The following is a 98,372-nucleotide window of genomic DNA, read 5'->3' as shown; positions in this document are numbered from 1 at the left end:
ACCACGCTCGCGGTCGGCGGCCTGCCCGGCCTGCTCCGCCGCTTGCTGTAGTCCCACTTGCGCGCGATAAGTCTGCGGTGCCACGCCGGCACAGTTGCAGGCGTCAACGGAAAAACACGCGCCCACCGACGCCGCGGGATCAGCGCAGACAACGCCGCGAACCACAGCTCGTCCGCCGGCGCCTGTGGGTGCCGACAACCCCGTCACCTGTGCTGAGCTGCGACTTTAAGGGTCACGATGTGATCACATCGAGGGTACTCGTGAGCCCGCTGGCGCTCGCTGGGGAATCGTGACGTTCCGTCTGGTCTACCGATTCGGTTGCCTGCTGCTCGGCTGGCTGCGCCTGCTGGCCCGCTCCTCCGGGGCCAAGGATGTCGAACTTCTGGTGCTCCGGCACCAGCTGGCGGTCCTGCAGCGCGGCAGCCCCAAGCCGGCCTTCACCCGCGGGGACCGCGCGGTGCTCGCAGCGCTGCTCGGGTTGCTGAGTAAGCGTCACCGTTCGGTGCTGAAGCTGCTGGTCACCCCGCGTACCGTGCTGCGCTGGCACGCGAGGCTGGTCGCGAAGAAGTGGACCTATCCGCACCTAGGCCCGGCCGACCGCCCAAGCCGGAGGCGCTTCGTTCCCTGGTGCTGCGCCTGGCCCACGAGAACAGCTCGTGGGGGTATCGCCGGATCCACGGTGAACTGCGCGACCTGGGCTGGAAGGTCGCCGCCTCCACGGTGTGGGAGACGTTGAAGAAGGCTGGGATCGACCCGGCGCCCGAGCGCGCCGACCACTCCTGGGGCCGCTTCCTGAAGGCCCAGGCCACCGGGATCTGGGCGGCTGACGTGTTCCACGTCGACACCATCTTCCTGCGCCGCCTGTTCGTCCTGTTCTTCATCGAGCACGGCACCCGGCGGGTGCACATCGCCGGCATCACCCGGCACGTCACCGCCGACTGGGCGACCCAGCAGGCCCGCAACCTCCTGATGACACTGGACGACGTGGGCGCAGTCGGCATCCGGTACCTGATCCGGGACAACGCGGGCTACTTCACCGACGGCTTCGACGCCGTCTTCACCGCCATGGGCACCCGCGTGGTGCCCATCCTGCCGGGTGTGCCCCGGATGAACGCGATCGCCGAGCGCTGGGTCGGATCCTGCCGCCGTGAGGCCACCGACCGCGTCCTGATCACCGGGGAACGGCACCTGCGGCTCGTCATCGGCGAGTACGCCGGGCACCACAACGAACATCGGCCTCACCGGTCACTCGGCCAGCGATGCCCCGACGGTGTCGGCGCGCCCGAGCCGCCCGCCGCCGACGGCCCGTCGCGCATCCTCCGGCGTGACCGCCTCGGCGGCCTCATTCATGAGTACATGCAGGTCGCATAGGGTGACGGAGGCTGTCGGCACGCACAGGGCCGGTAGAAGGTCGCCCAGGGCGGCGGCGCTGGGCGAACGTCCCTCGCATCTTTGGCCACGCGGGCACGCAGCACAGCAGCGGGCGCCGTGATCAGATTTCGGACGAGCGAGGCAACGACCGACAGCGACATCCGCAGATCGTCGCAGGCCCATCCGAGGCCGCATCATCAGAATCAGCAAACGTGCAGGTCAAAGCAGTCATGCTCGACCGCGGCGTGTTCACGGCTGAGCAGCGGTGGCCAGGCGCAGGGTCTGTACCTCGAAGGGGCGCAGTGACACGGTCACTGCGTCACCTTCGGAGTGCGCCTGCCCGGTGGGCCGCTCCAGGAGGTCGCAGAGCGATGCTCCGCCCAGCGGGAACTCGGTCCGCAGGCACCCCTGCGCCCGTCCGCCGCGCGACTCGTAGAGCCGTACTACGACATCGCCGGACCGGTCGTCGGCGAGTTTGACCGCTTCCACGGTGATGCCGTCGCCCTCGACACTGACCACCGGCTCGGGTGCGCCCGCCGCGTCGGCGATGCGGAGCGGCAGGTTGAGCGCGTAGCCCTCGGCGAGGGCGTCGTCGATGCTCGCGCCGGGCAGCAGGGCGTAGGTGAGGCGGTGGGTGCCCTGGTCGGCCTCGGGATCGGGGATGCGGGGGGCGCGGACCAGGCTGAGGGCGACGGTCGTGGTGGTGCCGCCGTCTTCGCGGACGGTGCGGGTGACGTCGTGGCCGTAGGTGGAGTCGTTGATGACGGCGACGCCGTAGCCGGGCTCGCCGATGTGCACCCAGCGGTGGTTGCACACCTCGAAACGGGCCGACTCCCAGCTGGTGTTGGTGTGGGTGGGGCGATGGACGTGGCCGAACTGGATCTCGGAGGAGGAGTGCGGGGCCCGTATGTCGATCGGGAACGCCGCCTTGAGGATCTTCTCCGTCTCGTGCCAGTCGATCTCCGTCTCGATGTCGATACGGGGGCTTCCCGCGCGGACGGTCACGGTCTGGGTGATGTGCGATCGGCCCTTGCCGAAGGCCCGCTCGACGCGGATCGCGGCGAGCAGCGGGTCGGTGGAGACCACCGTGACGGACTCGGCGGACGTCAGCTCCGTACACCGGTTGCGGTAGTGCTTGTCGATGTCCCAGGCGTCCCAGTGGTTGGGCAGGTCGGTGTGGAGGCGGAGCAGGTTGGCGCTGCCGGCGAGGACTTCGCGGCCACCGTGCCGCAGGTCGCGTACGGAGGCCAGGGTGCCGTCCTCGGCGACTTCGACGCGGACCAGGCCGTTGTCCAGGACGCGCCCGCTGACAGTGACGGGAGCCGGTGCGGTCCCGGTGCCGAGGGGCGCGCTGCCGTGCGCGGGGACCTCGGTGTGCACCGGGCCTTCCGGAGTACGTACGACCTCGGAGCGGGCGTAGGGGCTGGTGTTGAACGCCCGTGGCACCTGCGTCGCCCGCGTCGCCCCACCTGCCCCGAGCGCCGACAGCGCCTCGTCGGTCAGTGCCCCGGCCTCCCGGGCGATTCGCGCGTACTCGGCCTCGGCCTCGCGGTGCACCCAGGCGATTGACGAGCCGGGCAGGATGTCGTGGAACTGGTGGAGCAGGACCGTCTTCCACAGCCGGTCGATCTTCTCGTACGGGTAGACGTACGCGGGGGCGTGCAGCGCCGCCGTCGTCGCCCACAACTCCGCCTCCCGCAAGAGGTGTTCGCTGCGTCGGTTGCCCTGCTTGGTGCGGGCCTGGGATGTGTAGGTGGCGCGGTGCAGCTCCAGGTAGAGCTCGCCCACCCACACCGGCGCGTCGGAGTATTCGGCCTCGGCTGCGGCGAAGAACGCGTCGGGGTGTTCGACGACGACCTTCGGGGAGCCTTCGAGGTCGGCCAGGCGCCGCGCCCGTTCGACGATCTCACGGGTGGGTCCGCCGCCGCCGTCGCCCCAGCCGAAGGGGGCGAGGGAGCGGGTGCCACCGCCCTTCTCGCGGTAGTTGCGGACGGCGCGGGCCATCTCGGTGCCGCTGAAGCGGGCGTTGTAGGTGTCGACGGGCGGGAAGTGGGTGAAGATGCGGCTGCCGTCGATGCCCTCCCACTGGAAGGTGTGGTGGGGGAAGGCATTGGTCTGGTTCCAGGAGATCTTCTGGGTGAGGAACCAGTCGTTGCCCGCGAGCTTGGCGAGCTGGGGGTAGGCGGCGGTGTAGCCGAAGGAGTCGGGCAGCCAGACGCCCTTGGTCTCGATGCCGAAGTGCTCGATGAAGAACCGCTTGCCGTACACGAGTTGGCGGGCGAGCGCCTCGCCGCCGGGGAGGTTGCCGTCGGCCTCGACCCACATGCCGCCGACAGGCGCCCACTGCCCGCGCTCGACGGACTGCACGATCCGCTCCCACACCTGCGGGTAGTTGTCGCGGACCCACTCGTACTGCTGGGCTTGCGAGCAGGCGAAGATGAACTCCTCGTACTCGTCGGCGAGGGCCGTGACGTTGGAGAACGTACGGGAGGTCTTGCGCTTCGTCTCGCGGATGGGCCACAGCCAGGCCGAGTCGATGTGTGCGTGGCCGACGCCGGAGACGGTGTGGGCGCTGGCGTGGGCGGGCTTGGCGAGGGCGGGCGCGAGGACGGCGCGGACGGCGACGGCGCTGCCGGACACGTCGTCGAGGTCGAGGGTGTCCATGGCGCGGTCGAGGGCGTGCATGATCTCGTGCCGGCGCGGGTCGTGTGCGCCGAGTTCGGCCATCAGCTCGGACAGGACCTGGATGTCGAGGTCGAGGTGGAAGACCTCCTCGTCCAGGACGGCGAGGTCGGCCCGGCGGAAGGTGTAGAGGGGCGCGTCCCCGGCGGTGCGGGGGTCGCCGAGCGGGGTGGGGCGCGCGAAGTCGTCGGCGAGGATGTCGGGGTTGGAGGCGGCCTCAACGAGGTAGTCGATGCTCTCGCCGCCTGCCGCGGGGTTGCCGATGGGCACGTACTGGTTGAGCGGGTTGACGGCCTTGAGCGGGGTGCCGTCGACGGTGTGGACGAGCGCCTCGGCCTGGTTGCCGGGCCAGCCGCCGACGAAGCCGAGGTCGATGACGGCCTCGACGCGCTTCCCGGCCCACTCGGCGGGCACCTCCCCGCGCATCCGGAACCAGGTCGTCCCCCACGGCGGGCCCCATCGGGTGCCCATCGCGAAGGGCAGGTACGTGGCGTCCGCGGCCTCGGTGAACGGCACCGGCTCCCCCGGCGCCTGCCACGCCTCCACGTCGAAGGGCACCCTCTCCGCGTACTTCGCTGGCTTGATGCGCTGCTCGTGGACGCGCTTGACGCGGCCCTCGATGCGGCTGCTTTCGTCGTGCATGGCGGCTCTCCTGCAGGGGGTGAACAGTTCAAGGGTGCGGGTGCGGGGCAGATCAGATCAGCGACAGTCCCGGGTCACCGTGCTCATCGGGCTCGCCGAGCACCGCGGTGAAGGCCTCCGTCGTGACGGTGAGCCCGTCCGTCGAGCGCTCACAGGTCGTCAACAAGGGCTCGGCCGACTCCCCGTACCGCACCGAGAAGACGTCCAGGCCCTCGGGCGCACCCGTCACCGGGCCGGCTTCGAGGGCCGTGGTCGCGACGACGTGGCTCCAGCCCTCGTCGGGGCTGCCGTAGCCGCGCGGGTCGAGCGAGAGCGCGAAGGCCGCCTGTTGCTGAGTGGCCTCGCCGCGGGCGTCGAAGTGGTCGTCGCGGTCCGGCTCGGGGTGGGAGAGGCGCAGCTCGCCCGCGGACGCCACCGACGACAGCTCACCGACCCGGCGGAAACCGACCCCGTCCCTGACGACGTACGGCATGCCGGCGAGCAAGTACCGGTCACCGCCCAGCCGTTCGACGACGACCGTCGTCCACAGGCGCGTGCCGTCCGTGACGTACAGCGACTGCACATGCCGCAGCACATGGTCCCGTCCGACGACGGGCTTGATCACCAGCTTTGCGACCAGTCCGCCCGCAGAGACGTCGCGGACGCGCAGCGTCCCCATCGGGCGGCAGAGCAGGAAGGCGTCGTCCGTGACCGGCCCGAAGCCGTGCTGCCGTCCGACGGCGGCCGCCAGCACGACCGTTCCGGCCGCCTCGATGACAGCAGGGGTCATCCGGTCGTCGAAGGACACGGTGACCGTGCCCGCGCGCAGTTGGTGCTGGACCGGGCCGGTACGGGGAGTGCGGTGCCATCCTGTGGCGTCCTGGATCTGCCACACCAGCATGAACGCGAAGTGCCCGTCGACGCCACCGTCCGCACCGGCCGCGTGCCGCGCCCAGCGGGCGTCACCCGCGTAGCGGCCGAGGTCGGAGTCGACGCGACGGCTGAAGTACCGCAGTCCGAGCACCGATTCGAACCCCGAGTGCTGCTCGCTGTAGCGCGGCCCGCCGCTGTCGAAGCCGCTGCCGCAGAGCCGCGCGTCGAGGTAGCGGGCGAGCGCCTCGCCGTCCTCGGCGAAGACGGGCTCGCCGCTGACGCGGTGGGCCTGAGCGAGGAACGAGAGGGAGATCGGCCCGTAGTTGTTGTCGTACGCGCCGCCGTGCTCGGGCGGGAGCAGGGCACCCCTGTCCCGTACGCGATGGGCCCGGATCTCGTCCTCGTACAGCTCCATGGCCCGTCGCCGTACGCGATCCGCGTCGGCGGCCGACGGGAGGTGGCGGGCGAGCATCAGCCCGCCGACGACGCAGCCGATGGCCTGGTTTGCGGCGTCTTGCGGGTTGAAGAAGGTGGCCTCGGTGAGCCAGCGCCAGTAGCCGTGGGCGACATCGAGCAGCTCGCGCCGCTGCCCGTCGTCGACGATCCCGTCGTCCTCCGTGGTGTCCAGGACGTTGACGGCCTGGAGCAGCGCCCAGACCGTGCTCGGCCAGTCACCGATGGGATGCGCGCCGGCGTCGAGGACGTAACGGGCGTACGGCAGACGCGAGTTTCGTACGCGAAGGTTGGGGTAGCCCGGGTTGTCGTCGGTGAAGACGCGCGAGCGGAGGTGGAAGGCGATGCCCCGGCGCACGAGGTCCGGCAGCCGGTCGTCCTTCGTGCGCCGCCAGGCGAGCGCGAGGAGGGATGTGATGCCGAGCGAGGTGTCGCCGATGTCCTCGACGGCGGCTGGGTGTTCGAGGTTGCCGTCGCCGGTGTCACGGGCGAGGGCCTGCTCGACGACGGCCGCGAGGACGGCGTCGTACGCGGCCGGGTCGTCGGGCAGGTCGTGCAGCGGGGTGTGCTGGCGTGGCAGGTACGACAGGTACGGCACGTGCGCTCAGCCCTTCATTCCGGACGTGGCCATGCCCTCGACCAGGCGCTTCTGGAAGACCAGGAAGCAGATCAGCGTAGGCAGCAGGGCGATTGTCGCCATCGCGAACATCGGGCCGTACGACGAGCCGCTCGTCTGGTCCAGGAACAGGGTCAGGCCGAGCGGCACGGTGAAGTGCTCGTTGCGCTGGAGGTACACGAGCTGGCTGAAGAAGTCGTCGTAGGTCCAGATGAAGGTGAAGATCGTGGTGGTGACGAGGGCGGGCCGCATCAACGGAAGAATGATCTTCCAGTAGATCTGGAAGGGGTTGGCGCCGTCCATCATCGCGGCCTGGTCGAGCTCGCGCGGTATGGAGCGGATGAACTGCACCATCAGGAAGATGAAGAACGCGTCGACCGCGAGGAACTTCGGGACGATCAGCGGCAGGAACGTGTTGATCCAGGTCAGGTTGTAGAAGAGCGTGTACTGGGGGATCAGCGTGGCCTGCATCGGCAGCATCAGCGTGCCGAGCATCAAGCCGAACCAGATCTTCTTCCCCTGGAACTCGAAGCGGGCGAAGGCGTAGGCCGCGAGCGAGCAGGAGACGATGTTCCCGATCACCGCGCCGATCGTGACGATCAGCGAGTTGGTCACGTAGAGGGAGAAGGAGTTGCCCGAACCGCTCCAGCCCTCCGCGTAGTTCTCCGGCCGCAGGTTCTGGGGGATGAGGCCGGGCTGCGTGAAGATGTCGGTGTCGGGCTTGAGGGAGCTGCTCAGCATCCACATCAGCGGATAGAGCATGACTAGGGCCACGCCGATGAGCGTGGTGTGGAGAAGGATGCGGCGGGGGCCGGTCAGCTCACGGAGCCTGCCGAGCTTACCCAGAGGAGATGCGGCCCGGGTGGCGATGGTGGACATGGTGGACATGAGGTGTCGTACTCCTAGTCGTCGTAGTGGACCCAGTAGCGGCTGGCGATGAAGTTGATCGCCGTGAACACTGCGATGACCAGGAACAGCACCCAGGCCAGGGCCGAGGCGTAGCCCATCTCCAGGTCGGTGAAGCCCTTCTTGTACAGGTAGAGCGAGTACAGCAACGTCGAGTCGAGCGGGCCGCCCGTACCGGAGCTCACTACGTACGCGGGGGTGAACGTCTGGAACGCGCCGATGATCTGCAGGACGACGTTGAAGAACACGATCGGCGTGAGCAGCGGCAGCGTGATCCGGAAGAAGCGGGTGACGGCCCCGGCACCGTCGATGGCGGCGGCCTCGTAGACGTCCTTCGGGAGCTGCTTCAGACCGGCCAGGAAGATCACCATCGGGGTGCCGAACTGCCAAACGGCGAGCAGGATCAGCGTGTAGATGGAGGAGTCCGGGTTGGAGATCCAGTCCTGGCCCTCGATCCCGAACCAGCCGAGGACCGTGTTGAACAGGCCGTCGCCGCCGAACAGTTGCCGCCACATGATGGCGACGGCGACCGCCCCGCCGAGCAGCGAGGGCAGGTAGAACGCGGCACGGTAGAAGCCGAGGCCGCGCAGTGGGCGGTTGAGAAGGATCGCGACGCCCAGCGCGAGTGCCAGCTTCAGCGGTACCGACACGATCACGTACACGGCCGTGACGCTCACCGAGTGCCAGAACTTCGGGTCCTCGGTGAACATGTGGGTGTAGTTCTGCATGCCGACCCACTGGGCGGGCGAGAGCAGGTCGAAGTCGGTGAACGACAGGTACAACGAGTCGAGCATCGGGTAGATCGTCAGCCCGAACAGACCGACGAACCAGGGGGCCAGGAAGAGGTACGGCCACCATCCCCCGCCGCGCCTCCGCGCGGCGCGGCGGCGCATGCGCTCGCGCTCTCCCTCATCGGGCGGGGTCGCGGGCGCCGCCTTCGGCTGCTCTGCGACCTCGTCGCTCTTGACGGTGGTCATGCTCATCTCCCTGGCCTTCTCCCCTGTGTTCTGACGCTGTTGCGCTGCTGTCCTACTCGGCCAGGGTCTGCTCGGCCTGGTCGAAGAACTCTCCGACCTGCGCCTTCAGCTTCTTCTTGCCGAAGGCGATCGCCAGGTTGGACTGGAAGAGCAGGTCCCAGATCTCGGCGGAGCCCTTCGGCGGTGCCTCGGGCGTGGGCAGGGAGTCGGGGGCCTTGGCAACACGCTTAGAGATGTAGTCGGCCATCTCCATGTTCCGCTTGTCGATGGCGGAGAGGTTCGGGGCGACGATCGCGCGGGCGTTCTCCGTCGGCGGAATGCCACGCTGCAGCTGCATGTTCTCGATGGCCACCTTGTCCTGGGCGAAGAAGGTCATGATCTTCACCGAGTCGGCGATGCGCTTGCTCGCCTTGGTGGCGCTGAGCAGCACACCGCCGTTGACGTAGTTGCCTTCGCGGGCGCCCTTCCAGTCGCCCTGCGGGGTGGGCAGGAAGTCGAGGGTCTCCTTGGTGATGGAGCCGCCCGCGCCGTACACGCCGATGTCGAAGGTAACCAGCGTCTTGCCGATGACAAGGCCGTTCTTGGTGAGGTTGTTGTGCGCGGCCGAGGTGACCTCGGGGCCGGGGCATGCCTTGTCCTTGCGCATCGCAACCCAGTACTCCCACCACTCCTGGAGGGTGTCCGGGGTGAAGCCGAGCTTCTTGCCGCCCGGCGCGTAGAAGGACTGGCCCTTCTCACGGGCGAAGATCTCGAAGGCCTGGAGGGCGCCGCCACCGCCGTCGTCGACTCCGAAGACCTTCCCACCGCTCTTCTTGTTGACGTCGACGGCGGTCTGCCGGAGGTCTTCCCAGGTCCACTCGCGGTTCGGGAGCTTGAGACCGAGCTTCTCCAGGCCACTGCGGTTGACCGTCACTTGATTGACGCCGATCCCGGACGGAACGCCGTACAGCTTTCCGTCGACCGTGCCCGCCGCGAGGAGCTGCTTGGAAAAGCCGGTCAGGTCAAGGTCCTTGCCGACGTACTCGTCGAGGGGGGCAAGCACGCCCTTCCTCGCGTACTGGGCGACGAGCGCGGTGTCCATCTGCGTGAGGTCGGGGGCGCTGCCGCCGGCGACGTTGGTGTTGAAGCGGTCGAAGAAGCCGTCGTAGCCGGAGTACCGCGGCTCGACGTTGATCTTCGGGTTCTTCTTCTCGAACTGCTTGAGGGACTTCCTGTACGCCGCGTGCCGGTCGTCGCTGCCCCACCAGGTCATGGTCAGCTTGTCGGTCGCGGTGCCTGCGCCGGTTCCGCCCGCGCAGGCGGCGAGGGTGCCGCCGAGCGTGGCGGCCGCGGCGACGCCGGTCGCGGTACGGAACAGGGTTCTGCGCGAGATGTGGTGACCCACCGGGTCCTCCTGGAGTGCGTGACGGATGTGCCCGGCCTCGACTACGGCTCCTGGGCGTACGGCCTTCCGGCGCGCGGCCTCGCCCGGCCGCGCCGCGCTGGTGGACAGAGCACCCCGAGGCCGCCGCGGGCACGCCCCCGCGCGGCCGCCGTAGGTCGCCGGATGGCACCGGTCCTACGGCGGGGCACTCCTCCCGGCCGGGTCCCGCCGACCACGGAAAGCGCTTGTCCGGACATTCTCAGAGCGACGGGCAACGCGTCAATGCTTCAACCGGGTCCCTGTCATCACGATTTCGCTCCGGTGACGGACTCGATTCCGTGCGCGACCGCGAGCCTGCTCGCACCCGCCACCGTACCGCTGTCGCCGAGCGTGCTGCTGACGGCCTCCGTGGGCCAGCTGAGCCGGTCCAGTTCGCCGCGCACGCCCGGCAGGAGCTGAGGGTCGGAGCCGGTGGCGCCGCCGAGGACGATCAGCCCCGGATCGAGGACGGCGGCGACGGCTGCGGCGAGCCGGCCCACATCGGCGGAGTGCCGGGCCACCATGTCGTGCGCCGTGGCGTGCTGTTCGGCGGCCAGCGCGAAGAGCCGCTCGACGGTCCGGGGGCAGGGGCCGTCCTCGTCTCGCCGCCAGGCCGCGGCCGTCCGGCCCAGCAGGGAGCGCGAGCCCATGTGCGCCTCGAGGGCCTCCCGGTCCGGGGCTGACCGGCCCTCGCCCCAGGGGAAAGGCAGCCGGGCGACCTCCCCCGCCGCGCGGTTGGCGCCGCGTAGGACCCGGCCGCCGATGACGATGCCGAGGCCGAGGCCCACGCCGATCCGCAAGTAGCCGAAGCTGTCGCGGCCGCGGGCGGCGCCCTCGTGGAGCTCGGCGAGCGCGGCGCAGTTGACGTTGTTCTCCAGGTGCACAGGCACGTCCGGCGGCAGCGCGACGGCCATCGCTTCGTAAGCCGGACCGGCCTTCGCGGTGGCGGGGCGCATGCCCGTGCTCTCCCGGACCCGCTTGGTGACGTCCCCGACGGCGACGACGACGGCCCGCAGCGGAGCGCCGCCGGGCAGCGCGTCGAGGACCTCACGGACGACGCCGGCGGCGCCCTGCCGCGACCCGGCGGCCCGCGCGAGTACGGTGCCGTCCAGGGCGCAGCCGCGCACCTGGGTGCGGGCCGGGCCGAGGTCGACGGCGAGCACGGCGCCCGCGGCGGGCCCCAGGCTGTACACGGCGGCGGACCGGCCGGCACCGCCTGAGACGCTGCCGGAGCAGGCGGCGAGCCCGGCTGCCTCCAGCTCGGCGACGGCGGTGGAGACGGTGGGTTTGGAAAGGCCCGCACCGGCGGCCAGTTCCGGGCGGGTGGCGGTGCCCTCCGCGGCCAGCACGGCGAATACCGCGCGGGCGCTGTCACTCAGGCGCATGGTCCCCCTCGGGTCGCACCGCTCACAGCGGCGATCGCGAAACTTCCCCTTGACGCACCTTACTTCGTTAGTTAATTTCCTTACGAATTCGCATAGCACTCGTCTGCCATGCCCGTCCGAAGCCCGTCCCGGGGTTTCCCGACCGCTCTACAGCTGCTCTGAGCCCGTCCGTTCAGGAACAGCCAGGCACAGTTCAGGCGCACTACAAGCACGCTTCAGGCACGGTTCGCCCGCCGTCGCTCCGCACCGCGATACACCCCGGTACTGCGATACCCGGTATCTCCCCGTATCCCCGCGAAGACGAAGGATGGCCGTCCGTGCAGCATTCGCATATCCAACACCGCCACCGCATCGACCGGCGCACGTTCCTGCGCAACTCCGTCGGCGTCTCGGCGGGTCTGATCGCAGCCCCGGCGATCACGGTCTGGCCGGCCGCGGCGGCGTCCGCCGACTCCAAAGCGGCGTTCGTCGACTCGTACACGACGAACATCCTGGACAACTCGACCGGCGCGACGAACGCCGCGATCCGCATCCTCGACGGCTTCACGTCGATCTGGAAGACGGGCTCCGCCTGGAACAACGGGACGCCGATCCTCCTCGAGGTGCTCCGCGCCAACGTGCGCTACAGCGTCGACGTCACCACCCGGCGCACCGAGGACGAGGCCCGGACCGCGTTCATCCACGACCGCCAGCACCAGAGTTACGCGGCGATCGGCGGCCTCGGCCCGCTCGCCGATCTCTACCGGGCGGGCGCGAAGGCGGTCACGAGCATCACGTCCGCGCCCGACGGCACCCCGGACGGCAAGATCGACGATACGCTCCCGGCCGACGCCCCCCCCGGCTCCGCGCTCGGCGCGGGCTCCCACGACTCGGACCTGGGGAAGGTCGCGGAGCTGGTGGACACGGTGCGCGGCCCCTACTCGTCGAGCAATCCGAGCAAGTACGCCTACCAGTACCCGCGTCCGTACCGCATGACCGAAGACAACGAGGTCGTCGACACCGGCGAGAAGGACGCACTCGGCTTCCCGGTCTACGACTCCGACGTCGTGGTCGCCCCGCAGCTGCTCCGGCAGCGCTCAGAGACCCCGGCCCAGGACGGCGGCTACCCCAGCGGCCACACCAACGCCTTCCACATGGCGGCGCTTGCGATCGCGTACGCGGTCCCGGAACGGTTCCAGGAGATGGTGGCGCGCGCGTTCTGGCTGTCGCACACTCGGATCGTCGCGGGCATGCACTCGACCCTCGACGTGATCAGCGGCCGCATCCTGGCCACGGCGGTCACGGCCGCCACCCTCGCCGACCCGAAGAACGCCGAACTGAAGGCGGCGGCGCGGGCGCAGGCCGCCGCGTACTTCCAGAAGGCGACGGGGACGACCGCGGACACGCTGTACGCGTACGCGCATGCGGCCGGCCTGGACACGGATCCGCACGCGGACCGGACCCTCAACGCGTGCGCTGTCACGCCGCACCTGACGTACGTCATGCCGAAGCGGCAGGCCACCGATCAGGCGATGACCGTCCCCAAGGGCGCCGAGGTGCTCCTGGAGACGCGGCTGCCGTACCTCACCGCCGCCCAGCGCCGCGAGGTCCTGCGCACGACCGCCCTGCCCGCCGGCTACGTCCTCCTCGATGACGGCTTCGAGCAGTGGGGACGGCTCAACCTCTTTGCCGCCGCGGACGGTTACGGGGCGTTCGACACGGACGTCCATGTCACCCTCGACGCCGCCGCGGGCGGCTTCGCCGCGGCCGACGCCTGGCACAACGACATCGGCGGGCCCGGCGCGCTGGCCAAGCGGGGCAGCGGCACGCTGACCCTCATCGGCGCCAACCGCTACACCGGCGGTACGACGCTGGAGGAAGGCATCCTCGCGACCGGCTCGCGGGACGCGCTCGGGCAGGGCGATGTGTCGGTACGCGGCGGCACGCTGCGGGCGGCATCGCCGCTGCGGGTGCGGGGCGCCTACAGGCAGGCGCCCGGCACGGCCCTCGCCGTGGCCGTGTCCGGCGACGGCGAACCGGCGCTGGCCGTCACCCGCCGCGCGCTCCTCTCCTCCGGCGGCAGCACCCTCGCCGTCACTCTCGACGCCGAGCACCCGCCGACGCCGGGGACCACGGTCCCGGTGATCGACGCCCGCACCCTTGAGGGCAGGTTCGGCCGCGTCACGGTCGACGGCCGCCACGCGGAGCAGGTGTTCACGGCACGCGGTCTCTCGGTACGGGTGCCGGAGGCGTAAGGGGCGGTGTAGGGCTCGTAAAGTCATCGCTGCAGCTGGAAGCCGGCGTGTGGAGCCATCGGTGGTGGTTGGGACGCTGCGTGGGTGATCATCTCGCCGCTGCACAAGGCCGCTCCGGCGCTGCTGTCCGTCCGGCGGTGCTGCTGCGCCGGGACACCGCCAAGGACGCCGAACTGCTGGCGCTGCGGCACGAGAACGCGGTGCTGCGACGACAGCTCAACGGTCCGGTCCGCTACGAGCCCACGGACCGATTCTGGCTGGCCGTGCTGTCGCCGCTGATACCCCGCCGCTGCTGGAGGGACGTCTTCTCCATCACGCCGGTGACGTTGCCGGCCAGGCACCGCAGGCTGATCGCCGGCAAGTGGGACCACTGCGGCCGGCGCACCGGCCGCCGGCCGCCCACGCACCGCGGCAGCCCTCAAGAAGCTTGTCCTGCCCCTGGCGCAGGAAAACCCGCGGTGGGGCCACCGCAGGGCCCAGGGCGAGCCGTCCCGGCTCGGGCTCCCGATCGCGCCGTCCACGGTCTGGCAGATCCTGCACGCGGCCGGCATCGACCCGGCTCCGCGTCGGACCGGTCCGAGCTGGCGCGAGTCCTCACCGCGCAGGCCGAGGGGACCACCGCGGCGGACTCCTTCCACCTGGACACCGTGACCGGCAGGCGCTTGTACGCGCCGGCGTTCCTTGAGCACGGCACCCACAGGCTCCACGTCACTGCCAGCCCCACCGCGCAGTGGGCAACCCGGCCGGCAACCGCCGACCCGGGCACCCGCCTTGAGTCGCTACGCTTCGTGCCCCGCGACCGCGAGGGCAAGTACACCGCCCCCTTTCGACGCCGCCCTCGAAGCCGAGGAGATGGAGGTGCTGCTCAGCGCGCCCGGAGCGCCTCAAATAAACGCCCACTGCGAGTGTGTGATCGGCGCGATCCGCCAAGAAGCCCTGGACCACGTTCTGATGATGAACGAGACCCACACCCGACAGGTCCTCGCCGAGTATCGCCATCACTACAACCGGCATCGGCCGCACCGATCCCAGGACCAACGACCGCCCGAGGCCCAGGAACAGCCAGCCCCCTGCACCCGCTCGAACCCAAGCGGCCCCTGCGCACACCCGTCCTCGGCAGATTCATCAACGAGTACCGATACGCCCCTTGATCTGCAGCGATGACTTTCCGAGCCCCACAAGGTGGCGTTCGCCATGGACCTGCGGGGTCCGGTCATGGTGATCAGCACCCACTGCTCATCGAGCCTGATGGCCATTCAGACCGAGTCTTATGTGGTGAGGCGGACGTACCGCGTGTAGCAGCAGATGGCGGCGGCGAGGCCGAGGAAGGCCAGGTAGTTGAGCGGGTGGCGTTCGTAGCGGTGGTTGAGACAGCGGTAGCCGGTCAACCAGGACATCGTCGCTCGATGATCCGTCTGCGGCGGCCGAGTCGTTCGCTGGACTCGATTCCCTTCCGCGCGATACGGACTCCAATGTGCTTGCCCCACAACCACTTTCGCAGGTCAGGGACGTCGCAGGCCATTCGCGTCCGACAGGACGTGCATCTTGGAACCCGGCTTGCCCCGGTCCACGGGCTCGGACCTGTGTCTTCGCCCCTGCAACGCCTGGACGACGCCGGCCTGCTCGACCTCTCCCGTGCAGTCCTCGACTCCGCCCATGTCCGGGGCGTCTCATCAGGTGTGTCCTGCGTCCCGCCATCCTGCGCCCGCACCTTCGACAGCGGGATCAGCGACTCCCACAGCCCGTCCGGAATAATCCAGCTCCACGTACCCCCGCCCCATGACCGACCCGACGACCGAACCCCAACATAGGACACGGTCTTGGTCAGTCAGGGAGGGTCATCGGGTGATGCCCTGGGCTCCTGCTCGATACTGCTGATCCATTCTTCAAGACGATCGCCGTGTCGCCCGGTCGTCATGGCGGCGAACTTGCGGACGTGGAGGGTGAGTCGGTCCAGGTCCGCATCGCGTTCCCGCAGCCGATGTGGGTTGGCGGCCCCTTCGTCGGCCTGGTGCAGCCCGAGCTTCCGGCCGGTCAAAGCCTTCGGTAGCCCTGTTCCCAAAGTTCATGGACGGCGGCGTGCTGGGTCGCGTATCGGGTCATGACCTGCAACTCCAACAGCGGCCGTAGGGCGTCCGGCGCCAGGGGTGGCGGGGTGGGCAGTGGTTCGGCCAGGCGGGAGCGGTCAGCGTTCACGGTCATCTCCACCGCCTGACCGAGGTTCTGCCACAGATGAAACCGGTCGGCGACCTCTTCGGCTTGCGGAGTCCCGAGGCGCGCTGCTTCGCCGTGGTGGTGTGTCACGGTCAGAGGTGGCGGCGGCGGTCGGTCAGGTGTCCTTCGTACGTCTTGCGGGCATCAACGGCAGCGTCGCGGGAAGCAACTTCGGCTACGGGCACGTCCCACCAGGCCTGGGCGGCCGGGGCGTTCGTCGTCGGCTCGGTCTCGACATACACACAGGTGGGCCGGGAGGACTCGCGTGCGGTGGCCAGACACTGGCGCAGCTCCCGCACGGTGTCGGCGCGCAGTACGTCCATGCCGAGGCTGGCGGCGTTGGAGGCGAGGTCGACCGGCAGCGGGTCGCCGGTGAAGGTCCCGTCGGCGGAGCGGTAGCGGTAGGCGGTGCCGAAGCGTTCGGCGCCGATCTGCTCGGACAGGCCGCCGATGGACGCGTAACCGTGGTTCTGGATCAGGACCAGGTTGACGTTGATGCCCTCCTGGACGGCGGTGACGATCTCGGTCGGCATCATCAGGTACGTACCGTCGCCGACGAGTGACCAGACGGGTGTGCCAGGTGCGGCCATGCGCACGCCGATGGCGGCCGGGATCTCGTAGCCCATGCAGGAGTAGCCGTACTCCAGGTGGTACTGGCGCGGGGACCGCGCACGCCAGAGTTTGTGCAGGTCTCCGGGGAGGGATCCGGCGGCGTTGATGATGACGTCGTCGTCCTCGACGACGGAGTCGAGGGCACCGAGGACCTGGGTCTGGGTGGGCCGGGCGTCCTCGTCGTCGGCCCGGTAGGCGGCGTCGACGACGTGCGACCAGCGTGTCTTACCGGTGCGGTACGCGACCTCGTATGTCTCGTCCACCCGGTGGCCGGACAGGTCCCGGGTGAGGGCGTCAAGGCCGACGCGGGCGTCGGCGACCAGGGGGGTGGCACTGAGTTTGTGTGCGTCGGACGACGTGACGTTGAGATTGAGGAAGCGGACGCCGGGGTGCGCGAAGAGGGTGTGGGAGGCGGTGGTGAAGTCGGTGTAGCGGGTGCCCACACCGATGACGAGGTCGGCGGTACGGGCGATGTCGTCGGCGACGGCGGTGCCGGTGTGGCCGATTCCGCCGAGGTCACACGGGTGGTCGTGGCGCAGTGAACCCTTGCCGGCCTGGGTGGAGGCGACGGGGATGCCGGTCGCGTCGGCCAGAGCGCGCAGGGCTTCCTCGGCTTCGCTGTGGTGCACGCCCCCGCCGGCGACGATCAGCGGGCGTTGGGCGGCCCGTACAGCGCGCACGGCTTCGGCCAGTGCCCCCGGTTCGGGCACCGGGCGGCGTACGGACCAGACCCGGTCGGCAAAGAACTCCTCGGGCCAGTCGGCGGCTTCTGCCTGTACGTCCTGGGGCAGGGCGAGGGTGACAGCACCGGTTTCGACGGGGTCCGTGAGCACGCGCATGGCGTTCAGGGCTGCCGGGATCAGCGCCCCGGGCCGGGTGATCCGGTCGAAGTAGCGGGAGACGGGGCGCAGGCAGTCGTTGACCGAGATGTCCCCCTCACCAGGGTGTTCCAGTTGCTGGAGGACGGGGTCGGCGATGCGGGTGGCGAAGGTGTCGCCGGGCAGGAGGAGGACGGGGATGCGGTTGATGGTGGCCAGGGCGGCACCGGTGACGAGGTTGGTGGCACCGGGACCGATGGAGGTGGTGACGGCGTGCGCCGACAGCCTGTTGAGCTGCCGGGCGTAGCCGACCGCGGCATGCACCATGGACTGTTCGTTGCGCCCCTGGTGGAACGGCATCACTTCTTCGCCGAACTGCAGCAGTGCCTGTCCCAGGCCGGCTACGTTGCCGTGCCCGAAGATGCCCCACGTGCCGGTGATGAACCGCCGGCGGACGCCGTCCCGCTCGGTGTGCTGGGCCGACAGGAACCGGACCAGGGCTTGGGCGACCGTCAGGCGGACGGTGGTAGTCATCGTGACCTCGCGGGTGACGTGGCGGGGGCGGTGTACAGGGGAAGGCGGGGGTCGGTCGGCTGGTCGGCCCACGTGGAACGAACCCAGGCGTGGTCGGGGTGGTCGCAGATCTGCCAGTCGCGTCCGGTACCCGGCCCTGCCATGACATTGAGGTAGTACATGTCGTTGCCGGGCACGGCCATGGAAGGTCCGTGCCAGCCGTCGGGGATCAGGACGGTGTCGCCGCTGCGAACCTCGACGAGCAGGTCGGTGTTCCGGCCGTTGCTGGACGGGGAGACCCGTTGGTAGCCGATGCCGCCGGTGCCGTGGGGTGTCGGGGCGATCTCGAAGTAATAGATCTCCTCGAGTTGGGCCTCGCCCGGACGGTCCTCGTCGTGTTTGTGTGGCGGGAAGGAGGACCAGTTCCCGCCGGGCGTGAGCACTTCGACGGCGATGAGCTTGTCGCATGCGAAGACTCCAGCCGCGCCGAAGTTGTTGACCTGGCGTGACGCAGGTCCGCTGCCGCGCAGTTCGACCGGCACTTTCTCGGCCGGACCGTACCGGGCCGGCAGGCGCCGGTCGCAGCGCGCCCCGGCGAGGGCGAACCTGCCGCCCGCGGTGGAGGTGATGGAGGCGTGTGCGTCGCGGGGAAGGTAGGCGAAGTCGCTCACTGCGGCGAAAACGCTTTCGCGGCCGTTGAGCCGGAAGGTCTCTCCATCGACGGCGACCGTGCAGGAGCCGGACAGCGGCAGGACGATCCACTCGCTGTCGCCGGTATCGAAGAAATGCCGACCGCTGGGCGGCAGTTCGAGCACACGCAGGCTGCTGTGGTCCCAGTTGGCCCGCTCAGGGCTGATGTCGGCGGTGTACGGTCCGCGGGCGGCCTGACCGGCGGGCAGGTGGTTGGACATGGTGGTGAGGCTCTCCTGTGTGGGTCCGGTCCGGGTCGGTCAGAGCAGACCGACGGTAGTGTCCACGGCGTCCTCGACGCTGCCCTTGGCGGGGAAGAGCAGCGAGCGGCCGACGATGAGCCCTTGGACGGTGGGCAGCCGCAGTGCCTTGCGCCATTTCTCGTACGCCCCCTCCTGTTCGTCGCCGACGTCTCCGCCGAGCAGCACGGTGGGCAACGTGGACGTCTCCAGGACCTCGGCCATGTCGTCCGCGTTCTCGGTGACCGGGACCTTGAGCCACGTGTAGGCGGAGGTGCCGGCCAGGCCCGAGGCGATGGCGATGGACCGGGTGACGGCTTCGGCGCTGAGGTCGTTGCGCACTTTGCCGTCGACGCGGCGGGAGATGAACGGTTCGATGAAGACGGGAAGCCGATGTCCGGCCATCTCGTCGACGGCCCGCGCGGTCGAGGCGAGCGTGGACAGGGAGCCCGAGTCCTCGTAGCCGATACGGAGCAGCAGCTTGCCCGCGTCGAAGCGCAGCCGCGCGATGTCCTGGGCGCGGTGGCCGGTAAAGCGGTCGTCGAGCTCGAAGGAGGCGCCGACCAGCCCGCCCCGGTTCATCGATCCCATCACGACCTTGCCGTCGAGGGCGCCGAGCAGCAGCAGGTCCTCCAGAATGTCGGCGGTTGCGAGCACCCCGTCCACGCCGGACCTGGACAGCGCTGTACAGATCCGTTCGAGCAGGTCGGCACGGTTGGCCATGGCGAACTTCCGGTCGCCGACGGCCAGGGCGCCGCGAGCCGGATGGTCGGCGGCGACGATCATCAGCCGGCCGCTGTCCCCGAGCAGGGGGCGGCGGACACGGCGGGTGGCCGCCTCGGCGATGGCCTCCGGGTGCTGGGCTCGTATCGTGGCGAGTTGGGAGATGCTGATGCTCAAAAGGAGGGCTCTCTTTCGGGGTCCGTGGGGTCAGCCGCGCGCGAGGAGGTCCGTGATCTCTCCTTCGGTGGGCATCGCGGAGGAGCATGCGAGACGTGAGGCGACGATCGCGCCGGCGGCATTCGCGTGGCGCATGATGCGTTCGATGTCCCAGCCGGCGAGCAGGCCGTGGCACAGGGAGCCGCCGAAGGCGTCGCCTGCTCCGAGGCCGTTGACCACCTCAACCACGTTGGGCGGGACCTCGACGGTGGTGCCGTCGCGGTGCACGGCGAGTACACCGTTGGGGCCCTGCTTGACGACGGCGAGTTCGACCCCGGCGTCCAGCAGGGCGTCCGCGCAGGCGTGAGGTTCGCGCAATCCCGTAGCGACCTCGCACTCGTCGAGGTTGCCGACGGCGACGGTGGCGTAGGCAAGAGCCGCCCGATAGAGGGGGCGCGCCCGGGCGATGGTGGACTCACCGCTCGGGGCACCGGCTGCGCCCTCGGCGCTTGTGGGGCTTCCGGCGTCGCCCCAGAACATGGGACGCCAGTCGAGGTCGAACACCGTCGGGCCGGCCTTGCCCCTGGCTTCGAGGGCCGCAAGGGTGGCGGAGCGACTCGGCTCCTCGGACAGGCCGGTGCCCGTCATCCAGAATATGCCTGCATCGCGGATGGCCTCGAAGTCGAGCTCGTCGGGCGAGATTTCGAGATCCGGCGCCTTGGGTAGACGATAAAAGTACAACGGGAAGTCGTTCGGGGGGAAGATCTCGCAGAACGTGACGGGGGTCGGGTACGCGGCCACCGGGGTGACGAAGCGGTCGTCCACCCCGAACTCCTTGAGTGCCTGGTGGATGTACGTACCGAACGGGTCCTGGCCGGTGCGACTGATTAGCGCGGCGGACCGGCCGAGGCGGGCCGCGGCAACTGCGACGTTGGTCGCGGAGCCACCGAGAAACTTCCCGAAGGTCTCCACCTGTGCGAGCGGCACTCCGGTCTGCAGGGGATAGAGGTCCACCCCGGTACGGCCGATGGTGATCAGGTCGAACGAGTCGGTCATACGGGGTGCTCCTCGGGTATCCGGCGGGGAACCTAGCTGCGCTCGGCGTCATAGGTGTAAGGCGCAGCGGTACCTCATGTCAAGGTTTTGTCCTTACATACGGACGTACTGACGGTGTGATGCGGTGATGTCCTTACCTGCTCTTGACACGGTCGAAACGAAGGAGTTGGGTTCCGTCCCGGAGTTCTCTGTCGGCGTGACTGCATCGGTCTTTCTCGTCACAGGCTGCTCCGCCGGGAAGCGGACCGAGAACGTTGCCGGTGCAACGCCGGGACTTCCGCGGGTGGTTGGAGTGCCTCACGTCGTTGCGACTGCCAGCGCGACGGACGAGGTCGACAGCGAGAAGAGCGCCGGCCTGTCGGCGGCCCCGCACCCTCCACCCCACCCAGTAGCGACCACAGTCGAGAGGAACACATCGATGACTGCCGCCAACTCCCGCACTCCTTCGCTGGATCGCATCCGCGTCGGCTCGGCCCCCGACTCGTGGGGTGTCTGGTTCGCCGACGACCCGCAGCAAGTGCCCTGGGAACGCTTCCTCGACGAGGTCTGCGAGGCCGGATACGAGTGGATCGAGCTGGGGCCTCATGGATACCTGCCGACCGATCCCGCGCGCCTCACGGACGAGGTCGCCAAACGCGGCCTCAAGGTGACCGCCGGTACGGTCTTCACCGCCCTGCACCACGGCCCGGACGCCTGGGACTCCACCTGGGAACACGTCAGTCAGGTCGCCGAGTTGACCCGGGCCGTGGGCGCCGGACACCTGGTCGTCATCCCCTCCTTCTGGCGGGACGACAAGACCGCCGAGCTTATCGAGAGCCCCGAGCTCACCACCGAGCAGTGGGGCAATCTGTCCTCCGGGATGAACCGGCTCGGCCGCCGGGTACACGACACGTTCGGCCTGGACATTGTCGTTCACCCGCACGCCGACACCCACATCGACACCGAGGCCCACGTCGAGCAGTTCCTGGACGCGACGGACTCCGATGTGGTCAACCTCTGCCTCGACACCGGGCACTACGCCTACTGCGGCGGGGACAGCGTCAAGCTCATCAAGACGTACGGTGAGCGCATCGGCTACCTCCACCTCAAGCAGGTCGACCCGCGGATCCTGGCCGACGTCGTCCAGAACGAGATCCCGTTCGGACCGGCCGTCGAGCGCGGCGTGATGTGCGAACCACCGGCCGGTGTCCCCGCGCTGGAGCCGGTGCTCGCTGCCGCTCAGGCGCTGGGCGTGGAGCTGTTCGCCATCGTGGAACAGGACATGTACCCGTGCCCGCCCGGCCAGCCGCTCCCGATCGCCCGCCGCACGCGCGCGTTCCTGCGCGGTTGCGGCGCCTGAGCGCCACAGCCGCGACCGCCACCCACGGATCACCACTGCACGAGGGATGCCATGACTCAGTACGGATCACTCGGCATAGCCGTCATCGGAGCGGGGCGGATGGGAGCCGACCACGTCAGGCGTATCAACGAGGTCATCAGCGGCGCTCACGTCGCGGCCGTCGTGGACGTCGACGCCGAGCGCGTGATGGAGGTCGCCGGCCGCATCGAGAACTGCACCTCCTACACGGACCCGGCCACGCCATGGCTGATCCTGACTGCGGCGCGGTGCTCATCGCTTCTCCCGGTCCTGCCCACGAGACGCCCTGCTAACCGCGTTGAGGGTGATGGTCACCAGCAGAGCCGGGCGCTGCGGCGGTGCGATCGCACCCGACTTCGTGGAGCGGTTCGAGGAGGCGTACGACCGCCAGGTGCAGCACTGGGTGGACGCCACCCGTCGGGGCGAGGCCGTCGGCCCCAGTGCGTGGGACGGCTACGTCGCCGCAGTGCGTGGGACGGCTACGCCGCCGCAGTGTGCGAGGCCGGTGTCCGCGCCCAGGCCAGGGGCCGCGTCGCCGAGGTCGAACTGATCGCGCGGCCCGCCTTCCACGCCTGATCGCCGACGCCGAAGCGATCCGCCGGGTCGGGAGGGTGTCTCCAGCCTGCCGGGTCCGGCACCCTCATGCATGAGACAAGTTAAGTGAGAGTTGCTGCCTGTTTCGGGTCTGACAGTCAACGGGTGCCGGCCTGCCCTTGACGGGCGTGACCATCGCGATCGCTACGTCGAACAGCGGCAGGCATGGCCGCGACCGTGTCCTGCTGTCAGCCCGGCTGAAGAGGTCGAGGCACTGGGAGGCCTTCGACACCATCAGCCGTCGCTTCGCGCTCGGTGAGACGGTCGCCCATCCAGGAGCGGAAGCGCGCGGCAACATCCGTCACTCTCTCGGGTCTGCCGCAGCGGTGCTATCGGTCACACCGGGCGCGAAGACGTTCTGGTCGCGGTGATAGCCGTCCTCCGCCTCCGCGTCCAGGTACAGCGCGCTCAGCACGGGCGACTGGGCCAGATGCACTGCGAATGGGTCGTCCAGGGCCGCCGGGCTGGCGTGTGCGCGGTCGTATTCACGGGCGAGTCCACGGCGCCGGCCGGCCTCCTCGCCGTAGAAGAAGAGCCCGCCCTGCGCGTACACCGTCTGAGGCGTCGAGCCCGTCCACCAGTTGACCAGGTCGAAGTGGTGAGTGGCCTTGTGCACCATCAGGCCACCGGAGTTGGCCTTGTCGCGGTGCCAGCGGCGGAAGTAGTCGGCACCGTGCCGCAGGTCGAGGAGCCACTCGAAGTGGACAGAGCCGATCTCGCCGGCCGCGATCGTCTCACGTACCGCCGAATGCAGCGGTTGTAGCGGTAGTTGAAGGCGACGCGGACGTCGCGGCCGGTGCGCCGCTGGGCGTCCAGGATGCGGCGGGCGCGCTCGGCGTCCGTGTTCATGGGTTTCTCGGTGACCACGTCGCAGCCCGCTTGCAGAGCGGAGACGATGTGGTGGTCGTGCGTGCGGTCGACGCTGCACACCACGACGAGGTCGATGCGTTCCTGGTGCAGCATCTTCTAGAAGTCCGCTGCGGCGTCCGCCGCAGCGGACTCTCCCGGGAGCCATTCGTTGTGCACGGCCATGCGGTGGGCGTTGTTGTCGCAGAAGGCGGCGAGCTCGAACTGGTCCGCGTACGGGCCCGAAAGAGCCTCGGTGAACATCCGGGCGCGAGCGCGAGGCCGACCACGGCGCAGCGTCGCCGATGCCTGATGTCGGGGGGCATGAGGGACTCCGAATCAGCCAAGGGTCTTGTCCTGACATTAGTACGGCCCTAGTGTCCATCGAAGCAAGCGCTTTCCCGTGCTTTCCCCGTGTAGTCCGAGGAGCCTCCGTATGTCCGTCGAGCCCCCACAATCGCCTCGACTGCGCGTCGCTGTCGTTGGCACCGGTGCCATCGTCAGTGACAGCCACCTCCCTGCGCTGCGGGCCCACGCCGAGCGCATGGAACTGGTCGCCGCAGTCGATGTCGACCCGGCCAGGCTCCAGGCCTTCCGCGACCTCGCGGGCGGCCAGGTCGCTGGGTACACCGACCTCGACACGATGCTCGACGCAGTCCGCCCCGACCTCGTTCTCATCGGCACCCCGCCCTCCCTGCACCGCGCGCAGACCGTCGCCGCGCTGAAGTCGGGTTCGTGGGTGCTGTGCGAAAAGCCACTGTGTCTCTCGCTCGCCGAGTACGACGAGATCTCCGCCGCCGAGCAGGCCTCCGGTGCGTACGCATCGGTCGTCTTCCAGCACCGCTACGGCTCCGGTGCCGTGCATGCCCGCGAACTGCTCGCGAGCGGTGAACTCGGCGCCCCGCGGGTCGCGCACTGCCAGACCACCTGGCACCGCGACAGCTCCTACTACGCGGTGCCGTGGCGCGGCCGCTGGGAGAGCGAGGGCGGCGGCCCAACCATGGGCCACGGCATCCACCAGTACGACCTGCTCCTTCACCTCCTCGGTGACTGGACCGAGATACGCGCCATGGCAGGCCGCCTGGTCCACGACACCGAGAGCGAGGACGTCTCGACCGCCCTGGTGCGATTCGCCGGCGGCGCACTCGCCACGGTCGTCAACAGCGTCCTGTCCCCGGACGAGGTCAGCCGCATCCGTATCGATTGCGCCGACGCGACCGTCGAACTCACCCACCTCTACGGGTACACCAACGACGACTGGACCTACACTCCGGCCCCGGGCGTGACCTCCGTACGCACGGCTGCCTGGCGCACCCCTGCGGCCGATGTCCGCAGCTCGCACGCCGCCCAGCTCGCTGCTCTGCTCGAGGCACACGATCGGGGCACCCGCCCACCCGGCAGCGGCCCCGACGCCCGGCGCACCATCGAGTTCGCCGCCGCCCTCTACAAGTCGGCCTTCACCGGACAGCCTGTCCTCGCGGGCGAGATCGTCCCTGGCGACCCCTTCTACGAGACCATGCACGGCAACCACCCCGACTGGAACCCGAAGCGATGACGATTCAGGTCGCCCACACCCCCGGCGAGCGGATCGCCGTCCAGGCCGGCGGCGTCGAGCTGCTGAGTTACGTCTACCGGCCCGACCCCGACCCCTTCGAGGCCCGCAAGCCGTACATGCACCCGCTGCGCACCCTCGCGGGCCACCAGGTCAGCGGCTACCGCCCCAGCGACCACCGCTGGCACAAGGGCCTTCAGATGACCGCCAGTCATCTCTCCGGGCAGAACTTCTGGGGCGGCAACTGCTATGTGCACGGGGAGGGTTACCTCTCTCTCCCCGAGCGGGTTGGCTCCATGCGCCACGACGGCTTCTCGGTCCTGGAGACTGCCGAGGACCGTTTCAGCCTCGCCGAAGAGCTCACCTGGATCGAGAACGGCGGCCAGGAGTGGGCCCGCGAGCAGCGCGGTATCACCGTGCACTCGGTCGACGAGGAGGCCGGGTCCTGGGTCCTGGACTGGTCGATCCGCCTCACCAACACCCGTGACGAACCCCTGCACTTCGGCTCCCCGACCACCGCGGGCCGTGAGATGGCCGGATACACCGGACTCCAGTGGCGTGGGCCGCGCGACTTCACGGGCGGCACCGCCTTCGGCCCCGAGAGCGAGGGGAGCACAGGTGACGCAGACAAGCTGATGGGCACGCAGGGACCGTGGCTGGCCTTCACCGCCGAGCACGACGACGTCGACGCCCACTCGACACTGGTCTTCGCGCATGCCCCGGAGAACCTCGACCCGCTGAGCGCGATCCACGACTCGCACTGGTTCGTACGATCCGAGCCGATCCCAACGGTCGCGTTCTCCTGGGCGTTCTTTGAGGAGTTCGAGCTGCCGCCGGGCGCGTCCTTCGCGTACCGCTACCGCGTGGTGATCGCCGACGGCACCTGGGACCGCGGACGCGTGGCCTCGCATCTCGAGGAGCTGACCTGGTGAGCAGCCTGCCACATCCGCTGCCCGGGGCTGTGGGCCTCTCGCATCTCAGTGCCTACGACTGGGAGGCGGCCGACGGGGTCTGCGGCGGCAGCCCGCATCTGCATCTGGCGTGTACGGAGGCGTATGTCGTTACCGGCGGCCGGGGCGCGGTCCAGACGCTCGCCCCCGACGGCTACCGCGAGGTGCCCCTGGAGGCGGGCTCGGTGGCCTGGTTCACGCCGGGCACTGTCCACCGGATGGTGCAGGGCGGCGACCTGCGGATCACTGTACTGATGCAGAACAGCGGGCTGCCGGAGGCCGGAGATGCCGTCTTCACTTTCCCGCCCGAGGTCCTGGCCGACCCGGATCGGTACGCGGCCGCCGCGGCCCTCCCGGTGAAGACGGGCCCGGATGCGGAGGCCGCCGCACGCAGGCGCCGCGACCTTGCGGTCGAGGGATACCTGCCGCTGCGCGGGGCGCTACAGGCCGGGGATAACGGTCCCTTCCTGGAGTTCCAGCGGGCAGCCGCCCGCCTGGTGCGGGACAAGGTGCCCGCCTGGCGCGAGCAGTGGCGGGCAGGAGCGCTGGCCACCGCCGAGCTCACCGGCACCCAGCTCGCGGCTCTCGAGTCCGGCGACCCCGCGTACCTCGCGGACTCCCGCGCGTTTGACAGCGTGCCCTCCCGGCACGGCGGCTACGGCATGTGCGGACGCCGCGAGGAGTACGAACTACCTGGAACCACCGTCCCATTGGCCTGATCAACCCCGCCCCGTTCAAGAGATTCCTGAAGAGAGGTGTAGTTGGCATGCCCGGAAAGAGGACATAGAGGTCCTGCGCGAAGGTTGCGGTGCTCGCGCTCTGCGCGGTGCTCACCGGCTGCGGAGGATCCAATGACACCAGCGGCAGCGGAAAGGCCGTACTGCGCTACACCTGGTGGGGCAACCCCGACCGCGCCGCCCGCACCCAAGAGGCCGTGGCGCTCTTCGAGAAGACGCACCCCGGCATCGAGGTGCAGACCTCCTTCGCCGGATACGACGCGTACAAGCAGTAGCTCGCCACCCAGGCGGCCGGCGGCGATGCCCCGGACGTCATGCAGCTCGACTACCGACAGATCAACAAGTACGCGTCCGGCGGAGTCCTCCTCGATCTCGGTCCGCAGCAGCTGCACGCCTCCGAGATCGACGCGGGACTGCTGGCCACCGGAGTCGTGAACGGCAAGCAGTACGCGATCCCGATGGGCCGCGGCAGCGAAGCCTTCGTGTATGACGCCAAGCAGTGGAAGGCTGCCGGTGTGCCCCTTCCACACCAGCGCTGAACCTGGTACGAATGGGCCGCCGACATGCAGGCATTGGCCAAGAGTTCCGGGAAGCCGGGGTGCGTCGACCCCGGGCAGAGCGAGGACTCCTTCGAGGTGTGGCTGCGCGGCCAGGGCAAGTCCCTCTACTCGAAGAGCGGCGGGATCGGCTTCACTGCCGACGACCTGACCCGCTGGTGGACCTTCACCGACAAGCTGCGGCGCGAGGGCGCGGTACCGCCCGCCCAGCAGACGACGCAGCTCGACGGATCAGTGGAGAACACCCCGCTCGGACGCGGCAAAGCGGTCTCCGACTTCAACTGGGACGCGTCGTCCAGCGGCTTCACGGCGACCGTCGGGGACGGGCTGACGCTCGCCCCGATCCCGTACGGCACCGACGGCACGCCCGGGCAGTACTTCAAGCCGTCGATGTTCGTCGGAGTCGGCGCCCACACCGCCCACCCCAAGGAGGCCGCCAGCGCGGCACGAGGCGGGGCCAAACCGCCACCGAAGGAAGGTACGTGGCGCTGCTGCGGGAACGCTTGCGTGCAGGCGACCTCATAGCCGGTGCGGCAGCCGTTGTCGGGGTATTCCTCCTGTCGGCGGAACTGCAGCTGGCGGGGGCGGGGCTGCCGGGAGCGCGGGTCTTCGCCGTAGCGGCCGCGCTGATCGGTGCGTACGTGGTGATCGTGGGCCTGCGCTCCTGCGCGCACCCCGAGTCGCTCACCGACTGGCGTGCGGCGGTACGGGGCGCCGCACGCGCTGCCCTCCCGGACGCGGGCGGCAGCGCACTGGTGCTGCCAGCCCTGGCGACGGCCGTCCTCTGCGCGTGGATGATCCTGCCGCTCGCCTTCCTCGCGCCGGGGCCACTCGCCCTCGCGCTCACTGCCATCGATGTACGTAACACCTCCGCCGTATCCCAGGAGACAACGTGATGCCCCGCAGGACCTTCCTCGCCACCACCGCCGGGGCCGCCGGCTTCGCAGCGGTCACAGGGCAGGGAACAGCCGCCGCCCAAGACGGCACCCAGCAACCAGAAATCGACACAGACTTCGTGGAGTTCCTCACCGCGGCGGCCGAGAAGCGCACCGCGGAAATCCTCAGCGGATACACCACCAGCATCACCGACCTCCGGGACAAGGGGAAAGCGCGCGGAGCCGCTCGCTGCCTGCGCACTCTCACGTCGGTCTACGTTCACCCGGGGTCGTCGTACCACCGTGACGGATCACTCGTCGGACCCCTGGACGAGCTGGCAGAGGTCCTCGCCGAGGAGCAGTTCCAGGATGGACTGTGGGACCAGGGTGCGGTCCACTCGCCGCCCGACACCGCCTTTTCCATCGTCGACCTCAACATGGCCTACAGCCTGCTGGACCGCGACGGCCACCAGCCCACCGCGAGGGTACGGGCCACGGTCGAGCGGATCCTCCGCAAGGCGGGACCGGGCCTGGCGACCGGCGGAGTGCACACCGCCAACCACCGCTGGCTGGTGTGCTCGGCGCTCTCCCGTATCCATCTGCGCTGGCCCGACTCCTCCTACCCCCGGCGCATCGACGCCTGGCTCGCCGAGGGCATCGACCAGCTGTCGGGCGGCGACTACAGCGAACGCAGCCCCAACTACTCCTCCGCTGTGTCCAATCCCGCCCTGCTCACCATCGCGCGCTTCTACGACCGTCCCGACCTGTATGCGAACGTGCGCGACAACCTCGTCGCCACGATGTACTCCACCGAACCGAACGGTGAGGTGGAGACCGTCCAGTCGCGGCGCCAAGACCAGACAGCGCGGCGCTATCTGCCCGAATTCTGGATGCAGTACCGAGAGATGGCGATCCGCGACGTGGACGGACGATTCGCGGCCGTGGCCCAGCAGCTGAGGGAACGTGGCACCGCGCAGACCTTCGGTGAGACCGTCCTCGGAGACCGGCTCGCAGAGCTCCTGGACCGCACCGAACTGGCCCGCCCGCTCCCACAAGTCAGCGCCGTCCCCGACGACTTCGAGCTGCACGACACCAGCACCCGCCTGGTACGAGTCCGCCGCGGCGACCGTACGGCCAGCATCTTCGGCGGGACGGACTTCCCCGAGGTGCATGCCATCTCCTCGGGACTCTCCACGAACCCCACCTTCTTCAAGATGCGCAAGGGCGCCGCGATCCTCGACTCGCTGCGCCTGGCCCCGCAGTTCTTCTCCCTCGGCCCCTTCCGGGCCGAGTCCCTGGCCCGCTCCGGCGATGCCTGGCACCTGCACGCGGAGGTCCACGGCGCCTTCCACCAGCCCCTTCCGCGCCGCTTCCGGCGCGCGGGCGGGGACTACGCGCTCACCGACGACGGCCGCTTCTGGTCGGCGATGGACTTCCCGCACCGCCCGACCGAGTACCGCACGCTGCGCACCGATGTCACGGTGCGGGAGGTGAGGGAGGAGGGGAGCGGCGCCTGGGACGTGTCGTTCGCGACGGGTCCCTCCGCGGTGCCCCTGACGCTGGAACTGTGCTTCCGCCGCGGCGGAACTCTCAGTGGCGAAGGCCTGGAGCCGGTGGCCGGAGCGACGGACACGTACCAACTGGTCAGCGGCGAGGCGACGTACACCGCGGGCGACGACACCATCACCTTCGGCCCCGGGAACGGCAAGGGCGGCAAGCAGCCTCCGGTCATCGACCCGGGCGAGCGCTACACCTGGATGAACGGCACCTACACCGTGGACGGCATCCGCGTGCTCATCACCGGCCGCTCGCCGCTGACGTACAAGCTGACTCTGCGCTGATGCGGCGAGATGCGGCGTATCCGTATCGCAGGGCTAAGACGTGCAGGTCCCCGCGGGTGGCGCCGCGGGGATTGGCGCGGCCGACCCGGCTGTCGCGCGCGGATCCCAATCCGTGACCGATGGCTGACGGGCAGAGCGTTGAGGTAGTTCGACAAGATCTGAAAAGGTCACGCAAGCGCTTCCCTGATCGGTGTGACCCGGTCTCCGGGCGAAGCGACCCACCGAAAGTATGAGTGCGGTTGTCGCACGACGGCGTTCTCGAACTGGATAACGCAGAAAGCTCAGTTGTGGCCTAAAGGACGCGTCCGCGAGCTGCGCGAGGACAGTGGCACCCTCGACCGGCTGGAGGTGGAAGCGGCAGATAAGGACCGACAGGCCGATCAGCATCACGCCGAGTACGGCGCCGAGGGCGACCTGTGCCGCTCGAAATTCGGTGCTGTGAGCTGCGGCGAGGCCGTTCGGTTAGGCGGTTCTCTCGTAATGGTTGATCAGGCCCCCGAGGAGGCGTTGACGCCGGATCCGGTGGGCCTGGAGGTTGCTGACGGTGGCCGGGGTGGCCGGTTCGGTGCTGTCCGGGGGCAGTTGCTGCCGGGACTGGTGGGGACGGTGCCCGTTGTAGTGCCGGAGGTATTCGGCCAGGACTGCGCGAGCGTGGGCCTCGTTGTAGATCGGCATGCGGTCGAGGAGCTCGCGGCGGAGGGTGCCCACGACTCTCTCGCAGATCGCATTCGCTTTGCGCGCCTGCGGCGGGCTGAGCAGGATCTCCACGTCGTTGGCCTCGAAGACGGCGTCGAAGGTGCGGGTGTACTTGCTGTCCCGGTCCCGGAGGAGGAAGCGCAGCGACTCCAACCGGCGCCCCTGCGCCATGGCAAGGTTCCTGGCCTGCTGAACGGTCCACGCCGGTGGGGTGGGCGGTGACGCCGGCGAGGTGGACGCGGCGGGTGTGGTGTTCGATGAAGATCTGGGCGTGCTGGCGCTTGAGCGAGATGGTGTCCAGGTTCAGGAAGTCGGCGGCGATGGTGCCGTGGGCCTGGGCGGTGAGGAATTGACGCCAGGTGGGGCCGGAGCGCTGCGGCGCGGGGTCGATGCCGGCTGTGTGGAGGATTTCCCAGACGGTGGACGGGGCGATTGGGTAGCCGGGGCGGGCGAGTTCGCCCTGGATGCGGCGGTGGCCCCAGGTGCTGTTCTCGTGGGCCAGGCGCAGGATGAGCTGCTTAACGGCGGGCGCGGTGGAGGGTCTGCCGGGGCGGCGGTGCCGCGTGAACGTCTGTTTCCTGGCGATGAGTTGGCGGTGCCGGTCCAGCAGTGTGGTGGGGGTGACCGTGATGGTCTGGCGTCGGCGCTCGCGCGGGACGAACCGCGAGAGCGTGGCGAGCCAGATCTGGTCTGCGGGCTCGTAGTGGACGCGGGCGATCTGACGGCGCAGCACCGCGTTCTCATGCCGTAACGCCGAGGACCTCTGCGTCCTTGGCCACGCGGCTGCGGAGTACGGCAGAGGGCACCTTGATCAGATTCCGGACCAGCGTGGTGACGATCGACAGCGACATCGAAGGATCGTCCCAGGCGCCATTGAGGCTGATGCCCCGCGTGGAGAAGCTGCAGGCCAGAGCCGGAATCGTATGTCCGAGCGGGACAGGGTGTGGCGGCGTTTCTGGACAGGCGGAAGCCGGACTGGCAGGGCCGGTAGTCGGAGACCGTCTACCGGCTCTCGCTGCCCGTCGGACCATCAGAGGTCTCTCTCGGCACCCGTTGCCAAAATGTTAAGACATTGGGTCTTCACGTCATACCGATGTCATGTGAACCTTCCTGAACGATCTTTTCGTGCAAGGAGGCCGAATGGAAGTCGTCGCGCGACGGACCGCGTTGACAGCGGCCGCCCTCGGCGCAGGTTCGATGCTGCTCGCGGGTTGCGGCACGCCACTCGACCTGACCCGGAATGAGGACGGCGGTGACGGTGACAGCGTTGCGCTGACCATCGCCACCAACGCTGTGTCCGGCGGTAAGAACAGTGACGAGGCGGACTGGATCCAGGACTGGGTCATTCCGCACTTCGTCCAGGCACAGCGCAAGAAGGGGCGCCGGGTGCGGGTCGAGTACCTGCCCAGCGGCGTCGACGACGAGCAGTACAAGACCAAACTCGCGCTCGACCTCAAGGCGCACGCGGGACCCGACATCATGGCCCTCGACGGCATCTGGGTGGGCGAGTTCGCGCAGGCCGGATACATCGAGCCGCTGCGGTCGGTGCTCGGTCCCGCCTTCGAACGGTGGGAGGGCTGGCGGCAGATCAGCCGTCAGGTGCGCCGACTGGCCACGTTCGAGGGGCAGTTGTACGGCATCCCGAACGGCACCGACGCGCGCGTCCTCTTCTACAACAAGGCGGTCTTCCGCAAGGCGGGCCTCCCCGAGAAGTGGCAGCCGCGCGACTGGCAGGGGATCCTCGACACCGCACGCCGCCTGAAGCGAGTGGACGGCGTCGTGCCGGTGCAGCTCAACGCCGGTACGGCGATGGGCGAGGCCACCACCATGCAGGGGCTGCTCCCGATGCTCGCGAGCGCGGGCGGCACCGTCGAATCCGGCGGCAAGTGGGAGGGCGACACCCCCGAACTGCGCGCCGTGCTCGGCTTCTACCAGGAGCTCTACGGCAAGGGCTCGGGCCTCGGCGACCCCCGGCTCCAGCAGGAGGCCAAGGGACGCGATAAGTCCTTCCAGATGTTCGCCGACGGACGCATCGGGATCCTCGCCGAGGGTGACTACTTCTGGCGCGACGTCATCGACCCGAAGATCGGGACCTCCCCGATGAAGCGTCGTGACAACGATGTCGGGTACGCCCTCTTCCCGGCCCGCGCCCGCGGCGAGGGCCTGGGCGGACGGGAGTTCGTGAGCCTCTCCGGCGGCGGCGTGCACGTGCTCAACCCGCACACCCGCAACCCCGATCTCGCCTTCGAGCTGCTGAGTTTCCTGCACTCGGTCGCCGCACTGCGCGCCCGCCTCGGCGACACCGCGCAGATCACCGAACGCGACGACGTCAACGAGACCGTCCTCGCGCGTGACCCCATGCTGAAGTTCGCCGCCGACAAGGCGCTCCCCGTCACCACGTACCGGCCGGGCCTCGCCGCCTACCCCGAGGTGTCGATCGCCCTGCAGGAGGCCACCGCCCAGGTGGTGTCGGGGCGTTCCCCGAAGCAGGCCGCGGCCGCGTACGCCGCCCAGTTGAAGGAGGTGCTCGGTGGCACTGATGACATCGCGGGCTGAGCCCGATGTGCAGGACCCGTCCGCGGAGAGTGCCGCCCCGGCCCCCGAGACGGACGCCGTGGGTCTCGGGCGCAGGCGCGCCGCCGGATTCGTCGCGCCCGCGCTCGTCCTGATCGCCCTGTTCCTGGTGGCGCCCGCCCTGTGGACGCTCTACCTCGGCGGGACCGACTACCGGCTCACGGGCCTCCCGGCCATCCACCCGAGTTTCGTCGGACTCGACAACATCACGCAGGCCCTCGGCGACGAAGGCTTCCTCAAGTCGCTGTGGCTGACCCTGGTGTTCGTCGCCGGCTCGGCCGTCATCGGGCAGGCCGTGCTCGGCTTCGGCCTCGCCTGGTGGATGCGCGAGCGCGCCGGCTGGATCAAGGGCCTGCTCGAAGCCCTCGTCATGCTGTCGTGGATCCTGCCCAGCTCGGTCGTCGCGTTCCTGTGGATCGCGCTGCTCGACCGGGACGGCGGCACCCTCAACACCCTGCTGCACACACCCGGCGCCGCCTGGCTGCTCGACCACCCGATGCTGTCGATCATCGTCTACAACATCTGGCGCGGCACCGCCTTCTCGATGATGCTCTACAGCGCCGCCCTCGGGAACGTACCGGCCTCCCACCTGGAGACCGCCCGTCTCGCCGGCGCCTCGCGCTGGCAGCAGCTGCGCGACGTCGTCTTCCCGTGCGTCCGCGGACACGTCCTGACGAACCTGCTGCTGATCAGCCTGTGGACGTTCAACGACTTCTCGCCGTACCTGATCACGGCGGGCGGCCCCGACGGGAAGACCGAGACGCTGCCCGTCTTCATCTACCAGACCGCGCTCGGCAGCGGACAGCTCGGCTACGGCTCCGCGATATCCCTGTTGATGCTCCTCGTCAACCTCGTGGTCGCGATCGTGTATCTGCGACTCCTCGGGCGGAAGAAGAAGGAGCGCACGGCGCAGGAGACGCAGCAGGCGAAGGAGGCGACGACCGCATGAGTGCTCTCCCACAGATGGGCCGGGCCGGGCAGAAGGGTGCGGTCGCCGGGCTGCTGCGCGGCATCGGCATGTACGTCCTGGTCGCCCTCGGCCTCGCCTTCTTCGCGCTGCCGATGCTGTGGCTGGTCACGGCGCCGTTCGACCGGCACCCCGGCATCACTGCCTCGCTGCCCGAGTTCACGCTCGACAACTTCCGACGGCTGCTCGACAACCCCAACGCCATGACCTCGCTGGCCAATTCGGTAATCCTCGCCGTCGGCACGGCGGTCCTGGTCGTGGTCCTGTCGGCGCTCGCCGCGTACGCGCTCAGCCGCGTCCGCATCCCCGGCCGCGACGGACTCCTGTACGCGCTGCTCCTGCTGTCGTCGATCGTCACCGGCACGGCGGCCATGGTGCCGATCTTCCTGCTCGCTGCCGACCTCAACCTGGTCGACTCCTACCTCGGCGTGATCCTCGTCCTGACCGGCGGACTGCTGCCCGCCGCGATCTTCATCCTCAAGGACTTCATGGACACGACGCCGAAGTCGTACGAGGAGTCCGCCCGCGTCTTCGGCGCCTCGCCGCTGCGCATCGTCAAGGACATCGTCGTGCCGGTGGTGCGGCCGGGACTCGCCACCGTCGGCGTCTGGTCGGTGGCGCAGGTGTGGGGCAACTTCCTCATCCCGTTCCTGCTCCTTCGCTCGCCGGACAAGTCCCCGGCCGCCGTGGTCATGTACACCTTCTACACCGAGGGCGGTCAGCCTGACCTGGCCCTCATCTCGACCTTCTCGCTCCTCTACTCGCTGCCTGTGGTGCTGATGTTCCTGTTCGTCAGCCGCCGGTACGGCTTCCGCTTCCACGGAGGGATCAAAGCCTGATGGCTGACATCAACCTGCGCCGCCTCGCCAAGGTCTACCCCGGCGGGGTCCGCGCCCTCGACGACCTCGAACTGACCGTCAACGACGGCGAGTTCTTCGCCCTGCTCGGCCCCTCCGGCTGCGGCAAGTCGACCCTGCTGCGCACCATCGCGGGCCTGGAGAACGCCAGCGGCGGTGCGATCGAGATCGGCGGCCGCGAGGTCACCACCGTCGAACCGGGCGGCCGCGACATCGCGATGGTCTTCCAGGACTACGCGCTCTTCCCGCACATGACGGTCACCGAGAACATCGGCTACCCGCTGAAGATCAAGAAGGTCGGGAAGGCCGAGCGCGCCGCCAAGGCCGGCGAGACCGCCGAGGCCCTGGGCCTCGACCACCTCGGCGAGCGCCGCCCCGGACAGCTCTCCGGCGGCCAGCAGCAGCGCGTCGCGCTCGCCCGCGCCATGGCCTGCCACCCGCAGGTCTTCCTCTTCGACGAGCCACTGTCCAACCTCGACGCGCGCATGCGCCTCGAGGCCCGTACGTTCCTCAAGAAGCTGCAGCGCGAACTCGGCGTCACCACGGTCTTCGTTACCCACGACCAGGCCGAGGCCCTCGCCATGGCCGACCGGATCGCGGTCATGGAGGGCGGCAGGCTGCGCCAGGTCGGCACGCCCGCCGAGGTGTTCCGGCGGCCCGCCAACACCTTCGTGGCCTCCTTCATCGGGTCCACGCCGATGAACCTGCTGCCCGCGACCGTCGCCGGCGGCAAGGTGAAGGTCCTCGGCGCCGAACTGCCGCTGCCCGACGACATGGACGACATGGACGACATGGACGGCAGCGACGGCTCCGGCGGCTTGGTGCGCGACGGCGAGGAGATCGTCTATGGCATCCGGCCCGAGTACATCCGCTGGGCCGAGGCCGAACCCGCCGAAGGCGGCGCCCTGACTGGCACCGTCTCGGTCGTCGAGAACCTCGGCAGCGCCCACCTCGTATCCCTCGACATCGACGGCACCACCGTGCAGGCCGTGGTCGACGAGGAGCACGAGCCGGCCGTCGGCGACCGCGCCTGGATCGTGCCGCGCACCGACCGGGCGCTGCTGTACCGCGACGGCGCGCTCATCGACGGCGCCGACGACCGGGACGCCACGCCGTCCACAAAGGAGAACGTGCCCGCATGACCGGCCGCACCACCACGCACCGCGGCACCTGGACGATGGAGCAGCGCGCGCGGGACGTCCTGCGCGAACTGCCCGTCGAGGTGCCGCCCGGCACCGGCGCACTCACCGTCACGCTCTCCTACGAGCGCGGGGCGGGCGGCGTGATCGACCTCGGACTCCTCGGTCCCGACGGCGAGTTCAAGGGCTGGTCCGGCGGCGCCCGCAGCACGTACACCGTGACCGGGACGTGGGCCACGCCCGGCTACCTACCGGGCCCGCTCACCTCCGGTACCTGGCGGGTGCTGCTGCGCCTGCACCGCGTCCCGCCGCAGGGCGTGCCGTACGAGGTGCTGGCCGTCGCCTCGGACCGGGTGCCCGAGGAGCCCGTGGCCTGCGCGCCCGAACCGTTCGCCGCCGACGCGCGGCGGGCGCGGCGGCGTGATCTGCCCGAGGTGGACGGTGCGCGGTGGCTCGCCGGGGATCTCCACGCGCACACACTGCACAGCGACGGCGGCCTGGCGATCGACGAGCTGGCCCGCCTCGCGGTAGGCGAGGGACTCGACTTCCTCGCCGTCACCGACCACAACACAGTCAGCCACCATCCGCATCTGGCGGCCGCGGGCGCCCGGCAGGGCATCACGCTGCTGCCTGGCCAGGAGGTCACCACCGACCTCGGCCACGCCAACGTCTTCGGGGACACCGGCTGGATCGATTTCCGCGCCCCCGCCGAGAGCTGGCTGAAGCAGGCCGAGGCGGGCGGCGGCTTCCTCTCCGTCAACCATCCGCTCGCCGACGACTGCGCATGGGAGCTCCCCTTCGGCGGCCGCAGGCCGCGCCACGCCGAGCTGTGGCACCACACCTGGGACCACCGCACCGACGGTGCGCCGCTGGCGTGGGCCCGTTCCTTCGCCGACGGTGAGCTGGTGCCGCTCGGCGGCAGCGACTTCCACCGGCCGGAGCAGGGGCGCCCCTTGGGTGTCCCGACCACGTGGGCGTTGGTCGAGGGTGACGGTCCGTCGGCCGTCCTTGACGCGCTCGCCGCCGGGCGGACCGCCGTGTCGGCAGGGCCCGATGCGCCGGTGCTGCTGCGGTGCGGAGATGAACTGGTGGCGCTGGAGGCCGAGTCGACGGTTCTGGTGCGGCCGGACGGGTCCCGGACGGTGATCCGGTCGGACCGGGAGACGGTTCCGGCGGGGCCGGGGCTGCATCGCCTCGAGACGTACCGCTGTGAGGTCGTCGCCCTGTGCGGCTGACAGGGTGCGGGGCGCACAGCCCCGCACCCTGCCGCACCCCATGGTGCCGCCCCTCCTGCCGTCGGCGCCTTTCCCCACGCACCCTCCTCCCCACGCACCGAAAGTCCTGTCCTTCATGACCACCACATCCCACCGGGCCGCCCGCTCCGGTTGCGCGATCCGCATCGCCAACGCCCCTGTCTCCTACGGCATTTACGACCCCGACGCCGCCCCGCTCGACCCCGACGCGCTGCTGGCCTCCTTCGCGGAGGCCGGGTACCAGGGAACCGACCTCGGCCCGCTCGGCTACCTCGGCACGGGGGACGAGCTCGCCGCCCGGCTCCGGCGGCATGGGCAGGCGCTGGCCGGTGGCTGGGTCGACCTGCGCTACGGCGATCCCGAGGGCTTCGCCGCCGACTTGCCGGGGCTCGACGCCGCGCTCGACGTGTTCACGCACGCGTGGCGCTCGGAGTCCGCCCCGACCGCTCCTTCCGACCTGCCCATCGACTCGGGGCCCGGAAGTCGCCCCCCGGGTGAACACAGCACCCCCCTGCCCGTCGAAGACGAGTGGTTCGCGCCCCGGCCGACCCTGGCCTGCCCGGCCAACCCCGCCCGGTTCGCCGCGCCAGGCCTGCCCGTTGACCCGGCGCTGCAGCTCACCGACGCCGACTGGCCCGCCTTCGCCGCCGATGTGCAGCGCGCCGCCGACCGGGTCCGCGCCCGCGGCCTGGAGCCCGTCTTCCACCACCACCTCGGAACCGACGTCGAGACCCCCGACGAGATCCGCCGACTGCTCGCCCTCACCGATGTGTCGCTCTGCCTTGACACCGCCCACCTGTGGCTCGCGGGCGGCGACCCCGTGGAGGCGCTGCGCGAGTGGGGTCCCCGTATTCGCCAGATGCATCTGAAGGACGCCTCCCGCGCGGCACACGCGGTCGCGCGGGCGAGCGGCGGCGACCTGTGGCGGACCGTCGGCGACGGCGGCTTCACCGCGCTCGGCCGCGGCGACCTCGACTTCGGCGCCATCGCCGACGCGCTCGACGCCATCGGGTACACCGGCTGGATCATCGTCGAGCAGGACGCCCTGCCCACCGGCCAGGACCTGGCCGCCATCGCGGACGACCAGCGCTCCAACCTCCAACTCCTGTGCTCACTCGCCCCGTTCAAGTGGGACCAGTAGCTCACGCAGACGGACACGATCGACCGGCCTGACCGGCAGACTGACCAGCTCCACCGGATGAGCCGGCTCGGCCAGCGTCTCCGGAGCGGTCGGCTCGACCGGAGCCACCAGTTCGACCGGACCGGCCGGTTCCAACGCACCAGACAGCTCCCCTCTCCACCCGCCCGACCAGCTCGACAGAACCAGCCAGCTCATCCAGCTCACCCACCTCCCCACCCCCGACCACCTCCGCACGAAGGACCCCGCCCATGAGCCCCGCCACCCCCCGCCGGCTGAAGGTCGCCGTCGCCGGCCTCGGCGCCATCGCCCGCACCGCGCACCTGCCGCTCCTCGAGCGCCGCAGCGACCTGTTCGAGATCACTGCGCTCTGCGACCTGTCGCCCACCGCGCTCGACGAGATCGGCGAGCGCTACAGCGTGCCCGCCGCGCAGCGGCACACCACCACCGAGGACCTGCTCGCGGCCGGTGGCTTCGACGCCGTACTGCTGCTCACAGCCGGGTCGCACGGCGATGCCGCAGAAGCCGCCCTGCGCGCCGGGTACGCCGTCCTGTGCGAGAAGCCGCTCGCCTTCACCCGCGCCGAGGCCTACCGCATCGCCGCCGCCGAGCAGGCGCAGGGCAACGGGCCGCGCCTGATGGTCGGATACATGAAGCAGTACGACCCGGCCGCCGTCCGGCTTGCCGAGCAGCTCGGCCAGGCGGGCGGCGCCGAGTTCGTCCGCGCCGTCGACGTGACGGTGCTGCACCCCACCAGCGAGGCCCAACTCGCCTTCGCGCACCTGCCCGCGCCCGCGGGAGACGCCGACCGCGCGACCCTCGACGGGCTGCGCGCACGCGACGCCGAACTCACCGACGAGGCGCTAGGCGCGGACGCCCCGGAGCGGCTGCGCTCGCTGTACCACATCATCCTCGGCTCGATCAGCCACGACCTCTCCCTCCTGCGCCTCGTCGACGGCGCGCCCGAAAGCGTCGACCGGGTCGCCATGTGGCCCGAGGACACCACCCCCGGCTCCGTCGAACTGACCGGCCGACTCCCACGCGGCGCGCGGTACTCCATACGCTGGCACTTCCTGCCCGAGCACGCCGCGTACCGCGAAACCGTGGCCGTGCACCACGGCACCGGCAGCCTTGAACTCGCCTTCCCCGCCCCCTATCTGATGAACGCCCCCACCGTACTGACCGCCACTGACAACGCGGCGGGGATGGAGCGGCGCGCGCAGTTCACCAGCCCGGTCGAGGCGTTCGAGCAGGAGCTCGTCGCCTTCCACGACATGATCGTGAACGGCACCGCACCCCGCACCGGCGTGGCCGGCGCCCTCGACGACCTGACCACCGCGCAGCGGGCCGCCGCCTGCTTCGCCGCCCACCACCAGCTTCCCTGCGCAGGAGAGACGAAGACCGTATGAGCACCACCGACCAGCAGCCCCAGCACGACAACAACGGCCAGCCGCAGGAGCTGATCGTCGTCCCGCACACCCACTGGGACCGCGAGTGGTACCTGCCCTTCCAGCAGTTCCGCCTCCAGCTGATCGGTCTGCTCGACGAGGTCCTGCAGCGCATGGAGGACGACCCGCGCCAGCGCTTCACCCTCGACGGCCAGGCCGTCGCCGTCGACGACTACCTCGAGGTCCGCCCCGAACAGCGTGAGCGCCTCACCGCCCTGGTGAAGGCGGGCCGGCTTGCCGTCGGCCCCTGGCAGATCCTCCTCGACGAGTTCCTCTGCTCCGGCGAGAACATCGTCCGCAACCTCGAACTCGGCCTCGCCCGCAGCCGCACGCTCGGCGACGCGATGGAGGTCGGCTACCTCCCCGACATGTTTGGCCACGCCGCCCAAGTGCCGCAAATCCTCAAGCAGTTCGGCATCGACCACGCCTGCGTGTGGCGCGGCGTGCCCGCCGCCGTCGACTCCCACGCCTTCGCCTGGCAGTCCCCGGACGGAACCGCAGTGCGCACCGAGTACCTGGCCGCGGGGGGTTACGGCTCGGCCGCGGGCCTCTTCGACGACCCCGCGCGCGTGGCCGAGCGGGCTACCGCCATCGCCGCGAAGCTGAGGCCGTGGCGCCCCGACGGTTCCCCGATGCTCGCGATGTACGGCTCGGACCACACGGCCCCGGCCGCCGACCTCGCGGATCTGCTCCAGGCCCACAACAATGAACAGGGCGAGCACGGCGTCCAGTTGCGCCTCGCCACCCTCGCCGAGTACTTCGCCACGCAGCCCGTCACCACCGAAGGCCTGCGCACCGTCATCGGCGAGCTGCGCAGCCACGTCCGCGCGAACATCCTGCCCGGCGTCTTCTCCGTGCGCGCCCCCGTCAAGCAGGCCATGGCCCGCGCCGAACGCGCCGTAGAGCGCTACGCCGAACCGCTCTCCGCCCTCTTCTACGAAGGCGACGCCGCCCGCTTCCTGGCGATGGCCTGGCACCGCCTGATCGAGGTCTCCTGCCACGACTCGGTCACCGGCTGCGGCTGCGACGAGACCGCCCAGCAGGTTGCCGCCCGCATCGCAGAGGCCGAACAACTGGGCCTGGCCGTTCGCGATATGACCGGCCGCGGCCTGGCCGCGCGCGTACCGCACACCGGCCACCTCCTGCTCAACCCGACGCCGAAGCCGCGCACCACCCTCGTTGAACTCGACGTCCCCGGCACGGGCCCGGTCCGCCTCACCGACGCCGAGGGCCGCACTTACCCCGCCCAGGAACTGTCTGCCGCGCCGACGCTGCTCGCCGACGACACCTTCCCGTACGAGAAGCTGGCGACGGTCCTCGCGCGCGTGCACGGCATCGAGCTGTACGGGCAAGAGATCACCGCGTGGACCGTCGACGCGGAGGCCCGCGAGCTGCGCTTCGCCGTCGCCCGCCGCTCCGATCTCGCCTTTGACGTCGCCGAGGTGAAGGCCGCCCTCGCCGAGGCCCCGAACGACGGTGACTGGCGCGTCGTCATCGAGGCCGAGCCGCGCCGCACGGTCACCGCCCTCGTCGAGACGCCCGCGCTCGGTCACACGGCAGTCCGCCCGGAGCCGGGCAGCGAGCCCCTGCCCGAGCGGACCGTCACCGCCCCCGGCAACACCCTCGCCAACGGCCTGCTCACCGTCGCCATCGCCGACGACGGCACCCTCGCGCTCACCGGCGAGCACGGCACGACGCTGTCCGGCGCCGCCCGGATCGTGGACGGCGGCGACCTCGGCGACACGTACAACTACGCGCCGCCCGCCCACGACCGCATCATCGACACCCCCCAGGCCACCACGGTGCGCCGCGTCGCGGACGGCCCGCTGCTGTCCGCGTACGAGATCGAGCGCACCTACGAGTGGCCGGTGGCCGGCGACTTCGCGCGCGACGCGCGCGTGGAGGCCACCGAGCCGACGACCGTCACCACGCGCGTGGAGCTGCGCGCCGGGGAGCCGTTCGTGCGGCTGCGCGTCGCCTTCGATAACCGCAGTGACGACCACCGCGTCCGCCTGCACGTGCCGCTTCCGCGCCAGGCCTCCGTCTCCTACGGCGAGGGCCAGTTCGCGGTCGTCGAGCGTGGCCTGACCGCGGAGGCGGGTTTCGGCGAGGAGGCGCTGCCCACGTTCCCGGCGTCGGCGTTCGTCGCGGCGGGCGGCGTCGCGGCGCTACTCGAGCACGCCACCGAGTACGAACTGGTCGACAAGGGCCGGGAGTTGGCCCTGACGCTGCTGCGGCCCACCGGGCAGATCTCCCGCAACCGGCACGCCCACCGCGACGAGCCGGCCGGACCGCAGATCCCGACACCCGAGGCCCAGTGCCGCGGCCTGCGCACGGTCGACCTGGCCCTCCACCCGTACGAGGGGGAGTGGCACCAGGCCGGGATCCTGGAGGCCGCCGAGGAGTTCCGCCACCCCCTGGCGACCCTGACCGGCACCGCCGACTCGGACACTCCGCTGCCCGGCGGCGTCGAGGGTTTGCGCGTGGAAGGCGATGGCGTCGTCCTCGGCTCGGTGCGGGAGCGCGACGGCCACCTGGAGGTCCGTGTCGTGGCGCAGACCCCGGAGCCGACGACGGTCCGGATCCGGCGTGCGGGCCTGACGGCCGCCCGCCGGGTCGACCTGACCGGTGCGGTCCTCCGTCAACTCGCCCTGGACGACAGCGCGTTCGAGGTCAGGCTGCGGGGCTGGGAGATCGCCACGTTCCAGATGGCGGGCGAGCGGTAGGTGGAAACCGGAGGCGGGGCCCTGTCGCTCACGGCCCCGCGTCCCGTTCCACCTCCAGGCACCCGGCGTCGTCCCCGAGTTCCCGATCCGCCGTCCGTGATCGGGACGCCGTGTGCTTCATGAGGCGGCGGGCTGCCTTGAAGAGACGCCCCGCCGCGCCCTGTCGGTCACGGGCACGCGAGCCGCGCGTTCGCCCAGTCGACCGCGTCGTGATCCAGTGCGTCGCCAGCGTTGTCGGTGACGAAGCTAAGCGTGGAGACGCCCGTGACATCGACGCTGACCTGCTCGACCGTCGCGCTGGTCATCAGGCCGCTGCCGTAGACCTTCTTGCCGTCGGCGTAGACGAAGAAGTGCGCCGTGCCGCCGTCGGTGGTTGTGCGTGCCGACAATTACGCCCTTGCAGGTCAGGAAGCATTTTGGTACTCGTGGAGCACGCCGCCGAGACGGTCGCGTCGGCGTATGCCAAGACGCTCGATCTGTACTGGTTTGAGCGGTTCGGGGACGGCGTGGAGGGGTGCGGCAGCCTGCAGTGTGCAGTGGGTGCGGTGATGGTTGTAGTGCTGCTCGTACTCGCGGAGCGCTCGCCGGAGGTGGGCTTCGTTCCAGAGCAGGGCGCGATCGAGGAGTTCACGGCGCAGGCTGCGAACCCAGCGTTCCATGATTGAGTTCATGCGCGGTGTGCGGACGGCGGTGAGCACGGTACGGATCTCGGCCTGACCGAGGATCTCGTCGATGACAGCGGGGTATTTCGCGTTCGCGGTCGCGGATCGTGAACTTGATGGCGGCGAGTTGTCCGGCATCTTCGAGGTCCATGACCAGGTTCTTGATTGCCTGGGTGACCCAGGCATGGGTGGGATGCGTGGTGGTGCCGAGCACACGGACACCTCGGCGGGCGTGGTGGATGGCGGCGAGGATGTACGGGCGCTGCCCGCTGAGGGTGACGGTCTCGATGAAGTCCAACGCGAGGATGGCCTCGGCCTGGGAGTGCAGGAAGGTGGCCCAGGTGACGTTCGAGCGCTGGGTCGCAGGATCGACGCCTTCGGCCTTGAGGATTTCCCAGACGGTGGAGGTTGCCAGCTTGATGCCGAGGAGCGCGAGTTCGCCGTGGATGCGCCGGTAGTCCCAGGTGGGGTTTTCGTCGGCGAGGCGGAGTATGAGGCGGCGGACGGAAGTGACTGTGCGGGGGCGGCCGGGGCGCCGGTTGCGGCTGAGACGGACGTGACGGTTATTCATGAAGTCGCGGTGCCAGCGCAGGACAGTGTCCGGGGAGGCGATGAGCCGCAGGCGGCGCAGGGCGGCTCGTGGCAGCGGGGCGAGGGGAGCGGCTAGGAAGGCGCGGTCGGCCGCTTGAAGACCGGGGCGCTGGTTGCCGAGCCGACGTTGCAGGACGGCGAGCTGGTGACGCAACGCGAGGATCTCGACGTCCTTGTCGTGGTCGCTCATAGGGATCAGCCGCAGGGCGGTGAAGGCGTGAGTGACAGCGATGCAGGCCAGGCGTACGAGCATGAGCAGTGATCATTGCCGACCGCCGTCGTCGGCGCGATAGCGGGGCTGAACTGCACCGACGTAATATTCGGCACCCACACCGCTACGAGTGCGCCGCGATGGGGACCGGATCCGCGTCACCACGGACAGCCCGCACGCCTGGCATCTGCGCGTCGGCGGTCCGGACGGCATCCTGCACACAGTGGAACCGGGACCCGGGGTGACCGAGATCCCCTGCGGAGATTGACGCAAGGGGGGCCGGAGCCGGGCTGTCGCTGGGGAGCATCGTTCAGCGACAGCCCGGACTCGTTCGCGCCGATCGGCGCTCACCTCATCGCGGCTCCCGCGCGTACGGCGCCACGGCGATCCGGTCGATCAACGGTGCGTACCGGGACCGCAGCAGGATGCCGGGGAAGGTGTCCGAGGCGTAGCTGGCGCCGTCGAAGTTCGGCAGTTCCTCGGAGCGGAAGGTGATCGTGTTCTGTCCCTTCGTGAGGTGGACCGGGACGGTCAGCTCCCAGAAGTTGTTCTCGTGGAAGGTGTGCGGGAAGCCGACGCGCTGCGCTGCGCCGCCGTTGACGCTGATGTCGGCGTGCCGGGCGAGCGGGTCGGGGTTGTAGTGGGTGGCCGGGGACTGTTCGGGGTTGGAGTAGCGGATGCGCAGGGCGTAGCCGCCGGCGCGGTAGGCGTCGACGGTGAAGGTCGCGGTGTTGCCGTTGCCGGCGTCGCCGCCGACGCCGGTGATCGCCGTGCCGTCGGTGGCCAGGGACAGCGGGGTGAGCGCGGCCGAGCCGGAGAGCGCCGCGTCCTGAGCCTCGTACGTACGCGTCTTCAGAGTGCCCTCGGTGGGTGTGACGGTGAGGCGGTCGACGAGGGTCCGCGACGAACTCCCGGTGAGCGTCACCTTGTTTAGGCCGCCCGAGAGGGAGACCGCCACCTTGTGACCGCTCTTGGTCACGTGCAGGACGTCGTGTCCGTTGACGGCGAGCCGCGCGTTCGCGGCGCCGAGTGTGTCGACCGTCAGCGTGGCCTCGCGGTCGGCGGGGGAGTAGACCCAGAACGTCGCCGTCTGGTTCTTCGCCACGCGGGCCGCTCCCGAACCCGTCTCGGCGCGTCCGGGGACGTCGTACACAGGCTGCGCCCCGCCGCCCAGCCACGCCAGTTCGCCCTCGTACGCCTGCGTCGTGGCCGACGGCGCGGGCAGGGAGAGCGTGAGGCGGTCGACGATGGCGTCGCCCTTCGTGGTGCGTGTGCCGTCGAGGCTCTTCGCCGCGAGCGTCAGGACGTGCTTGCCCTTGGTGAGTTTGACCTTGGTGTCCGCGTGGTCCCAGACCACCCACTTGTAGCCGAGCGGCAGATGGAGTTCCTGCTCGCTGCCGGCCTTGCCGTCCACCCGTAGGAAGACGTTCGTGGGGCCTTGTTCCTTCACCTTGTCGTACGTGTTGAGGGAGTTGGCGAAGACGCTCAGGTCGTACGTGCCGTCCTCAGGCGCGTCGACGGTGAAGTCGAGCGTGACGTCGGAGCCGGTGCGCAGTCCGCCGACGTCGTAGCCGCCGGAGGTGTAGAACTTCGACACGTTACTCGGCGAGCCCTCGGGGCCGCTCTTCGAGTAGCCGGTCCCCGTGTGGGCGGCGTCCTCCGCCTCGTACGAACCCTGCCAGCGCACCGGCGAGGACTGCGTGCCCTGTGCCTTTCCGGCCGGGGTGAGGACGATCTCGTACGCCGACGACTCGTCCAGCTTCGGTAGGCCGCTCTCGCCGAAGTCGACGACGACCTTGCCGTCGTCACTCACCTTCACGTCGGTCTCCTTGAGCAGCCTCGGGCCGGAGGAGTCGCCGATCTGACCACTCCACCCGATCTCCCGCACCCAGGCGTGCACGTGGTCCCCGAAGACCTTCCGCGGGATGTTGTCGAAGGTGATGTGGCCCTCGCCGGCCGAGCCGCCGAAGATCAGGCGCGCCTGCCGCTTGTCCTTGTCGAGCGTGGCGACGCCCTGCATCGTGTAGTTCTCGCCGGGGGAAGGCGGAGTCACCTGCACGGTGTGCCCGGTCATCGAGGCGTATGAATGCAGCAGCCACCACTGGCCGTTGCCGCGGTTCGACTGCACCGCGGAGTCGGAGAGATTGCCGTCGATGTTCCAGTACGCGATGTCGGCGTCGACCTTCGACTCCTCGATCGCGGACACCCACTGGACCATCTGGCCGGGAACCGAGGTGTGGTAGTTGAAGGCGTACTCGTTGATGTTGACGGGGAGTTGGGTGCCCTCGTGCTTCGTCCCCTTGAAGAGTTCCTTCTCCCACGTCCGGTACTTCGCGACACTCTCGCGCACGGCCTCGGGGTGACTCAGCTCGTGCCAGGTGATCACATCGGGGAGCGTGTCCGCGGTAAGGGTGTGGGAGAGGAAGCCCTTCACCTGGTCGTACAGGACACTGGTGTTGGGGCCCGCGATGCGGGCGCCGGGCATCTTGTCCCTGATGAGCCGGTGGACGTCGTCCCATGCGGCGAAGTAGTCATCCGGGTCGCTGAGCCAACTGACCTTGTTGTAGCTCCAGTTGCCGGTGCCGAACATGTTGCCCTCGGGCTCGTTGAACGGCACGAAGACGATGTTGTCCTGGTACTGCTTCGGCAGCTGCAGGACCTGGTCCACCTGCTTGGCGATCTTCTCCTCGTAGAGCTTGAGCTTCTGCTCCGGGGTGTCGCCCGGCCACTCGTACGGGAAGCCGCGGTGGATGTCGGTCATGTAGATGTACACGTCGCCGTCGGTGGAGTCGGCCAGCGGCTTCACTACGTTCAGTGCGTCGGCTCCGGGGTGCTGCGGGCCGTCCTGCGCCTTTGTGGAGACCGTGCGCAGGCCCATGCCCTCCAGGAGGTTGTTCGTGGGGACGTCCGGGCCGTACACGCCGTAGAGAGTGCCGGACGCGCCCCCGTGGAAGGCGCCGGTGTCCAAACCGAGGTCGACGGTCAACTGCCCTTCGCGGACGACGGTGACGGTCGACTCGACCGCGCGTCCGGCCGCCGTTCCGGTGACGCTGAAGGTGCCCGGCCGGGCGTACTTCTCGGACGCTACGGCGTCCCAGGCGATCGGGGTGTCGCGGTCGTAGCCGTCGGAGAAGGACGAGCGGACGGCCTTCGGCAGGGCCGGGGCGGTGCCCGTCGTCGTGCGGACGTCGAAGGATGTCTTCGAGAGCTCCTGGAGGGTGGGCCGCTCCCCGGTGAGTGTGCCGGCCACCTGGTCGGCGGTCAGCGCCGCGTGCCACACCGTGAAGTCGTCGATCGCGCCCTTGAACAGCGGGTCCGGATAGAAGGACTTGCCGATGTAGCCGGCCGCCGTCGCCGAACTCTCCAGCAGTTCCCCGGCCTTGACGCTCGTCGCGGCGGACGACACCGCGACGCCGTCCAGGTACGTCGTGACGCGCTGGGCGGAGCTGTCCAGGGTGACGGTGACGGTGCGCCACTGGTCCGAGGGAAACGTCGCGTAGCCGCTCACCTGGGCTTCCGTGTCGCCTCCGCCGGTGGTGACAGCGGTACGCAGCAGTCCGCTGTTGTTGGACGGGGTGGTGAAGAGGTACTTCGAGGTGTTGCTGCCGAGATCGAAGATGCGCTGCCAGGAAGCGTGGTCACCGCCCCACTTCACCCGGGCGGAGACCGTCAAGTCGGCTGTGTCCGCGAGTACTTCGCGGGGGAGCCGGACGTACGCACCGTCGGAGTCGGACGCCCCTCCGGGCAGGGTCAGCGCCCTGCCGCCGTCGGCGCCCGCGACGGAACTGGCGGTGGAGGCGTTCACCAGGTTCGCCGTGAGCCCGTTGCCCGAGCTGTCGGCGATCTTCCCCGACGCCAGGTCGTCCTGGTCGAAGGTGTAGCGCGCGGTGGGCCGGGGTGGGTCTGCTGCTTGTGCGGGTGCGGCGGCCGGTGCGGTCAGCAGGCCCGCGCCGAGAGCAACGGCCACGGCGGCAGGGGCCCGGCGGCGCCGGGCGGGTCTGTCAGCGGATGGCATGGATCGCGTCCTCAATCCCTGGAGTGAGCAGAAGCGAGTAGCGGCGAGTCGAGCGCTCGCTCGAACCGGTTCATTTCCTGTGCGTCAAGGAGCCGGGGCTTTGGTGCGGGCACCCGTAATGGCCGGTCTGTGCTTCGGGCGATGGGGTAGCCGACTCGCGGCTCCCGTGGGTGGCTCCCCGCGTCGAACCGGTTCGACGAAGCTAGCAGGGGGGCAGGCGGCCAGCAATCCCCCGGGCGCGGAGAAGTCCGGATGCTCCGGCGCCAACCGACCATGTCTGTGCGAAGTGTTGACAGGCATGCGGCGCCTTCCTACCTTCACTTCACGCGAACCGGTTCGATGGCCGGGTGCGACGTGCATTGCCCCCATTTCCCGAAGACCGGCAGCCGTTCACCTCTGCGAGGTGGTCGAACCGGTTCGATCGTCCGAGCAAGGAGCTGCCGTGAACATCGGTGAGATCGCCCGGCGGGCCGGTGTCTCGCGGAGCACCGTGTCGTACGCCCTGTCCGGCAAGCGTCCCGTCTCGAATGACACCCGCCGCAAGATCCAGCAGGTCATCGACGAGTTGGGCTACCGGCCCAACGCCAGTGCGCGTGCCCTGGCCAACGGCAGGACCAGCACGATCGGCCTGGTCTTTCCGCCGGCCGGGGACCACTACACGGGGATGCAGCTGGACTTCATCGGCAGTGTGGTGGAGGCGGCAGCGGCCTACGACTACGACGTGCTGCTGTCGCCCAGCGGTGTGGACAGCGACCGCTCCTTCCAGCGGCTCCTCGGCGAGCGGCGGGTCGACGGTGCGATCCTGATGGAGATCAGGCTGGAGGACGACCGGGCGGACCACCTCGCCGCCCTGGACTTCCCCTTCGTGGCCATCGGCCGCACCGCCCACCCGGAGGACGGCTGGTGGGTCGGCCTCGACCACACCGCGCTCGCGGCGGCGTGCGTCCACCACCTCGCCGACCTCGGCCACCAGCGGGTCGCCTTCGTCAACCGTCCCGAACAACTCTGGCGCGCGGGCTACGAGTCGGCGCACCGGGGCCTCGACGGGTTCACCAAGGCGGCGGCCGAGCGCGGGCTCACCGTGCGCACGTACTGCTGCGGGGACGACGCTGCATCCGGCCAGGCCTGCGTGGAGCGGATCCTGCACGAAGACCCGGCGACGACGGCCCTGGTCACGCTGAACGAGGCCGCACTGGGCGGCCTGTACCGGGGGCTCGCCCACGCGGGCCGCCATGTGCCGCGCGACGTCTCCGTCACGGGGGTTGTGGCCGCCCGCTGGGCGGAGACGGTGACGCCTCAGCTCACCGCGGCCGACGTACCGGCGGCAGAGCTGGGCCGTCGCGCCGTCGACCTGCTCGTCGAGCGCCTCGACCACCCGGAAGCGCCTGCCCGGCACCACCTGCTCACCCCGCCGATCTCGCTGCGGGCCAGTACCGGGCCCGCCGCCCCGGCTTCGCGTTCCTGACGCGCGGAAGCCAAGCCCCTCTCGCCTGCCGTCTCTCTCCAGTCGCCCCTTCCACCGCACCTCTGTGCCCAGATGACGAAGGACCCGCCATGCACAGCTCCTCCCGACGGCGCCTGGCCGCCGCGGCTCTGTCGACCGCTGTCTGTCTCGTCGGCGCCGCCTGCTCCTCCGGCTCGGGCAGCACCGGTTCTCAGGGCGCGGACAGCGACACGTACACGATCTGGGATCCGTACCCGCAGTTCGCCAAGGGATCGGCGTGGACCAAGCTCCTCGGCAAGTGCGGTACCCAGGCCGGCGTGAAGGTGAAACGGACCGGGTTCGACACCAGTGACCTGGCGAACAAGTCGCTGCTCGCCGCGCAGCAGGGCAACTCGCCGGACGTCCTGATCGTGGACAACCCGGTGGTGTCGACCCTGGCCGAGGGCGGCGTGCTCACCACGACCGACGACAACAAGCTGGACACCTCGAAGGTCGACCCCAACCTGCTCGCCGCGGGCCAGTCGGGCGGCAAGACGTACGGCACCCCGATCGGCGCGAACACTCTCGCGCTTTACTACAACACGAAGGTGCTGAAGGACGCTGGGGTGGACATCTCCTCGGTCAAGGACTGGAGGTCGCTGACGGCCGCCCTGGCGAAGGTCAAGAAGGCGGGCAAGAAGGGCATCACCTTCTCGGCGATCGGCACGGAGGAAGGCAGCTTCCAGTTCCTGCCGTGGTTCTGGGGCGCGGGCGCCGAGCTGACCCAACTCGACTCCGCGCAGGGCGAGTCCGCTCTGTCGCTCTGGAAGGACTGGCTCAAGAACGGCTACGCGCCCAACTCGGTGCTCAACAACACCCAGACGACCAGCTGGCAGGAGTTCGCCACCGGCGACTACGCGTTCAGCGAGAACGGGACCTGGCAGCTCGCGAACGCGAAGAAGGCCGGCTTCGACTACGGCGTGCTGCCCATCCCCGCCATCATTCAGGGCACCGCCGCGGCCCCGACCGGCGGCGAGTTCGTCACCGTCCCCGTCCAGCAGGACACCGGCCGCTACGCCACCACCAGGAAGCTGGCGACCTGCCTGACCAGCACCCAGAACCTGTACGACACCGACACCACCCTCTCCTACATCGCCCCCACCGCCGAGGTCCAGGACAAGCAGGTGGCGGTGAATGCCGAGATGAAGCCGTGGGTCGACGCGGTCAAGTCGGCGAAGGGGCGCACGAGCGACGACCTCGGCACCAAGTACCCCAAGATCTCAGAGCAGTTGTGGAAGGCCGTCCAGTCCGCGCTGAGCGGACAAACCTCGTCCAAGGACGCGCTGGCCGCGGCCCAGTCCGCCGTCAAATAGCGGCCAGGCCCCGACGGATCGCAGATGAACCACATGACACAGCAGCTGCCGGACCAGCATCGGCCCGTCGCCGGGGCGGTGACCGCCGCCCCGGCCCGGATCAGGAAACCGCGCCGCCCCACCTCCACCCAGTGGGCCGCCTGGGGCTTCCTCGCCCCGGTGACCCTCTACCTCGCCCTCTTCTACGCCTATCCGCTCTACCGCAACATCGACCTCAGCCTGCGCAACTACACGGTCCGCTCCTTCGTGCAGGGCGACGCGCCCTTCACCGGCCTGAAGAACTACGAGACCGTCTTCGACGACCCGACCTTCGCCCCGGCCCTGCTGCACACCGTGGTGTTCACCGCGGTCTGTCTCGCCTTCCAGTACGCGATCGGCCTGGCCCTCGCGGTGTTCTTCCACCAGAACTTCCGGCTCTCGGCGACCCTGCGCGCCCTGTTCCTCGTCCCGTGGTTGCTGCCGCTGATCGTGTCGGCCTCCACCTGGTCGTGGATGCTCAACAGCGACTCCGGCATCGTCAACGCCGCCCTGCACGCAATCGGCATCGGACCCGTCAACTGGCTCACGTCACCGTCCTGGTCGCTGACCTCCGTGGTCCTCGCCAACATCTGGATCGGCGTCCCCTTCAACCTGGTCGTCCTCTACAGTGGCCTGCAGTCCATCCCGGCCGGCCTGTACGAGGCCGCGGCGCTCGACGGGGCGGGCGCCTGGCGCCGGTTCTGGAGCATCACCTTCCCGCTGCTCCGCCCCGTCTCGGCGATCACTCTGCTCCTGGGCCTCGTCTACACGCTCAAGGTCTTCGACATCATCTGGATCATGACCAAGGGCGGCCCGGCGGAGTCGTCCACCACCTTCGCCACCTGGTCCTACCAGCTCGGGTTCGGCAACCTCCTGCCCGCGTTCGGCCCGGGCGCGGCCGTCGGCAACCTCCTGGTGGTCGCCGCGCTCGTCTTCGGCCTGGTCTACGTACGAGCCCAGCGAAAGCAGGCGCTGTCATGACCCTCCTACATCAACGCCCCAGCCGCCGTACGTGGTTCAAGTCAGCCGTAGGTGTCCTGCTGACCGCGGTCATGCTCTTCCCGGTCTACTGGATGGTCAACGTCTCCTTCACCCGCGACCAGGACATGCGCAAGAGCCCACCGGACCTGCTGCCGCTGCACGGCACGCTGGCCGGCTACCGCACGGTCCTCGACGAGCAGCTGCCCTATCTGGGCACCAGCCTCGTCATCGGCCTCGGCACCGTCGCCGTGACCGTAGTCCTCGCCGCACCGGCGGGGTTCGCCCTGGCCAAGCTGCGACCGCGCGGCGGTGGCATCCTCAGCTTCGTACTGCTCGCCGCGCAGATGATCCCCGGCATCATCATGGCAATGGGCTTCTACGCCATCTACCTTCAACTCGGCCTGCTCAAAACACTTCCCGGCCTGATCGTCGCCGACTCGACCCTCGCCGTCCCCTTCGCGGTCCTCATCTTCACAGCGTTCATGTCCGGCATCCCCGGTGAACTGCTCCAGGCCGCGAAGACCGACGGGGCCGGGCCGCTGCGAACCTTCTGGTCGATCGTCCTGCCGATGAGCCGCAACGCCGTCGTCACCGTCTCGCTCTTCGCCTTCCTGTGGTCCTGGTCGGACTTCGTCTTCGCCAGCACCCTCGTCAACGGCGGCGCCCACGAGCCGATCACCCTCGGCATCTACCACTACATCGGCAACAACAACCAGGAGTGGAACGCCATCATGGCCACCGCCGTCGTGGCCTCCCTGCCGGCCGCGGTCATCCTCGTCCTCGCCCAGCGCTATGTCGCCGCCGGCGTGACCGCGGGCGCCGTCAAGGACTGACCGCCGCACCTACCGCCGCCTTTCTCGAGAAACGAGTCCCTCCGCATGACCGCCGCCCGACCCGGCCCGGCCTTCTCCGTCCACGACATCCCGTTCAGCACCCACGGATCCTGGTTCGACATCTCGCCCGTCGTCGCCGAGAAGACGTACGCCGAGGACCTCCATCTCGTCTCGCATCAGAACGGCATGCACGGAGTTCTGCGCCTGACCCCGCTGCACCGCGGCACCGGCGACCGCGCCGAGACCCGCGTCGAGGCGACACCCGGCCTGCTCAGCTGGATCGGCGTGCACGGACGTATCGACCTCGCCTACGAGTCGCCGGACCTCGTACGCCTGCGGGGCAGCGGCAGCCTGGACCTCGGCGTCTTCGCGGCCGCGCAGACCCTGACGCCGTTCAGCGGCACCTACTTCTTCCGCGACCCGGCGGCCGACGCGCATGTGTTCACGTCGTACGAGACCGGACGCCGCTACCGCGTCACCGTGCTTCGCGGCACCGTCGCCCAGACAGCGGGAGCCCAGGCGCTGGGCGGCGGAGACCGCGGCGTCGTCATGACCGGCGATGCCGACGCCGACGGCACATGGGAGATCGCGCTGGAGGAGTTCGAGACCGCCCGACCGCGCTATGCGTCCGCGGCGGCCTTCGACGACATCGTGGCGTCCGCACAGGAATCGTTCGCGGCCTTCGTGGAAGCCGTGGCGCCCTGGCGTGCCGCCACCACCCCAGCCGCCGAACTCGCGGCGTACGTCCTCTGGTCGGCGACGGTACGCCCGGGAGGCCTCGTCACCCGACCCGCCGTCCTCATGTCCAAGCACTGGATGGACAAGGTATGGAGTTGGGACCACTGCTTCAACGCCCTGGCCCTGGCCGCCGGTTGCCCCGAACTCGCCCGAGACCAGTTCGCGCTGCCCTTCGACCACCAGGACTCAGCCGGCGCGCTACCGGACTCCGTCACCCACTCCGAGGTACTCCACAACTTCGTCAAACCGCCCATCCACGGCTGGACCCACGGACACCTGCGCCGCCGCCTGCCGACATCCGCGAGCCGAAACGAACTCACCGAAACCTACGACCGGTTGGAGCGGTGGACGGACTTCTGGCTGACCGCGCGTCGCGCAGAGGGCAGTGAACTGCCCCACTACCAGCACGGCAACGACAGCGGCTGGGACAACGCCACCACCTTCGACCCCGAGCGCGTCGTCGTCACCGCTGACCTGTCCGCGTTCCTCATCCTCCAGATGAGGGAACTCGCCTCGCTTGCCGGCAAGTTGGACCGGTCGGACGAGAGAGACAGGTGGACGCGAGCGGCGAGCGCCCTCCAGTCCGCGCTGCTCGACCAGCTCTGGGCGGGGGACAGGTTCCTCGCGCGGGGAGCCGCATCCGGGGACACCTGGAGCAGCGACAGCCTCCTCGACCTGATGCCCGTCGTGCTCGGCGAACACCTTCCCGAAGGAGTCAGCAGCGCCCTCGCGGACCGGATCAAGGCCCACCTCACACCGCACGGCCTGGCCACCGAACTCACCACCTCGCCGCACTACCTCGCCGACGGCTATTGGCGCGGCCCCATCTGGGCCCCCGCCACCGTCCTCATCGAGGACGGCCTGCGCAGAGCAGGCCATGACCGCCTCGCGGACGACATCAGCGCCCGCTTCCGCGCCCTGTGCGAAACCCATGGCTTCGCCGAGAACTTCGACGCCCTGACCGGGACGGGCCTGCGCGACCGCGCCTACACGTGGACCGCCAGCAGCTACCTGCTCTTCGCTGAAGCGCACGTCCGCCGACGCGATGACACGAGCCGGATCGGCGTTTGACGGCACGCCGTCGCAGCTGCGAGATCATGTTCTGCACGCACTCGGGCTGGCCCCTGCCTCTGAGGAGGAAGCCCGCGCCCGGCTGCTGGTCACTGCTGCCCCAACGGCTCCAAACTACGTGCCTCATGTTCCGGACGATGGCTCAAACCGAAGCCAACACGCGTTGGCTGAGGCCGAAGGGCCGGCGAGGGTGCCAAAACGGTCGGACGAACGGATCGCAGTCCTGGAGGACGAACTAGCCAGAGGGGCTGCTCAGCACGGTTGGGACGATCGGCGGTGGACGCTGGAACGGGTCAGGATCGTGATCAACCGGCAGTTCCAGATCGCCTGGTCTACCTTTGATCTTGGCCAGTGCTCCGCCGTTTACGGCGGGGGTGAAGGCCATCTCAGGGCTGCTCTGACCCGCACGTTCGCACGGGTCCGCAGTGTTGTCCTCAGCCGGTGGGGCGCTGCTGGTTTTCGATGTACTGCTTGACGACGGTCAGCGGTGCGCCGCCGCAGGATCCGGCGAAGTAGGAGCCGGACCAGAAGTGTCCGCCCCACAGGTAGCGGCGGACGTGGCTGTCGTATTCCTGGCGAAGCCTGCGGGAGCTGACGCCCTTGAGGGAGTTGACCAGTTTGGAGAGCTGGACCTTGGGCGGATAGTGCACGAGCAGATGCACATGGTCCTGCTCGCCGTTGAACTGCTTGAGTTCGGCCTCGAAGTCGGTGCAGACGTCGCGCATGATCTCCTCGGTGCGCGTCAGCATGGCGTCGGTGAATGCCCTACGCCGATACTTGGTGACGAATACCAAGTGGACGTGAAGGTTATAGACGACGTGACGGCCGGTGCGTACGTCAGGATTCGGGTTCCATCGTGGTGACATAAGCCAACTGTAGTAGGGTGATTGTCATGGGCGAACTCGTGTGGGAGAAGCGGCAGTTCGGGCACCGCGCCCGGCTGGCGCTGACGCCTGCACAGGTCCGGCTCATGGATGACCAGGCGCACGCGGCACGCGCGATGTGGAATCAGCTCCACGACCTGTGGCAGATGACGCCGAAGTGTCAGCGCGCTCTGACGCGCATGGATCAGGCGTTGCGGCAGGCCCGCAAGGAGATCGACTGGTACGCGGTGCTGCCCGCGCAGGCCGCGCAGGCGGTACTCAAGACGTACTTCCAGGCGTGGCGGAACTGCTGGGACGGGCGTGCGGACGAGCCGAACTTCAAGGCCCGCTTCCGCACGGCATTGTCGGTGGACATCCCGCAGGGCCGGGACTTGCAGATCAAGCGAGTACACCGACGGTGGGGCATGGTCAACATCCCCAGGGTGGGCCGTGTCCGGTTCCGCTGGACCAAGGATCTCCCCGTCGGCAAGCTCGCCAACAAGGAGAACCGGATCACCGGGGCACGGCTGGTCAAAGACGGGCTCGGCTGGCACATCGCCTTCCGTATCCAGACCCTTGAGCCCAAGCCGGAGCCCCACCAGGGTCCCGAGGTCGGTATCGACGCCGGGGTGAACCTGCCGCTTGCGCTGTCCGACGGCAACCACCAGGACCACGACCGGCCGCCCCGACTCCCGGACGGCACCGCCGACCGGGACAAGTGGCTGAACCCGGATGAGAAGGCCAAACTGCTCCGCCTGGAACAGCGCGCCGCGCACCGCAAGAGCTTCCGCAAGCCGAAAGAGCGCAGCTCCAACCGGCTGCACGCCACCTACGATCAGATCAAGCAGCTCCGCGCAAGAGCCACGCGCCGAGCAATCGACTGGCAGCACAAGACCACCACCGCCATCGCCAAGCAGTACGGCACGGTCGTGGTGGAGCAGTTGCAGATCACGAACATGGTCAAGTCCGCCAAGGGAACCATCGAGAACCCGGGGAGGAACGTCGCGCAGAAGTCCGGCCTGAACCGTTCCATCAGCCAGGAGGCGTGGGGCCGCACCGTGACACTGCTGACGTACAAAACCGCCCGAAACGGCGGAACCCTGGTCAAGGTACCCGCCCCGAACACCTCCCTGCGCTGCTCCGCGTGCGGACTCATCACGCCCGGCAGCCGCGAAGACCAGGCCACGTTCGTATGCAAGAACCCGGACTGCGGATGGTCGGCGAATGCCGACTGGAACGCGGCCCGGAACGTCTTGCACCTGTACCGGATCGGCCTCGTGGCGATCCCGGCTGCCGGGAGGGCAGTCGTCAGGCGCACCCGTGGCGTCAAGCCCGCTGCCGCAAGGTAAGCAGGAATCTCCTTCCTGAGCCTGCGAAGGGAGGAGAGCACTTCAACTAGGGTGTGTGGCAGCGAGGACATCAACCCGTGGCAGCAGGCTGCCGCTGTCACCGGCCGAACGAACCGCACCTTCTTCGTTTGGGGGCCGTCCTGAATCGTCAACTCATGGTCATGAAGCCGTACTTGGTGACATGATGTCCAGCTCATTCAGAGTGCGAACTCATAACAGGGGTGCGGGACGGTGGAGATCTCCATCCGCCCTGACGGAGGCAGTCCACAGGAGCTGGCCTCTCTCAAGCAGTGGTTGTCCACACAGCGCGGCCTGACGGGGCGTGTAAGCCTGGCACGCGCAACTCCAGGCGCTGAGGAACTCGGCAGTGGTGCCCTCGAGTTGTTGGCAGTGAGCCTGGGGACTGGTGGCAGCGTGTCCGTTCTCGCCGGAGCGCTCAGCGCATGGCTCGGCTCCCGCCGTGGCACGATCGAGATCGAAATCGACGGCCGACGTCTGTCGGTCCCCCAGGGGACGGACTCGGCGGAAATCGAGCGCTACATCAACATGCTTGCGGGGCAGCCCCGTGGAGACTGACTTCCTGGACCGTCGACGATCCCGCGCGATATTGATCGGTGCATCCTGTTTCACGGACACTGCTCTCACCCCCGTGCCCGCAGCCGCGAACAGCGTGGACAGATTGAAGGACGTACTCACCGATCCCGCCTTGGGCGGCTGGCCGGAGGAACGGGTCGCAGTGTTCCTCGATCCGCGCGAGACGGGTGCCTTCCAGGCCACCTTGTACGACCTCGCCGAGACGGCCGAGGATGGACTGCTGCTGTACTTCGTCGGACATGGCATGCTCAGCGACATGAGCGAGCTCTGCCTGGCGCTCAGCGACACTCGCGCCGATCGCGGGGAGGCGACAGGGCTGCCGTACGCCAGCATCAAGAAGATCCTTGCCAGCAGCCCGGCCGCGGTGAAGGCAGTGATCCTGGACTGCTGTTACTCGGGGCAAGCCATCCAGGCCCTCAGTAGCGGATCGATCGCGGACAGCACCGCCGTTGCCGGCGTCACTACTCTGACGGCCGCCGATCTCGCTGCCCATGTCGTGCCACTGGAGCAGCAGACGGCTGCTTGCACCTCGTTCACACATCACCTGACTGAGCTCATAAGTCGCGGCCGACCGAACGGCGGTCCCGCACTGACGCTGCATGACATCTACCCCGCGCTCAAGGCGCGTCTTAAGGAGAACGGTCTACCGGCGCCCAACTGGCGGACGACAGGCACCGCCGCGATGTTCCCCATGGCCCGCAACGCCGCCGGACTCCCTCCCGAGGAGGCTACGAGCCGGCCTGTAGGAGAGAGCCAGGCGCTGATCATCTGGCGCCGTGAGGGCAAGACACTGTACGACGCCGATGGGCGCCCTTACGGGGAGACAGGTGAAGGGGAGAACGTCCAATTCGACGCGGACCGGAAGTGGTGGCCCATTGCCCGATCGCGATTCCCGACCCTGCGCGCACTCGTCTTCGTCGTTGACGGACAAGTCAACCGAGTCCGGGAGATCATCGGCATTGATGAGGATGAAACCGGCGAGGGGAACAAGCTTGCGCTCGATGTGAGTCCGCCGCTCACGTCCGCGGAGATGGACGAGCGACTGCCCGGTCTGCCCGTGACCTTGGGGGCTACGCTTCCCGCCGTGCGTGGCAAGCTTTGGGAGTATCTCGCCTATTGAGGTTCCTGGGGGAGTTCGGCACAGGACGTGTGGCCGTCCGAGGAGCGAGGGCGGCCGGTAGAGGGCGCTGCGCCGGCCGAAAATCCCATCCGTGCAGCTCATGCGGCATGTTGGTATTCGTGGAGGACCCCGCCGAGGCGGTCTTTCCGGCGTGCCTTCAGTTGGGCAATCTGTGCGTTGGGTCGGGGGCGGCGCAGGTGCGCTGCTTGCTGCATTGCCTGGTGGGTCGGAGGGTGTTGTAGTGCAGCTCGAACTGGCGAAGGGTGTGCCGCAGGTGGTGCTCGTTCCAGATCAAGGTGGGGTCCAGGAGTTCGTGGCGGGTCTGGACCCAGCGCTCGATGATGGCGTTCATGCGTGGTATCCGGACGCCGGTGAGCACGGTGTGGATGCTGGCGTCGCACCGGATCTGGTCGAAGAGAACAGCGAGTTTCGCGTCCCGGTCCCGGATGAGGTACCTGGCCCTGGTTCCCGCGTCCAGATCAACGTGCGTTCCAGCAGCTCGCGCCGGCAGGTCTGCACCCACCTCTCCATGACCGAGTTCATCCGCGGCATCCGGACGCCGCTGAGGACGCTCTCGATCCCCGCATCTCGCAGGATGGCGTCGAACAGCTCGGGGAACTTGCCGTCCCGGTCTCGGATCAGGAACTTGGCCTTGGATCTGGCGTCTTCGAGGTCCATGACCAGGTTTTTTTGCGGCCTGCGTCACCCAGGGAGCGGTCGGGTGCGCGGTCGCGCCCAGGATCCGGATCCGTCGGGTGCTGTGCTCGATCACCGCGAACACGTACATCCGCGCCCCGGACAGGGTGACCGTCTCGAAGAAGTCGCACGCCAGCAGGGCCTCGGCCTGGGAGCGCAGGAAGTCTGCCCAGGTACTGGAGTTCCGTTCGGGCGCTGGGTTGATCCCGGCCTCCTTGAGGATCTCCCATACGGCGGAGGCAGCCACCTTCACGCCGAGGATGAGCAGTTCGCCGTGAAGGCGCCGGTAGCCCCAGTTGGGATTCTCCCGGGCCAGGCGCAGGACCAGAGCGCGGATGGAGTGCACGGTGCGAGGCCGGCCTGGTCGCTTCGGGCGCGACGCGGCAGCGAGGCGGCGTGCGACCAGGTTGCGGTGCCAGCGCAGCACCGTGTCCGGCCGGACCAGCAGTCGCAGCCTGTGCAGCACGTCCCGCGGCAGCGGGTGCAGCAGTGCCGCCAGAAACGCCCGGTCACTCGGGCTGAATCGCACCCCTTCATTGCCGAGTTGGCGCTTCAGCATCGTGATCTGGTGGCGCAGGGCGAGGATCTCGAGGACCTTGTCTCGGTCGCTCTTCGGCAGCAGGCGCAGCATCGCGAACGCGTTCGTCACACCCAGATAGGCAAGTCGCAGCAGCACGGCGGACCATCATGCCGTGTTGATCACCAACTTCACCAGCACGTGATCCCGCCCGCCCGCGATCAACTCGTGCGCCCTCTCCCACCAGGGCGGATGAGTTTTCGGCACGGGCAGGCGCCGGACCGCCCCGGCATCGTGTCCTCGAGCAGGTCGAGCGCCTTGGTCGACTCGGTGCCGGGCAGGGAGAATCTGTCTCTGCTCTTGGTGCCGGCCTGCGACGCGGCCAGACCGAGACCGGCCAGCAGGGCCACCCACAGCAAGGCGACGACGAACCGGTGCCTGAAGCACCAGCGGGCAAGGGTGGACAACGGAACTCCTCTGGATCGAGGACGAGTTGGGTCCGTTCCAACCTCGTACGTACGCACCGTCCGTTCGTGCGTCCGACGGACGGTTTTCGGGGTACCGCGCTCGCGGTACGGCGCTACGCCGAAGGTGTCGTCGGCCCCGACCACCCGGCACCCGAAGTCGCTCAGGGCATCAAGTTCAGCGACCGCCTCGCGGCCCAACAGGCCGCTCTACCCGCACAATTGCGAAGGAGCGCAGTGTGATGACAACGGTTTGTCGTAGCCGTCCGCGACTGAGCCGACCGACGCGGAAGCGCCGATGCCGGCGAGCCGGCCGGTGCAGCGAATGGAGGCGTATCGCGACCCGCGGTCGCTGTGATGAATGAGCCCGGAGTCCTTCTTGATCTTCCGTCTCCACAGGGCCATCTCGAGTGCGTCCAGCGGCAGTTCGGTTCCGCATGTGGTGGGCGACCTGCCGGCCGACGATCATCCGGGAGAACACGTCCAGGACGCACGCCACGTACGCCCACCCCGACCATGTCCGCACGTAGGTCATGTCTGCCACCCAGAGCTGGTCCGGGCGCGCGGCAGTGAAGTTCCGGTCCACCAGGTCCGGCGGACGCGGCGCCGACTCGGGGACGGTGGTCCGGCGCCGCTGCCCGCGGATGACACCCTCGATACCAAGCTCGGCCATCAGCCGCTCGACCGTGCAGCGGGCCACCTCGACGCGCCGCAGGGCCCTGGTGATCCGGCGGGCGCCACAGGTGCCACCCGAGCCCGCGTGAACCTCCGCGATCAGCGGCATCAGCTGTTCGTCGCGGAGCCGGCGGGCCGACTTCGGCCGCCTCCTGCGGGCGAAGTACATCGAGGGCAACAGCTTCAGGACCCGGCAGACGGGATCGACCCCGAAGCCACGTTCCCGCAGGTGGGTTGATCACCTGCTCGGCCTCGTCCGGGGACGGTCGATCTCCTGGGCAAAAATCACCGAGGCGGCCTTCAGGATCTCGGTGGCCCGCTTCCCCCACACCGGTCGTGCGGACGCGATGCCGAACTCCGCCGACCGGCTACCCCCTCGTGTTCCCGAAACCGTCTGCCGCGCGTGCGGGGCCGATGACACCGATCCGAGGGGCAGTTCAGCCGATCGGGCCGAGCGCCGGCGCAGGGCTGGCGTCGTCGTACGGCCTGACGGTACTGGCGGTGCAAGACGCCGGCTCGTGCGGGAGAAGAAGGCCGGGCAAGCCAGCCGTGCGGTGCGCGAAGCGCCAGCCGGTCACCCCGCAGACGCCGTCGACTCGCGTACCACCACCTCGTAGGGCGCGACGAACCCCTCCGGCTCGCGGTCGTCCGATTCCGGTCCCTTGATGCGGCGTACGAGGAGGTCGACGGCGCGCTGTGCCATGGCGTCGTGGTCCGGGGCCACGGTGGACAGGGACGGGACGAGGTAGGCGCTCTCGTCGACGTTGTCGAAGCCGATGACCTTGACGGCGTGCGGTACGCGGATGCCTACGTCCGCGAGGCCGCGCAGGACGCCCATCGCGACGGTGTCGGTCACGCAGAAGACGCCGTCGAGGTCCGGGCGGGCGGGGGCCGTCGTGCGGGCCCACTGCGCGCCGGCGGCCATGGTGAACTCCGCCAGCTCGTACTCGAGTTGGTGGTCCCCGGGCAGGCCCGCGTCGGCCAGGGCCTGGCGGTAACCCGTGCGGCGTAGGCTGGAGACGTCGACGTCTCCGGGGGTTTCGCTGATCGCGCCGCACAGGAACGCGATGCGCCGGCAGCCCCGCGCGACGAGGTGCCCGGTGGCCGCGCGCGACGCCTCGACGTTCGGCATCGCGACGTGGTCGACGGGGCCGCCGAAGATCCGCTCTCCGAGGACGACGACGGGGAGGTCCGCCTTGAGCCGCTGCGCCTCGCTCGTGGTCAGGCCCGCGGCCGCGAGGATCACCCCGTCGTGGACGCGGGCGCGGGACGGGGCGAGCGTCGCCAGCTCGTTCTCCCGGCGGGCATCGGTCTGTTCGATGCTAACCCTGAGTCCGTGGCGTCCCGCCGCCGCGACGACGGCGGCGGCGAGCCGTCCGTAGTAGGGGCGGTTCACCTCGGGGACGGCCAGACCGATCGTTCCGGTACGTCCGGTGCGCAGGGTGCGGGCGGCGACGTTGACGCGATAGTCGAGGTGGGCGATCGCGGCGAGCACCTTCTCGCGGGTGGCCGGGCGGACGTGGGGCCGGTCGTTGAGGACGTTGGACACCGTCATCGCGGAGACTCCGGCCGCCTTCGCCACGTCCTGGATCGTTGCCATGGTGGGTCGGTCACGCCATCCGGTAGAGCGCGGCGCCGTGCGCGGGGAGGTCCACGGTCAGGGCCCGGCCGTCGTGCGGGGTGTCGGTGCGGGTCCACAGTTCCCGCACGGCGTCCTTGCGGCGCGCGCCGATCGAGCCGAGCGGGACGACATGGCGCCGGGAGGTGTCGCAGAGGTTGAACACGGCGGCGTAGCGGGCGCGTTGGGCCGCGTCCCGCGCCGTCCACAGCACGAGGTCGCGCTCGCGCAGCACTTCGCGGCCGTCGCGGCCGTGCCACAGGACGGCGAGCGCCTCCTCGTTGCTCAGCAGGTCGATCGTGGCGCGGTCCGTGGTGGGCAGGTCGCCGCCCATCATGAGCGGGGAGCGGGAGATGAGCCACAGGGTCAGGAGCGTGATCTGCTCGGGGCGGGTGAGGCGTGAGTGGCGGTCCGCGCCGCGTTCGGCGCGGATGCCGATGTGGCCGAGCGGCAGCATGTCGGCGTCCGCCCAGCCCCGTTCGCCCTGCCACGGCGCCCATCGGGCCATCCGCGCGAACTGCGCCTCGACGTCCTCCCAGCGATCCCACAGGTCGTCGCAGACCCGCCACATGGTGGCGTTCTGGCGCAGGTGCTCCAGGTGGGCCACGGAGACGTCGGTGCCCGGGGACAGGCTCAGCTCGATCGGCCGCCCGCACCGCTCGATGGCCCGCGCGTACGCGGCGATCTCCCGTTCGTGGTACGGGAAGAGCATGTCGTCGGCCTTGATGAAGTCGACGCCCCAGGAGGCGAATTGGGCGACCTGTGCGTCGTAGTACGCCTGCGCGCCCGGATGGTCGTGGTTGAGGCCGTAGTTGTCGGTGTTCCACGGGCAGACGGACGAGGTGTCGGCAATGTCGGCGGCCGTGAACTCCGTACCCAGGACCGGTAGTTGGGCCGCCACCGCGCGCCGCGGGATTCCGCGCATGATGTGCAGCCCGAACCGCAGCCCGAGCCCGTGCACCCGCGCGGCCAGCGGCCCGAACCCGGCGCTCCCGTCCGCACCCGCCGACGGGAACCGGCCCGGCGCGGGCAACTGGCGCCCGTACGCGTCGAGCACCAGCGGCGCGTCTGGGTTGTAGCCGTGGCTGCGGGCCGTCGGCTCGTACCACTGGATGTCGACGGCGACCGTGTCCCAGCCGTACGCCAGCAGGTGGTCGCGCAGGAACATCGCGTTCGCGAGGACCTCGTCCTCGGTGACGGTGGTGCCGTAGCAGTCCCAGCTGTTCCACCCCATCGGTGGGCGCAGCGCACGGTCGGGTAGTGGGTGGGGCAGTGACGTCATCGCGCAACCAATCGTCCAACAGGCTTGTCGGATACGGGAGTTCAGTAAGGTACGAAGACCAGTCGGATACGGGAGTTCAGACCGGTACGGAGTTCCGTCGGATACGGGAGTTCAGAGCACCGGCGCCTGGATCGTCACGAACGTGTGCGGCGGCACCGTCAGCGCGAGGTTCCCGCCCGCGGCCTTCACCCCGTCGAACTCCCGCGGCGCGACGGATGATTGGCCGCCCGGCGTGTTGTGGTCCTGGAGTCGGCCAGCGGTCAGCAGCCGGGCGTGCGGTTCGCCGATCGCGGCGCCGCGCAGGTCGATGACGAGCTCGGCCGGCTCGTCGGCGTCCAGGTTGGTGACGGATACGAGCAGGGAGCCGTCCTTGACGCTCGCCGAGGCCGACACGGTCGCCAACTCCACGCCGTCCACGACCCGTTGGATCCCCTCGCCGCGCAGGTGCACCGCGAGCGAGGTCGCGTCCTGGTGGCCCTTGTTCATCTCGAAGACGTGGTACGTGGGCGTCAGTACCAGCGCGTCACTGTCCGGGTCGGCGAGGATCACGGCCTGCAGGACGTTCACCGTCTGCGCGATGTTCGCCATGTGCAGGCGGGCCGCGTGCTTGTGCAAGATGTCGAAGTGCAGGCTCGCCACGAGCGCGTCGCGCAGCGTGTTCTGCTGGTACAGGAACCCGGGGTTGGTGCCCTGCTCGACGTCCCACCAGGTGCCCCACTCGTCGAGCACCAGGCCGACGGTGCGCCCGGGGTCGTACACGTCCATCACGCGGGAGTGGCCGGTGAGGATCTTGTCCGTGCGCTGCGCGGCGACCATCGTGCGGTAGTAGTCGTCGCGGTCGAAGTCGAGCGCGCTGCCCTTCGACTCCCAGGGCCCGGCCAGCGTGTAGTGGTGGACGGAGATGCCCTGGAAGAAGTTCTTCGGGGTGGCCTCGCAGCCGAAGCAGCTGATCTGCTGCATCAGTGTCTCGGTCCACTTGTAGTCGTCGTCACTGGCACCCGAGGCGATCCGGTAGAGCTTGTTGTCGCCGTGGTCGCGGCAGTATGTGGCGTACTGGCGGGCCAGGTCGGCGGAGTACTCGGCACGCATGTTGCCGCCGCAGCCCCATGTCTCGTTGCCGACTCCCCAGTACCTCACCCGCCATGGCTCCTCGCGGCCGCTGGCCTTGCGCAGGCGCACCATCGGGCTGTCGCCGTCGCGGGTGAGGTACTCGATCCACTCGCTCATCTCGCGGACGGTGCCGGAGCCGACGTTGCCGTTGATGTACGGCTCGGCGCCGAGGAGTTCGCACAGCGCCATGAACTCGTGGGTGCCGAAGTGGTTGCTCTCCTCGACGTTGCCCCAGTGCGTGTTGACCATCCGGGGCCGTTCCACGCGCGGACCGACGCCGTCGCGCCAGTGGTACTCGTCGGCGAAACACCCGCCCGGCCAGCGCAGGTTGGGGATGTGCAGGGCACGCAGCGCTTCGACGACATCGAGGCGGATGCCGCCCTCGTTGGGGATCGGGGAGTCCTCGCCGACCCAGAAGCCGCCGTAGACGCAGCGGCCCAGGTGCTCGGCGAAGTGGCCGTACAGATGGCGGCTGATCGTCGGACCGGGGATGTCGAGGTTGATGACCGCGATGGCTCGGGGCACGGATGACTCTCCCGGCGGCGAAGGGGCGGGTGTGTGTATCGATAAAACGTGGCAGCGGGGCGCGGGTGGCGTCAAGCCGTGCGCCCCAAAAACTCGTGGTGGACAGGGACTTGTCCACGTATTAAAACGACGGTTAGTTTAACCACCGCTCGAACACGGGATTCCGGTCGTCGAGCTCTCTCCACGTGCGTTCGCACACCTCACCAACGAAGGGCAGAGCCATGTCTGCTGACAGGGTCCAGTTGTCGCGCCGCGGGTTCTTCGGCATGGGTGCGGGGGTGGCGGCGGGCGTCATCACGCTCACGGCCTGCGGCTCCGGCTCCGGCGGTTCGGCCGGCTCCCCGCTCACCATGACCGTCTGGGGCGGTGACACCGACCGCAAGACGTACCAGAAGCGGATCGACCTGCTGGTGAAGAAGTACCCGGACCTGAAGGTCAAGCTTCAGCTGATCCCCTCCGACTCGTATGCGCAGAAGGTGCAGACGATGATCGCGGGCGGCAGCGGCCCGGACATCATGCAGGTCGCCGAGAGCGTCAACACTTACTCCAGCAAGAACCAGCTGCTGCCCCTCGACGACATGGTCAAGAAGGCCGGCCTCGACCTGAACAAGCAGTTCGGTCCGGTCGGCTCGATCTACGCGTACGAGGGCAAGACGTACGCGATCCCCGACCGTTCGGGCGCGATCACCGTCTACTACAACAAGGACCTGTACGAGAAGAAGGGCATCAAGGCGCCCACCGCGGACTGGACCTGGGACGACGCGCTCGACGCCTTCAAGGAGCTGACCGTCCCCGGCAAGCAGTGGGGTTACGGCGGCGCCGAGTGGTACCCGCAGTGGTGGAGCCTCGCCTACCAGAACGGCGGCACCATCATCGACGCCGACGGCCGCCCCGCCGTCGACAGCGACGAGGTCGTCGAGGCCCTCCAGTGGGCCGGTGACCTGGTCTTCAAGCACAAGGTGGTGCCGAGCAAAGCGGACTACGCCGACATGGGCTCCGAGGTCGGCGCCGACCAGGCGTTCCCGCTGCAGAATATCGCCACGCACGCCAACGGCTTCTGGGTCATCGCGGGCGTCGCCGACGCCAAGTTCGCTTGGGACATCGCGCCGATGTGGCGGGGCAAGAAGCAGGCCGTGTCCGCGTTCGGCAGCGGTCTCGCCATCTCCCGTACGTCCAAGCAGCGCGACAACGCCTTCAAGGCGATCCAGTTCCTCACCTCGGCCACCGCCCAGAAGGAGATCATCGCCTCCGGCGAGGACGTGCCGGCCAACCTCCAGGTGCAGCACAGCGAGGCGTTCCTCAAGCCGAAGTGGATGAAGACGGACATCGACATGGCAGCCTTCGGTGAGTCCAGCGACTTCGTCTTCCGTGCGCCGTTCATCCCCGAGTGGACCGAGATGCAGTCCGCAATGGATTCGGGTCTCGCCGACTTCTGGCTCGGCAAGGAGAGCGCTAAGAAGGCGCTGACCAAGCTGCAGAAGGACCTCGAGTCCATCGTCAAGTCCGGCAGCTGACGCGCCATGGCGACCGTGCACGCCTCCTCGACAAGGCGGCGCCGTGAGGCGCTCTGGTTCTATCTGTTCGTCTTGCCGTGGGTCATCGGGTTCCTGGTCTTCCTGTTCGGGCCGATGCTCGCGTCGATGTACTACTCGTTGACCGACTGGGACTCCTTCACCGCGCCGCAGTGGGTGGGCTTCCACAACTACGTCACCCTGCTCACCGACGACCCCCGGTTCTGGAAGGCCCTGTGGCACACCTTCGCCTACGCGGCGATCTCGGTGCCGCTCGGTCTGGTGCTCGGCCTGTGGCTGGCGAACCTGCTCAACAAGCAAGTGCGCGCACGGAAGTTGCTGCGCACGCTGATTTACCTGCCTACCCTGGTCCCGCTCGTCGCCACCGCAATGATCTTCCGTCAGGTGCTCGCACCGAAGGGACCGCTCAACGACGCGCTCGGCCTGCTCGGCATCTCGGGACCCGACTGGCTGCTCGACGGATCCTGGGCGATCCCCGCCCTGATCGTGATGTCGGCCTGGAGCGCGGGCAGCGCGACGGTCTTGCTGCTCGCCGCGATGAGGGGCATCCCCAAGGAGCTGTACGAGGCCGCGGAGGTCGACGGTGCGGGAGCGGCCCGGCAGTTCTGGAGCGTCACGCTGCCGCACCTCACCCCGATCATCTTCTTCAACCTGATCATGGGCCTGATCGGCGCGTTCCAGGTCTTCGCACAGGTCTACATCCTCATCCCGAAGGGCAAGATGCGCGCCGCGTACGACGGGGCCGAGACGATGGTGCCGTACCTCTTCGACGAGGCCTTCGGCAACTACCACATGGGCTACGCCTCGGCGATCTCCTGGCTGCTCTTCCTGGTGGTGCTCGGCTTCACGCTGATCGCCTTCCGCACCACCCGGCGCTGGGTGTTCTACGAAACAGAGGTGAAGTGATGACCGGCCTTCTCACCAGCGACACCGCGGCGGCGCACCAAGCGGGAGCGGGAGCCGCGCCGCGCGGGGCCCGCGCCGGGCAGGGGCCGGGCACCGTCCGGGCGTTCCGGGCCACCCCGTTCACGTACGCGACGCTGATCGTCGTGGCGGCGATCCTGACGGCGCCCCTCGTGTTCGTCGCCTCGATCGCGCTGTCCGGCGACGCGACGGTGAACACCAACTCGTTCACCCTGCTGCCCACCCAGTTCCACTGGGAGAACTTCGGCCGGCTCTTCGGCACCGAACTGCCCATGGGCCGGTTCCTGATCAACTCGGTGATCATCTCGCTGTGTTCGGTCGCCGGCCAGATGCTGAGCAGCGGCCTCGTCGGCTACGCCTTCGCCCGCCTGCGGGCCCCCGGCAAGAACGCCCTCTTCCTTGTCGTCATTGCGACGATGATGATCCCGACGCAGATCACGATGATCCCCCAGTTCGTCCTCTTCCGGGACCTCGGCTGGGTGAACACCTATCTGCCGCTGATCATCCCGAACTTCTTCTCCAACGCCTTCAACGTCTTCCTGGTACGGCAGTTCGTCTCCCGCCTGCCCAGCCAGCTCGACGAGGCGGCCATGGTCGACGGACTCGGCTTCTTCGGGATCTACCGGCGCATCATGCTGCCCATGATCTGGCCGGTCCTCATCGCGATCGGCATCTTCACCCTGACCCACACCTGGGGTGACTTCATGGGCCCGCTGATCTATCTGAACGACGAGTCCAAGATGCCCCTGTCGCTGGGTATCCAGTACATCACCAGCACCTCGGGGGCGGGCCAGGCGCCGCCGTGGAACCTGGTGATGGTCGGTTCGATCCTGCTCGCCGTCCCCATGATCATCGTCTACTACCTGGGCCAGAAGTACCTGTACGAGATGGACATCAGCGGCGGAAGCGCGGGCGTGAAGTGAACCGGACATCGGACGTGAACCAGATATCCCTCGACGGTCCGGGCATCCGCATCGACGGCGCATCCCGCACCCTGCTCTGCGCGTCCCTGTTCTACTTCAGGCTGCCGCGCGAGCAGTGGCGGGCCCGCCTGGAGCAGGTCCGCGACTCCGGCTACCAGTGCGTGGACGTGTATCTCCCCTGGAACTTCCACGAGTTGACCCCGGGGGAATGGTCCTTCGAGGGGCGCCGCGACGTCGCCGCCTTCCTGGACCTCGCCCACGAGACCGGCCTGTACGTGATCGCGCGCCCCGGCCCGTACATCTGCTCCGAGTGGGACGGCGGCGCGCTGCCCGCATGGCTTGGCCTGGACCCGGAGTTGAGGATCCGTCAGAACGAGCCGCGGTTCCTCGCCGAGGTGGCCGGATGGTTCGACCGGGTGCTGCCGCTGATTGCCGAGCGCCAGTATCCGGCCGGCGGCCCGGTCGTCATGGTGCAGCTGGAGAACGAGCTGGACTTCTTCGACTGCGCCGACCGGACCGGGTACCTGACGGCCCTCCGCGACATGGCGACGGCTCACGGCATCACCGTGCCGCTGATCGCCTGCGCAGGACAGGGCGACCTCGCGGGCGCGACGGGCGATGTCCCCGGCGTCGTACCGGCCTGCAACTTCTACCCGGACGACGACTCCCCGTACATCGAGGAGGAGGTCCGCCATTACGCGGACCTGCTGCGCGCCCGCGGCCTGCCGCTCCTGATCACGGAGACGAACCGCCGCCACCGCACCCTGCGCCGCCTGCTGGCGAGCGGAGCGTCGCTGATCGCGCCCTATCTCCAGTCGTCCGGCTGGAACTTCGGCCACACCCCGTCCACCGGGAACTGGGGCGACCCGGGCAGCTTCATGAGCCACGGCTACGACTTCGACGGTTACGTCTCCGCGACGGGCGCCGCACGCCCCGAGTACGAACAGGCGCGGATCCTCGCGCGGCTCGTGGACGCATACGGGCAGCGCCTGACCCGCGCGCGGCCGACGGCGCCCCCGGCACGGATCGCCTGTGACTTCCCGACCAGCTCTGTGCACGCGGCGCTCGCGCTGGAGGGCGGCGGACATCTGGTCGCCGTACCGCACCTGGGCAGGGGAGAGCCGGGCCGGGCCGTCGTGGGCGGCGTCGAAGTCGCCGTCGCGGCGGACAGCTGCCCACTCATGGCGATGGACGTCCCCTTCGGGGCGGCGGTCGTCAACCTCGCGTCCGCGGACCTGGTGGAGGCGACGGACGACACGCTCGTGTTCGTGTCGACGGTCCCGGTGACGGTGGTCGTCGACGGGGTGCGGGTGGAGCTCCCGGCGCCGACAGCGCAGGCCCCACGGCGGGCGACGGCGGGCGGTCTGACGCTGGTGGCCCGGGCGCCGGAGGAGACGACGGCCGAGGCAGGGCCCCGTCGGGAGGTACTCCGTTCGGTACGTCGCAGGGGCGCGTCGGCAGCCGCACAGGAAGCCGGCCGGCACACCCACCCGCCGACCCTGGAGTCCCTGGGCGCGTACCGGGGGCGCGGCACCTACCGCACCACCACCGACCTGACGGACGTGGACGACCTCCTGCTCACGGGCGCGGCGGACCTGGCCGACCTCACGATCGCGGGCCGTGTCCGCCCGACCATCGCCGGTTTCGGTGCGGCCGAACTCATCGACGTACGGGAGGTGTCCGGCGAGGCCGCCATCGAGGCCGTCGTCGAGATCTGGGGCCACGCCAACTTCGACGACGCCCGCCTGCCCGCCCTCGTGCTCGGCGCACCGCGCGGCCTGGGCACCCTGTATGCGGTACGAGCCACACACGACGCCTCCGCGCTGTGGCGGGTGAGCGAGCAGTGGGCGGGCGAGCCCGCACCGCTGCGGGTCCTCGGCGGCTGGAGCAGCACGCGCGTGGGCATCCCGCTCACCTACACCCGCGACGTCGCGCTGTCCGGCGCCGGGGCGCTGCACCTGCGCGGGCTGACGACACCGGTACGGGTCTCGGTCGACGCGGGCGCGCCGTGCACGGTGCACGGCGAGAACCCGTGGGTACTGCTGCCGGAGGGCACCCGCACCGTGTCGGTGACGCTGGTGCACGACCCGAGCAGCGCCCGGCCGACGGCCGACCTGCTCGCGCTGGAACCGGTGACGGACTGGGCCTGCACCGTCGAGACCGACGAGCACCTGCGCCAGTTCGCCAGGCGCGGGACGGCCGGGCTCCCGGTGGACCTGCCGCTGACGCTGAAGCCGGGCGAGGAGGCATGGCTCGACGTCGACCTGCCGCCGGGCGACGGCGGCCGGCTGCTGCGCGTCGACGGCGACCGCATCCGCGTGACGGGCTGGTCCCGGGGCGAGTGCATCGGCCGGATCTGGGCGGACGACGACCGGCCCCGCTTCACCGGCGGCGACGCCGACGCGCTCTGGCTGCCGCCCGGCTGGTCGGACCTCACGCTGCTGGTCAGGGGCCTGGCCGGGAAGGAGGATGCCCGGCTACGTACGCTGTGGCTCGACCATCTGGACGACTGAGGGGGAATGGTGGCGCGCCGCACGGCTCGTGATCTTCGCAACGAGAACCGGTTCGAGATCCTGCACGCACTCTTCGAGCGGGGTCCTTCGACCCGGCAGGAACTCACCCGGCACACCGCACTGAGCGCCGCCACGGTGGCGACGGTGATCACCGAGTTCGTCGTCGAGGAGGTCCTGCAGATCGCCACGGTGGAGAAGAACACCGTGGGCCGCCCCTACGAGCGCCTCGCCATCAACCCCGCACGCGGCCGCATCGTCGGCGTCGACGTCGCCGAGACCTACCTCGACGCCACCGTGTTCGACATGGCGCTCGGCGTGCTCGGCCACGCCGAGGTCGCCCTGGACGAGTACCAGAACGACCCGCAGTACGTCGTCGACGGCATCACCCGCGTCGTGCGGGCCGCCCTCGACGACGCGGGGATCACGGACCCGGAGACCGTCCTGGGGGCGGGCGTCAGCCTGCCGGGCCACGTCCACCCCGATGCCGGCGTCTCCGTCTTCGCCCCGAACTGGGACTGGAAGGACGTCCATATCGAGGAACTCCTCGAGGCCCGCCTCGGCATGCCCGTGTACGTCGACAATCCGCTGAAGGCGATCGCGGTGGCCGAACTGTGGTTCGGCGCGGGGCGGACGGCCGACAGCCTCGCCGTCGTCAATCTCGGTACGGGCGTCGGCGTCGGCGTCGCCATCGAGCGCGGCCTGATCCGGGGCTCCGCAAACAACGCCGGGGAATGGGGGCACACCCTCCTCCAACTCGACGGCAGACCCTGCCGGTGCGGGCGGCGCGGCTGTGTCGAGGCGTACCTCGGCGTCCACGGTCTCCAGGTCACGCTCGCGGACATCGCTCCGGAACATCCGGCGCTGCGCGCGGCGGGCCAGAGCGAGTTCGTCCAGGCCCTCGCCGCGGGGCTTGCGGCCGGCGCGAGTGGGCCGGGCGTGGGATCCGGTGCGCGGGCCGCGCGTGGGGGGTCCGGCGTGATCGATCCGGCCCTGGCGGCCCTCGTCGAGCGCACCGCCCACTATCTGGCGGCGGCCCTGGCCGACCTGGTCAACCTCCTCGACATCCCCCGCCTCACCCTGACCGGCTGGACGACCCGGGCGCTCGCGCCCTGGCTCGTGCCCGCGGTCCGCGCCGAACTCCCCGGCCACGTCCTGCCCGGCTCCCGCCAGGACCTCACGGTCGAGGCGTCGTTGGTGCCGGGCAATCCCGTGGCCGTCGGCATGGCGGCGTTCGCGCTGGAACAGTTCCTGGTCACGCTGGGGCTCGCCGGTCCCGCGAGCAGCCGTCCGGTGCGGCGCCGAGAGGCACAGGCCTAGTAGGACTCCGTTCGGTCGTTCTCGATCTTGGTGTCGGGTATGCCCTGGCGGGCAGGGGCGGCCGTACGATCCGGCGGCGGGCCAAGTGCCTGTGCGGACAGTTCTGATGAGTGTTGGGCTAACCCATTGATTAACTCCGGCCCGCTGATTAACGTCCGCCGCAGCCGCCCCCTCCACCCCGTCTTCACCTCAAGGGATCGGACAACTCGCCGTGCTGTCACGCCACGTCAACCCCGCCGCCTCGCGCCGCTCCGTTCTGCGGGCCGCCGCGGGACTTGCCGCGCTGCCGCTCGTCGCCGCGCTGCCCGCCACGCACGCGTCGGCGGCGTCCGCTGATACCGGGGGCGACACATCCACCCCTTTCACCCCCGGCCAGCCGTGGCGGGACACCGCCGGGAACGTCATACAGGCCCACGGCGGCCAGGTCGTCGCCGCCACGGACGAGGCCGGTGCCCGGATCTGGTACTGGTACGGCGAGGACCGCAGCAACGGCTACTACAACAGCCCTGGTGTGCACGTGTACTCCTCGCGCGACCTGCACCACTGGACGGACGAGGGCCTCGCCCTGCGCGCCATGGAGTCGGCCGACCAGTTCGACACCGATGCCTACTTCGCGTCCCTGTACGCGGACTACGACGCCGACCAGCGCGCCGCCGTCTATCGCGACCTCGGCACCAAGCAGGTCAGCAGCACCGTCAACCCGGCGATCATCGAGCGCCCCAAGGTCATCCACAACGCCCGCACGGGCAAGTGGGTCATGTGGATCCACGCCGACGGGTCTTCGGCGACGTCGGGCGCCCAGTACGCCAAGGCGCGCGCAGGCGTGGCGGTCTCCGACTCCCCGACCAGCCCGTTCCGCTACATCGACAGCTACCGGCTGCACGTTGCTCCCGAGGGCGAGGACAACTACCAGCCGGACAACCCGGGCATGGCCCGCGACATGAACCTCTTCGTCGACGACGACGGCACGGCGTACATCATCTACTCCAGCGAGGAGAACTACTCGCTGTTCGTCTCGCGCCTCGACGCCGACTACACCTACCTGGCCACTGCGCCCGACAAGGCCGTCAAGGGCGTGGACTTCACCCGCCCCTACATCGGTGCGCACCGCGAGGCCCCCGCCCTCTTCAAGTTCGGCGGCACCTACTACCTGATCACCTCGGGCGCCACCGGCTGGGACCCCAACCCGGCCTCGTACGCCACCGCCACCGACATCCTCGGCGAGTGGACCGACCACGGGAACCCGGCGACCGGCGACGGCGCGTCCACCACGTACAAGTCGCAGTCCACGTCCGTGATTCCGGTCGATGCGAAGGCCGGCAAGTACGTGTACATGGGCGACCGGTGGACGCCCTCCGACCTCGCCAACTCCCCGTACATCTGGCTGCCGTTGAGGTTCGGCGAGGGTGACTCGATGACGCTGCCGTGGCTCGACAGCTGGACCCTGGAGGACGACCTCACCGCCCAGGCCCGCTACACCGTGAACGCCGAACTCCCCGGCCACGTCTGGCTCGGCGCGGCCCCCGACCTGCCGCGCACCGTCTCGTACACCTCCGGAGGCGAGCGGCGCACCTCCCGCGTCACCTGGGACACCAGCGCGCTCACCCGGCCGGGAATGTGCCCGGTCACCGGCACGCTCGTCGACTTCGGCGGGCGCACGTTCACCCGCGACCTGCTCGTCGTGCCCAAGCGGCTGCGGTACGCGGTCAACGCGGGCGGCGACACCACCGACGACTGGACGCGGCTCGTCGCGGTGGCACGGCGCTCGGGCACGGTCCTCAACTCCGTGCCGGAGCAAGCGCTCGGCAAGGACGCGGCCACCGGCGCCATCTGGGGTTACACCAGCGAGGGCAGCAAGGCGCGCAACGTCTCCGGCGGTGACCTCTACACCACCCTGCGCTACGCCGTCTCCGGCCGGACCCTCACGTACACCATGGGTGGCCTCGACCCCTCCCGTACGTACACGGTGCACGCCGGCTACTACGACCCGTGGCCGTGGGCCAACCGCGCCGCGCGGGTCACCGTCAACGGTGAGGTCGTGGATGGCCAGCGGCTGTTCACCGACGCGCCGACCGCGGGCGCGTACACCGGTGTCACCCCGAATGCGGACGGTGCCATCACGCTCGACGTGATCCCGACCCGGTCGTCCGACATCCAGTTGAGCTGGGTGATGGTCGCCGAGGAGGGCTGAACGCCCGGGCGCACACGCTCGGTTGCCGCGCCCGCCGCCACAACCCCGTGCGGCGGCGGGCGCGCCCAACTGCGGCTGCAACTGGGCGCACTCGCCCGTCAGACGTGGCCGCACGCGTACGAGGTGGTGATCAGCTGCAAACCGGGGCGGCACCGCCGAGGTGTCCGCGGCGGCGCGCGTCGTCCTGCCGGGGCGGGCGCAGCCGGTCAGCTGGGGCGGCGCGGCATCCGGCCGACTCTCGGCACAGCTGCCCCGATCAAGGGTGCGTCTGCCGAAAATCTCGTCCGTGCTGGTCAAGCGGCATGTCGGTACTCGTGGAGGGTGCCGCCGAGTCGGTCGTGTCGATGTATGTCGAGACGGGCGATTTCGTCGGGATCGGTGATGGGTTGGGGCACTGGGCGGAGCGGCGCTGCCTGTCTCATGGCCTGGTGGGGTCGGTGGGTGTTGTGATGGGTCTCGAATTCGAGAAGGACGTGGCGGAGGTGAAGCTCGTTCCAGATGAGGGTGCGATCCAGGAGTTCGTGGCGGCAGGTCTGCACCCACCGCTCCATGATCGAGTTCATGCGTGGCGTGCGGATGCCGCTGAGCACGACCTCGATGCCGGCGTCGGCGAGGATCCGGTCGAACAAGGCGGGGAACTTCGCGTCGCGGTCTCGGATCAGGTACCGCGCCTGGCTGTCGGCATCCTCGAGGTCCATGACCAGATTCTTCGCGGCTTGGGCGACCCAGGAAGCGTTCGGATGCGCGGTGGTACCAAGGACGCGGACGCGACGGGTGGCGTGTTCGATGACGGCCAAGATGTACTGGCGTTGGCCGGTCAGGGTGACGCTCTCGATGAAGTCGCAGGCCAGCAGGGCGTCGGCCTGAGAGCGCAGGAACGTTGCCCATGTGGTGGCGGTACGGTCGGGAGCTGGGTCGATGTCTTCTTGTTTGAGGATTTCCCAGACGGTGGAGGCGGCGATCTTGATGCCTAGGGTGGCGAGTTCGCCGTGCACTCTGCGATATCCCCAGTGCGGGTTCTCGCGGACCAGACGCAGGGTCAGGAGGCGGATGGAGCGGACGGTAGGTGGCCGTCCGGGCCGTTTGGCGCGGGAGGTCTTCGCGTGGCGTCGCTTGACGAGGTCGCGGTGCCAGCGGAGCACGGTGTCGGGTTGGACGAGCAGCTGCAGCCGGCGCAGTGCCGCGCGGGGCAGTGGCGTCAGCGGCGCGGCGAGGAAGGCTCGGTCCTCGGACCGGAACGCGGGCTTGCCGGGGCCGAGTTGTCGCTGCAGGACGGTGATTTGGTGGCGGAGCGCGAGGATCTCGATGTCTTTGTCGCGGGCGTTCATTGGTAGTAGCCGCAGCGCGGCGAAGGCGTGGGTGACGGCGAGATAGGCGAAGCGGATCAGCACAATTGGTGATCATGCCGTGTCCAGGGAGCGTGGCTGGGAACGCGGCCGGTGACCTGCGCGGACGAGATTTCCGGCAGGCGCAACGCCAGTCTCAGCAGCACGACTGATCATCATGCCGCGCCCACCGCCGCCACGCGATAGCGACGACTCAAGCGGTCTCGGTCGGCGCCGAAACTCGCTCCCACCTGCATGGATGAGGTATTCGGCAAGGGCAGGACCGGGGCGGGTGCGGGCCCACGGAGGGGCTCGCCGCCGTCCGCCCAGCGCAGCGTTCTGCTGAGGTCGCCCCAGTCCCTCGGCATGCCGCTGTCGACGGCCTCCGGCGGGAAGTGGGCGCCGCATCGCTCCGTGAGCAGGTGCGCGAGGCCGGCGGGGATGCGCGGGCGTTCCTCCGCGTCCGAGAAGGCAGGGAAGAGGCCGCCGCCCAGGTGCACCGCGCCGGGGAAGCGGGCGATGGCCGCCACCTTGGGGCGGGAGAGGAGATCCTCGCCGGTGTGCTGCCCCAATTCCTCGGCGAAATAGACGAAATGGGAGAAGCCGAACACCCAGTAGCCGACGCCCTCCGCGCACCCGCCGTCGTCGCCGTATCCGCTCAGGAAAGTCTCCATCGCACGGCGGCAGCGCCCGAGGAGGCGGTCGAGGCGCGGCCCCCGCTCCCACAGGGCCAGGGCCGCGAGTCCGGACGCGCCCGCGCACACCGCGGCCCAGTTGTGCGCCCAGCCCTCCCACGGCAGGAGCCGCTCGTCGTCGGCGAGCAGGGACAGGACGCGCCGGTCCACGTGCTCCCGCACCCGCGCGGCCACCCGTATGTCGAGCCGGTCGCCGCACACCCCCACCGTCTCGGCAAGGAGGTGCGCGGTCAGCGCGGCGGACAGGTCGAGGCACTGCTCCATGCCGCGGTCCAGGGACGTCGCGTGGAGGTCGTGCGCGGGCAGCGCCCAGGTGTACTCGTCGCAGACCGACCACAGGGCGTCCGCCAGATCGTCGGTCGGCGCGGCCGGGTCGGTCAGGGCCTCGGCGGCGAGCGCGAGCACGTGGGCGCGGCGCTCGAAGTACGCAGTCTCGTACGCGAGCCGGTTGCCGTCGTCGGCGAACCGTCGATACCGGGAGAACGGCAGGTCGGGCATGGCCGTACGGGCGTGGGCGGCCGCTGCCGCCGTCCGGATCTCGGCGCGGAGCCGCTCAGCGGGCGATAGCATGGATGTCCGTTTCTCCGAAGGAATCCGTCCCCGCCCGCTCGAACGCCGTCATGTGGCCGCAGTTGCGCCACAGCACGAACAGCGCGCAGCCGGGCAGTACCGCGAGGCCCAGCAGGGGCTGCGCTTGCCGAAAACTCCATCCGTGCAGTTCAAGCGGCATCTTGGTACTCGTGGAGGACTCCGCCGAGGCGCTCTCTCCGGCGTACCTTCAGCCGGGTGATCTGTGCGGGGTTAAGCGGTTCAGGGACGGGGCGCTGAGGCGCTGCCTTCTGGAGCGCTTGGTGAGGTCGGTGGGTGTTGTAGTGCAGTTCGAACTGGCGGAGCGCGTGGCGTAGGTGGCGTTCGTTCCGGATGAGGGTGCGGTCCAGCAGTTCGTGGCGGCAGGTCTGGACCCACCTCTCCATGATGGCGTTCATGCGCGGGATCCGGACGCCGGTGAGCATGACCTGGATGCCGGCGTCGGCCAGGATCTCGTCGAAGAGGTCGGGGTACTTTGCGTCCCGGTCCCGGATCAGGTACTGGACAGCGGTGTTGGCGTCCGACAGGTCCATGACCAGATTGCGGGCGGCCTGAGTGAGCCAGGCCGCAGTGGGGTGCGCGGGGGTGCCGAGGATGCGGACGCGACGGGTGGCATGTTCGACGACGGTGAGGATGTACTGGCGCCGTCCAGTCAGGGTGACGGTTTCGATGAAGTCGCAGGCCAGGAGGGTGTCGGCTTGGGAGCGGAGGAAGTCGGCCCAGGTGGTGGCAGCCCGGTCGGGCGCCGGGGCGAGGCCCTCGGAGGTGAGGATTTCCCAGACGGTGGAGGCGTCGATCTGGACGCCGAGGGTGGTGAGTTCGCCGTGCACTCTGCGGTAGCCCCACGATGGGTTCTCGCGGACCAGGCGCAGGACCAGTGTGCGGATGGAGGGGACGGTGGGTGGTCGGCCCGGCTTCTTCGGCCGGCAGGTGCGTGCGTGGTGCCGTTTGATCAGTTCGAGGTGCCAGTGCAGCACGGTGTCGGGCCGGACCAGTAGCCGGAGCCGTCGCAGGGACTGGCGGGCCAGGGGCGCCAACAGAGCGGCAAGGAACGCCCGGTCTTCCGCAGTGAACTTCACTCGGTCTGCTTCGAGCTACCGCTCCAGGACGGTGAGTTGGTGGCGCAAGGCGAGGATTTCCGCGTCCTTGTCGCGGTCGCTCATCGGCAGTAACCGCAGTGCGGCGAACATGTTGGTGGGGGTCAAGTTGGCGAGACGAAGCAACACGAACTCATCCTGCCGCACCGTCGATGATGCTCCTGAGCTGTATGGATGACGTTTTCGGCAGGCGCAGGATCCAGGCGGGTGCCGAAACCCGCTCCCGCCTGGATGGATGAGGTATTCGGCAAGGGCAAGGTCACCCCCGTGCTCACCGCGCTCGGGCACAAGATCCCGGCCGGCGCCCTCACCGTGACCACGGCACAACAACTCGCCGCGATCGCCGGGCACGACCCCACCCTCCTGTAATCCCCACCAAGATCGACGAGTTATTCATCGGCAGGCCCCTGGTCGAGCGGGCGCTCTCCGCCCGTAGCCGGTGGCGCAGCTCGTGGCGCTGAGGTTCGACAGCGGCCCATCCATCAGGAAGTTTGGGCGCTTGCGCCTGCCGGAGGCGGCTCGGCGCAACAGCGGCTACGCCCCCGGTGCCCAAAATTCAGGCAGCCATGGCGCATCGAACCCGCGCCCGCCAAGGTGGGGTGACAATGAGCCCGGGTGTGACCGCAGCGGCGCGGCTAAAGCGCTAAAGTATCCGGGCAACGACACTCTGGGTCGCTCCGCCCATGCCCAGACCGGGGCCACGATGAGCGCCCCGCGACACGATGGGGCTTCATATGGGATCCGATGCGCGCCGTCCCACCCTGCGCGACATCGCCGACCACGTAGGCATCTCCGAGGCCGCCGCCTCCTTCGCGCTCAACGGGAAGCCCGGCGTGTCCGAGGCCACCCGGCAGCGGGTGCTGCAGGCGGCCAAGGAGCTCGATTGGTCGCCGCACCACGCGGCGCGCGCGCTGACCGGGGCCGGCACCGCGACTGTGGGCCTGGTCATCGCGCGCAGTGCGCAGGACGTCGGCTCCGAGCTGTTCTTCCACCGGCTGATGACCGGCATGCAGGCGGTGCTGAGTCGTCGACAGTACGCCCTGCTGTTGCAGGTCGTGGACTCCGTCGACGAGGAGATCGCCGTCTACCACACGTGGAAGCGGGAGAATCGGGTCGACGGTGTCGTGCTGGTTGACCTGCGGCGCGACGACCCGCGGCCCGAGGCCGTGGCGGAACTCGGCCTGCCCGCGCTGATCGCGGGCGGGCCGGACCCGGCGGGCGTCGTCCCGTCGGTGTCCATCGACGACGCGGCGGCGATGGCGTCCGTCATGCGGCATCTCAAGGAGACGGGACACGAGCGGGTCGCCTACCTGTCGGGGCCGATCACCCTGCTCCACGTCCACCGCCGTATCGAGTCCTTCTGGCGCGCGTCGGCGGACCTCGGCATCGCGGACTGCCGCAGCCATGCGACGGACTTCTCGGCCGGCGCCGGCGACAGCGCGACCACGTCCATGCTGCGCGGCGACCCGAGGCCGACCGCGCTGATCTACGACAACGAAGTGCTCGCCGTCGCCGGTGTCGGCGCCATCCGGCGGATGGCGCTGCGCATCCCGGAGGACGTCGCGGTGGTCGTCTGGGAGGACACGCCCGTGTGTACGGTGCTCCAGCCTGCCCTCACCGCGCTGCGCCGCGACCCGGCCGGCTTCGGCGCCGACGTGGCGGAACGCCTACTCAAGGTCCTGGCGGGGGAGAAGGTGGCCGACTTCGAGGAGCGGGTGCCCACCCTGGTGGCCCGGGCGAGCACCATCGGCGAGACGCCCGCCGACGCGGACTGACGCGCGCCGGGCCGCCTGCGCGTAATCGAACAATGTCAGGCCCGGAAGGCGTTGACACTGGCAACTTAAGCGCCTTAGTGTCCGGTCAGTTCACCGATCATGACGATCCAGCCAGGGAAGCAGAAGCACTCATGCATCACGCGCCGCGTACCACGCTCGACCGGCTGGAGCGCGTCCTGCGTCAGCGCCTGGTCCCTCGGATCCACACCGGGCTGTCCGCGGTGAACCTCTCCGCGTGGCCGGTCGACGGCGACGGCGAGCCCGTGCCCGCCGCGCACGCGCTGAATCTGACAACGTTGTCAGATCGGTCCGCCCCCGTCTACGAGCCGTTCGCGGTCGGTGACCGCTGGGGCCCGGCCTGGGCCACCACCTGGCTCCGCGTGGACGGCGCCGTACCCGAGGAGGCCCGCCGCGACCCGGAGCGGATCACCGAGCTCGTGCTCGAACTCGGCTGGGAGGACCACTCGGTGGGCGGTCAGGCCGAGGCCATGCTCTACCGGCCGGACGGCTCGGTCATCAAGGCGATCCACCCGCGCAGCGGCTGGCTCCGGCTGACCGGCCCGGGAACCCCGCCCGGGGTGCTGCGCGCGGACGGGACCTTCACCGTCTACGTCGAGGCCGCCGCCAACCCGCTGGTGCTCGGCCTGCCCCCGTTCGTCACCACGTCGCTCGGCGACAAGCACACGGCCGGGCCCGCGCCGCTGTACCACCTCGCCCGCGCCGAGGTGTGCGACTTCGACTCCGGGCTGTGGGAGCTGGTGCGCGACCTGGAGGTTGCCGGCGGGCTCGCGGCCGAGGTGGGGGAGGACGAGCCCCGGCACTGGCGGCTGCTGCGGGCGGTCGACGCGGCACTCGACGCCGTCGACGAGCAGGACCTCACCGCCACCGTGCCCCGGGCGCGGGCGGCACTCGCCCCCGAACTGGCCAGGCCCGCCCACTCCAGCGCCCACCGGATCACGGCGGTCGGCCACGCGCACATCGACGCCGCCTGGCTGTGGCCGCTGCGCGAGACCGTCAGGAAGGTCGCCAGGACCGTCTCCAACGTGCTGGCGCTGATGGACGCCGACCCGGACTTCGTGTACGCGATGTCGTCGGCGCAGCAGTTCGCCTGGCTGGAGGAGTACCAGCCCGAGCTGTTTCAGCGGGTACGCGCCCGGGTCGCCGAGGGCAGGTTCGTACCCGTCGGCGGCATGTGGGTGGAGTCCGACACGACGATGCCCGGCGGTGAGGCGATGGTCCGCCAGTTCACCTATGGCCGCCGGTACTTCACCCAACGGCTCGGCGTGCAGCCCGAGGAGGTCTGGCTGCCGGACAGCTTCGGCTACTCCGGCGCACTGCCGCAGCTCGCCCGGCTGGCCGGCTTCCGCTGGTTCCTCACCCAGAAGATCTCCTGGAACGACACCAACACCTTCCCCCACCACAGCTTCTGGTGGGAGGGGATCGACGGCAGCCGCGTCTTCACCCACTTCCCGCCCGCCGACACCTACGCGGCCGAGGTGACGGCCAAGGAACTGCACCACGCCGTCGCCAACTTCCGTGACAAGGCCGACTCCTCGCACTCCCTGCTGCCCTTCGGCTACGGCGACGGCGGCGGCGGACCGACCCGCGAGATGCTGGCCCGCGCCGCCCGCTTCGCCGATCTGGAGGGCGCCCCCCGCGTCGCCGTCCGCAAGCCCTCCGCGTTCTTCGCCGAAGCCGAGGAGGAGCTCGGCGACGGCGCGGCGGTGTGGGTCGGCGAGCTCTACCTGGAACTGCACCGCGGCACGTTCACCTCCCAGCAGGCCATGAAGGCTGGCAACCGCCGCTCCGAGGCCCTGCTGCGCACCGCCGAGTACCTGGCCGCGAGCGCCACGGTGCGCACCGGCGTCCCGTACCCGGCCGCCGAGCTGGACGAGATCTGGAAGACGGTGCTGCTCCACCAGTTCCACGACATCCTGCCCGGCTCGTCCGTCTCCTGGGTGCACCGCGAGGCCCGCGCCACCTACGAGGACCTGACCGGGCGGCTCACCGAGTTGATCGCCCGCTCCGGCAAACAGCTGTCGCACGGCGCCCCCTCGAGCCATCCCGCCGGGATTATCTCCCCGCTGCCCTGGGCCGGCCGCGGCGCCTGGGAGGCGGTGCCGGCCGCCTGCGGCACCGCTGCCGACGCGGTGTCGCTGACCGCGCTGGACGGCGGCGGACACGAGCTCGACAACGGGCTGCTGCGGGCCGTCGTGGACGCCCGCGGCCATGTCGTCTCGCTGCGCGACGCGGCCACCGGCCGCGACCTCGTGCCCGAGGGCCGACCGCTCGGCGTGCTGCAGCTGCACCGCGACGAGCCGGTCCGCTGGGACGCCTGGGACATCGACCGCGACGCCGCCCGGATGCGCACCGACCTGACCGAGCCCGCCTCCGTACGAGCCCGCACGCGCGAGGACGGCACGGCGGAGGTGACTGTGGAGCACACCTCGGGTCTGCCCGGCGGCTCCCGCCTCACCCTCGGCATCGGCCTGGCACCGGGCGAGCGGCAGCTCGCGATGGAGCTGACCGCCGACTGGCGCGAACGCGAGCGGCTCCTGAAGGTCGCGCTGCCCCTGGCCGTGCACACCACCACCGCCCACTACGAGACGCAGTTCGGCTACGTCGAGCGCAGCATCCACGCCAACACCAGCTGGGACGCTGCCCACTACGAGGACTGCGCCCACCGTTACGTGCACGTCGCCGAGCCGGGCTTCGGTATCGGCGTCGTCAACGACTCCCTGTACGGCTGCGACGTCACTCGCCTTGGCGGACCCGGCGGCGGCGCCGTCGTACGGCTGTCGCTGCTGCGCGCGCCCACCTTCCCCGACCCGGAGACCGACCAGGGCGTGCACCAGATGCGCTGGGCCGTCGTCCCGGGCGAGGACCACGCCGCGACCGTGGCGGCCGCCCACGCCCTCAACGCCCCGATCGTCGAGGACCTGCCCGCCGTCGAGCCGCTGCTGGAGCTGGCGGAGACCACCGGCCTGCTGGTGCTGGACACGGTCAAGCTCGCCGACGACGGCAGCGGCGACCTCGTCGCGCGCCTCTACGAGGCCCAGGGCGGCCGGGCAGCAGCCACCCTCCGCTGGGCGGACGTGCTCGGCGCCGACACCGTCGTACGCGAGACGGATCTCCTCGAGCGCGATCTCACCCCCGATAGCGGCATCCGGCGCGCGCTGCGCGACGGCAACCGACTCTCCCTCGAACCCTTCCAGGTCGTCACCCTCCGGCTGACGCCCTCTGCCGAGTGCATAGGAGCACACCGATGAGCAGAACCTTCCGCTGGACGACCGCCGGCGTCGCCGCGAGCGCGGCCCTGAGTCTCGCCCTGACCGGCTGCGGCGTGGGAGGCGGCGGGAGCGAAGACTCCGGTGATGCGGACACCGGCGGCAAGATAGCCGGCAAGATCACGTTTCAGACGTGGAACCTCAAGGGCGGCTACAAGCAGTACTTCGAGGGACTCGTCGACGCCTTCGAGAAGAAGCACCCCGGCACCACGGTGAAGTGGGTGGACCAGCCGGCCGAGGGATACCAGGACAAGCTCTCCGCCGACGCCGCTGCGGGAAACCTCCCTGACGTCGTCGACATGGGTCCCGAGGCGGCCCGTACGCTCGCAGACGCCGGCACGCTCCTCAACGTCGCCGAGGACGACCCGAAAGCCGAGAAGAACTACCTTCCGGCCGCGTGGAAGGCCATGACGTTCAAGGACGTTAAGGGCGGCACCTACGGCTACCCCTGGTACCTCAACACGGGCCCGTCGTTCTTCAACACTGCCCTCTTCAAGAAGTGCGGCCTCGACCCGAAGAACCTCCCCAAGACGTACGACGAGCTCTTCGACCAGGCCGCCGTGATGTCCAAGAACTGCGGCAGCAAGGGCATCTCCATGATCGGGCGGCTGCCCACCATCGAGACCTTCGGAATGTACGGCGCCAAGCTCATGGACAAGGACGGCACCAAGTTCACCTTCAACGACGCCAAGGGCGTCGCACTGGTCAAGCGCTACCAGAAGCTCTACAAGGGCAGTGGCTTCACCGAGGAGTCCCTCAACGCGCTCCAGACCGGTGAGGCCGACTCCTTCAAGTCCGGTGAGCTCGGCTGGCTCCCCGGCAGCTCATACACCCTGAGCGACCTCAAGAAGACGGCCCCGAAGGTCGCCAAGTCGGTCGCGATGGGACCGCTCATCGCCAACACCGCGCCGAACATGTACCTCGAATCCCTCGTGGTCAACGCCAAGTCGAAGAACACCGCGACCGCCAAGGCGTTCGCCAAGTTCGTCACCGATCCGGCGAACCAGATGGCCTTCGCGAAGAAGGCCTCCGTTTTCCCCTCCTCCACGGGCTCGCTGGAGGACCCCTACTTCACCAAGGACGACGCCACCGACGAGGGCCAACTCCGCGTCGAGGCCGCCAACCAGGTCGGCAAGTCCGTCGTCTGGTGGCCGCCAGCCTTCTCGGGAACCACCGACGTCGACAACCTGCGTGAACAGATCGCCAAGGCGCTACTCGGCAAGACGACGGCGCAGCAGGCCCTCGACGACGCCGTGAAGTACGCAAACGACCGGCTGGCCAAGCAGTGACCGGCGAAGCGATGACCAGCACGATCACCGCCCCTGAGCGGAATACACGCCGGGCGGGCCGCACCCGCCCCGCCCGGCCCGTGCACTGGGCGCAGGGACGCTGGTACGTGCCGTGGCTCTTCCTCGGCGTCGCACTTGTCGTCGTGTGTACGTTCGTCCTCTTCCCCTTCTTCAACACCCTGCTGCTCTCCTTCACCGACGCCACCCTGCTGCGCGGCGGCCAGTTCATCGGAGTGGACAACTTCCACGAACTCCTGGAGGACTCGCGCTTCCAGACCGCACTGCTCAACTCCACGCTCTACGTCATCTGCGTCGTGCCGGTCATGGTGCTCCTGCCGCTGATCCTCGCCACGCTCGTGGCAGGCAAAGGCCGCCTCCTGGGATTCTTCCGCACCAGCTACTACCTGCCCGTGATCATGTCCCCGGTCATCGTGGGCCTGGTGTGGACGAACCTCCTGAACCGACGAGGCCTCGTCAACGCCGTCCTCGAGTGGGTCTCGGCCGTCAGCGGCCCCATCCCCTTCCTCACCGACCGCTGGCTCCTGCTCTTCAGTGCCATGTTCGTCACCATCTGGATGGGCATGGGCTACTACATGGTCATCTACCTGGCGGCGCTGGCCAGCATCGACCCCTCGCTCTACGACTCCGCCGCGGTCGACGGAGCGGGCACAGTGCGCAAATTCCTCCACGTGACCATGCCCGGCGTCCGCAACACGATGGGCCTCATCGGGCTGTTCTCCTCGATCGCCGCCTTCCGCGTCTTCGGCGAGGTCTACATGCTGACCGGCGGCACCGGCGGCACCGGCGGCGAGAACCTCACCATGACCATGCTGATCCAGCGGGAAGGCACCGGCCTCCAGGCGCGGACCGGTTACGCCGGCGCCATCAGCCTCGTCATGTTCGCGATCATGGCCATTTTCCTCCTGCTGCAGCTCGTGGCACAGAACCGGCAGAGGAAGAACGGATGAGCCGCCAACGCATGCGCATCACCACGGGATCGGCCGCGCGCTACGCGGCCCTGGTCCTCATGTTCATCCTTCTCGCGGGACCACTGCTGTGGCAGCTCTCCTTGGCGCTCAAGGGCCAGGGCGACGACCTCTACGCGCAGCCCCCGCACCTGGTGCCCTCCCACCCGACACTCAGCAACTTCACGGGAGTCCTCGACCGGGTCCCCGTGCTGCGGTTCGTACTCAACTCCGCAGTGGTCGCCCTGCTCGTCGTGGGCGGAAACGTCCTCTTCGCCACCTCCGCCGGGTTCGCACTCGCCCGACTGCGCTTCCGCTTCCGCGGCCTGGCCACGGCGATCTTCGTGGCGGCGCTTCTCGTACCGGCCGAGGCGGTCATCATCGCCCAGTTCCTGCTCATCAGATCCGCCGGACTGACCGACAGCCTGCTGGGCGTGGCGCTCCCGACCCTCGTGGCGCCGCTGAACGTACTGCTGATGCGCAACGCCTTCGCCGGCATCCCCGACGAGCTCGAAGAGGCCGCGGTCCTCGACGGCGCCGGCATCTGGCAGCGCTTCCTGCGGATCTGCGTACCGCAGGTCAAGGGCGTCATAGCAGTCGTCGCGATCTTCGCGTTCGTCGCCTCCTGGAACGACTTCCTCTGGCCGCTCATCGTGCTCTCCGACGAGCAGAACTACACCCTCACCGTCGGGCTGAACATGCTCAAGGGCACGTTCTACGACGACCCGCGGCTCATCGCCGCCGGCACGATCGTCGCGCTCGTACCCATCATCGCGTTCTTCGCCGCCCTGCAGAGGTTCTTCATGCGCGGTCTCGAACAAGGAGGCATCAAAGGATGACCGCGCTGCGCTTCGGTGTGAACTACACGCCGCGCAAGGACTGGTTCTACTCCTGGCTGGAGCCGTCCTGGGACGAGATCCGCCGGGACCTGGACGGCATCGCGTCGCTGGGTCTCGACCACGTACGGATCTTTCCCTTCTGGCCGATCCTCCAGCCCAACCGCACGCTCATCCGGCCGCGGGCGCTCGCGGACGTGCGCGAGCTGGTCCGGATCGCCGGCGAGGCGGGTCTCGATGCCTCCGTCGACGTCATCCAGGGACACATGTCGAGCTACGACTTCGTACCCGCGTGGCTGACGTCCTGGCACACGACGAACATGTTCACCGACGCCGGAGCCCTGCAGGCACAGGCGGACCTGGCCCGTGCGCTACACGAAGCCGTCGCCGACCTCCCCAACTACCTGGGCCTCACCCTGGGGAACGAGGTGAACCAGTTCTCCGGCGATCCGCACCCCGCCCCGATGCGTGCGTCGTCCGACCAGGTCGAGAACTGGATCCGTACGCTGCTGGAAGCCGTGCCGCCGGACGGCAAAAGCCTGCGCCTGCACGCCGAGTACGACGCTGTCTGGTACCTCGACGACCATCCTTTCCTGCCCACGCACGCAGCCCGGCTCGGTGACGTCACCGCGATCCACTCGTGGATCTTCAACGGCACGGCGCAGCGCTACGGCGGCATGTCGGCAGAGAGCGTGCGGCACGGCGAGTACCTCGTCGAACTCGCCCGCGCCTTCGCTACCGACGTCGACCGGCCGGTGTGGCTGCAGGAGATCGGCGCGCCGCTCAACTGCCTCGACGCGTCCGAAGCGCCGGCGTTCTGCGAGCAGGCCGCCCGGCACGCCGCAGACAGTCCGGCCCTGTGGGGTGTGACTTGGTGGTGCTCCCACGACGTCGACCGCTCGCTCGCGGACTTCCCCGAACTCGAGTACTCGCTCGGCCTGTTCGACGCCGACGGGAAGGTCAAGCCCGTCGGCCGCGCGTTCGCCGCCGTAGCCGAAGAGCTGCGTGGGCGCGCCGCCGCACCCGCCCCGCGGCGGGAGGCGGTCGTCGTCGAGGTCGACGCCGACGATGTCCCGGTCCGCCGCGCCGATCTCGCGCCGGGCGGCGCGGTCTTCACGGCCTGGATGGACCTGGCGAGGGAGGGCCGCCGGCCGGCCGTCGTCACCTCGGCGACCGCGGCCTCGGCCGCCGACCGGGCGGCACGCGGGGTCACCGCCGTGCACCTGCCCGCCACCGCAGGCGCGAGTGCCTACTCCGCGGTCAGCGACAGTTCGGCGCTCGCGACGGGCTCGATGTGACCGGGGCGAGGACACCGGACGCGGGGGAGGCGGTGACCGGTACTGCGGACGCGACGCGCGTCGAAGCCCTCCTGGCCGCCATGACCGTCGAGGAGAAGGCCAGCCAGGTCAACCAGCGCCTCTACGGCTGGCGCGCCGTCGAACGGGACCGGCGCGGAGGGTTCCGGCTGAGCGACTACGCCCGCGAGGAGATCGACCGTTGGGGCGGACTCGGCGCCCTGTACGGCCTCTTCCGGGCCGACGCCTGGTCCGGCCGGTCGTGGACGAACGGCATCCGGCCCGAGGAGCGCGCCGAGGCGGCCTCGGTCCTGCAGGAAGCCGTCACCGCAGCAGACCGGCACGGCATCGGGGCGCTGCTGGTCGAGGAGGCGCCGCACGGGCACCAGGCCCTCGGCGGCACCCTACTGCCGGTCAACCTCGCCGTCGCCGCCACCTGGCGGCCCGAGTCCCTGGCCGCGGCGGCTCGTGGTGTCGGCGCCGAACTCGAGGCGAGCGGCGTCCACATCGCCCTTGTCTCGGCCCTCGACGTCCTGCGCGACCCCCGGTGGGGACGCGGCGAGGAGTGCTACGGCGAGGACCCGCTGCTCGCCGCCGAGCTGACCCGCGCCGTCGTCGAGGGCATGCAGGGCGAGGCGCGCTCCCGCGTGGGCGACGGCGGGGTCGGCGTTGTCCTCAAGCACCTGGCCGCGCAGGGCGAGGCCGTCGGCGGACGCAACGGCCAGTCCGCCCACCTGGGACCGCACGACCTCGCCGAGATCCACCTCCCACCCGTCGAGGCTGGCCTGCGTGCCGGGGCGCTCGGCTTCATGGCCGCGTACAACGACATCGACGGCGTCCCCTGCTGCGCCAACCACGATCTCCTGACCACGTATCTGCGCGGCCACCACGGCTTCGACGGGATCGTGATGGCGGACGGGCTCGCCGTGGACCGGCTCGCCCAGATGACCGGTGACCTGCCGAGTGCGGCCCGGGCCGCACTGCTGGCCGGTGTGGACATCTCGCTGTGGGACGAGTCGTTCGGCCACCTCGCCACCCTGGCCGCAGCCGATGAGCAGGTCGCCGACGCCCTCGACGTCGCCTGCCGGCGGGTGCTGACGCTGAAGGACCGGTTCGGGCTTCTGGGCGAGCCCGGTCATCCCGTCCGTCTGGACGCGGCCCGGTCGGTGGTCCGTCTGACCGCGGCGCAGGGGGTGACACGTGACGCCTCACGGCGGCTCGCCGCCGAGTCGCTCGTCCTGCTGAAGAACGGACCCGGCGGCGACGGCACCGCCACACTGCCGCTGGACACCGGCCGGCTGCGGAGCGTCGCCATCGTCGGGCCCTACGCCGATGACGTCCCCGCGCTGCTGGGCGACTACGTTCCTCCGCTGCCGACCGGGTCGAGCCGAAGCATCTCCGAGGCCCTGCGCGCAGTACTGCCCGGCACGGAGGTCACCGTAGGCGAGACCTTCGAGGGCGTGGGGGCAGCGGCCTTCGCTGCTGCTGACGCCGTCGTCGTGGTGATCGGCGGCACCAGCCACCGCTCCTACGACGACGCGTTCGCGGACAACGGCGCCATCGCCGGACGCGCCGGCGAGGCCACCGGCGGTGAGGGCGTCGACCTCGCCGACGTCTCGCTGCCCGCCGGGCAGGACGAACTCCTGCGGGCGGTACGGGGCGCAACCGACGCGCCGGTGACCGCCGTCGTCGTCTCCGGCCGGCCACACGTCCTGACCGGCGCCTTCGAGTACTGCGACGCGGTGCTGTGGGCCGGGTATCCCGGCCCGTACGGCGGCGAGGCGGTCGCCGCCGCGCTGCTGGGCGAGGCAGAGCCCACCGGGCGGCTGCCGATGACGCTGCCGCGGCACCCCGCGGCCGTACCGGTGCGGCACAACGACCGGCAGAGCGCGATGGACTGCTACCGCGATGCCCCGGAGCCGGTCCTGCTCCCGTTCGGATTCGGCCTGGGGTATCGCGATGTGGCGGTCGTCGGTCTGGACGTCACGGTACGGCCGGACGACGTCGTCCTGAGGGTGACCGCGGCGAACCGTTCCGACGGGCCGAGCGGCTCGGTGATCCCCGTCTTCGCCCACCGCTCGGGCGGGACGCGCACGCCCCGTACCCGTGAACTGATCGCCTTCGGGTGGCTCGGCGTCGCACCGCACGCGACGGCCGAGATCACCTGGACGATCCCGGCCGACCGGGTCTTCGCCGATCCGGGCGCGCCGACGGCCGTGAGCCGACTGGACGTGGCGGGCCTGACCCGCACCATCCGGCCCGCACGCGGCTGACCTGGGCAGGACAGCTACTCACAAGGGAGAGAGAAGCATGGCCAGACCCGTACTCGGACGACGGTCGGTGCTCGCCGCCGTCACCGTCGCCACCGCACTCACCGCGGCCTGCGTCAGCCCGCCCATGGCGATGGCGTCCGACACCCTTCCGTGGGAGGGGAAGAGCGCCAAGGGAGTGAACCAGCCCTACCAGCACGGCTATTCGGCGACCACCCTCCTCGACTGGGACCCGCGCACCGACACCGACGCCGGCAGGCTGCGCGCACGGATCCCCCTGCAGAAACGCGCCGGTGCCGACCCAGCCACCCAGCGCAACCCTGATCTGCCCGCCGAGACCCAGAACCTCACCCTGGCCGGCGACTACGGCAACGCCTTCTTCGAGTCGCACCCGTACACCAACGAGTTCAGCCAGTACCTCTTCAACTACTGGCAGTACACCGACGCCTACGCCTCCTGGCACGGCATGCCCACCGAAGGCGTGCCCGAGGACTCCTACGACCCCTCCGCCGAGTGGACCCAACGCTGGTTCGAGTTCGGCTCCGTCAACCTGCCCAACCCCGGCTACACAAACGCCGCCCACCGCAACGGCGCGCGGTCCCTCGGCACCGTCTTCTTCTCGGACAACGACCGCGGCCCGCAGTCCTACAGCGAACTGCTCGTACGCGACAAGAAGGGCGGCTTCCCCGCCGCACGCAAACTCGCCGAGGTCGCCCACTACTTCGGCTTCGACGGCTACTTCTTCAACCAGGAGCAGAGCCAGGTCGCCCCCGAGGACGTCGACGACTACATGGACTTCCTCGCCGCACTGCGCGCCGAGGGCCTGTACGTGCAGTGGTACGACTCGGTCGACGCCGGCACCGGCAAGAAGCTCTACGAGAACGAGTTCACCTCACGGAACGCCCCGTTCATCCAGAACAGCGAGCGCGGCCCGCTGGCCGACTCGATCTTCCTCAACTACTGGTGGAACCACAAGAAGCTCACGGACTCCGCCGCCTACGCTACGTCCCTCGGCGTGAACCCGCGCCGGCAGGTCTTCGCCGGCGTCGAGGCCGGCACCTACCAGTTCGACCAGCCCTACGACTTGGCCGACGACCTCGGCGACGACGGCAGGCCGATGAACGCGATCGCCACCCTCGGCGCGGACTTCGTCCACTCCGACTACAAGCACAAGACCGAGGACGACCACCAGTCGACGGTCTTCGACCGCGAGCGCCGGTGGTGGACCGGCACCTCGACCGGCACCGGCTCGGCGGCCGACGGCCAGTGGAAGGGCATGTCCACCTACATCGCCGAGCGCACCGCCATCACCGGGTCCACGTTCGCGACCACCTTCAACACCGGCCACGGGCTCGGCTACTGGCGCGACGGCGCCCGGGCGAGTGACCGGGAGTGGGGCAACATCGGCATCCAGGACACCCCGGTGACCTGGCAGTGGTGGCTCCAGGGCGCCGGCGCCGACGGCCTCCAGGTCGACTACGACTACGGCCCGGATTACGTCACCGCGGACCGCTTCCACTACGACCAGATCGGCGCCTACGAGGGTGGCTCCTCGCTGGCCGTGAGCGGCAAGCTGTCCGGCGACGCGGTGCTGCGCCTGTACAAGACGGACCTGAAGGTCGTGGACGGATCCAAGGTGAAGCTCACCTACGCGGAGCCGAGTGGCGACGACGCGGATCTCAGCCTCGCGCTCGTCCTCAAGTCGGACCCGAAGAAGACGGTCCGCGTGCCGATCAAGGCATCCAAGCCCGCCCGCGGCGGCTGGCGCACCGCGACCGTCGACCTCTCCGACTACGCAGGCGAGACGGTCTCCACCCTTGGCCTCGGCCTCACGCCCGGCGCCGATCCTATCGACCACTTCCAGCTCAACCTCGGCGTCCTCGCCCTTTCCGACGGCGCCGACCACACCCCGGCCGCCCCCACCGGCTTCCACATCGACCAGGCCCTGACGTCCACGGACGAGCTGAACCTTGGATGGCACCTCGACGACTACAAGGACGTCGTGCGCTACGACGTGTACGCCGACGGCAAGTACCTCGGCGGCGTCTACGACGACACCTTCTACGCCAAGGGCTTCACCGGCACCCACGGCAGGCTCCAACTGGTCGCCGTCGGCAAGGATGGCAGCAAGAGCAAGCCGGCGACCATCGGCTACGACTTCACCCACGGCCCGGGTGACGTCAGCGCGAAGGCGTCCATGGAAGGCACGGTGACCGTGTCCTGGGACGAGCCGGTCTCCCCGGGTGCCGTGGTCACCCTGGCCGCGGAGGACGAGGACCAGGCCGGTCACCGCCGTCGCATCGTCCTGCACCCTGGCCGCGGCGAGACTTCGGCGACGTTCCGCAACGCGCCGGTCGACGGCGGAGCCTTCGTCGCCACGGTGAACCCCACCGGCGGTGGCACCGCCGTCGCAACCACCGGCACCTTCGCCGACACCGAGATCGAGACCTACCCGAAGTCCGCCGCCGAACTGTCCGGAACCTCGCTCACGCTGACCCAGCCCACCCTGGCCGACTGGCACACCCTCACGGTGTACGAGAACGACAAGCCGATCCCGTTCGACACCACATACAGCCAGGGCGAACGCGACCGCGTGATCCGCGGCCGCACCACCCTGGAAGCACTGTCGGTCACCCTCACCAGCGCCAATAGCAAGGTGACCGCTGTACTCGAGGACTACGCCGGCAACCAGGCCGAGACCGTTCTACGGGAAGCCACCGACTGATCCACAGGCCGGCCGTAGGCGACCTCGAGGACGTCGGCCCCTGCAGGGAGCAGTCGGCCCCTGCGGGGAGCATCAGCCCGCAGGGGCACTGGGGCGAACGATCTCGCCTCGCTCATCGTCATCGACGGCGGCGGTTGAGCCGCCGCGGGATCGATCGTCGTGTACGCGCCGTTGCTCAGCAGATTGGCGTGCAGCCCTTGGGGGTTGGCCTACAGGCAGACGACGTCGCCGCGGTCGTCGATGCCGAGGGGCACGCCGGCCGCCACGCCCGTATACCCACGGCGCCGCAGCCGGGCTCCGAGGCAGGGGAGTGTCCAATCAACGGCCCTGTCGCCCATTCGGTGGTGACGGAGCGTCGTGAGGGTCGTTGATATTCGCGTGAAGAATGTCAACGAGCTTGTGCAGGCGGTGTTTTCGGGGCTGTCCCCGCTGGTCATAGAGGAGGTGGCGGACGACGGCGAGCGGATCGTGGTGCGGGCCCGGACGCCAAAGGAGGCCGCTGTCTGCCCGGCATGCGGGGCACTGTCTGGGCAGGTCCACGGTTATCAGCTGCGGACGGTGACCGACGTGCCGGTCGATGACCGCCGGGTGGTGGTCCGTATGCGGGTGCGGCGTCTGGTGTGTCCCACGCTCGGCTGCCGCCACACCTTCCGCGAACAGGTGCCCGGAGTCCTGGAGAGCGCACCCACATCCGCCGCATGAGTGCTTCGAGTGGTGGCGAGCATGTGATCGCTCAGGCGATGCGTGACTGCTTCACGACGACCGACCTGGTAACCGGCGAGACGGCCAATCTGGCGGACGCGTTGTGGGCGCTGCAGCTTCAGTTGGGACGGTGTCTGGGGGCGCCTGACGTGTGCCGTTCGGAAACTCGTCGCCGCTGGTCAGGCCGCGTACCTGTACTCGCTGATCACGCCGCCGAGTATTCGCGTGCGGAGGATCCGGTGAGCGGTCAGGTTGGTCACAGACACCGGGTGCTCTTGGGCGAGGGGCGGGAGTTGTCCCCGAGCCTGGTGCGGGCGATGACCGTTGTAATGCCGGGCATAGGCATCGAGGACCTGCCGGGCGTGGAACTCGCTCCAGATCAACAGGTGGTCGAGGACCTCGCGACGCAGGGTTCCAATGACCCGCTCGCAGTGCGCGTTCATCCGAGGGACCCGCGGCGCGGTCCTCACGACGCCGATGCCGTCGGCCGCGAAGACCGCGTCGAAGGACTCGGCGTACTTCGCGTCCCGGTCGCGGCGCAGGAAACGCAGCGAGTCGACCCGCACGCCCAACTCGACGGCGAGGTTTCTCGCCTGCTGTACCGTCCAGGGCCCGGTGGGATGGGCAGTCACTCCCGCGATGTGGAGTCGGCGTGTGCCGTGTTCGAGGAATACCAGCGCGTACACGCGGCGTAGGTCGACCAGGTCGATGTGGACGAAGTCGCAGGCGATGATGCCCTCGGCTTGCGCGGTCAGGAACTCGCGCCACGTCGGCCCTCCACGGCGTGGGGCTGGATCGAAGCCCGCTGCGGTGAGGATCTCCCAGACCGTTGTCGAGCCGACCGGGTGTCCGAGCCGGACAAGTTCCCCTTGGATTCGACGACAGCCCCACCGCGGGTTCTCGCGGGCGAGCCGCAGCACCAGATCCTTCACCGTACTCGCGGTCGACGGCCTCCCGGGGCGCCTCCGGCGCTTGCTGTAGTCCCACTTGCGCGCGATCAGCCTGCGGTGCCACGCCAGGAGCGTCGCGGGCGTCACCGGGAACACCTGCGCCCACCGGCACCGGGGAATCAGGGAGGACAGCGCCGCGAACCACAGGCGATCTGCCGGCTCGTACCGCACCGGACCCGAGAGCTGCCTGCGCAGCACCGCGTTCTCGTAGCGCAGCACGAGCAGTTCCGCATCCTTGACGGCGTCCCGGCGCAGCAGCACCGCCGGGACCGCGAGCAGCTTCCGAGCCACCTGATACACCAATGAGACGACCACCCGGACAGGCTTCCAGCAAGCTGTCGGGGCTTGCCGGACCCACTCCGAGCAGCAGCGATGAGTTTCCGAACGGCACAGGCAGCGTCGGGCCGCAGCCAGGGCGACACGTCCACTGCCAGGACCAGCCGGCCGTCAGCAGCCCTGGGCAGCGGCAAGTCGGCCAACGCGGTCCGCAGCCGCTCGACGTCCAGACAGCCCTTGCTCAGCGCGCCGTACATGGCGCCGTGCCCGCGTCGGTGCTCCGGCGCCAGCGCCAGGTCCACCAGGGTCTTCACCGGCCCGTCGGTGCACAGCACCGCGTCGGTGAGCTCGAACAGCGCGTCGCACCGCCCGGTCAGGCAGTCGTAGAAGCCCCCGGAAGCGTGACAGTTCCGCGAACGGATCGCACTGCACGCCCTGTGCCACAACAATCACCACCACGGCCTTCGCGTCAAGTCCTGCACATCTTGGACAAGTTCAGGATCACGCGAAGGTCGTACCCCCGTCCCCGGAACACCCGGACGAGTGATCACCAGGTCCACCTGTTCGAAGCCGAACGACAAATCGCAAGCTGACATCGATCACGCCGTGAACACCGTGTACACCAGGTACACCACCACGAGTACGCCCGTCGTGACCCTCGCCGAAACGGCGGCGGTCTTCTTGGGCAGTCTCCTGGCGAGCAGCTCCGAAAGCCCCCAATGCATAGGGCCGACACCGACGACGAGGAGCGAGGTCAGCTCCCGGAACGTCAGGGGCTGCCCGTCCTCGAAGTGCGTCGGCAAGCCGAAGAAGACCATCAACGCCAGGCCCCACAGCAAGGCGAGGACCTCCGCCACGGCCCAACCCCATCCGCCTAAGGGCTGATCCGCTTGCGGCGGCTGGTCCGCCTGGGGTGTGCTGCCGCCGGCCTCGGGGAGCGTGGCAACGTCCACCGGAGCCAGCAGGGTCTGCGCAGCGGCCGCGTGTCCGCGGACAGTTACCGCGGTCCCGGGCTCGGCGGTGCCGGGTTCGGCGGAGGCGCCCAGCGCGCTGGCGGTCGCGCGCAGGATGGCGTGGGTGACCGCCCGCGGCAGCCAGCCCGCGTCCGCTCCGACGTGCGTCGGCGGGGCAGGAACCATCGCGCGGGCCGCGCCGGCAGCGGGACGGGCTGCGGGGTCCTTGGCGAGCGCGGTGCCGAGCAGCGGTACGAGCGAGCCGGGCAGACCGGCCAGATCGGGGTCGCGTGTCGTCAGGTTCGCGAACAGGACCGGCAGGGAGTCGCCGGGGAACGGGGGGCGCCCGGTGCCCGCATAGGCCAGGACCGCGCCCGCTGAGAAAATGTCACTCTCAGGTCCAACATCGGAGCGTTCGAACTGCTCCGGCGACATGAACCCCCAAGTCCCCACGGTCTGCCCGGTGCGGGTCAGGCCAGTCGCGCCGGACAGGCGGGCGATCCCGAAGTCGATCACCTTCGGGCCGTCGACACCCAGGATGATGTTCGATGGTTTGATGTCCCGGTGCACCAGACCGGCCGCGTGCACCCCGGCCAACGCCGTGAACAGACCCGCCGCCAGCTCCAGCATAGACGCCTCAGGCAGCGGACCGAACCGCGCCACCGCCTCGCCCAGCGAGATTCCCGGGACGAACTCGGTTGCAAGCCAAGGGAGTTCTGCATCAGGGTCGGCGCCGACCACCGCCGCAGTGAACGCGGCGCCGACGTTGCGGGCGGCATCAACCTCGCGGACGAACCGACGCCGGAACTCGGCCTGCCCGCCGGCCAGCAGCTCCGGCCGCACCACCTTGACCGCCACCGCCGCGCCGTCCGTGCCTCGTCCCAGGAACACCCTGCCCATGCCCCCGGAGCCCAACACCCCCACCAGCCGGAACCGATCCACCTGGCGCGGATCCTCGGCACTCAATGGCTGCATCTAGTACCCCCGTTAGTCGGCTGGCCCTTACTGCTCAGCCTGCCTCGTCGCATGGCACGAGTGCAGAGCATGGCACGCACGGCCCCGGCTGCTCCACTGGACGGCTGTGCCGGGCAAGACCTCGGAACAGCCGCAAGGTTAAAAGACAAGCTCAGTGCAGTTGCTCGGCCAGTCCGACGATGATGCCCTCCGGGCCGCGGAGGTAGCAGAGCAGATAGCTGTCCTCGAACCGGGCGATCTCGCCGACGAGTTCGGCGCCGTGAGGGCGCAGGCGGGCAACGGTGTCCTCGATGTCGTCGACGGCGAACATTACGCGGTGCGTGCCCAGAATGTTGTGCGGCCGGTTGCGCGGTCCGGCGCTGATCGCCGCGGGGCTGCGGTACTTCGCCAGCTCGAGCCGGCTGTGACCGTCCGGGGTCCGGAGCATCGCGATGTCACAGCGGACGCCGTCGAGTCCGGTGCACTGGTCGGCGACGGGGCCCTCGACCTCCGCCCTGCCCTCCAGCTCCATGCCGAGTTCCACGAAGAACGCGATGGCGGCGTCCATGTCCTCGACGACGATGCCGACGTTGTCCATCCGCTGAATCGCCATGCTGGTTTCTCCTTCTTCCTCATGCGGCCGGTGGTGGCCGCTGATGTCCCTGGGACGGAGCCGGTGGCACGTTCTCGACATCCGCAGACCGCCGAACTCCGAAAAATCGGGATCGCGCCTCAGCACCGCTACAGCAGACCCGCGAGCCAGGCGCCACCACCGAGGGTGAGTGCGGCGCAGGTGGCCGCTCCCATGAAGACGATCAGCCGCAGCGTGCCGTGCGCTGGCCTGGAGCGTCACCGCTGTTCACCTCCGGGAAGAACTGCGTCATATAGGTCGGGGCGCCGGCGAGGGCCTGGACGACGTCGGGGTCGGTCGGCATGCCCGCGTCGTCGACGCAGTAGACGGCCGTGAGGAGCGCGTCGTCGATGTCCTCGGACGCGCGGGCGAGCAGCCGGTCGGCGTCCGCCGGGGCAGGGTTTCTGGTCCACGCGGCGAGCTGGTTCGCGGTGGCATACGGGATGCGCAAAAGGGTTCCTCCAGTGCTCTCGGCCCTGCTTCAATGCGCGCATGGATCAGATTCCGGTGATGTTCGGACTGTTCGCCGGTGGTGCAGGGCTTGCTGCCTGGAACCTCAACAGGCAGCAACGCAAGATCACCAGTCACCTCATCGATGGACGGCGTATCAAGGTCTTCTGTGTCCTGAAAGACCCTCAAGGGCCCGGATGGACGGGCGGGTACTTTGTGATCGAGTCCGGGGCCTGGTCCTGGGAGCCTCGTTCGCGTCATAAGAACCCGTTGATGTTGCCTCCTGATCTGGAAGTGGCGCGTGTACGGGAACCGGGGCTAAGGGAGAGCACACGTCTCAATCGCCGCTTCTTGGTCATGGAGTGCACATCGGCCCAGGGCGAGGTGCTTGTTGCGGCACTGCATGGACACGCCGAGCACGTGTTCATGGCTCTAGCTGTATTGCCCTGAAGCGTTGTTTGCGCGGCTGATGGGGGGCTTGCCTGCGAGTGCGGTGTGGCATCGGTGGTGGTTGTAGGTGTGGAGGAAGTCT

Annotated in this window: 80 protein-coding genes and 8 pseudogenes; 47 read left to right on the top strand and 41 right to left on the bottom strand. The window is 69.5% G+C overall.

What is annotated here, in order from left to right:
- Nucleotides 1-167: pseudogene (locus AC07EJ_RS39785) on the bottom strand (integrase core domain-containing protein); the annotation flags it as partial.
- 65 nt (nt 168-232) lie between these two features.
- Complete coding sequence (locus AC07EJ_RS39780; RefSeq protein WP_478886084.1) at nt 233-496, bottom strand: hypothetical protein; 264 nt, start codon at nt 494-496, stop codon at nt 233-235.
- 131 nt (nt 497-627) lie between these two features.
- On the opposite strand from AC07EJ_RS39780, the gene AC07EJ_RS39775 reads away from it, so the two are divergent.
- On the top strand, nt 628-1,371 hold the full coding sequence (locus AC07EJ_RS39775) for an integrase core domain-containing protein (protein WP_478886083.1): 744 nt from the start codon (nt 628-630) through the stop codon (nt 1,369-1,371).
- Nucleotides 1,372-1,620: 249 nt separating this feature from the next.
- Here the strand turns inward: AC07EJ_RS39775 and AC07EJ_RS39770 are convergent, their stop codons facing one another.
- From AC07EJ_RS39770 to AC07EJ_RS39745, 6 genes are all read right to left on the bottom strand, one after another.
- Nucleotides 1,621-4,695, bottom strand: coding sequence for an alpha-mannosidase (locus AC07EJ_RS39770; RefSeq protein ID WP_478886082.1), 3,075 nt, complete (start codon nt 4,693-4,695; stop codon nt 1,621-1,623).
- Nucleotides 4,696-4,747: 52 nt separating this feature from the next.
- Nucleotides 4,748-6,598, bottom strand: coding sequence for a hypothetical protein (locus tag AC07EJ_RS39765; protein ID WP_478886081.1), 1,851 nt, complete (start codon nt 6,596-6,598; stop codon nt 4,748-4,750).
- Nucleotides 6,599-6,604: 6 nt separating this feature from the next.
- The gene (locus AC07EJ_RS39760; RefSeq protein ID WP_478886088.1) at nt 6,605-7,495 is read right to left on the bottom strand and encodes a carbohydrate ABC transporter permease; all 891 of its coding nucleotides are present in this window, start codon (nt 7,493-7,495) and stop codon (nt 6,605-6,607) included.
- Between the two features lie 23 nt (nt 7,496-7,518).
- Entirely contained in the window at nt 7,519-8,499 is a 981-nt protein-coding gene (locus AC07EJ_RS39755; protein WP_478886080.1) for a carbohydrate ABC transporter permease, read from the bottom strand.
- A gap of 52 nt (nt 8,500-8,551) precedes the next feature.
- On the bottom strand, nt 8,552-9,883 hold the full coding sequence (locus AC07EJ_RS39750) for an ABC transporter substrate-binding protein (protein WP_478886079.1): 1,332 nt from the start codon (nt 9,881-9,883) through the stop codon (nt 8,552-8,554).
- Nucleotides 9,884-10,167: 284 nt separating this feature from the next.
- Nucleotides 10,168-11,286 (bottom strand): ROK family protein, encoded by a 1,119-nt coding sequence (locus tag AC07EJ_RS39745; RefSeq protein WP_478886078.1) that lies wholly within the window; start codon nt 11,284-11,286, stop codon nt 10,168-10,170.
- A 317-nt stretch (nt 11,287-11,603) separates the two neighbouring features.
- On the opposite strand from AC07EJ_RS39745, the gene AC07EJ_RS39740 reads away from it, so the two are divergent.
- From AC07EJ_RS39740 to AC07EJ_RS39730, 3 genes are all read left to right on the top strand, one after another.
- Nucleotides 11,604-13,520 carry a phosphatase PAP2 family protein gene (locus AC07EJ_RS39740; RefSeq protein ID WP_478886077.1) on the top strand — a complete coding sequence of 639 codons (1,917 nt, stop codon included), beginning with the start codon at nt 11,604-11,606 and terminating at the stop codon, nt 13,518-13,520.
- An 852-nt stretch (nt 13,521-14,372) separates the two neighbouring features.
- Nucleotides 14,373-14,684 carry an integrase core domain-containing protein gene (locus tag AC07EJ_RS39735; protein WP_478886076.1) on the top strand — a complete coding sequence of 104 codons (312 nt, stop codon included), beginning with the start codon at nt 14,373-14,375 and terminating at the stop codon, nt 14,682-14,684.
- 18 nt (nt 14,685-14,702) lie between these two features.
- On the top strand, nt 14,703-14,819 hold the full coding sequence (locus AC07EJ_RS39730) for a beta-ketoacyl synthase N-terminal-like domain-containing protein (protein ID WP_478886075.1): 117 nt from the start codon (nt 14,703-14,705) through the stop codon (nt 14,817-14,819).
- Here AC07EJ_RS39730 and AC07EJ_RS39725 read toward each other — a convergent pair.
- From AC07EJ_RS39725 to iolC, 6 genes and pseudogenes are all read right to left on the bottom strand, one after another.
- Nucleotides 14,789-15,336: pseudogene (locus AC07EJ_RS39725) on the bottom strand (hypothetical protein). The gene AC07EJ_RS39730 and the pseudogene AC07EJ_RS39725 overlap by 31 nt on opposite strands.
- Nucleotides 15,337-15,554: 218 nt before the next feature.
- Nucleotides 15,555-15,824: a hypothetical protein gene (locus AC07EJ_RS39720; RefSeq protein WP_478886074.1), complete on the bottom strand. Its 270-nt coding sequence runs from the start codon at nt 15,822-15,824 to the stop codon at nt 15,555-15,557.
- A 2-nt stretch (nt 15,825-15,826) separates the two neighbouring features.
- Nucleotides 15,827-17,698 carry a 3D-(3,5/4)-trihydroxycyclohexane-1,2-dione acylhydrolase (decyclizing) gene (gene iolD / locus AC07EJ_RS39715; RefSeq protein WP_478886073.1) on the bottom strand — a complete coding sequence of 624 codons (1,872 nt, stop codon included), beginning with the start codon at nt 17,696-17,698 and terminating at the stop codon, nt 15,827-15,829.
- Nucleotides 17,695-18,588 (bottom strand): 5-deoxy-glucuronate isomerase, encoded by an 894-nt coding sequence (gene iolB / locus AC07EJ_RS39710; protein WP_478886072.1) that lies wholly within the window; start codon nt 18,586-18,588, stop codon nt 17,695-17,697. Before iolB ends, iolD begins: the two co-directional genes overlap by 4 nt.
- Nucleotides 18,589-18,627: 39 nt before the next feature.
- Nucleotides 18,628-19,506, bottom strand: a complete 879-nt coding sequence (locus AC07EJ_RS39705) for a Cgl0159 family (beta/alpha)8-fold protein (protein WP_478886071.1) — start codon at nt 19,504-19,506, stop codon at nt 18,628-18,630.
- Nucleotides 19,507-19,536: 30 nt separating this feature from the next.
- Entirely contained in the window at nt 19,537-20,541 is a 1,005-nt protein-coding gene (gene iolC / locus AC07EJ_RS39700) for a 5-dehydro-2-deoxygluconokinase (protein ID WP_478886070.1), read from the bottom strand.
- Between the two features lie 418 nt (nt 20,542-20,959).
- On the opposite strand from iolC, the gene AC07EJ_RS39695 reads away from it, so the two are divergent.
- Nucleotides 20,960-21,880, top strand: a complete 921-nt coding sequence (locus AC07EJ_RS39695; RefSeq protein ID WP_478886069.1) for a sugar phosphate isomerase/epimerase family protein — start codon at nt 20,960-20,962, stop codon at nt 21,878-21,880.
- A 51-nt stretch (nt 21,881-21,931) separates the two neighbouring features.
- Nucleotides 21,932-22,474, top strand: a pseudogene (locus AC07EJ_RS39690) (Gfo/Idh/MocA family oxidoreductase).
- A gap of 319 nt (nt 22,475-22,793) precedes the next feature.
- On the opposite strand, the gene AC07EJ_RS39685 reads toward AC07EJ_RS39690, so the two are convergent.
- The 3 genes from AC07EJ_RS39685 to AC07EJ_RS39675 are packed head-to-tail and all read right to left on the bottom strand — an operon-like array spanning nt 22,794 to nt 23,602.
- Nucleotides 22,794-23,207 carry a Gfo/Idh/MocA family oxidoreductase gene (locus tag AC07EJ_RS39685; protein WP_478886087.1) on the bottom strand — a complete coding sequence of 138 codons (414 nt, stop codon included), beginning with the start codon at nt 23,205-23,207 and terminating at the stop codon, nt 22,794-22,796.
- Nucleotides 23,111-23,455 carry a Gfo/Idh/MocA family oxidoreductase gene (locus tag AC07EJ_RS39680; protein WP_478886068.1) on the bottom strand — a complete coding sequence of 115 codons (345 nt, stop codon included), beginning with the start codon at nt 23,453-23,455 and terminating at the stop codon, nt 23,111-23,113. The genes AC07EJ_RS39685 and AC07EJ_RS39680 overlap by 97 nt, the downstream gene beginning before the upstream one ends.
- A 3-nt stretch (nt 23,456-23,458) precedes the next feature.
- The gene (locus AC07EJ_RS39675; protein WP_478886067.1) at nt 23,459-23,602 is read right to left on the bottom strand and encodes a hypothetical protein; all 144 of its coding nucleotides are present in this window, start codon (nt 23,600-23,602) and stop codon (nt 23,459-23,461) included.
- Between the two features lie 172 nt (nt 23,603-23,774).
- Here AC07EJ_RS39675 and AC07EJ_RS39670 point away from each other — a divergent pair, with 172 nt between their 5' ends.
- The 6 genes and pseudogenes from AC07EJ_RS39670 (at nt 23,775) to AC07EJ_RS39645 (ending at nt 29,850) form a co-directional block, all read left to right on the top strand.
- Nucleotides 23,775-24,893 carry a Gfo/Idh/MocA family protein gene (locus AC07EJ_RS39670; RefSeq protein ID WP_478886066.1) on the top strand — a complete coding sequence of 373 codons (1,119 nt, stop codon included), beginning with the start codon at nt 23,775-23,777 and terminating at the stop codon, nt 24,891-24,893.
- Nucleotides 24,890-25,822: a DUF6807 domain-containing protein gene (locus AC07EJ_RS39665; protein WP_478886065.1), complete on the top strand. Its 933-nt coding sequence runs from the start codon at nt 24,890-24,892 to the stop codon at nt 25,820-25,822. Before AC07EJ_RS39670 ends, AC07EJ_RS39665 begins: the two co-directional genes overlap by 4 nt.
- Complete coding sequence (locus AC07EJ_RS39660) at nt 25,816-26,559, top strand: cupin domain-containing protein (protein WP_478886086.1); 744 nt, start codon at nt 25,816-25,818, stop codon at nt 26,557-26,559. The genes AC07EJ_RS39665 and AC07EJ_RS39660 overlap by 7 nt, the downstream gene beginning before the upstream one ends.
- 89 nt (nt 26,560-26,648) lie before the next feature.
- A pseudogene (locus tag AC07EJ_RS39655) lies at nt 26,649-27,572 on the top strand (ABC transporter substrate-binding protein); the annotation flags it as partial.
- Nucleotides 27,573-27,616: 44 nt separating this feature from the next.
- On the top strand, nt 27,617-28,030 hold the full coding sequence (locus AC07EJ_RS39650) for a hypothetical protein (RefSeq protein ID WP_478886064.1): 414 nt from the start codon (nt 27,617-27,619) through the stop codon (nt 28,028-28,030).
- Complete coding sequence (locus AC07EJ_RS39645; RefSeq protein WP_478886063.1) at nt 28,030-29,850, top strand: hypothetical protein; 1,821 nt, start codon at nt 28,030-28,032, stop codon at nt 29,848-29,850. The genes AC07EJ_RS39650 and AC07EJ_RS39645 overlap by 1 nt, the downstream gene beginning before the upstream one ends.
- Nucleotides 29,851-30,312: 462 nt before the next feature.
- On the opposite strand, the gene AC07EJ_RS39640 is transcribed toward AC07EJ_RS39645, so the two are convergent.
- Nucleotides 30,313-30,717, bottom strand: a complete 405-nt coding sequence (locus AC07EJ_RS39640) for an integrase core domain-containing protein (RefSeq protein ID WP_478886062.1) — start codon at nt 30,715-30,717, stop codon at nt 30,313-30,315.
- Between the two features lie 40 nt (nt 30,718-30,757).
- On the opposite strand from AC07EJ_RS39640, the gene AC07EJ_RS39635 reads away from it, so the two are divergent.
- The 9 genes from AC07EJ_RS39635 to AC07EJ_RS39595 all read left to right on the top strand — a co-directional run bounded on the left by AC07EJ_RS39635 (nt 30,758) and on the right by AC07EJ_RS39595 (nt 42,648).
- Nucleotides 30,758-31,297 carry a hypothetical protein gene (locus AC07EJ_RS39635; protein WP_478886061.1) on the top strand — a complete coding sequence of 180 codons (540 nt, stop codon included), beginning with the start codon at nt 30,758-30,760 and terminating at the stop codon, nt 31,295-31,297.
- A 389-nt stretch (nt 31,298-31,686) separates the two neighbouring features.
- Nucleotides 31,687-33,102 carry an extracellular solute-binding protein gene (locus tag AC07EJ_RS39630; protein ID WP_478886060.1) on the top strand — a complete coding sequence of 472 codons (1,416 nt, stop codon included), beginning with the start codon at nt 31,687-31,689 and terminating at the stop codon, nt 33,100-33,102.
- The gene (locus AC07EJ_RS39625) at nt 33,086-34,069 is read left to right on the top strand and encodes a carbohydrate ABC transporter permease (protein ID WP_478886085.1); all 984 of its coding nucleotides are present in this window, start codon (nt 33,086-33,088) and stop codon (nt 34,067-34,069) included. Before AC07EJ_RS39630 ends, AC07EJ_RS39625 begins: the two co-directional genes overlap by 17 nt.
- Nucleotides 34,066-34,926, top strand: coding sequence for a carbohydrate ABC transporter permease (locus AC07EJ_RS39620; RefSeq protein ID WP_478886059.1), 861 nt, complete (start codon nt 34,066-34,068; stop codon nt 34,924-34,926). Before AC07EJ_RS39625 ends, AC07EJ_RS39620 begins: the two co-directional genes overlap by 4 nt.
- Nucleotides 34,926-36,086: an ABC transporter ATP-binding protein gene (locus AC07EJ_RS39615; protein ID WP_478886058.1), complete on the top strand. Its 1,161-nt coding sequence runs from the start codon at nt 34,926-34,928 to the stop codon at nt 36,084-36,086. Before AC07EJ_RS39620 ends, AC07EJ_RS39615 begins: the two co-directional genes overlap by 1 nt.
- On the top strand, nt 36,083-37,318 hold the full coding sequence (locus AC07EJ_RS39610) for a CehA/McbA family metallohydrolase (RefSeq protein WP_478886057.1): 1,236 nt from the start codon (nt 36,083-36,085) through the stop codon (nt 37,316-37,318). Before AC07EJ_RS39615 ends, AC07EJ_RS39610 begins: the two co-directional genes overlap by 4 nt.
- Nucleotides 37,319-37,433: 115 nt before the next feature.
- The gene (locus tag AC07EJ_RS39605; protein ID WP_478886056.1) at nt 37,434-38,477 is read left to right on the top strand and encodes a sugar phosphate isomerase/epimerase family protein; all 1,044 of its coding nucleotides are present in this window, start codon (nt 37,434-37,436) and stop codon (nt 38,475-38,477) included.
- Nucleotides 38,478-38,725: 248 nt separating this feature from the next.
- Nucleotides 38,726-39,883 (top strand): Gfo/Idh/MocA family protein, encoded by a 1,158-nt coding sequence (locus tag AC07EJ_RS39600; protein ID WP_478886055.1) that lies wholly within the window; start codon nt 38,726-38,728, stop codon nt 39,881-39,883.
- A complete protein-coding gene (locus tag AC07EJ_RS39595) occupies nt 39,880-42,648 on the top strand; it encodes a glycoside hydrolase family 38 N-terminal domain-containing protein (RefSeq protein WP_478886054.1) in 2,769 nt (922 codons plus the stop codon). The genes AC07EJ_RS39600 and AC07EJ_RS39595 overlap by 4 nt, the downstream gene beginning before the upstream one ends.
- A gap of 167 nt (nt 42,649-42,815) precedes the next feature.
- On the opposite strand, the gene AC07EJ_RS39590 is transcribed toward AC07EJ_RS39595, so the two are convergent.
- The 3 genes from AC07EJ_RS39590 to AC07EJ_RS39580 are packed head-to-tail and all read right to left on the bottom strand — an operon-like array spanning nt 42,816 to nt 44,154.
- On the bottom strand, nt 42,816-43,037 hold the full coding sequence (locus AC07EJ_RS39590; protein WP_478886053.1) for an NPCBM/NEW2 domain-containing protein: 222 nt from the start codon (nt 43,035-43,037) through the stop codon (nt 42,816-42,818).
- 15 nt (nt 43,038-43,052) lie between these two features.
- A complete protein-coding gene (locus AC07EJ_RS39585; protein ID WP_478886052.1) occupies nt 43,053-43,307 on the bottom strand; it encodes an integrase core domain-containing protein in 255 nt (84 codons plus the stop codon).
- Entirely contained in the window at nt 43,276-44,154 is an 879-nt protein-coding gene (locus AC07EJ_RS39580) for a helix-turn-helix domain-containing protein (protein ID WP_478886051.1), read from the bottom strand. Before AC07EJ_RS39580 ends, AC07EJ_RS39585 begins: the two co-directional genes overlap by 32 nt.
- A gap of 88 nt (nt 44,155-44,242) precedes the next feature.
- On the opposite strand from AC07EJ_RS39580, the gene AC07EJ_RS39575 reads away from it, so the two are divergent.
- Nucleotides 44,243-44,380, top strand: a complete 138-nt coding sequence (locus AC07EJ_RS39575; protein ID WP_478886050.1) for a hypothetical protein — start codon at nt 44,243-44,245, stop codon at nt 44,378-44,380.
- A gap of 84 nt (nt 44,381-44,464) precedes the next feature.
- On the opposite strand, the gene AC07EJ_RS39570 is transcribed toward AC07EJ_RS39575, so the two are convergent.
- Nucleotides 44,465-48,127 carry a LamG-like jellyroll fold domain-containing protein gene (locus tag AC07EJ_RS39570; RefSeq protein WP_478886049.1) on the bottom strand — a complete coding sequence of 1,221 codons (3,663 nt, stop codon included), beginning with the start codon at nt 48,125-48,127 and terminating at the stop codon, nt 44,465-44,467.
- 442 nt (nt 48,128-48,569) lie between these two features.
- On the opposite strand from AC07EJ_RS39570, the gene AC07EJ_RS39565 reads away from it, so the two are divergent.
- The 5 genes from AC07EJ_RS39565 (at nt 48,570) to AC07EJ_RS39545 (ending at nt 54,564) form a co-directional block, all read left to right on the top strand.
- A complete protein-coding gene (locus tag AC07EJ_RS39565; RefSeq protein ID WP_478886048.1) occupies nt 48,570-49,592 on the top strand; it encodes a LacI family DNA-binding transcriptional regulator in 1,023 nt (340 codons plus the stop codon).
- Nucleotides 49,593-49,681: 89 nt separating this feature from the next.
- Complete coding sequence (locus AC07EJ_RS39560) at nt 49,682-50,923, top strand: sugar ABC transporter substrate-binding protein (RefSeq protein WP_478886047.1); 1,242 nt, start codon at nt 49,682-49,684, stop codon at nt 50,921-50,923.
- A 24-nt stretch (nt 50,924-50,947) separates the two neighbouring features.
- Complete coding sequence (locus AC07EJ_RS39555) at nt 50,948-51,922, top strand: carbohydrate ABC transporter permease (RefSeq protein WP_389534479.1); 975 nt, start codon at nt 50,948-50,950, stop codon at nt 51,920-51,922.
- Nucleotides 51,919-52,755: a carbohydrate ABC transporter permease gene (locus tag AC07EJ_RS39550; protein ID WP_478886046.1), complete on the top strand. Its 837-nt coding sequence runs from the start codon at nt 51,919-51,921 to the stop codon at nt 52,753-52,755. Before AC07EJ_RS39555 ends, AC07EJ_RS39550 begins: the two co-directional genes overlap by 4 nt.
- Before the next feature lie 45 nt (nt 52,756-52,800).
- The gene (locus AC07EJ_RS39545; RefSeq protein ID WP_478886045.1) at nt 52,801-54,564 is read left to right on the top strand and encodes an amylo-alpha-1,6-glucosidase; all 1,764 of its coding nucleotides are present in this window, start codon (nt 52,801-52,803) and stop codon (nt 54,562-54,564) included.
- Nucleotides 54,565-54,998: 434 nt separating this feature from the next.
- On the opposite strand, the gene tnpA is transcribed toward AC07EJ_RS39545, so the two are convergent.
- Complete coding sequence (gene tnpA, locus AC07EJ_RS39540) at nt 54,999-55,430, bottom strand: IS200/IS605 family transposase (RefSeq protein ID WP_384312653.1); 432 nt, start codon at nt 55,428-55,430, stop codon at nt 54,999-55,001.
- 26 nt (nt 55,431-55,456) lie between these two features.
- Here tnpA and AC07EJ_RS39535 point away from each other — a divergent pair, with 26 nt between their 5' ends.
- From AC07EJ_RS39535 to AC07EJ_RS39525, 3 genes are all read left to right on the top strand, one after another.
- Nucleotides 55,457-56,776 (top strand): RNA-guided endonuclease InsQ/TnpB family protein, encoded by a 1,320-nt coding sequence (locus AC07EJ_RS39535; protein WP_478886044.1) that lies wholly within the window; start codon nt 55,457-55,459, stop codon nt 56,774-56,776.
- 231 nt (nt 56,777-57,007) lie between these two features.
- Entirely contained in the window at nt 57,008-57,352 is a 345-nt protein-coding gene (locus AC07EJ_RS39530; RefSeq protein ID WP_478886043.1) for an effector-associated constant component EACC1, read from the top strand.
- Nucleotides 57,237-58,490 carry a caspase family protein gene (locus tag AC07EJ_RS39525; protein ID WP_478886042.1) on the top strand — a complete coding sequence of 418 codons (1,254 nt, stop codon included), beginning with the start codon at nt 57,237-57,239 and terminating at the stop codon, nt 58,488-58,490. The genes AC07EJ_RS39530 and AC07EJ_RS39525 overlap by 116 nt, the downstream gene beginning before the upstream one ends.
- Before the next feature lie 157 nt (nt 58,491-58,647).
- On the opposite strand, the gene AC07EJ_RS39520 is transcribed toward AC07EJ_RS39525, so the two are convergent.
- The 7 genes and pseudogenes from AC07EJ_RS39520 to AC07EJ_RS39490 all read right to left on the bottom strand — a co-directional run bounded on the left by AC07EJ_RS39520 (nt 58,648) and on the right by AC07EJ_RS39490 (nt 65,377).
- Complete coding sequence (locus tag AC07EJ_RS39520) at nt 58,648-58,842, bottom strand: integrase core domain-containing protein (protein ID WP_478886041.1); 195 nt, start codon at nt 58,840-58,842, stop codon at nt 58,648-58,650.
- 116 nt (nt 58,843-58,958) lie between these two features.
- A pseudogene (locus AC07EJ_RS39515) lies at nt 58,959-59,862 on the bottom strand (helix-turn-helix domain-containing protein); the annotation flags it as partial.
- A gap of 62 nt (nt 59,863-59,924) precedes the next feature.
- A complete protein-coding gene (locus AC07EJ_RS39510) occupies nt 59,925-60,170 on the bottom strand; it encodes a hypothetical protein (RefSeq protein WP_478886040.1) in 246 nt (81 codons plus the stop codon).
- A gap of 175 nt (nt 60,171-60,345) precedes the next feature.
- The gene (locus AC07EJ_RS39505; RefSeq protein WP_478886039.1) at nt 60,346-61,011 is read right to left on the bottom strand and encodes an IS3 family transposase; all 666 of its coding nucleotides are present in this window, start codon (nt 61,009-61,011) and stop codon (nt 60,346-60,348) included.
- A gap of 405 nt (nt 61,012-61,416) precedes the next feature.
- Complete coding sequence (locus tag AC07EJ_RS39500; RefSeq protein ID WP_389488807.1) at nt 61,417-62,442, bottom strand: LacI family DNA-binding transcriptional regulator; 1,026 nt, start codon at nt 62,440-62,442, stop codon at nt 61,417-61,419.
- A 10-nt stretch (nt 62,443-62,452) separates the two neighbouring features.
- A complete protein-coding gene (locus tag AC07EJ_RS39495; protein WP_389488805.1) occupies nt 62,453-63,742 on the bottom strand; it encodes a glycoside hydrolase family 27 protein in 1,290 nt (429 codons plus the stop codon).
- Between the two features lie 111 nt (nt 63,743-63,853).
- A complete protein-coding gene (locus AC07EJ_RS39490) occupies nt 63,854-65,377 on the bottom strand; it encodes an alpha-N-arabinofuranosidase (RefSeq protein WP_478886038.1) in 1,524 nt (507 codons plus the stop codon).
- 221 nt (nt 65,378-65,598) lie between these two features.
- Here AC07EJ_RS39490 and AC07EJ_RS39485 point away from each other — a divergent pair, with 221 nt between their 5' ends.
- From AC07EJ_RS39485 to AC07EJ_RS39460, 6 genes are all read left to right on the top strand, one after another.
- Nucleotides 65,599-66,891 (top strand): ABC transporter substrate-binding protein, encoded by a 1,293-nt coding sequence (locus AC07EJ_RS39485; protein ID WP_478886037.1) that lies wholly within the window; start codon nt 65,599-65,601, stop codon nt 66,889-66,891.
- A 6-nt stretch (nt 66,892-66,897) separates the two neighbouring features.
- Nucleotides 66,898-67,815, top strand: a complete 918-nt coding sequence (locus tag AC07EJ_RS39480; RefSeq protein WP_478886036.1) for a carbohydrate ABC transporter permease — start codon at nt 66,898-66,900, stop codon at nt 67,813-67,815.
- Nucleotides 67,815-68,756: a carbohydrate ABC transporter permease gene (locus tag AC07EJ_RS39475; RefSeq protein ID WP_389488795.1), complete on the top strand. Its 942-nt coding sequence runs from the start codon at nt 67,815-67,817 to the stop codon at nt 68,754-68,756. The genes AC07EJ_RS39480 and AC07EJ_RS39475 overlap by 1 nt, the downstream gene beginning before the upstream one ends.
- Nucleotides 68,757-68,770: 14 nt before the next feature.
- The gene (locus AC07EJ_RS39470) at nt 68,771-71,269 is read left to right on the top strand and encodes a beta-galactosidase (RefSeq protein WP_478886035.1); all 2,499 of its coding nucleotides are present in this window, start codon (nt 68,771-68,773) and stop codon (nt 71,267-71,269) included.
- Between the two features lie 6 nt (nt 71,270-71,275).
- Complete coding sequence (locus AC07EJ_RS39465; RefSeq protein WP_389488790.1) at nt 71,276-72,586, top strand: ROK family protein; 1,311 nt, start codon at nt 71,276-71,278, stop codon at nt 72,584-72,586.
- 211 nt (nt 72,587-72,797) lie between these two features.
- On the top strand, nt 72,798-74,777 hold the full coding sequence (locus AC07EJ_RS39460; RefSeq protein ID WP_478886034.1) for a glycoside hydrolase family 43 protein: 1,980 nt from the start codon (nt 72,798-72,800) through the stop codon (nt 74,775-74,777).
- Between the two features lie 293 nt (nt 74,778-75,070).
- Here the strand turns inward: AC07EJ_RS39460 and AC07EJ_RS39455 are convergent, their stop codons facing one another.
- The 5 genes from AC07EJ_RS39455 to AC07EJ_RS39435 form a co-directional block, all read right to left on the bottom strand.
- Entirely contained in the window at nt 75,071-76,168 is a 1,098-nt protein-coding gene (locus AC07EJ_RS39455) for an integrase core domain-containing protein (RefSeq protein WP_478886033.1), read from the bottom strand.
- Nucleotides 76,169-76,278: 110 nt separating this feature from the next.
- Nucleotides 76,279-77,367 carry a hypothetical protein gene (locus AC07EJ_RS39450; protein WP_478886032.1) on the bottom strand — a complete coding sequence of 363 codons (1,089 nt, stop codon included), beginning with the start codon at nt 77,365-77,367 and terminating at the stop codon, nt 76,279-76,281.
- Nucleotides 77,351-77,527 carry a hypothetical protein gene (locus tag AC07EJ_RS39445; protein WP_478886031.1) on the bottom strand — a complete coding sequence of 59 codons (177 nt, stop codon included), beginning with the start codon at nt 77,525-77,527 and terminating at the stop codon, nt 77,351-77,353. The genes AC07EJ_RS39450 and AC07EJ_RS39445 overlap by 17 nt, the downstream gene beginning before the upstream one ends.
- Nucleotides 77,517-78,464: an integrase core domain-containing protein gene (locus AC07EJ_RS39440; protein WP_478886030.1), complete on the bottom strand. Its 948-nt coding sequence runs from the start codon at nt 78,462-78,464 to the stop codon at nt 77,517-77,519. Before AC07EJ_RS39440 ends, AC07EJ_RS39445 begins: the two co-directional genes overlap by 11 nt.
- A 15-nt stretch (nt 78,465-78,479) precedes the next feature.
- Entirely contained in the window at nt 78,480-78,611 is a 132-nt protein-coding gene (locus AC07EJ_RS39435; protein ID WP_389488760.1) for a hypothetical protein, read from the bottom strand.
- 78 nt (nt 78,612-78,689) lie between these two features.
- Between AC07EJ_RS39435 and AC07EJ_RS39430 the strand changes: the two genes are divergently transcribed.
- The 10 genes and pseudogenes from AC07EJ_RS39430 to AC07EJ_RS39385 form a co-directional block, all read left to right on the top strand.
- Entirely contained in the window at nt 78,690-78,851 is a 162-nt protein-coding gene (locus AC07EJ_RS39430; protein ID WP_389488818.1) for a hypothetical protein, read from the top strand.
- Nucleotides 78,852-79,216: 365 nt separating this feature from the next.
- Nucleotides 79,217-80,257: a LacI family DNA-binding transcriptional regulator gene (locus AC07EJ_RS39425; RefSeq protein ID WP_389488758.1), complete on the top strand. Its 1,041-nt coding sequence runs from the start codon at nt 79,217-79,219 to the stop codon at nt 80,255-80,257.
- A 131-nt stretch (nt 80,258-80,388) separates the two neighbouring features.
- A complete protein-coding gene (locus AC07EJ_RS39420) occupies nt 80,389-83,526 on the top strand; it encodes an alpha-mannosidase (protein WP_478886029.1) in 3,138 nt (1,045 codons plus the stop codon).
- Entirely contained in the window at nt 83,523-84,833 is a 1,311-nt protein-coding gene (locus tag AC07EJ_RS39415) for an ABC transporter substrate-binding protein (protein ID WP_389488753.1), read from the top strand. Before AC07EJ_RS39420 ends, AC07EJ_RS39415 begins: the two co-directional genes overlap by 4 nt.
- Before the next feature lie 11 nt (nt 84,834-84,844).
- On the top strand, nt 84,845-85,801 hold the full coding sequence (locus AC07EJ_RS39410; RefSeq protein WP_389488751.1) for a carbohydrate ABC transporter permease: 957 nt from the start codon (nt 84,845-84,847) through the stop codon (nt 85,799-85,801).
- Nucleotides 85,798-86,637 (top strand): carbohydrate ABC transporter permease, encoded by an 840-nt coding sequence (locus AC07EJ_RS39405; protein ID WP_389488749.1) that lies wholly within the window; start codon nt 85,798-85,800, stop codon nt 86,635-86,637. The genes AC07EJ_RS39410 and AC07EJ_RS39405 overlap by 4 nt, the downstream gene beginning before the upstream one ends.
- Nucleotides 86,634-87,932, top strand: coding sequence for a glycoside hydrolase 5 family protein (locus tag AC07EJ_RS39400; RefSeq protein WP_389533963.1), 1,299 nt, complete (start codon nt 86,634-86,636; stop codon nt 87,930-87,932). Before AC07EJ_RS39405 ends, AC07EJ_RS39400 begins: the two co-directional genes overlap by 4 nt.
- A gap of 32 nt (nt 87,933-87,964) precedes the next feature.
- A complete protein-coding gene (locus AC07EJ_RS39395; RefSeq protein ID WP_389488744.1) occupies nt 87,965-90,202 on the top strand; it encodes a glycoside hydrolase family 3 protein in 2,238 nt (745 codons plus the stop codon).
- A 37-nt stretch (nt 90,203-90,239) separates the two neighbouring features.
- Nucleotides 90,240-92,924, top strand: coding sequence for an endo-beta-N-acetylglucosaminidase (locus AC07EJ_RS39390; RefSeq protein ID WP_478886028.1), 2,685 nt, complete (start codon nt 90,240-90,242; stop codon nt 92,922-92,924).
- Between the two features lie 378 nt (nt 92,925-93,302).
- Nucleotides 93,303-93,602, top strand: a pseudogene (locus AC07EJ_RS39385) (transposase family protein); the annotation flags it as partial.
- Between the two features lie 203 nt (nt 93,603-93,805).
- On the opposite strand, the gene AC07EJ_RS39380 reads toward AC07EJ_RS39385, so the two are convergent.
- From AC07EJ_RS39380 to AC07EJ_RS39360, 5 genes and pseudogenes are all read right to left on the bottom strand, one after another.
- Nucleotides 93,806-94,891: an integrase core domain-containing protein gene (locus tag AC07EJ_RS39380; RefSeq protein ID WP_478886027.1), complete on the bottom strand. Its 1,086-nt coding sequence runs from the start codon at nt 94,889-94,891 to the stop codon at nt 93,806-93,808.
- A 79-nt stretch (nt 94,892-94,970) separates the two neighbouring features.
- A pseudogene (locus tag AC07EJ_RS39375) lies at nt 94,971-95,296 on the bottom strand (transposase); the annotation flags it as partial.
- Nucleotides 95,297-95,451: 155 nt separating this feature from the next.
- Nucleotides 95,452-96,747 (bottom strand): serine/threonine-protein kinase, encoded by a 1,296-nt coding sequence (locus AC07EJ_RS39370; RefSeq protein WP_478886026.1) that lies wholly within the window; start codon nt 96,745-96,747, stop codon nt 95,452-95,454.
- A 184-nt stretch (nt 96,748-96,931) separates the two neighbouring features.
- On the bottom strand, nt 96,932-97,372 hold the full coding sequence (locus tag AC07EJ_RS39365) for a VOC family protein (RefSeq protein WP_389488735.1): 441 nt from the start codon (nt 97,370-97,372) through the stop codon (nt 96,932-96,934).
- Nucleotides 97,373-97,574: 202 nt separating this feature from the next.
- A complete protein-coding gene (locus AC07EJ_RS39360; protein ID WP_478886025.1) occupies nt 97,575-97,841 on the bottom strand; it encodes a hypothetical protein in 267 nt (88 codons plus the stop codon).
- A gap of 41 nt (nt 97,842-97,882) precedes the next feature.
- On the opposite strand from AC07EJ_RS39360, the gene AC07EJ_RS39355 reads away from it, so the two are divergent.
- On the top strand, nt 97,883-98,290 hold the full coding sequence (locus tag AC07EJ_RS39355; protein WP_478886024.1) for a hypothetical protein: 408 nt from the start codon (nt 97,883-97,885) through the stop codon (nt 98,288-98,290).
- On the opposite strand, the pseudogene AC07EJ_RS39350 reads toward AC07EJ_RS39355, so the two are convergent.
- Nucleotides 98,273-98,372 (bottom strand): annotated as a pseudogene (locus AC07EJ_RS39350) (IS481 family transposase); the annotation flags it as partial. The gene AC07EJ_RS39355 and the pseudogene AC07EJ_RS39350 sit on opposite strands and share 18 nt — an antisense overlap.

The sequence above is a fragment of the Streptomyces sp. NPDC045026 genome (genome assembly GCF_056432625.1).
This window is presented reverse-complemented; position numbering and strand designations above follow the sequence as displayed.

Excerpts from the sequence above, each read along its gene's own strand:
- AC07EJ_RS39770 (WP_478886082.1), bottom strand. The coding sequence starts at position 4,695 with ATGCACGACGAAAGCAGCCGCATCGAGGGCCGCGTCAAGCGCGTCCAC.
- AC07EJ_RS39760 (WP_478886088.1), bottom strand. The coding sequence starts at position 7,495 with ATGTCCACCATCGCCACCCGGGCCGCATCTCCTCTGGGTAAGCTCGGC.
- AC07EJ_RS39755 (WP_478886080.1), bottom strand. The coding sequence starts at position 8,499 with ATGACCACCGTCAAGAGCGACGAGGTCGCAGAGCAGCCGAAGGCGGCG.
- AC07EJ_RS39745 (WP_478886078.1), bottom strand. The coding sequence starts at position 11,286 with ATGCGCCTGAGTGACAGCGCCCGCGCGGTATTCGCCGTGCTGGCCGCG.
- AC07EJ_RS39735 (WP_478886076.1), top strand. The coding sequence starts at position 14,373 with ATGGAGGTGCTGCTCAGCGCGCCCGGAGCGCCTCAAATAAACGCCCAC.
- iolD (WP_478886073.1), bottom strand. The coding sequence starts at position 17,698 with ATGACTACCACCGTCCGCCTGACGGTCGCCCAAGCCCTGGTCCGGTTC.
- iolB (WP_478886072.1), bottom strand. The coding sequence starts at position 18,588 with ATGTCCAACCACCTGCCCGCCGGTCAGGCCGCCCGCGGACCGTACACC.
- iolC (WP_478886070.1), bottom strand. The coding sequence starts at position 20,541 with ATGACCGACTCGTTCGACCTGATCACCATCGGCCGTACCGGGGTGGAC.
- AC07EJ_RS39695 (WP_478886069.1), top strand. The coding sequence starts at position 20,960 with ATGACTGCCGCCAACTCCCGCACTCCTTCGCTGGATCGCATCCGCGTC.
- AC07EJ_RS39680 (WP_478886068.1), bottom strand. The coding sequence starts at position 23,455 with ATGCTGCACCAGGAACGCATCGACCTCGTCGTGGTGTGCAGCGTCGAC.
- AC07EJ_RS39675 (WP_478886067.1), bottom strand. The coding sequence starts at position 23,602 with ATGTTCACCGAGGCTCTTTCGGGCCCGTACGCGGACCAGTTCGAGCTC.
- AC07EJ_RS39670 (WP_478886066.1), top strand. The coding sequence starts at position 23,775 with ATGTCCGTCGAGCCCCCACAATCGCCTCGACTGCGCGTCGCTGTCGTT.
- AC07EJ_RS39665 (WP_478886065.1), top strand. The coding sequence starts at position 24,890 with ATGACGATTCAGGTCGCCCACACCCCCGGCGAGCGGATCGCCGTCCAG.
- AC07EJ_RS39645 (WP_478886063.1), top strand. The coding sequence starts at position 28,030 with ATGCCCCGCAGGACCTTCCTCGCCACCACCGCCGGGGCCGCCGGCTTC.
- AC07EJ_RS39640 (WP_478886062.1), bottom strand. The coding sequence starts at position 30,717 with ATGGCGCAGGGGCGCCGGTTGGAGTCGCTGCGCTTCCTCCTCCGGGAC.
- AC07EJ_RS39630 (WP_478886060.1), top strand. The coding sequence starts at position 31,687 with ATGGAAGTCGTCGCGCGACGGACCGCGTTGACAGCGGCCGCCCTCGGC.
- AC07EJ_RS39625 (WP_478886085.1), top strand. The coding sequence starts at position 33,086 with ATGACATCGCGGGCTGAGCCCGATGTGCAGGACCCGTCCGCGGAGAGT.
- AC07EJ_RS39620 (WP_478886059.1), top strand. The coding sequence starts at position 34,066 with ATGAGTGCTCTCCCACAGATGGGCCGGGCCGGGCAGAAGGGTGCGGTC.
- AC07EJ_RS39615 (WP_478886058.1), top strand. The coding sequence starts at position 34,926 with ATGGCTGACATCAACCTGCGCCGCCTCGCCAAGGTCTACCCCGGCGGG.
- AC07EJ_RS39610 (WP_478886057.1), top strand. The coding sequence starts at position 36,083 with ATGACCGGCCGCACCACCACGCACCGCGGCACCTGGACGATGGAGCAG.
- AC07EJ_RS39605 (WP_478886056.1), top strand. The coding sequence starts at position 37,434 with ATGACCACCACATCCCACCGGGCCGCCCGCTCCGGTTGCGCGATCCGC.
- AC07EJ_RS39600 (WP_478886055.1), top strand. The coding sequence starts at position 38,726 with ATGAGCCCCGCCACCCCCCGCCGGCTGAAGGTCGCCGTCGCCGGCCTC.
- AC07EJ_RS39595 (WP_478886054.1), top strand. The coding sequence starts at position 39,880 with ATGAGCACCACCGACCAGCAGCCCCAGCACGACAACAACGGCCAGCCG.
- AC07EJ_RS39585 (WP_478886052.1), bottom strand. The coding sequence starts at position 43,307 with ATGGAACGCTGGGTTCGCAGCCTGCGCCGTGAACTCCTCGATCGCGCC.
- AC07EJ_RS39580 (WP_478886051.1), bottom strand. The coding sequence starts at position 44,154 with ATGCTCGTACGCCTGGCCTGCATCGCTGTCACTCACGCCTTCACCGCC.
- AC07EJ_RS39570 (WP_478886049.1), bottom strand. The coding sequence starts at position 48,127 with ATGCCATCCGCTGACAGACCCGCCCGGCGCCGCCGGGCCCCTGCCGCC.
- AC07EJ_RS39560 (WP_478886047.1), top strand. The coding sequence starts at position 49,682 with ATGCACAGCTCCTCCCGACGGCGCCTGGCCGCCGCGGCTCTGTCGACC.
- AC07EJ_RS39555 (WP_389534479.1), top strand. The coding sequence starts at position 50,948 with ATGAACCACATGACACAGCAGCTGCCGGACCAGCATCGGCCCGTCGCC.
- AC07EJ_RS39550 (WP_478886046.1), top strand. The coding sequence starts at position 51,919 with ATGACCCTCCTACATCAACGCCCCAGCCGCCGTACGTGGTTCAAGTCA.
- AC07EJ_RS39545 (WP_478886045.1), top strand. The coding sequence starts at position 52,801 with ATGACCGCCGCCCGACCCGGCCCGGCCTTCTCCGTCCACGACATCCCG.
- tnpA (WP_384312653.1), bottom strand. The coding sequence starts at position 55,430 with ATGTCACCACGATGGAACCCGAATCCTGACGTACGCACCGGCCGTCAC.
- AC07EJ_RS39535 (WP_478886044.1), top strand. The coding sequence starts at position 55,457 with ATGGGCGAACTCGTGTGGGAGAAGCGGCAGTTCGGGCACCGCGCCCGG.
- AC07EJ_RS39520 (WP_478886041.1), bottom strand. The coding sequence starts at position 58,842 with ATGAACGCCATCATCGAGCGCTGGGTCCAGACCCGCCACGAACTCCTG.
- AC07EJ_RS39505 (WP_478886039.1), bottom strand. The coding sequence starts at position 61,011 with ATGTACTTCGCCCGCAGGAGGCGGCCGAAGTCGGCCCGCCGGCTCCGC.
- AC07EJ_RS39500 (WP_389488807.1), bottom strand. The coding sequence starts at position 62,442 with ATGGCAACGATCCAGGACGTGGCGAAGGCGGCCGGAGTCTCCGCGATG.
- AC07EJ_RS39495 (WP_389488805.1), bottom strand. The coding sequence starts at position 63,742 with ATGACGTCACTGCCCCACCCACTACCCGACCGTGCGCTGCGCCCACCG.
- AC07EJ_RS39485 (WP_478886037.1), top strand. The coding sequence starts at position 65,599 with ATGTCTGCTGACAGGGTCCAGTTGTCGCGCCGCGGGTTCTTCGGCATG.
- AC07EJ_RS39480 (WP_478886036.1), top strand. The coding sequence starts at position 66,898 with ATGGCGACCGTGCACGCCTCCTCGACAAGGCGGCGCCGTGAGGCGCTC.
- AC07EJ_RS39475 (WP_389488795.1), top strand. The coding sequence starts at position 67,815 with ATGACCGGCCTTCTCACCAGCGACACCGCGGCGGCGCACCAAGCGGGA.
- AC07EJ_RS39465 (WP_389488790.1), top strand. The coding sequence starts at position 71,276 with ATGGTGGCGCGCCGCACGGCTCGTGATCTTCGCAACGAGAACCGGTTC.
- AC07EJ_RS39450 (WP_478886032.1), bottom strand. The coding sequence starts at position 77,367 with ATGCTATCGCCCGCTGAGCGGCTCCGCGCCGAGATCCGGACGGCGGCA.
- AC07EJ_RS39445 (WP_478886031.1), bottom strand. The coding sequence starts at position 77,527 with ATGCCGCTTGAACTGCACGGATGGAGTTTTCGGCAAGCGCAGCCCCTG.
- AC07EJ_RS39425 (WP_389488758.1), top strand. The coding sequence starts at position 79,217 with ATGGGATCCGATGCGCGCCGTCCCACCCTGCGCGACATCGCCGACCAC.
- AC07EJ_RS39420 (WP_478886029.1), top strand. The coding sequence starts at position 80,389 with ATGCATCACGCGCCGCGTACCACGCTCGACCGGCTGGAGCGCGTCCTG.
- AC07EJ_RS39415 (WP_389488753.1), top strand. The coding sequence starts at position 83,523 with ATGAGCAGAACCTTCCGCTGGACGACCGCCGGCGTCGCCGCGAGCGCG.
- AC07EJ_RS39410 (WP_389488751.1), top strand. The coding sequence starts at position 84,845 with ATGACCAGCACGATCACCGCCCCTGAGCGGAATACACGCCGGGCGGGC.
- AC07EJ_RS39405 (WP_389488749.1), top strand. The coding sequence starts at position 85,798 with ATGAGCCGCCAACGCATGCGCATCACCACGGGATCGGCCGCGCGCTAC.
- AC07EJ_RS39400 (WP_389533963.1), top strand. The coding sequence starts at position 86,634 with ATGACCGCGCTGCGCTTCGGTGTGAACTACACGCCGCGCAAGGACTGG.
- AC07EJ_RS39390 (WP_478886028.1), top strand. The coding sequence starts at position 90,240 with ATGGCCAGACCCGTACTCGGACGACGGTCGGTGCTCGCCGCCGTCACC.
- AC07EJ_RS39365 (WP_389488735.1), bottom strand. The coding sequence starts at position 97,372 with ATGGCGATTCAGCGGATGGACAACGTCGGCATCGTCGTCGAGGACATG.
- AC07EJ_RS39355 (WP_478886024.1), top strand. The coding sequence starts at position 97,883 with ATGGATCAGATTCCGGTGATGTTCGGACTGTTCGCCGGTGGTGCAGGG.